The sequence below is a fragment of the Variovorax sp. OV329 genome (assembly GCF_900114785.1).
GTDB lineage: Bacteria > Pseudomonadota > Gammaproteobacteria > Burkholderiales > Burkholderiaceae_C > Variovorax.
In genome coordinates this window covers 1-112,855 of record NZ_FOUG01000018.1, presented here as the reverse complement: position 1 = coordinate 112,855, position 112,855 = coordinate 1, and the positions used below count along the sequence as shown (strand labels likewise).

General features: G+C 66.8%; 107 protein-coding genes and 1 pseudogene (1 of these 108 cut by a window edge). 56 read left to right on the top strand and 52 right to left on the bottom strand.

All coding sequences use genetic code 11. From position 1 onward, the window contains the following. The 4 genes from BM345_RS24190 to BM345_RS30880 form a co-directional block, all read left to right on the top strand. Positions 1–21, top strand: partial view of an LLM class oxidoreductase gene (locus BM345_RS24190; protein ID WP_093384791.1) — the 3' portion only. It extends 1,023 nt beyond the left edge of the window; 21 of the gene's 1,044 nt are visible here — the last part of the coding sequence; its start codon lies off the left edge, out of view; the stop codon is at positions 19–21. A gap of 251 nt (positions 22–272) precedes the next feature. Further along, entirely contained in the window at positions 273–704 is a 432-nt protein-coding gene (locus BM345_RS24185) for a hypothetical protein (RefSeq protein ID WP_139237601.1), read from the top strand. A gap of 115 nt (positions 705–819) precedes the next feature. Continuing rightward, positions 820–1,599, top strand: coding sequence for a GntR family transcriptional regulator (locus BM345_RS30885; RefSeq protein ID WP_368086501.1), 780 nt, complete (start codon positions 820–822; stop codon positions 1,597–1,599). Beyond that, positions 1,521–2,243 (top strand): aminotransferase-like domain-containing protein, encoded by a 723-nt coding sequence (locus BM345_RS30880; protein ID WP_368086500.1) that lies wholly within the window; start codon positions 1,521–1,523, stop codon positions 2,241–2,243. Before BM345_RS30885 ends, BM345_RS30880 begins: the two co-directional genes overlap by 79 nt. Positions 2,244–2,279: 36 nt before the next feature. Here BM345_RS30880 and BM345_RS24175 read toward each other — a convergent pair whose 3' ends face one another. The 3 genes from BM345_RS24175 to BM345_RS24165 form a co-directional block, all read right to left on the bottom strand. After that, positions 2,280–2,480 (bottom strand): hypothetical protein, encoded by a 201-nt coding sequence (locus tag BM345_RS24175; RefSeq protein ID WP_093384786.1) that lies wholly within the window; start codon positions 2,478–2,480, stop codon positions 2,280–2,282. 7 nt (positions 2,481–2,487) lie between these two features. Continuing rightward, positions 2,488–3,330 carry a helix-turn-helix transcriptional regulator gene (locus BM345_RS24170; RefSeq protein WP_093384783.1) on the bottom strand — a complete coding sequence of 281 codons (843 nt, stop codon included), beginning with the start codon at positions 3,328–3,330 and terminating at the stop codon, positions 2,488–2,490. A gap of 297 nt (positions 3,331–3,627) precedes the next feature. Continuing rightward, the gene (locus BM345_RS24165) at positions 3,628–4,683 is read right to left on the bottom strand and encodes a sigma-54 interaction domain-containing protein (protein WP_254789964.1); all 1,056 of its coding nucleotides are present in this window, start codon (positions 4,681–4,683) and stop codon (positions 3,628–3,630) included. Between the two features lie 307 nt (positions 4,684–4,990). Here BM345_RS24165 and BM345_RS24160 point away from each other — a divergent pair, with 307 nt between their 5' ends. The 3 genes and pseudogenes from BM345_RS24160 to BM345_RS24150 all read left to right on the top strand — a co-directional run. Next, positions 4,991–5,263: a hypothetical protein gene (locus tag BM345_RS24160; protein ID WP_093384778.1), complete on the top strand. Its 273-nt coding sequence runs from the start codon at positions 4,991–4,993 to the stop codon at positions 5,261–5,263. 181 nt (positions 5,264–5,444) lie between these two features. Continuing rightward, complete coding sequence (locus BM345_RS30875; RefSeq protein WP_093384775.1) at positions 5,445–5,822, top strand: MEDS domain-containing protein; 378 nt, start codon at positions 5,445–5,447, stop codon at positions 5,820–5,822. Beyond that, positions 5,764–5,970, top strand: a pseudogene (locus BM345_RS24150) (MEDS domain-containing protein); the annotation flags it as partial. The gene BM345_RS30875 and the pseudogene BM345_RS24150, both read left to right, overlap by 59 nt. A 28-nt stretch (positions 5,971–5,998) precedes the next feature. On the opposite strand, the gene trxA reads toward BM345_RS24150, so the two are convergent. From trxA to htpX, 3 genes are read right to left on the bottom strand one after another with little or no spacing between them, the layout of a single operon-like run. Next, positions 5,999–6,382, bottom strand: a complete 384-nt coding sequence (gene trxA, locus BM345_RS24145) for a thioredoxin (RefSeq protein ID WP_093384770.1) — start codon at positions 6,380–6,382, stop codon at positions 5,999–6,001. A 50-nt stretch (positions 6,383–6,432) separates the two neighbouring features. After that, entirely contained in the window at positions 6,433–7,719 is a 1,287-nt protein-coding gene (locus BM345_RS24140) for an NAD(P)/FAD-dependent oxidoreductase (RefSeq protein ID WP_302847595.1), read from the bottom strand. A 10-nt stretch (positions 7,720–7,729) separates the two neighbouring features. Beyond that, positions 7,730–8,635: a protease HtpX gene (htpX, locus tag BM345_RS24135; RefSeq protein ID WP_093384767.1), complete on the bottom strand. Its 906-nt coding sequence runs from the start codon at positions 8,633–8,635 to the stop codon at positions 7,730–7,732. 330 nt (positions 8,636–8,965) lie between these two features. Here htpX and BM345_RS24130 point away from each other — a divergent pair, with 330 nt between their 5' ends. From BM345_RS24130 to BM345_RS24100, 7 genes are all read left to right on the top strand, one after another. Further along, positions 8,966–9,637, top strand: a complete 672-nt coding sequence (locus BM345_RS24130; RefSeq protein WP_093384765.1) for a BON domain-containing protein — start codon at positions 8,966–8,968, stop codon at positions 9,635–9,637. 16 nt (positions 9,638–9,653) lie between these two features. Beyond that, complete coding sequence (locus BM345_RS30660) at positions 9,654–10,289, top strand: Hsp20/alpha crystallin family protein (protein WP_254789960.1); 636 nt, start codon at positions 9,654–9,656, stop codon at positions 10,287–10,289. Positions 10,290–10,319: 30 nt separating this feature from the next. Then, positions 10,320–10,769 (top strand): PRC-barrel domain-containing protein, encoded by a 450-nt coding sequence (locus BM345_RS24120; protein ID WP_254789958.1) that lies wholly within the window; start codon positions 10,320–10,322, stop codon positions 10,767–10,769. 13 nt (positions 10,770–10,782) lie between these two features. After that, positions 10,783–13,608: an ATP-dependent Clp protease ATP-binding subunit gene (locus tag BM345_RS24115; protein WP_093384759.1), complete on the top strand. Its 2,826-nt coding sequence runs from the start codon at positions 10,783–10,785 to the stop codon at positions 13,606–13,608. A 160-nt stretch (positions 13,609–13,768) separates the two neighbouring features. Beyond that, positions 13,769–14,833, top strand: a complete 1,065-nt coding sequence (locus BM345_RS24110) for a glycosyltransferase family 4 protein (protein ID WP_093384757.1) — start codon at positions 13,769–13,771, stop codon at positions 14,831–14,833. Continuing rightward, positions 14,830–17,004, top strand: coding sequence for an amylo-alpha-1,6-glucosidase (locus BM345_RS24105; protein WP_093384754.1), 2,175 nt, complete (start codon positions 14,830–14,832; stop codon positions 17,002–17,004). Before BM345_RS24110 ends, BM345_RS24105 begins: the two co-directional genes overlap by 4 nt. Before the next feature lie 110 nt (positions 17,005–17,114). After that, on the top strand, positions 17,115–17,417 hold the full coding sequence (locus BM345_RS24100; protein WP_093384751.1) for a putative quinol monooxygenase: 303 nt from the start codon (positions 17,115–17,117) through the stop codon (positions 17,415–17,417). Between the two features lie 41 nt (positions 17,418–17,458). On the opposite strand, the gene BM345_RS24095 is transcribed toward BM345_RS24100, so the two are convergent. Next, positions 17,459–17,995, bottom strand: a complete 537-nt coding sequence (locus BM345_RS24095; RefSeq protein ID WP_093384749.1) for a 3'-5' exonuclease — start codon at positions 17,993–17,995, stop codon at positions 17,459–17,461. Positions 17,996–18,069: 74 nt separating this feature from the next. Here BM345_RS24095 and BM345_RS24090 point away from each other — a divergent pair, with 74 nt between their 5' ends. Continuing rightward, positions 18,070–18,360 carry an aldehyde dehydrogenase family protein gene (locus tag BM345_RS24090; RefSeq protein ID WP_093384746.1) on the top strand — a complete coding sequence of 97 codons (291 nt, stop codon included), beginning with the start codon at positions 18,070–18,072 and terminating at the stop codon, positions 18,358–18,360. Here the strand turns inward: BM345_RS24090 and BM345_RS24085 are convergent. Together BM345_RS24085 and BM345_RS24080 are read right to left on the bottom strand one after the other, a co-directional pair. Further along, entirely contained in the window at positions 18,321–19,406 is a 1,086-nt protein-coding gene (locus BM345_RS24085) for a low temperature requirement protein A (protein WP_302847596.1), read from the bottom strand. The two genes, BM345_RS24090 and BM345_RS24085, sit on opposite strands and share 40 nt — an antisense overlap. 61 nt (positions 19,407–19,467) lie before the next feature. Then, the gene (locus tag BM345_RS24080) at positions 19,468–20,001 is read right to left on the bottom strand and encodes a DsbA family protein (RefSeq protein ID WP_093384741.1); all 534 of its coding nucleotides are present in this window, start codon (positions 19,999–20,001) and stop codon (positions 19,468–19,470) included. Positions 20,002–20,173: 172 nt separating this feature from the next. On the opposite strand from BM345_RS24080, the gene BM345_RS24075 reads away from it, so the two are divergent. Continuing rightward, positions 20,174–21,397: an alkene reductase gene (locus BM345_RS24075; RefSeq protein WP_093384859.1), complete on the top strand. Its 1,224-nt coding sequence runs from the start codon at positions 20,174–20,176 to the stop codon at positions 21,395–21,397. 68 nt (positions 21,398–21,465) lie between these two features. On the opposite strand, the gene BM345_RS24070 is transcribed toward BM345_RS24075, so the two are convergent. Continuing rightward, entirely contained in the window at positions 21,466–22,350 is an 885-nt protein-coding gene (locus BM345_RS24070; RefSeq protein WP_093384738.1) for a LysR substrate-binding domain-containing protein, read from the bottom strand. A 157-nt stretch (positions 22,351–22,507) separates the two neighbouring features. Between BM345_RS24070 and BM345_RS24065 the strand changes: the two genes are divergently transcribed. The 6 genes from BM345_RS24065 (at position 22,508) to BM345_RS24040 (ending at position 28,662) form a co-directional block, all read left to right on the top strand. Beyond that, positions 22,508–23,257, top strand: coding sequence for an SDR family NAD(P)-dependent oxidoreductase (locus BM345_RS24065; RefSeq protein ID WP_093384736.1), 750 nt, complete (start codon positions 22,508–22,510; stop codon positions 23,255–23,257). A 40-nt stretch (positions 23,258–23,297) separates the two neighbouring features. Continuing rightward, the gene (locus BM345_RS24060) at positions 23,298–24,329 is read left to right on the top strand and encodes a TRAP transporter substrate-binding protein (protein ID WP_093384733.1); all 1,032 of its coding nucleotides are present in this window, start codon (positions 23,298–23,300) and stop codon (positions 24,327–24,329) included. 120 nt (positions 24,330–24,449) lie between these two features. After that, positions 24,450–26,339, top strand: a complete 1,890-nt coding sequence (locus BM345_RS24055) for a TRAP transporter large permease (RefSeq protein WP_093384730.1) — start codon at positions 24,450–24,452, stop codon at positions 26,337–26,339. 68 nt (positions 26,340–26,407) lie between these two features. Continuing rightward, entirely contained in the window at positions 26,408–27,250 is an 843-nt protein-coding gene (locus BM345_RS24050) for a transketolase (RefSeq protein ID WP_093384728.1), read from the top strand. Then, positions 27,247–28,248 carry a transketolase family protein gene (locus BM345_RS24045; RefSeq protein WP_093384725.1) on the top strand — a complete coding sequence of 334 codons (1,002 nt, stop codon included), beginning with the start codon at positions 27,247–27,249 and terminating at the stop codon, positions 28,246–28,248. Before BM345_RS24050 ends, BM345_RS24045 begins: the two co-directional genes overlap by 4 nt. A gap of 102 nt (positions 28,249–28,350) precedes the next feature. Beyond that, positions 28,351–28,662 carry an AEC family transporter gene (locus BM345_RS24040; RefSeq protein ID WP_139237600.1) on the top strand — a complete coding sequence of 104 codons (312 nt, stop codon included), beginning with the start codon at positions 28,351–28,353 and terminating at the stop codon, positions 28,660–28,662. A gap of 8 nt (positions 28,663–28,670) precedes the next feature. Here the strand turns inward: BM345_RS24040 and BM345_RS24035 are convergent, their stop codons facing one another. The 5 genes from BM345_RS24035 to BM345_RS24015 all read right to left on the bottom strand — a co-directional run bounded on the left by BM345_RS24035 (position 28,671) and on the right by BM345_RS24015 (position 33,141). Continuing rightward, the gene (locus BM345_RS24035; protein WP_093384720.1) at positions 28,671–28,967 is read right to left on the bottom strand and encodes a hypothetical protein; all 297 of its coding nucleotides are present in this window, start codon (positions 28,965–28,967) and stop codon (positions 28,671–28,673) included. A gap of 97 nt (positions 28,968–29,064) precedes the next feature. Next, a complete protein-coding gene (locus BM345_RS24030; RefSeq protein ID WP_093384717.1) occupies positions 29,065–29,460 on the bottom strand; it encodes an Hsp20/alpha crystallin family protein in 396 nt (131 codons plus the stop codon). A 14-nt stretch (positions 29,461–29,474) separates the two neighbouring features. After that, a complete protein-coding gene (locus BM345_RS24025; RefSeq protein WP_093384856.1) occupies positions 29,475–29,900 on the bottom strand; it encodes an Hsp20/alpha crystallin family protein in 426 nt (141 codons plus the stop codon). 243 nt (positions 29,901–30,143) lie between these two features. Beyond that, complete coding sequence (locus BM345_RS24020) at positions 30,144–32,165, bottom strand: 4-oxalomesaconate tautomerase (protein WP_093384715.1); 2,022 nt, start codon at positions 32,163–32,165, stop codon at positions 30,144–30,146. 1 nt (position 32,166) lies between these two features. Continuing rightward, positions 32,167–33,141, bottom strand: a complete 975-nt coding sequence (locus BM345_RS24015; protein ID WP_093384713.1) for a Bug family tripartite tricarboxylate transporter substrate binding protein — start codon at positions 33,139–33,141, stop codon at positions 32,167–32,169. Positions 33,142–33,288: 147 nt separating this feature from the next. Here BM345_RS24015 and BM345_RS24010 point away from each other — a divergent pair, with 147 nt between their 5' ends. Further along, on the top strand, positions 33,289–34,242 hold the full coding sequence (locus tag BM345_RS24010) for a LysR family transcriptional regulator (protein ID WP_093384711.1): 954 nt from the start codon (positions 33,289–33,291) through the stop codon (positions 34,240–34,242). A 12-nt stretch (positions 34,243–34,254) separates the two neighbouring features. Here the strand turns inward: BM345_RS24010 and dctA are convergent, their stop codons facing one another. The 5 genes from dctA to BM345_RS23985 form a co-directional block, all read right to left on the bottom strand. Then, positions 34,255–35,589, bottom strand: a complete 1,335-nt coding sequence (gene dctA / locus BM345_RS24005; protein WP_093384708.1) for a C4-dicarboxylate transporter DctA — start codon at positions 35,587–35,589, stop codon at positions 34,255–34,257. A gap of 100 nt (positions 35,590–35,689) precedes the next feature. Next, entirely contained in the window at positions 35,690–37,036 is a 1,347-nt protein-coding gene (locus BM345_RS24000; protein WP_093384706.1) for a class-II fumarase/aspartase family protein, read from the bottom strand. A gap of 38 nt (positions 37,037–37,074) precedes the next feature. After that, the gene (locus BM345_RS23995) at positions 37,075–37,905 is read right to left on the bottom strand and encodes an HpcH/HpaI aldolase/citrate lyase family protein (RefSeq protein ID WP_093384703.1); all 831 of its coding nucleotides are present in this window, start codon (positions 37,903–37,905) and stop codon (positions 37,075–37,077) included. A 9-nt stretch (positions 37,906–37,914) separates the two neighbouring features. After that, complete coding sequence (locus tag BM345_RS23990) at positions 37,915–39,105, bottom strand: CaiB/BaiF CoA transferase family protein (RefSeq protein WP_093384700.1); 1,191 nt, start codon at positions 39,103–39,105, stop codon at positions 37,915–37,917. Between the two features lie 28 nt (positions 39,106–39,133). Then, a complete protein-coding gene (locus BM345_RS23985; protein WP_093384698.1) occupies positions 39,134–39,994 on the bottom strand; it encodes an HTD2 family dehydratase in 861 nt (286 codons plus the stop codon). Positions 39,995–40,361: 367 nt separating this feature from the next. Between BM345_RS23985 and BM345_RS23980 the strand changes: the two genes are divergently transcribed. The 5 genes from BM345_RS23980 (at position 40,362) to BM345_RS23960 (ending at position 46,430) form a co-directional block, all read left to right on the top strand. After that, a complete protein-coding gene (locus BM345_RS23980; protein ID WP_093384695.1) occupies positions 40,362–41,288 on the top strand; it encodes a LysR substrate-binding domain-containing protein in 927 nt (308 codons plus the stop codon). A gap of 78 nt (positions 41,289–41,366) precedes the next feature. Beyond that, positions 41,367–42,779 (top strand): FAD-dependent tricarballylate dehydrogenase TcuA, encoded by a 1,413-nt coding sequence (tcuA, locus tag BM345_RS23975; protein ID WP_093384693.1) that lies wholly within the window; start codon positions 41,367–41,369, stop codon positions 42,777–42,779. Continuing rightward, positions 42,766–43,950 (top strand): tricarballylate utilization 4Fe-4S protein TcuB, encoded by a 1,185-nt coding sequence (gene tcuB, locus BM345_RS23970; protein ID WP_093384691.1) that lies wholly within the window; start codon positions 42,766–42,768, stop codon positions 43,948–43,950. Before tcuA ends, tcuB begins: the two co-directional genes overlap by 14 nt. A gap of 29 nt (positions 43,951–43,979) precedes the next feature. Then, complete coding sequence (locus tag BM345_RS23965) at positions 43,980–44,957, top strand: Bug family tripartite tricarboxylate transporter substrate binding protein (RefSeq protein WP_093384689.1); 978 nt, start codon at positions 43,980–43,982, stop codon at positions 44,955–44,957. Positions 44,958–45,593: 636 nt separating this feature from the next. After that, the gene (locus tag BM345_RS23960; protein WP_093384686.1) at positions 45,594–46,430 is read left to right on the top strand and encodes an alpha/beta fold hydrolase; all 837 of its coding nucleotides are present in this window, start codon (positions 45,594–45,596) and stop codon (positions 46,428–46,430) included. Between the two features lie 365 nt (positions 46,431–46,795). On the opposite strand, the gene BM345_RS23955 is transcribed toward BM345_RS23960, so the two are convergent. The 3 genes from BM345_RS23955 to BM345_RS23945 all read right to left on the bottom strand — a co-directional run bounded on the left by BM345_RS23955 (position 46,796) and on the right by BM345_RS23945 (position 49,971). Continuing rightward, positions 46,796–47,764: a helix-turn-helix domain-containing protein gene (locus BM345_RS23955; RefSeq protein ID WP_093384684.1), complete on the bottom strand. Its 969-nt coding sequence runs from the start codon at positions 47,762–47,764 to the stop codon at positions 46,796–46,798. A 327-nt stretch (positions 47,765–48,091) separates the two neighbouring features. After that, positions 48,092–48,736, bottom strand: a complete 645-nt coding sequence (locus BM345_RS23950; RefSeq protein WP_093384681.1) for a DsbA family protein — start codon at positions 48,734–48,736, stop codon at positions 48,092–48,094. Positions 48,737–48,750: 14 nt separating this feature from the next. Next, complete coding sequence (locus tag BM345_RS23945) at positions 48,751–49,971, bottom strand: YbfB/YjiJ family MFS transporter (RefSeq protein ID WP_093384854.1); 1,221 nt, start codon at positions 49,969–49,971, stop codon at positions 48,751–48,753. A gap of 113 nt (positions 49,972–50,084) precedes the next feature. On the opposite strand from BM345_RS23945, the gene BM345_RS23940 reads away from it, so the two are divergent. Beyond that, the gene (locus BM345_RS23940; RefSeq protein ID WP_093384679.1) at positions 50,085–50,963 is read left to right on the top strand and encodes a LysR family transcriptional regulator; all 879 of its coding nucleotides are present in this window, start codon (positions 50,085–50,087) and stop codon (positions 50,961–50,963) included. Between the two features lie 303 nt (positions 50,964–51,266). Here BM345_RS23940 and BM345_RS23935 read toward each other — a convergent pair whose 3' ends face one another. Both BM345_RS23935 and oxlT read right to left on the bottom strand, forming a co-directional pair. After that, complete coding sequence (locus BM345_RS23935; RefSeq protein ID WP_093384676.1) at positions 51,267–51,593, bottom strand: hypothetical protein; 327 nt, start codon at positions 51,591–51,593, stop codon at positions 51,267–51,269. A 359-nt stretch (positions 51,594–51,952) separates the two neighbouring features. Further along, positions 51,953–53,293, bottom strand: a complete 1,341-nt coding sequence (oxlT, locus tag BM345_RS23930) for an oxalate/formate MFS antiporter (protein ID WP_254789956.1) — start codon at positions 53,291–53,293, stop codon at positions 51,953–51,955. Between the two features lie 307 nt (positions 53,294–53,600). On the opposite strand from oxlT, the gene BM345_RS23925 reads away from it, so the two are divergent. The 3 genes from BM345_RS23925 to BM345_RS23915 all read left to right on the top strand — a co-directional run bounded on the left by BM345_RS23925 (position 53,601) and on the right by BM345_RS23915 (position 56,895). Further along, positions 53,601–55,433, top strand: a complete 1,833-nt coding sequence (locus BM345_RS23925; RefSeq protein WP_093384674.1) for a sensor histidine kinase — start codon at positions 53,601–53,603, stop codon at positions 55,431–55,433. A gap of 46 nt (positions 55,434–55,479) precedes the next feature. Continuing rightward, positions 55,480–56,325, top strand: coding sequence for a phosphatase PAP2 family protein (locus BM345_RS23920; RefSeq protein ID WP_139237599.1), 846 nt, complete (start codon positions 55,480–55,482; stop codon positions 56,323–56,325). A gap of 123 nt (positions 56,326–56,448) precedes the next feature. Continuing rightward, a complete protein-coding gene (locus BM345_RS23915) occupies positions 56,449–56,895 on the top strand; it encodes a CHRD domain-containing protein (RefSeq protein WP_093384668.1) in 447 nt (148 codons plus the stop codon). Positions 56,896–56,903: 8 nt separating this feature from the next. Here BM345_RS23915 and BM345_RS23910 read toward each other — a convergent pair whose 3' ends face one another. From BM345_RS23910 to BM345_RS23870, 9 genes are all read right to left on the bottom strand, one after another. Further along, the gene (locus tag BM345_RS23910; protein WP_093384666.1) at positions 56,904–57,773 is read right to left on the bottom strand and encodes an ABC transporter permease; all 870 of its coding nucleotides are present in this window, start codon (positions 57,771–57,773) and stop codon (positions 56,904–56,906) included. Then, entirely contained in the window at positions 57,770–58,648 is an 879-nt protein-coding gene (locus BM345_RS23905) for an ABC transporter ATP-binding protein (protein WP_093384663.1), read from the bottom strand. The genes BM345_RS23910 and BM345_RS23905 overlap by 4 nt, the downstream gene beginning before the upstream one ends. Positions 58,649–58,661: 13 nt before the next feature. Beyond that, positions 58,662–59,672, bottom strand: a complete 1,011-nt coding sequence (locus tag BM345_RS23900; protein ID WP_093384660.1) for an ABC transporter substrate-binding protein — start codon at positions 59,670–59,672, stop codon at positions 58,662–58,664. A 35-nt stretch (positions 59,673–59,707) separates the two neighbouring features. Beyond that, complete coding sequence (locus tag BM345_RS23895; RefSeq protein WP_093384658.1) at positions 59,708–60,607, bottom strand: TauD/TfdA dioxygenase family protein; 900 nt, start codon at positions 60,605–60,607, stop codon at positions 59,708–59,710. Positions 60,608–60,721: 114 nt separating this feature from the next. Continuing rightward, positions 60,722–62,755: a family 2A encapsulin nanocompartment cargo protein cysteine desulfurase gene (locus tag BM345_RS23890; protein WP_093384655.1), complete on the bottom strand. Its 2,034-nt coding sequence runs from the start codon at positions 62,753–62,755 to the stop codon at positions 60,722–60,724. 13 nt (positions 62,756–62,768) lie between these two features. Continuing rightward, complete coding sequence (locus BM345_RS23885) at positions 62,769–63,707, bottom strand: family 2A encapsulin nanocompartment shell protein (protein ID WP_093384652.1); 939 nt, start codon at positions 63,705–63,707, stop codon at positions 62,769–62,771. Positions 63,708–63,783: 76 nt separating this feature from the next. Then, positions 63,784–64,056 carry a helix-turn-helix domain-containing protein gene (locus BM345_RS23880; protein WP_093384650.1) on the bottom strand — a complete coding sequence of 91 codons (273 nt, stop codon included), beginning with the start codon at positions 64,054–64,056 and terminating at the stop codon, positions 63,784–63,786. Further along, complete coding sequence (gene epsC / locus BM345_RS23875) at positions 64,053–64,955, bottom strand: serine O-acetyltransferase EpsC (RefSeq protein WP_093384647.1); 903 nt, start codon at positions 64,953–64,955, stop codon at positions 64,053–64,055. Before epsC ends, BM345_RS23880 begins: the two co-directional genes overlap by 4 nt. A 48-nt stretch (positions 64,956–65,003) precedes the next feature. Continuing rightward, a complete protein-coding gene (locus BM345_RS23870) occupies positions 65,004–65,483 on the bottom strand; it encodes a rhodanese-like domain-containing protein (RefSeq protein ID WP_093384645.1) in 480 nt (159 codons plus the stop codon). Positions 65,484–65,705: 222 nt separating this feature from the next. On the opposite strand from BM345_RS23870, the gene BM345_RS23865 reads away from it, so the two are divergent. Further along, a complete protein-coding gene (locus BM345_RS23865) occupies positions 65,706–66,293 on the top strand; it encodes a DUF3237 domain-containing protein (protein WP_093384642.1) in 588 nt (195 codons plus the stop codon). A gap of 36 nt (positions 66,294–66,329) precedes the next feature. Here the strand turns inward: BM345_RS23865 and msuE are convergent, their stop codons facing one another. Further along, positions 66,330–66,911, bottom strand: coding sequence for an FMN reductase (gene msuE / locus BM345_RS23860; protein WP_093384640.1), 582 nt, complete (start codon positions 66,909–66,911; stop codon positions 66,330–66,332). A 212-nt stretch (positions 66,912–67,123) separates the two neighbouring features. Here msuE and BM345_RS23855 point away from each other — a divergent pair, with 212 nt between their 5' ends. The 4 genes from BM345_RS23855 to BM345_RS23840 are packed head-to-tail and all read left to right on the top strand — an operon-like array spanning position 67,124 to position 70,810. Continuing rightward, positions 67,124–68,200, top strand: a complete 1,077-nt coding sequence (locus BM345_RS23855) for an ABC transporter substrate-binding protein (RefSeq protein WP_093384637.1) — start codon at positions 67,124–67,126, stop codon at positions 68,198–68,200. 21 nt (positions 68,201–68,221) lie between these two features. Then, positions 68,222–69,067, top strand: a complete 846-nt coding sequence (locus tag BM345_RS23850; protein WP_093384635.1) for an ABC transporter ATP-binding protein — start codon at positions 68,222–68,224, stop codon at positions 69,065–69,067. Then, the gene (locus BM345_RS23845; protein ID WP_093384632.1) at positions 69,064–69,918 is read left to right on the top strand and encodes an ABC transporter permease; all 855 of its coding nucleotides are present in this window, start codon (positions 69,064–69,066) and stop codon (positions 69,916–69,918) included. The genes BM345_RS23850 and BM345_RS23845 overlap by 4 nt, the downstream gene beginning before the upstream one ends. Next, positions 69,911–70,810: a type 2 periplasmic-binding domain-containing protein gene (locus tag BM345_RS23840; RefSeq protein ID WP_093384629.1), complete on the top strand. Its 900-nt coding sequence runs from the start codon at positions 69,911–69,913 to the stop codon at positions 70,808–70,810. The genes BM345_RS23845 and BM345_RS23840 overlap by 8 nt, the downstream gene beginning before the upstream one ends. Before the next feature lie 88 nt (positions 70,811–70,898). Here the strand turns inward: BM345_RS23840 and BM345_RS23835 are convergent, their stop codons facing one another. From BM345_RS23835 to BM345_RS23825, 3 genes are all read right to left on the bottom strand, one after another. After that, positions 70,899–72,143, bottom strand: a complete 1,245-nt coding sequence (locus BM345_RS23835; RefSeq protein WP_093384627.1) for an MFS transporter — start codon at positions 72,141–72,143, stop codon at positions 70,899–70,901. Between the two features lie 99 nt (positions 72,144–72,242). Then, entirely contained in the window at positions 72,243–72,482 is a 240-nt protein-coding gene (locus BM345_RS23830) for a hypothetical protein (RefSeq protein WP_093384624.1), read from the bottom strand. A gap of 115 nt (positions 72,483–72,597) precedes the next feature. Beyond that, positions 72,598–73,503 (bottom strand): fatty acid desaturase, encoded by a 906-nt coding sequence (locus BM345_RS23825; protein WP_093384621.1) that lies wholly within the window; start codon positions 73,501–73,503, stop codon positions 72,598–72,600. Between the two features lie 168 nt (positions 73,504–73,671). Here BM345_RS23825 and BM345_RS23820 point away from each other — a divergent pair, with 168 nt between their 5' ends. From BM345_RS23820 to BM345_RS23775, 10 genes are all read left to right on the top strand, one after another. Beyond that, the gene (locus BM345_RS23820) at positions 73,672–75,429 is read left to right on the top strand and encodes a rhodanese-like domain-containing protein (RefSeq protein ID WP_093384619.1); all 1,758 of its coding nucleotides are present in this window, start codon (positions 73,672–73,674) and stop codon (positions 75,427–75,429) included. Then, positions 75,426–76,346: a TauD/TfdA dioxygenase family protein gene (locus BM345_RS23815; protein ID WP_093384616.1), complete on the top strand. Its 921-nt coding sequence runs from the start codon at positions 75,426–75,428 to the stop codon at positions 76,344–76,346. Before BM345_RS23820 ends, BM345_RS23815 begins: the two co-directional genes overlap by 4 nt. Before the next feature lie 79 nt (positions 76,347–76,425). Beyond that, positions 76,426–77,793, top strand: a complete 1,368-nt coding sequence (locus tag BM345_RS23810) for an LLM class flavin-dependent oxidoreductase (RefSeq protein ID WP_093384613.1) — start codon at positions 76,426–76,428, stop codon at positions 77,791–77,793. Next, positions 77,790–79,040 (top strand): acyl-CoA dehydrogenase family protein, encoded by a 1,251-nt coding sequence (locus tag BM345_RS23805; protein WP_093384610.1) that lies wholly within the window; start codon positions 77,790–77,792, stop codon positions 79,038–79,040. The genes BM345_RS23810 and BM345_RS23805 overlap by 4 nt, the downstream gene beginning before the upstream one ends. A gap of 137 nt (positions 79,041–79,177) precedes the next feature. Further along, entirely contained in the window at positions 79,178–80,704 is a 1,527-nt protein-coding gene (locus BM345_RS23800; protein WP_093384608.1) for an amidohydrolase family protein, read from the top strand. Between the two features lie 16 nt (positions 80,705–80,720). Beyond that, on the top strand, positions 80,721–81,827 hold the full coding sequence (locus tag BM345_RS23795) for an ABC transporter substrate-binding protein (protein WP_093384605.1): 1,107 nt from the start codon (positions 80,721–80,723) through the stop codon (positions 81,825–81,827). Next, entirely contained in the window at positions 81,817–82,677 is an 861-nt protein-coding gene (locus BM345_RS23790; protein ID WP_093384602.1) for an ABC transporter permease, read from the top strand. Before BM345_RS23795 ends, BM345_RS23790 begins: the two co-directional genes overlap by 11 nt. Beyond that, positions 82,674–83,489 (top strand): ABC transporter permease, encoded by an 816-nt coding sequence (locus BM345_RS23785; RefSeq protein WP_093384599.1) that lies wholly within the window; start codon positions 82,674–82,676, stop codon positions 83,487–83,489. The genes BM345_RS23790 and BM345_RS23785 overlap by 4 nt, the downstream gene beginning before the upstream one ends. Beyond that, a complete protein-coding gene (locus BM345_RS23780; protein ID WP_093384596.1) occupies positions 83,486–84,334 on the top strand; it encodes an ABC transporter ATP-binding protein in 849 nt (282 codons plus the stop codon). The genes BM345_RS23785 and BM345_RS23780 overlap by 4 nt, the downstream gene beginning before the upstream one ends. Before the next feature lie 143 nt (positions 84,335–84,477). Further along, positions 84,478–85,758: a DUF3422 family protein gene (locus BM345_RS23775; protein WP_093384592.1), complete on the top strand. Its 1,281-nt coding sequence runs from the start codon at positions 84,478–84,480 to the stop codon at positions 85,756–85,758. Positions 85,759–85,771: 13 nt separating this feature from the next. Here BM345_RS23775 and BM345_RS23770 read toward each other — a convergent pair whose 3' ends face one another. Together BM345_RS23770 and BM345_RS23765 are read right to left on the bottom strand one after the other, a co-directional pair. Next, positions 85,772–87,292 (bottom strand): tripartite tricarboxylate transporter permease, encoded by a 1,521-nt coding sequence (locus tag BM345_RS23770; protein ID WP_093384848.1) that lies wholly within the window; start codon positions 87,290–87,292, stop codon positions 85,772–85,774. Positions 87,293–87,297: 5 nt separating this feature from the next. Further along, positions 87,298–87,792, bottom strand: a complete 495-nt coding sequence (locus BM345_RS23765; RefSeq protein WP_093384589.1) for a tripartite tricarboxylate transporter TctB family protein — start codon at positions 87,790–87,792, stop codon at positions 87,298–87,300. 242 nt (positions 87,793–88,034) lie between these two features. Between BM345_RS23765 and BM345_RS23760 the strand changes: the two genes are divergently transcribed. Then, positions 88,035–88,454: a MarR family winged helix-turn-helix transcriptional regulator gene (locus BM345_RS23760; RefSeq protein ID WP_093384587.1), complete on the top strand. Its 420-nt coding sequence runs from the start codon at positions 88,035–88,037 to the stop codon at positions 88,452–88,454. Positions 88,455–88,461: 7 nt separating this feature from the next. On the opposite strand, the gene BM345_RS23755 is transcribed toward BM345_RS23760, so the two are convergent. Genes BM345_RS23755 through BM345_RS23720 form a run of 8 tightly spaced genes read right to left on the bottom strand, consistent with a single transcriptional unit; the run spans position 88,462 to position 96,633 of the window. Next, positions 88,462–89,214, bottom strand: a complete 753-nt coding sequence (locus BM345_RS23755; protein ID WP_093384584.1) for a class I SAM-dependent methyltransferase — start codon at positions 89,212–89,214, stop codon at positions 88,462–88,464. Positions 89,215–89,246: 32 nt separating this feature from the next. Further along, entirely contained in the window at positions 89,247–90,254 is a 1,008-nt protein-coding gene (locus BM345_RS23750) for a sulfonate ABC transporter substrate-binding protein (protein ID WP_093384580.1), read from the bottom strand. A gap of 43 nt (positions 90,255–90,297) precedes the next feature. Beyond that, complete coding sequence (locus BM345_RS23745) at positions 90,298–91,653, bottom strand: LLM class flavin-dependent oxidoreductase (RefSeq protein ID WP_093384577.1); 1,356 nt, start codon at positions 91,651–91,653, stop codon at positions 90,298–90,300. Further along, positions 91,650–93,002: a sulfatase family protein gene (locus BM345_RS23740; protein WP_093384574.1), complete on the bottom strand. Its 1,353-nt coding sequence runs from the start codon at positions 93,000–93,002 to the stop codon at positions 91,650–91,652. Before BM345_RS23740 ends, BM345_RS23745 begins: the two co-directional genes overlap by 4 nt. Beyond that, positions 92,999–94,096 carry an ABC transporter substrate-binding protein gene (locus BM345_RS23735; protein WP_093384572.1) on the bottom strand — a complete coding sequence of 366 codons (1,098 nt, stop codon included), beginning with the start codon at positions 94,094–94,096 and terminating at the stop codon, positions 92,999–93,001. Before BM345_RS23735 ends, BM345_RS23740 begins: the two co-directional genes overlap by 4 nt. Before the next feature lie 44 nt (positions 94,097–94,140). Continuing rightward, positions 94,141–94,926 (bottom strand): ABC transporter ATP-binding protein, encoded by a 786-nt coding sequence (locus BM345_RS23730; protein ID WP_093384846.1) that lies wholly within the window; start codon positions 94,924–94,926, stop codon positions 94,141–94,143. A gap of 29 nt (positions 94,927–94,955) precedes the next feature. Next, positions 94,956–95,777, bottom strand: a complete 822-nt coding sequence (locus BM345_RS23725) for an ABC transporter permease (RefSeq protein WP_093384570.1) — start codon at positions 95,775–95,777, stop codon at positions 94,956–94,958. A 16-nt stretch (positions 95,778–95,793) separates the two neighbouring features. Then, on the bottom strand, positions 95,794–96,633 hold the full coding sequence (locus BM345_RS23720; RefSeq protein ID WP_093384568.1) for an ABC transporter permease: 840 nt from the start codon (positions 96,631–96,633) through the stop codon (positions 95,794–95,796). Between the two features lie 176 nt (positions 96,634–96,809). On the opposite strand from BM345_RS23720, the gene BM345_RS23715 reads away from it, so the two are divergent. Next, complete coding sequence (locus BM345_RS23715) at positions 96,810–97,820, top strand: SLAC1 anion channel family protein (RefSeq protein WP_093384566.1); 1,011 nt, start codon at positions 96,810–96,812, stop codon at positions 97,818–97,820. Positions 97,821–98,456: 636 nt separating this feature from the next. On the opposite strand, the gene BM345_RS23710 is transcribed toward BM345_RS23715, so the two are convergent. After that, entirely contained in the window at positions 98,457–99,932 is a 1,476-nt protein-coding gene (locus BM345_RS23710) for an efflux transporter outer membrane subunit (RefSeq protein ID WP_093384563.1), read from the bottom strand. A gap of 96 nt (positions 99,933–100,028) precedes the next feature. Here BM345_RS23710 and BM345_RS23705 point away from each other — a divergent pair, with 96 nt between their 5' ends. The 4 genes from BM345_RS23705 to BM345_RS23690 all read left to right on the top strand — a co-directional run bounded on the left by BM345_RS23705 (position 100,029) and on the right by BM345_RS23690 (position 105,766). Further along, on the top strand, positions 100,029–100,646 hold the full coding sequence (locus BM345_RS23705) for a TetR/AcrR family transcriptional regulator (RefSeq protein WP_093384561.1): 618 nt from the start codon (positions 100,029–100,031) through the stop codon (positions 100,644–100,646). Between the two features lie 84 nt (positions 100,647–100,730). Continuing rightward, complete coding sequence (locus BM345_RS23700) at positions 100,731–101,846, top strand: efflux RND transporter periplasmic adaptor subunit (RefSeq protein ID WP_093384558.1); 1,116 nt, start codon at positions 100,731–100,733, stop codon at positions 101,844–101,846. Next, complete coding sequence (locus BM345_RS23695; RefSeq protein WP_093384555.1) at positions 101,843–104,920, top strand: efflux RND transporter permease subunit; 3,078 nt, start codon at positions 101,843–101,845, stop codon at positions 104,918–104,920. The genes BM345_RS23700 and BM345_RS23695 overlap by 4 nt, the downstream gene beginning before the upstream one ends. Positions 104,921–104,959: 39 nt before the next feature. Then, positions 104,960–105,766: an oxidoreductase gene (locus BM345_RS23690; RefSeq protein WP_093384552.1), complete on the top strand. Its 807-nt coding sequence runs from the start codon at positions 104,960–104,962 to the stop codon at positions 105,764–105,766. 203 nt (positions 105,767–105,969) lie between these two features. On the opposite strand, the gene BM345_RS23685 is transcribed toward BM345_RS23690, so the two are convergent. The 3 genes from BM345_RS23685 to BM345_RS23675 all read right to left on the bottom strand — a co-directional run bounded on the left by BM345_RS23685 (position 105,970) and on the right by BM345_RS23675 (position 108,577). Further along, positions 105,970–106,539 (bottom strand): GNAT family N-acetyltransferase, encoded by a 570-nt coding sequence (locus tag BM345_RS23685; RefSeq protein WP_093384550.1) that lies wholly within the window; start codon positions 106,537–106,539, stop codon positions 105,970–105,972. Positions 106,540–106,672: 133 nt separating this feature from the next. After that, complete coding sequence (locus tag BM345_RS23680) at positions 106,673–106,990, bottom strand: hypothetical protein (protein WP_139237598.1); 318 nt, start codon at positions 106,988–106,990, stop codon at positions 106,673–106,675. Positions 106,991–107,041: 51 nt separating this feature from the next. Further along, a complete protein-coding gene (locus BM345_RS23675) occupies positions 107,042–108,577 on the bottom strand; it encodes a serine hydrolase domain-containing protein (RefSeq protein WP_093384544.1) in 1,536 nt (511 codons plus the stop codon). Between the two features lie 607 nt (positions 108,578–109,184). Here BM345_RS23675 and BM345_RS23670 point away from each other — a divergent pair. From BM345_RS23670 to BM345_RS23660, 3 genes are all read left to right on the top strand, one after another. Next, complete coding sequence (locus BM345_RS23670; protein WP_254789954.1) at positions 109,185–110,786, top strand: serine/threonine protein kinase; 1,602 nt, start codon at positions 109,185–109,187, stop codon at positions 110,784–110,786. 101 nt (positions 110,787–110,887) lie between these two features. Beyond that, positions 110,888–111,952, top strand: a complete 1,065-nt coding sequence (locus BM345_RS30265; RefSeq protein WP_175545130.1) for an OmpA family protein — start codon at positions 110,888–110,890, stop codon at positions 111,950–111,952. 9 nt (positions 111,953–111,961) lie between these two features. Next, the gene (locus tag BM345_RS23660; RefSeq protein ID WP_093384540.1) at positions 111,962–112,381 is read left to right on the top strand and encodes a hypothetical protein; all 420 of its coding nucleotides are present in this window, start codon (positions 111,962–111,964) and stop codon (positions 112,379–112,381) included. The last annotated feature ends 474 nt before the right edge of the window (positions 112,382–112,855 follow it).

Sequence of the window (112,855 nt, the reverse complement as noted above, 5' to 3'; positions counted from 1 at the left end):
ACCCTGGCACCGCAGCATTGAGGCCGTCCGGCACGGGAGACGAGCGATGGAGCTTCGTCTTGCTCGCCAGGAGCGGTTCCTGGCGATGCATCGGCGGCCCTGCGGGGCGAGGCCCCTTGCACGCGGAGTGCCCATCTGGCCCGGTTGAAATCGCGCCAAACTGGTCATGTTCGATGGCGGCCGGACTGCCGAGAATCGAAGGCTTGACCCGAGGCAGCGACACACTTGCACGGCATCTGGCCGCCACGCCGCCGCGGGCAGCCACACGTCAGATGAAAACCACCGAAATGCTCGAGCTCGAACGGGCACTCCACTCGATCGAACTGATCCTCGCCGCCCGCTACGGCGACCATGAATTTGCACCTTGGTCCGGCCCCACCAATCTGGGCGAACTGCCTCCGCCACAGCGTGACGTCGTCATCCGCAGGGTCGAGGAGGCCAACAAGGCGTCCCAGGAGCGCGCAGCCATCCATTTTTGCCTGACGTCCGCGGCCAGGCTGCTGACGGTCACGCAGCTCCTGATGACCGAACCGGTCTACCGCGCGCCCAAGGATCACACCCAGCGCCTGCGCGAGCTGGTGCACGACATCCGCGCCGGGGCGCGGTCCGCCTACCGGGCCGCGCTGATGCTGCTGGGCCAGGACACGAGCGGCGCGCGGCCCGTCGATGGGGCGACGCATCGAACTGGCGACCGGAACACCTGAGCCGGATGGGCGAACTCTCTTGACGCCGAAGGCGGGAGCTGCGAGCGCTCCCAGCCCGAACCACAATGAATCACCGGGAACGACAGCTGGGCTGCCTCGCAGCCCTCGGGCACTCATGATCACGCGCTATGAGCGCTATGCGAATGAGATCACGGCGCTGATCTGCACGGGATCCTTGCGGCCCGGCGATCGATTGCCCTCCGTGCGCGAAGCCAGTGCCGCGCAGGGCCTGAGCCGCTCGACCGTCTTTGCGGCCTACTACCTGCTCGAGACCCGCGGCCTGATCCACGTGCGGCCCCGCTCGGGCTGCTTCGTCAACGTCCGGCCCGAGCCTGTGACGACGGCCGCGCCGAAGGCTTTGCACGCAAGCGAGCCTTCCGGCCGCGGAGAGATCGACGACGTCGTGATGGGATTGCTCCGGTCGACCGGATCGCCCGAACTCGTGCAACTGGGCTCCGGATTCCTCTGTCCGTCGCTGTACCCGATGCCCCGGCTCGCGCGCCATCTCTGGAATGGAATTCGCGATCCGCACCCATTGCGCGATGCCCAGGATCTGGTCTCGGGAAGTGGAGATCTGCGGCGCCAGATCCAGCTACGCTATGAGCTCAGCAGCACAGCGGTCGACGCCGATGAGATCATCCTGACCAACGGCGCCATGGAGGGCCTGAACCTGTGCCTTGAGGCTGTTACCCGCCCCGGTGAAATGGTCGCGATCGAGCATCCGACCTTCTACCCTGCCCTGCAGGCGCTCGAACGGCTGAAGCTTCGGGCACTCAGGATCCCCACCACCCGCGCTACGGCGTCGATGTCGAAGCCTTGGCGATCGCCCTCAGGCGCCACCGGGTCGCGGCCTGCTGGTTCATGCCGAACTTCCAGAATCCTCTGGGAAGCCTGATGCCTCAGGATTGCAGGGAAGCGCTGGTGGCGCTCCTCGCCCAACGGGGCATTCCGTTGATCGAGCATGACGTCTGCGCTGAACTCTATTTTGGAGACCGCAAGCCACTGCCGGCCAAACACCATGACCGTGAGGGCCTCGTGATGCATTGCGGTTCCTTCTCCAAGTGCCTTGCGCCCGGCTATCGCGTCGGCTGGGTCGCGGGCGGCAGGTTTGCAAGGCAGATCGAGCACCTGCGGGTCATGCACACGCTCTCACCGCCCACTCCCTCGGTGGTCGCGATCGCCAGCTATCTCGCGGAAAATGGCTACGACCGGCACCTGCGCCGGATGCGGGCAACGCTAGCGAGCTACAAGGCCGCTGCGTTGGACGCGATCCGCGGGTCTTTTCCACGCTCGACGCGCGTCACCATCCCGGAAGGCGGCTACTTCCTGTGGCTCCGGTTGCCGAGAAAGGTCAATGCGCTGGAGCTGTATCGGCTGGCGCTGGCGCACGACATCACCCTGGCGCCCGGTTCCATGTTCTCGTTGGACCGCCGCTTCAACCACTGCGTGCGCATCAACTACGGCCATGGAGGCGATACGCGCTTCCTGCACGCGATTCGCAAAGTGGGCGAACTGGCGGTTCGACTGGCCGCGAGCTGAGCTCGCATTCCGAGTTCGAACCTGGGCTGCCTGGCCTTACGTTCCCGGACAGGGAACGACCCGCGGCCACCCGTACTCTCGCCCCATCATCGCCTGTGCGAACAGGTAGTTGTTCCTCGCGCGTTCGCTGCAACGATCCAGGTCGACCTGGCCATGGCAGTCGCAGGGAAACGCGAACGCCCGGCCCAGGTGGTAGAGCGACTCGAAGCGCAGCTCGAACGCGACGGCGTTGTGCATGGATGTCTCATCTGTCACGGTCGCCTCCTGGTGAATCGATGGGCTGGCTAGCCGCCTCGCGCGCGCTCGTCCGGAATACCTTCGGCGTGAACCCGGTGTAGCGATGAAAGACGCCCGTGAAGTGGCCTTGCGTGCGAAAGCCCACGTCAGCGGCCACCTCGATGATCGGCGAGTCGGTGCTGGCCAGGAGCTCCTTGGCACGCTTGATGCGCTGCATCAGGATGTACAGGTGCGGCGACTGTTCCGTCGATTGCTTGAACATCCGCGCGAAATGAAAGGGGCTGAGATGCACTTCAGCGGCCAGTTGTTCGACCCGGATCGTCTCGCCCAGATGCTCGGCAATGAAGCGGTAGACGCAGCGCATCTTGTGAGCCGCCAAGCCGCCGGTGGACATGGCCCTTTCAGGGCCCGCGGCCACGTAGTTCCTGGCGACGTGCGCAGACAGCAGGGCGGCCAATGCATCCAGGAAGCTCACCGTCAATCGATCCAGGTTCGGAAATTCCCGGTCGACAGCATCGGCGACTTCGCGGATCAGCGAATCGGTCGCCGCATGGGGTTCGACAAAGGTGAAATCGTCGCTGCCCAGTGCGGCACGGGCAGTCTCGCTGAAGAAGGGCTCCGCGATGCTGAGAATGAGCGTGTTGGAGCCGGGCCCGTCTGCAAGCGAGTGAGGGAGCGCCGGCGGAACGACAGCGACCAGCGGCGCGCGAACGTAAGCGGTTCGATCACGACCGGCCAGCATGCGATGGGTGGTGAACAGATTCGCGGTTTCCTTCGGCACGAGGATGTCCAGAGAACTGCGCATGCGCACGCTGCCGAGGTCCGCTGCACCCAGATGCGCAATGCGCATGACCGCATTGCACACGGTTCCTTTCGGCGGTGGACACCGGGTTGGCAAATTGACTTTCGAAGAGTCGTCGATTTCGACGTGGTTTTCTGTAAGCACGGCGCCCCGTTTTGCGAGTGGTTCTTGCGCTGCCGGCGGCAGGCATGCTTGTCATCTTGCAAGGGACGTGCCGAAGTCGCAGTCCGGGCGATCACGAGGCGTGACAAGGGCTTGGACGAGCACGACCGCGCTCCCGACTTGCTTGATCCGACACGCGGCTGCCGGCCCTCCGTCACCGCTGCCGGCCTTCCGGCAGCGAGGTCAAATGCGCGCGATGGCCAGCTTCTGCATCTTGTATTGCAGGGAGGTGCGCTTCATGCCCAGCTTGGCGGCCGCACCGGCAGGGCCAGCGATGACCCAGTTGCATTTTCCCAGGGTCCGCACGATATGCTGGCGCTCCATGCGTTCGAGACTTTCGTCCGAGGCATCTTCCGCATTGGGGCGCGCCTTCAATTCGCCGGCCGGAACTTCCAGCGTGGCGCCTTGCGTGAGGATCACGCAGCGCTCAACGAAATTCGACAGTTCACGCACGTTGCCCGGCCAGGAATACCGGCTGAGCGCCGCCAGGCTTTCGGGAGCAATGGTCGTGATCGACCGATTGTTGGCGCGCGCGTGAAGCTGCAGAAAGTGCTGCGCCAGCACAGGGATGTCGTCCACGCGATCACGCAACGGCGGCGTCTCGATCGGGAAAACCTTCAGGCGGTAGTACAGATCGTCGCGAAAAGTGCGGGCCGCCACCATCTGCGCCAGGTCGCGATTGGATGCTGCGATCAGACGCACGTCGGTCTTCTGCGTGTGCGTGCTCCCCAGGCGTTCGAACTCGTGCTCCTGCAGCACGCGCAACAGCTTGGCCTGCAGTTCAAGCGGGATCTCGCCGACCTCGTCGAGGAAGATGGTGCCCTTGTCGGCCAGTTCGAAGCGCCCGATGCGCTTGCCGACGGCTCCGGTGAAGGCGCCTTTTTCATGCCCGAACAACTCGGCTTCGATCAGCCCGGTCGGGATGGCCGCACAGTTGAGCCGCACGAAGGGGTATTGCCGGCGGCGGCTGAGCCGGTGAATGGCGTGCGCGATCAGCTCCTTGCCCGTCCCGGTCTCGCCCTGGAGGAGGACGCATGCATTGGTCGGCGCAACCCGCTCCACCAGCGTCAACGCTCGTGCGAGCGACTTGCTGCGACCGACGATCTCGCCCCAAGGCTGTCCGGTTTCCTGGCGGAGGTAGGCGTCGTGCGCCTTGATCTCGTCGTTGCGCCGTTCCGCGGCCTCGGCGCGCTGTCGGGTGCCCGCCAATTGTGCCCGCTGCAGTTCGGATTCAAGCATTAGTGGCCTCATGGTTCCGTTGTCCGGTCGGGGCGAAAAGGTCGCCATCGGTGCTGGTCGCCTCCGGAGTCCCGGGTTTCCGAGTGCCACCGAGACGCTGCTGCTGTGGGTGGCAGCGAACCAGGCGGTCGTACCATGAGATTTCGTCCAGGTTCATTTGACACTACCAACGTACGCCAAATACGGCTCATGCGCTAGCGGCGGTGCGCGCGTCCTCAGAAATATTTTTGGCACCCCTTCAGCAAAAGAAAGTGCACTTGCCGGGTCGATCCATGCCCGCTCGCCAGTCGCCCCTGACTCGCAGACCATGGATGAAACTGCCATTGAAATCCGCCGCCTTCAGGACTGCATCAGCGGACTGATGAGCTTGCTCGCTCTGCCGTCCCTGTGGGACACCCGCGATCCGATGTCCATTCTGCGGACGTTGCTCGATATGCTCGCGAGAATGCTGGACCTGGACCTGGCGTACGCGCGGCCAGACGATGCGGCTGTGGTGCCGGCACTGGAACTGGCCCGCAGCGAATATCAGCCCCACGTTGCGCGACGCGCAAACGAGGTCGGCGCAGTCGTTGGACCGTGACTGCTGGCACAGCATCCCGGCGCGCAGTATCTTGCTGCGAATCCCTTGCGGGAAGGCGATCTTCGCTTCACCCACCTCTGGCTCGGGGCCAAAGAGGTGGGCGTGCGAAATCGCAGGCTCGACTCTGGCCAAGTAACGCCACATCTGCGCCTTCTTCCGCACCGCCTAGGAAGAAAACCGGATCACGACGGCTTTCATCAAGGACGGGCTCGAGCACAGCCAGCCGACCTGCCAGATCGTAGACCCTTCCCTTCGCGATGAACATCTGCGGCAGCTCTATGCGGCCGGCATCGACGTCGCGCAACAGCAGCGCGAGGGCAGGCTAGAGGTCCATTCGGTGTTCGACATGTACCTGCGTGACGGGCACTTCGACGTGCCCCGCATGCTCAGCGTCATCCAGCAGCACATCTCGACCGATTCGCACCCGATCTCGCGCATCACCGGACACGCCGAATGGGCTTGGAGAAGACTGGCCTGGCGTGTAAGGCTTCCTCGAGTACGAGTCCCGCCTCAACGATGTGGTCCCCGAAGGCCGCGATACCGTGGTGTGCGTGTATGACCTTTCGACGACCAGCGCGGCGCTGATGGCAGACGTGCTGCGTACGCATCCCGTCGTCATCCTCGATGGGGTCGTCCACGTGAACCCCTTCTTCACCCCCGTGGAACAATTCATCGCCGAACTTCGTGCGCGCAAGGGAGCGTCCTGACGCCCCACCCCTCCGGCCCGGCAGTTCGTCACCAGTCCAGGTCGATCTGCGGGCGCGCAGGATCCTGTCGCACCTCGGGAGGTCTGCGCGGGAGGTGCTGGTCCACGAAATCGGCCAGCTGCGACTCGCTCATCATCCCGGGCTGCATGGCCAGTTTCCGGCCCTGGTGGAAAAGCATCAGCGTGGGCACCGAACGGATCGCATACTTCGAAGCGACGGACGGCGCCTCGTCGATGTCGACCTTGACGACGGCCAGTTCCTGACGACGGCGCTGCGCGAAGGACTCGAGTGCCGGCGCCATGGCCTGGCACGGGCCGCACCAGGAGGCCGAAAAATCGACCAGCACCGGATGCTGCTGCGTGGCGAGCGTCGATTCGAAATCGCGCTCGCCTGCGTGGATCACTGCTGACATATGGGCTCCTCTTTCAACGACATAGACCCATTGCACGAAGAAGGCGATGTTCAGCCCCCGTCAAGATGGCGGTGCACGAAGGCGACCGCCATCGCGCCTTCGCCCACCGCCGAGGCGACGCGGCGCACCGCCTCGTGCCGCACGTCGCCGGCCGCGAATACCCCCGGGAAGCTGGTCTCGAGGAAGTAAGGGTCGCGGTCCAGCGGCCACCGCGACGGGCGTCCGCCACGCTGCAGAAGATCGGGGCCGGTGAGGATATAGCCGGCCTCGTCGCGCTCCATGCCGATCGATTCGGCCCAATGGGTCTGCGGCTCGCCGCCAATGCACACGAAGAGCCATTGCGCCGGGACGCGACGCTCGGCGCCGCTGGCGAGGTCGCGCAGCGTGATCTCGCGCAGCGCGGTGTCGCCGTGCAATGCACTGACCTGCGTGCGCGCAAGCACCTCGATGTTGTCGCTGGCGGTGATGCGGTCGATCAGGTAGCGCGACAGGGTGCCCTTCAGCGATGCGTCGCGGATCACCATGGTGACGCGGCTCGCGTGCGGCGCGAAATGCATCGCCGCCTGGCCGGCCGAGTTGCCGCCGCCGACGATGAACACGTGCTGGCCGCGCGCCAGCGGCGCCTCGCTCGCACCGGCGCCGTAGTAGAGACCCGAGCCCAGCAGCTGCTCCTCGTTGGGCAGTTCGAGCCTCCGGTAGGCCACGCCGGTGGCGCAGATCGTGGCGCGCGCGACGATCCGCGTGCCATCCTCGAGCACGCCGACGCCGCGTCCCGGCTGCAGTTCCGCGCGCACGCCTTCGCGCGCGAGCAGGATCTCGACGCCGAACTTGTGGGCCTGCTCGCGGGCGCGCTCCGCCAGTTCCATGCCACTGATGCCCTGCGGAAATCCCAGGTAGTTCTCGATCTTCGAGCTGCTGCCGGCCTGGCCGCCGACGGTCAGGCGCTCGACCAGGACCGTCGACAGTCCGTCGGCCCCGGCGTACACCGCAGCGCTCAGGCCGGCCGGACCGGCACCGTAGATGGCCAGGTCGTATTCCGAGCGCGATGGATTGCTGAACCAGCCGAGCTTCTCCGTGATCTGCCGGATCGTCGGGCATTCCATGCGCGTGCCGTCCGGGAACAGGCAGACCGGCAGGCGCGCATCGTGCAGGTGGTCGACCTGCGCCTTGCTGCGCGCGCTGTCGTCGCTGGGCAGGGGGACCCACTCGAAAGGCACGTCGCTGCGGTGCAGGAAGTCGCGGATCGCCCAGGCGGCGGGATTGCCCAGCCGTCCGTAGATCTTCACCAGCGCCGGGCCCGCCGGCGACGGCGGCTCCCTGAGATCGGTCGAGGCCACGGCCTACGCCTCAGTGGGCCCACGGCATGGGGCTTCTTTGCCCCGCCTGCAGCGCCGCGATGCGCTGCGCCAGCGGCGGATGGCTCGCGAACAGGTGCGTCCACGACGGCGGGCTGTTGATGCCCAGGGTCCGCAGCGACTGCGGCAGTCCAGCGGACTGGATGCTGCCCAGGCGGCCCAGCGCACGGATCATGGGTTCCGGCGATTTCAAAAGACTGGCCGACCCTGCATCGGCGCGGAACTCTCGCCAGCGCGAGAACCACGCCACGATCAGCGACGCGCCGATGCCGAACACGATCTCGCAGGCGAACACGGTCGCGTAGTAGCCCATGCCGCCGCCGGCGTCCTGATCGTCCTCGCGACGCAGCACCAGGCTGTCGACCAGGTAGCCCACCACGCGCGCGAAGAACACCACGAAGGTGTTGACCACACCCTGGATCAGGGTCATGGTCACCATGTCGCCGTTGGCCACGTGAGACACCTCGTGGCCGAGCACCGCTTCGAGCTCCGTGCGGTCCATGCTTTGCATCAGGCCGGTCGACACGGCCACCAGCGATGCGTCGCGAAAGGCGCCGGTCGCAAAGGCGTTGGGTGCACCCGGGTAGACCGCGACCTCCGGTTCACCGATGCCCGCGCGCCGCGCCAGCGCGTGCACGGTGTCGCGCAGCCAGGCCTCGTCGGCACTCCGCGGATGCTCGATGACCCGCGCGCCGGTCGACCATTTCGCTATTTGCTTGGACATCAGCAGCGAGATGAACGAACCGCCGAAGCCGATCACCAGCGAGAAGACCATCAGCGCGCCAAGGTCCAGTCCGTTGGCAGTCAGGAAGCGGTCCACGCCCAGTAGCCGAAGCGTGACCGACATCACCAGCATCACCGCGAGGTTGGTGGCGAGGAAGAGGAACAGACGCTTCATTCGGACTTCTCCTTGAGCGGATTCGACAGCAGCGTAGACGCCGTGGCCGCAGCCGTCTTCCGGATTCCTGCGCATGGTGCCGCAGTCCGGCGCTGCACAGCGCCTCGCACTTCGCGCACCGGGCGTCGCGAGTCAAGCACGCATGGCGGGTCACCGGGTGGGTGTTGCGCGCAGTCCCGCGACATGGCTGCGCAGGTCTGTGCAAGACAGGGCCGGTCTGCCGACCTAGTCTTCAGGCAACCGACTTCCGCGCCATTTGCGCCCGCGTGTGGTTGTCGGATGGAATTCGCTTCACCTGCGGGCGCTGGACGAACAGATAAAGGATCCACCATGACAGTTGCTACCGCTGCCCGCACCGACGTCGACATCCAGAACGAGGTGCTGGCCGAACTCAAATGGGAACCACGCGTGCAATCCAATGAGATCGGCGTGGCCGTGAAAGACGGCGTCGTCACGCTGACCGGCTACGTCGACTCCTTCACCACGCGCTGGGCGGCCGAAGAGGCCGCGCATCGGGTGCGCGGAGTGACGGCAGTGGCCAACGACATCGAGGTCCGGCTGGCGACCAGCGCAGAGCGCACCGACTCGGACATCGCCGCCTCCGCAGTGCGCGCCCTTCAATGGAACATTCTGCTGGAGCGGGAAAAGATCGACGTCACCGTCTCGAAGGGATGGGTCACCCTCAAGGGCACGGTGGACTGGCAGTACAAGAAGCAGGAGGCGGCGCGCGTCGTGCGCAACCTCTCCGGCGTGAAGGGCGTGAGCAACCTGATCGAGGTGAAGCCCAGGGCAGAACCTTCGGACATCAAGAAGAAGGTCGAGGAAGCGCTGGTACGCAGCGCGCAGACCGACGCCGCGCGGATCACCGTCGAGGTGGAAGGCGGCAAGGTGACGCTCAGGGGCACCGTGCGTGCCTGGGCCGAGCGCGAGGAGGCAGAGCGCGCGGCCTGGAAGGCGCCCGGCGTCAGCGCGGTCGAGAACCGCATCACAATCGGGCTCTGATCCCGGCTGCGCACCTTTGCGCCACGAACGGCAGGATCGCGCAAGACGGGCCATCGCCGGCGGTCTAGCCTCGATTCACCTCACCCACTCATGCGGCGATCTGCAGAAATGGAATCCCTTCAAGTTCTCCCGCGGCAGCACCGAGGCGCGGCCGGCATCGAGCGGGGCGGCCGCCGAAGCCTCGCCCCCGGCGCGTACGCCCGCCGAGTGGCGCGAGCCGGTGCAACTGCTCCAGGCCCTGGACCCCTTCAGCATGCTGCCAGGCTTCCTGCGCGGCCCCTTCGGCGGCGCGGGACGCTGGTTCGGGGATTTCAGTCCGACCATGTTCCAGCCCAAGGTCGACGTCGTCGACGACGGCAACGCCCTGCGCCTCACCGCGGAGCTGCCCGGCATGGAGAAGAAGGACCTGGAAGTCGCCGTCGAAGACGGCTTCCTGGTCCTGCGCGGCGAGAAGCGGGTCGATGCCAAGGAGGAAGAAAACGGCTGCTATCGGCTGGAGCGCGCCTTCGGCAGTTTCCAGCGCGTGCTGCCCTTGCCCGACGGCGTGGACCTGGAGCATGCCGAGGCACGCTTCGACCAGGGCGTGCTGACGCTGCGCCTGCCAAAGAAGGCCGGCGACACCCAGGCTTCGCGCAAGCTCGAGATCGAGTGACTCTCTACAACCCCTACGGAGTAAAACATCATGGACAGGAAACTTCTTCGCACCAGCATCGCTTGTGCAATGCTCGGCCTCGGCCTGACGCAAATCGCCGGCGGCCAGGCGGCCCCTGAGCCCGCGCCGAATGAAGCGGCCAGCAAGGCAGCCCCGCCACCGGTGGCCGGGAAAGCCACGATCGGAGTGACGGTTGCCGAAACGCAGCTGGTGGCCACCGGCTACCGCGCCTCGAGGTTGCTTCACCAGGATGTCTACAACGACAAGGGCGAAAAAGTGGGCAAGGTCGACGATCTCGTGATCTCGACCGACGGCAAGCTTTCGACCGCCATCGTGAACGTCGGCGGTTTTCTCGGCGTCGGCAAGCACCTGGTTGCGATTCCGGTGCGCGAGTTCGCGCACATCGCGCCGAAGGCCGTGCTGCCCAAGGCGAGCAAGGACGAGCTGAAGGCCCTGCCGAAGTTCGAATACACCGCCTGAAGAAGGAACAGCCATGGCCAAGTGCGACGTGTGCGGACGCCCCGCCACCACCCAACTGACCCTGCGCGAAGGCGGCAAGACCCGCCAGGTCGCACTTTGCGACGAGCACTATGCCGAGACGATGGGCAAGACCTTCGGGCGCTCGCCGCTCGAATCCTTGTTCGGCGGCGGTCTGTTCGACGAGTTCCAGAGCTTCTTCGGCGACCGCGGCTCGCTGTTCGGCGAGGCGCCAGACGCCGGGGGCCCAGGCGCCGACAGGGCGCGGCCCCAGGCTAGCGCGCCGCGGCGCCAGCGCTCGCGCGAGGCGGTGGACCTGCGCAGCTTCCTGAACGAAGCGGCGATGGACCGGCTCCAGGTTGCAGCCGAGAAGGCACTGGAGTACGGCAAGGACGAGGTCGACACCGAGCACCTGCTGCTGGCGCTGCTCGACAATGAAATCGTCCAGGAGATCTTGCGCGACTACAAGCTGTCGGAGGCGGACCTTCGGTCGAACATCCAGGAGAACGCGCCCCGCGGCGAGCGCAAGGCCGAAAAGGGCGAGACGCCGCAGATGGGCGTGTCCCCGCGCGCCAAGAGCGCCCTCGAGCAGGCCATGATCGCGTCCCGTGAGCTGGGCCACAGCTATGTCGGACCGGAGCACATCCTGATCGGCCTGGTGGAAGAAGAGGACGGCTTTGCCGGCGAACTGCTGCGCAAGCTCGGCCTCAATTCGCAATCGCTGCGCCAGAAGGTCGTCAAGGTCGTCGGCAAGGGCGCGGAAGAAGGAAAGCTCAAGCAGCGCAGCGGCACGCCGACGCTCGACAAGTACGGCCGCGACCTGAGCGAGCTGGCCCGGCAGGGCAAGCTCGACCCGGTGATCGGCCGCGCCCGGGAGATCGAGACGACCATCGAGGTGCTGGCCCGCCGCAAGAAGAACAACCCGGTGCTGATCGGCGAACCCGGCGTCGGGAAGACTGCGATCGTCGAAGGCCTGGCGCAGCGAATCGTGCAGGACCAGGTGCCCGACGTGCTGCGGGGCAAGCGGGTGATGGAACTCAACGTCAACAGCCTGGTCGCGGGCGCCAAGTACCGCGGCGAATTCGAGGAGCGCGTCAAGCAGGTGCTCGACGAGATCATCGACCGGCAGGACGAGCTGATCATCTTCATCGACGAGCTGCACACCATCGTCGGCGCGGGCGCCGGCGGCGGCGAGGGCGGGCTGGACATCGCGAACGTGTTCAAGCCCTCCCTGGCGCGCGGCGAGCTTCACCTGATCGGCGCGACCACCCTCAACGAGTACCAGAAGTACATCGAGAAGGATGCAGCGCTGGAGCGGCGCTTCCAGCCGGTGATGGTGCCGGAGCCCAGCATCGAGGACACGATCGAGATCCTGCGCGGCCTGCGCGATCGCCTGGAAGCGCACCACAAGGTGAAGATCAGCGAAGGCGCGATCGAGGCCGCCGCCAAGCTCTCGGCACGCTACGTCGCCGCGCGTTTCCTGCCCGACAAGGCCATCGACCTGATCGACCAGGCTGCGGCGCGGGTGCGCATCCATGCCAGTTCGCGGCCGCAGGAGCTGCAGCACATCGAGGCCAACGTCCGCAAGCTGCGTCAGGAGCAGGACGCCGCCGGCGCGGCCAAGCAGTATGACAAGGCCAAGGACCTGGGCGACCGCATCAAGGGCGACGAGAAGAAGCTCGCCGACGCGACTGCAGCCTGGAAGAAGCAGCGTGGCACGAGCTCTTCCGAAGTGGGCGTGGAGGATGTGGCGCAGATCGTCTCGGCACTGACCGGCGTGCCGGTGTCCGAGCTCACGACCGAGGACCGCGAGAAGCTGCTCCAGCTCGAAGACCGGCTGCGCGAGCGCGTCGTCGGCCAGGAGGAGGCGGTGCACGCGGTCAGCGAAGCCGTGCGGCTGGCACGGGCCGGCCTGGGCGAGGCAGGCAAGCCCACTGCGACCTTTCTCTTCCTCGGGCCCACCGGGGTCGGCAAGACCGAGCTGGCCAAGGCGCTGGCGGCAACCGTCTTCGGCAGCGAGGATTCGATGGTGCGCATCGACATGAGCGAGTATTCCGAGCGGCACACGGTCGCCCGGCTGGTCGGCGCGCCACCGGGCTACGTGGGCTATGAGGAGGGCGGCCAGCTCACCGAGCGCGTGCGGCGCCGTCCCTACAGCGTGGTGCTGCTCGACGAGATCGAGAAGGCGCATCCCGAGGTGCACAACGTCCTGCTGCAGCTGTTCGACGAGGGGCGCCTCACCGACGGCAAGGGACGCGTGATCGACTTCACCAACACCATCATCATCGCCACCAGCAACCTCGGGTCGGACGTGATCCAGCGCAACCTCAAGGCCGAAGATCGCGAGGTTCTCGAGTACCCGGCGCTACGCGACCGGTTGATGGAACTGCTGCGCCACCACTTCCGGCCCGAGTTCCTGAACCGGGTCGACGAGGTCGTGGTCTTCCACGCGCTGGGCAAGTCGGAGATCCATGCCATCGTCGGGCTGCAGCTGCAGCGGGTGGCGCGCACGGCGGCAGCGCAGAACGTACGGCTGGAGTTCGACGACTCGCTGGTCGACCACCTGGCGGAGATCGGCTACGACCCCGAGTTCGGCGCCCGCATGCTCAAGCGCAAGCTGCGCTCGGAACTCGAATCGCGGCTCGCAACCGCCATGCTCAAGGGTGAAGTGTCTGCGGGCCAGAGCGTGAAGCTCGGCTACGACCCGGTTCAGAAGGCGCTTCGCATCGAGAAGCTGTCCGACGCGACGGCACCGGGCGCGAAGCGGCGCGCCGAAGCGACGAAGCCCAAGGCGCAGGCAGGGTCCGAAGCCGCGGCGGAGGCCGGCACGGTGACCGCCTGAGCGCCGCGCGACGACGGCCCGAACGGCGTGTTCCATTTCGCGCCCTGCCGACAGTCGGGCGCGCCGATGGCCCACAACGGCCTTCGTCGCCCGACTATCGACGCCGTCCGGCCTGGCTGCGACCCTCGGTCTTTGAGAGTCCGCACCTGGATCCACCACCATGAAAATCGCCCAGATCGCACCGTTGTGGGAAGCCGTGCCGCCGCGACTCTACGGCGGCACAGAGCGGGTCGTTTCCCATCTGACCGAAGCGCTGGTGGAACAGGGGCACGAAGTCACACTGTTTGCAGCGGGCGGTTCGAAGACAGCCGCGCGCCTGGTCGCCACGCGCAGTCGGCCGCTGCGCCTGGACCCCAACGTGCTCAGCTCGGAACTGGCAAGTCACCTGGCCCTGCTGCACGAGGTGCGAATGCACAGCGACGAATTCGACGTGATGCATTTCCACACCGACATGCTGCACTTCCCGATCTTCGAGGCCATGGCGTCGCGAACCCTCACCACCCTGCACGGCCGCCTGGACGTCGCGGACCTGCGGCCGGTGTATGCGCGATGGCCGCAGTTTCCGCTGGCGTCGATCTCGGACCACCAGCGCACCTACCTGCCCGCCGCAAACTGGCATCGCACGGTGCACCACGGCATCAGCCCGCTGGGCTATCGCTTCAACGCGCGAGGGGAAGGCGACTACCTGGCCTTCCTCGGACGCATCTCGCCGGAGAAGCGGCCGGACCGCGCCATCGAGATCGCCAAGGCATCGGGCGTGCCCATCCGGCTGGCGGCCAAGGTGGACAACGTCGACCGCGAATACTTCGAACAGTGCATCCGGCCGCTGCTGGACCATCCGCTCGTGGACTTCATCGGCGAGATCGGCGACGACCGGAAAGGGGAGTTCCTGGGGCATGCGCGTGCACTGCTGTTTCCCATCGACTGGCCCGAGCCCTTCGGGCTGGTCATGATCGAGGCCCTGGCCTGCGGCACGCCGGTGATTGCATGGAGCTGCGGCTCGGTGCCCGAGGTGATCGAGCACGGGCGTACCGGCTGGATCGTCGACAACGTACCCGATGCGGTGGCGGCGGTGGATGCCGTGCGCCAGCTCTCCCGGGAACAGATCCGCGCCCGCTTCGAAGACCACTACACCGCCGATGCGATGGCCACCCGCTATGTTCGGGTGTACGAGCAACTCTGCGCCGACGGAAGCGAGGCACTGCTGGAAAGCGAGGTCGCATGAATCACGAGGAGCAAGCAGGCCAGTCCGTGGTGGTCGAGGGCGGGCCGCACGATGTCTGGCCGGCCCCGCCGGCGCGCTCGGGCCAGCGGCTCTACGTGCTGAAGGAAGGCGACACCTTCGTCGTCGCCGATGCGGTGGGCGACGTGACTGGCGAAGGCGACGGCCTGTTCCAGAACGACACCCGGCTGCTGTCCGCCTTCCGGCTCCTGGTCAACGGCACGCATCCGGCGCTGCTGTCCAGCGCCGTCACGCAGGACAACGCGTTCTTCACCGCCAACCTGACCAACCGCCCGCTGCCACCCCTGGGCGAGATCTCCGCCCCCGAGGGCGTGATCCACATCGAGCGGCGCAGGTTCCTCTGGGACGGCCGCATGTACGAGCGGCTGCGCCTGACCAACTTCAGCGACATTGGCCTTCACCTGCCGCTGCAGCTGCTCTTCGACGCCGACTTCCGCGACATGTTCGAGGTGCGCGGGCAGACGCGCACCCGGCGCGGGAACATGGAGGTGGGCCAGATCGGCACGCGCTGCGTCGCGCTTCGCTACGAGGGGCTGGACCGCGTGCAGCGCCAGGCGACGCTGAGCTTTTCGCAGGAACCGCGGCGGCTGACGTCCAGCTTCGCGGAGTTCGAGGTGCAGCTGCCCGGGCGCGAGCATGCATCGCTGTACGTGGAGGTGGGTGGCGCGCCCGCCCAGCCCTCGCGCGAGCGCTGGCGCGCCGGGGCCGCGCGCGCGCGCTGGTCGCTGCGCGCACGCCGCCGCCGGGGCGCGCGCGTGCGGGTGCCGGGGCGGCTCTTCCAGGCCTGGGTGGACCGATCGGAATCGGATCTCGCCTTGCTCACCACCGAGCTGCCGACCGGGCCCTATCCCTATGCCGGCATCCCCTGGTTCTCCACGCCCTTCGGCCGCGACGCGGTGATCACGGCGATGCAGAGGCTCTGGGTCGATCCTTCGCTCGCGCGCGGAGTGCTGAAGTTCCTGGCGGTGCACCAGGCGGTCGAGATCTCCGCCTTTCGCGATGCGGAGCCCGGCAAGATCATGCACGAGACCCGCAAGGGCGAGATGGCAGCCGTGAACGAGTTGCCCTTCGGTCGCTACTACGGCGGCGTGGACACCACGCCCCTCTTCCTGATGCTGGCGGGTGCGTATGAGGAGCGCACGGCCGACCACGTCTTCATCGACGGCATCTGGTCGCAGCTGGTCGCCGCGGCCGCGTGGATCGAGGCGAACGCCGCGCGCCACGACGGCCTGCTGAGCTACGCCCGCGCGCAGGCCTCCGGCCTGGCCAACCAGGGCTGGAAGGACAGCCACGATTCGGTGTTCCATGCCGATGGCAGTTCTCCGCAAGGACCCATCGCGCTCATCGAAGTGCAGGGTTACGCGCATGCCGCCCTGCGCGGCATGGCACGCCTTGCGCGCAGGCGCGGCGACGCGGCCCAGGCGGCGCACTGGGAGGCGGCATCCAGGCGCTTTGCGCAGCGTGTGGAGGAATCCTTCTGGCTGGAAGACCTGCAGTTCTACGCGCTGGCGCTCGACGGCGAAGGGCGCCCCTGCCGCGTGCGTTCGTCCAATGCCGGCCACCTGCTCTACACCGGCCTCCCCCGGCCCGAGCGCGGGCGCGCAGTGGCGCAGCAACTGCTTTCCGCCTCCTTCGATTCGGGCTGGGGCATCCGCACGCTGCCCGAGGGCACGGCCCGCTTCAATCCCATGTCCTATCACAACGGCTCGATCTGGCCGCACGACGTGGCGCTGTGCGCGGCCGGCATCGCCCGCTATGGCGAGCGCGAGGGCGTGCTCAGGCTGCTGGAACAGCTGTTCGAGGCGGCCTCCGAGTTCGGCATGCGCCTGCCGGAACTCTTCTGCGGCTTCGAGCGCGCCGCGGGCGAGGCGCCAGTCGCGTATCCGGTGGCTTGCCTGCCGCAGGCATGGGCCGCCGGCGCGGTCTTCCTGCTGCTGAAGGAATGCCTGGGCCTGCACATCGATGCACATGCCGATGCCGTGGTGGTCGACCGCCCCTTGCTGCCCGCGGGCATGGAGTCGCTGGCGATCCAGTCCATCGCCTTCAAGCAGGGGCGCCTGGACCTTCGCTTCCGCCGCGTGGGAGATCGGGTGCTCGCATACGCGGAAGCCTGTCAGGGAGTTGCCCAGGTGCGCATCGACCTTCGCACTTGAGTTGGTCCGCACCCAGGACAGTTCGCGGCGAGGGCATTCGCCCGGCGCGGACTGTTGTGTCCGATGCGACCCGCAACGGTCGCGTGTCCATCAACGAAAGGAAACATGCCATGGTCAAAGTCGCGTTGTTCGTTCGCCTGGAAGCGAAGCCCGGGAAAGAAAAGGAGGTCGAGAGCTTCCTGACGGGTGGTCTTCCTCTCGTCATGGAAGAGCCTGCCACCACCGCCTGGTTCGGCATTCGCCTCGGGCCCTCGACTTTCGGAATCTTCGATGCCTTTCCGGACGAAGCGGGCCGGCAAGCGCATCTGTCCGGCAAGGTTGCGGCGGCCTTGATGGCGCAGGCCGCCGAGCTGTTCTCCGAGCCGCCGTCCATCCAGAAAGTCGACGTGCTCGCGGCAAAGCTGCCCGGCTGAACAACCCATAAAGGAGCAACGCCAGGACGCGGCCGCACCGGCTATTGGTTCGCGCACGCCGGCCGGCCGCAGCCGTGGCTGGAGTCGACTTGTCCACCGGCACGCAGGCTGCCGAAGTTCGCCTGCAGCAGGCGCGCATCGGCGCAGGCGCGATGTCGGGGCAGGCCCATGACAAGGGCGAGCTGCTCCTTCAGCGTCCGCCAGCGTTCGATCTCGCTGCAGGTCAGCAGCGCCTGCAGGCTGTCGAGCCGGAAGCTGGGCGCACGCCCGGCGTCGTCGTACAGCCTGGCCAGCCATGAATAGTCGTGGCCCCATGCGTCGGTGTAGAGCGTGCGGCCGCACAGGCGGTGGTTCAGTACGTCGGCCACGACCGCGGTCGGCAGGCCGTAGTTCAGCAGGTCTGCGCGACGGATGCGGTGCAGCCCCTCGGCCGCGGGACTCCAGTGGGTCCACTCCGGCGCGGGCCGCACCAGCATGCATTCCGAGCCGCCGTCCTCCAGCACGTAACCGACCTCGACCGGGTAGCTGCCGCGCCCGAAGCCGGACGCTTCGACGTCCAGGATGGCAGGGACCTTCATCGGTCGAAGCGTGAACCTGAGATGCCTGCAATGACTGTCATGGTGCACCTTTCTCATGGCAAGGAACCGAGGCTATGCCAGGCGTCGCCGCACGCGCGCCGGCACTGCGCGAGAAGCGCAGGGACGCGACACGCACCGCAAGACTGCGCCTGGCCGATTCCGGCATGGCCTGGGTCAATGGGTGCGTGCAGGAAGATCCGCGCCTGCCCTTCGGCCGCATCAAGAACTCGGGCTACGGCCGGGAGCAGTCCACCTGGGGCATCCGCGAGTTCGTGAACGTGAAGACGGTGGTCGTGGCCTGGTCGTCGCTTCGACGGGCAGCAGCTCAGGCCGCCGCCTTCTCGACGTGCACCAGGTGGCGGTAGCGCAGGTTGAGCAGCACGTAGCAGATCATGGTTGCCGTGATGCCCACCAGCATGGCGTGGGGCCGAAGCGGCAACATCAGCACGAGTGCCGTGAGCAGGAACACGGCCGCGGTGTTGGACAGCAGGTAGGGCCGCAGCTGCGGCACCTCCATGTAGTAGCCGTACTGCTTGCCCAGGAAGAACAGCACCGTACCGGCCGCGGTCAGCCGACGGAAGTCTCCCGGGTCGAGGTCGTCCAGGATCGCATGCCGTATCAGCGAGGCCAGGATCGCCAGGCCGATGAACAGGAAGAAGTGCGAATAGAGGATCGAGTGCCCCGTCCCCAACTTGCGCCGTTCCAACAAGTGGAAACTGTCGTAGTAGATCCACCATATGGCCGACACCATGACGAATCCGCTGATCGCGGCGATGACGTTGGATGGGTTCCAGGTGATGTCTGCCAGGGCCGCGGAGATGCTGATCACCGACTCGCCCAGCATGATGATGGTCAGGCAACCGACCCGTTCGATCAGGTGTGCCGTGTGCGCCGGCACCACCTGCAGCTTCCGGCTGCGCAGCACCAGGGCCGCCATGTCGAAAACGATTCCGGCATAGAAGACCAGGTAGCGCCAGGGCGGCTCCACCAGGACCGAGCACAGGCTGATCGCGGCGCCGACGGCGAACACGGTGCCCACCGTCGACGCGAAGCCGCTCCCGTCGTGGTGCTTCCTCCTGGACGCGAAGTACATCGTGGCGATGATCAGCCGGGCGCCGCAGTAGCAGGCGACGGCCAGCGCGTAGTGTTCCTCGGCGCCGGTCGAGACCTGCGCCGGAATCACCAACAGCAGGAACATGATCAGCAGGGTGGACAGCCGGTGCTGGCGGCTGTCGGTGTCGAAGCGATTGGCGTAGATCGTGTGGCCCGCCCAGATCCACCAGAGCGGAAAGAACACCAGCACGAAGCGCAGGAACTGCTGCGCCCCGATGTGGCCCTCGTGCGCTTCGCTCAGGATCTCGCCGGCGGCGTGCAGGGCAACGACGAAGATCAGGTCGAAGAACAGCTCCAGCCACGTCGCGCGCCGGTGAGGGTCGAAATAGCGCAGGTCCTTCGCATCACCGACGCGCAGCTCAATCGGCCCCGGCCGCGACCAGCATGATCGAGCCTAGCAGGGAAGCCTCGTCGTACCCGCCCTGGTGAAGCACACCGTTGATGAAGAAGGTGGGCGTTCCCCTGATGCCGCTTTGCAGTCCGCCCTTCATGTCGTTCTGGACCTTGGGCAGAAACACGTGGCCGGAGAGGTCGCTCGCGAAGCGCTCCATGTCCAGGTGCAGGGCGGCGGCGTACCTCACCAGGTCGGCGGGCGCCAGAGCTTCCTGGTGCTCGAAGAGCAGGTCGTGCATCTTCCAGAACGAGCCCTGGGCCCCCGCCGCTTCCGCGGCCTCGGCGGCGAGCTGCGCGTGGGGGTGCACTTCGACCAGCGGGAACTGGCGGAACACCACGGCCAGCGTATCCGGCAGGTCCCGCTCCAGCTTCTTCACGACCCCGTAGGCCGCACCGCAGTGCGGGCACTCGAAATCGCCGTATTCGACCAGCACCACCGGTGCGTCCGGTGAACCGCGCAGATGGTCGCGCTCATTGATGGGGACGGTGAGTTTGTTCATGCACCGAAGTTAGCCGCGCGCCGCCGGCCTTTGTTTCGGTTTCCTGCTGTCCGTGGCGAAGTCCGGCTGATACTTGGATCGCGGACGCGCGGCGGCCGGTTTCGGCGCCCGCCCAGGGTCGACACTGAGGACATCGATGACCTACGCCCGATCCGGGCAGAAGGAGCAATTCATGTCCGCCACCCTCGAGTCGCCCGCCGCGACAAGCCAACCAGCCGAGCCTCAGCACGCGCAGCAGCAGCAGTTGCTGTTCCAGCCCATCCGGGTCGGTCGCTTCCAATTGCCGCACCGCATCGTCATGGCACCGCTGACCCGGTCGCGGGCACGCCAACCGGGGAACGTGCCGTGGGCGCTGAACGCCTGCTACTACCAGCAACGCGCTTCGGCCGCACTGCTCATTTCCGAGGCGACGCAGATCTCGATGCAGGGGCAGGGCTACGCCTGGACGCCGGGCATCCACAGCCGTGAGCAGGTCGAGGGCTGGCGCCTGGTCACCGATGCGGTGCACGAAGCCGGCGGACGCATCGTCCTGCAGATGTGGCATGTGGGCCGGATCTCCCATCCCTCGCTGCAACCCGACTGCATGCCACCGGTCGCGCCCTCCCCGATCCGCCCGGAGGGAATGGCCTTCATCGAAAACGACAAGGGCGAAGGCGAGCTGGTGCCCTTCGTCACGCCGCGAGCGCTGCAACCGGAGGAAATGCCTTACCTCGTGCGCCAGTACGAGCGCGCGGCGCGCAACGCGATCAAGGCCGGTTTCGACGGCGTGGAGGTCCACGCTGCCAATGGCTACCTGCTCGACCAGTTCCTGTGCAGCGGCACCAACCACCGGACCGACGCGTACGGCGGGCCGGTCGAGAACCGCGCGCGCCTGCTGCTGGAAGTCGTCGATGCGGTCACGCAGATCTGGGACGCCGACGCCGTCGGGGTGCGCCTGTCGCCGATGGCGACGGCAAACGACATCCGCGATGACGATCCCCTGGGCACTTTCACCTATGCCACGCGCGAGCTGAACTCCCGCAAGCTGGCCTACCTGCACGTGGTCAATCCGGCCATGGCCGCGCTGGACAGCAGGACGCCCCCCGATGCGGCAGCCATGCAGATGCTGCAGCAAATTCGCCAGGCGTGGAGCGGCCCGCTCATGCTCGCCGGCGGCTTCGACGCCGAGACGGCCGAGCAATGGCTGAGGGAGGGCCGGGCCGACCTGATCGCCATCGGCCGCAAGTTCATCGCCAACCCGGACCTCCCGGAGCGGCTGCGCACGCATGCGCCCTTGAATGCGGACGACCGGTCCACGTACTACGGCGGCGGCCAGAAGGGCTACACGGACTACCCCAGCCTGGCGCAGGAGCGCGGCGAGGTGCCCAAGGCTTGCGTGGACGAGAACTGGCGCTAGGCTCACCGGGCGGGTGGGCGCGCCAGGCAGGTGGAAGTGCTCCATCCCTTGCGCATCCCCGGTCGCTGTCAAGACCTGGCCGCTTCCCCGTGGATCCATTCGACGAATGCCTTGACCGACGGGCGCTTGGCATGCCTGGGCGGGTAGACGACAAAGTGGGCCTTGACCTTGACGGCCTGATCCAGGCCGAAGATGGGCTTGAGCTTGCGCTCCGCGATGTGCCTGGCCGCGATGGTCGTGCTCTCCAGCGCGACGCCAAGACCCAGGGTGGCCGCGTCCAGCGACATCTGGGCCCGGTCGAAGCGGACGGCGAACCAGTCCGGGGCCCGCTTGTCGCTGAACTCGCCGAACCAGTCGGCCCACTGCACCACGCTCACGTTGCTCTGGATGAGCTTCACGCCGAACAACTGTTCGACGCGCTTCAAGCGATGCTGGCGGATGAACTCGGGACTGGCGAGCGGCACGATGCGCTCTTCGAACAGCGGCTCCACGACCAGGTCCGGCCAGTTCGGAATTCCGTAGCGGATGTCGATGTCCGCCTGGCCTAGCGCAAAGTCGCTGGGCGTGTGCGCAGCCGAAAGGTTGAGCGAAATGTCCGGAAAGGTCTGCGCGAACACGCGCAGCCTCGACATCAGCCACAGGCTTGCAATGCTCGGCGCCGAGTGAACGTACAGGCTGTTGCTCACGCCTTGCCGTACGTCTTCGGTCGCTGACGCGATGGCGGACAGCGCGCCGCCGATCTTCGCCAGATAGAGATCGCCCGCGGCACTCAGGCGTACGCCGTGCGCGCTGCGCTCGAACAGCCGGACACCCAGATGCGCTTCCAGGCGCGAGACCTGGTGGCTGATGGCCGAAGCAGTCAGGTGAAGTTCGGACGCTGCGAGCGCAAAGCTTTTCCTTCGGGCCACTGCTTCGAAGGCCTGGAGGTTGGTAACTGCTGGCAAAGCGGACATAGGGTCAACCCGGTCGTCAGATGACAGATCGTCATCTTAGGTTGAAAACACATCGCTTGTCGTCATCCAGCATCGGAACGACGATTCAACCCGTGCAGCGAGACCGGCGACCGAAACGCCGGGACTGCACCCCCCTCACCCCTCTGGAGACAAATCGATGCTACTCAAGGACAAGGTTGTCGTTATCACCGGCGGCGCCGGCCTCAACGGACTCGGATTCGCGACGGGGCGCCTCATGGCGGCCCATGGTGCGCGCGTCGTGGTGCTCGACCTCGAAGGCGCCGACCCCGCAGGCGCAGCCGCGAAGCTGGGCCCCGGGCACCTGGGCATCGTCGCCGACGTCACGGACAAGGCCTCCTGCGAGGCGGCCACGGTCGAGGTGCTGAAGGCCTTCGGCACCATCGATGCGCTGATCAACAACGCAGGCGTGACGCAACCGGTCAAGACACTGGAGATCAGCGGCGCCGACTACGACCGCGTCCTCGACGTCAGCCTGCGCGGCACCCTGTACATGTCGCAGGCCGTGCTGCCGGCCATGCAGCAGCAGCGCAGCGGCTCCATCGTCTGCATCTCCTCCGTCTCTGCCCAGCGCGGCGGCGGCATCCTGGGCGGTCCGCACTACTCGGCCGCAAAGGCGGGCGTGCTGGGCCTGGCGCGCGCCATGGCGCGCGAGTTCGGCCCCGAGGGCATCCGCATCAACAGCATCACGCCCGGGCTGATCGGCACCGACATCATCAAAGGCAAGCTCACCGATGAAAAGAAGGCCGAGATCGCCGAGACGATTCCGCTGGCACGGCTGGGCCGCGCCGAGGACATCGCCGGCGCCTGCGTCTTTCTCGCCAGCGACCTCTCGCTGTACTGCACGGGCATCACGCTCGACGTCAACGGCGGCATGTTGATCCACTGACGCCGCATTCACCCACCAGATCTACAAGCAGGAGACAGACATGAGCGAGATCCATTCCGCACCCGCCAGGTTCAACCGCCGCCAGCTGCTCGCCGCGGGCGCTGCGTTGCCGCTGTTCTCGATCGCCACGCGTCGAGCCGACGCCGCCGAGTTCGAGCTCAAGTACGCCACGGGCCAGGACCCGACCCACCCCGTGAACCTGCGAGCGAAAGAGGCACTGGACCGGATCCGCGAGGCAACCTCGGGCCGCGTGAACATCAAGCTGTTCCCCGCCAACCAGCTGGGAAGCGACACCGACCTGCTCACGCAGGTGCGCAACGGCTCCGTGGAGTTCTTCAACCTCTCCTCGCTGATCCTGTCCACCTTCGTTCCCGTCTCGGGCATCACCAGTGTCGGTTTCGCCTTCAAGAACTACGACGACGTCTGGAAGGCGATGGACGGCGACCTGGGCAACCACATCCGCGCCGAGATCGCCAAGACGCCCATCTTCACCGTCTCGAAGATCTGGGACAACGGCTTCCGGCATGTCACGTCTTCCGGGAGAGAAGTGAAGTCGGCGGCGGACCTGAAGGGCTTCAAGGTGCGGGTGCCGGCCGCGCCTCCGCTGACCTCCCTGTTCAAGTCGCTGGACGCCGCTCCGTCGCCCATCAACTTCAACGAGGTCTACACGGCATTGCAGACCAAGGTGGTGGAAGGCCAGGAGAACCCGCTGGCCATCATCTCGACCGCGCGGCTGTACGAAGTCCAGAAGACCTGCAGCCTGACCGGGCACGTGTGGGACGGCTACTGGGTGCTCGGCAACAAGCGCGCATTCCAGAAACTGCCTGCCGATGTCCAGCAGGTCATCACGCGGGAGCTCGAGAAGTCGGCGACCGACCAGCGCGCCGACGTGGCCAAGCTGAGCACCAGCCTGGTGGCCGACCTCAAGGCCAAGGGCATCACCTTCATCGACGTGCAGCAGGAAGACTTCCGCAAGAAGCTGGCAAGCACGGGTTTCTACGCCGAGTGGAAGTCGAAGTACGGCACCGCGCCGTGGGAACTGCTGGAGAAGGTCTCCGGAAAGCTCGGCTGAGCCTCAGCCACCCGCCCGCCCGGTGGTCTCCGGGGTTGGCCTGACCGATCAATGAAGTGAATGACGGGTGCGCCGCTTTATCGCGGAGGCCGGCGGCCGCCTGTCGCATGAAGGATTCCCATGAACATCTCCAGTGACGAGCCCGGCGTTGCCGGGCCCATGGACAACCCATTGCAACCTGCGCCGGTTGCATGGCTCGAGACCCTGCACAGGGCCCTGGCCACGTTGGTCGAGGTCCCGGCTGCACTTCTCGTGCTTGCAGAGGTCTTCGTCCTGCTTGCAGGCGTGACGAGCCGCTACGTGTTCCACGAGCCGCTCGTGTGGTCGGACGAGCTGGCCTCCATCCTCTTCCTGTGGCTGGCGATGCTTGGCTCCATCGTCGCCTTCCAGCGCGGCGAACACATGCGGATGACGGCCATCGTCGGCAAGCTCGGGCCCAGGAAGCGAGCCTTCCTCGACCTGATCGCCATCGCCGCGGCCATTGCGTTCCTGGGCTTCGTCGTGCACCCGGCCTATGAGTTCGCACAGGACGAAGTCTTCGTCACGACGCCCGCCATGGGCATTCCCAACTCCTGGCGCGCCGCTGCGCTGCCGATCGGCCTGGGGCTGATGCTGCTGGTCGGGCTGATGCAGATCTTCCGAATGGCGCGATTGAAGGATGCGCTTCTGGCACTGGGCCTGGTTGCTGTGGTCATCGGATGCGTGACTTTGCTTGGGCCGCTCCTGGTGCCCCTGGGGAACTGGAACCTCTTCATCTTCTTCGTGCTCGGAGTCGGCGCCCTGGTGCTGCTGGGCTTGCCCATCGCCTTCGCCTTCGGACTGGCGACCTTCGGCTACATCGCGCTGACGACGAACACGCCGCCGGTGGTGGTCATCGGGCGCATGGACGAGGGCATGAGCCACCTGATCCTGCTGGCCGTGCCGCTTTTCGTGCTGCTGGGCCTGCTGATCGAGATGACCGGCATTGCACGTGCCATGGTCAGCTTCCTGGCCAACCTGCTGGGACATGTTCGCGGCGGACTTTCCTACGTGCTCATCAGCGCGATGTACCTGGTCTCGGGCATCTCGGGCTCGAAGGCGGCGGACATGGCTGCCGTTGCCCCCGCGCTGTTCCCGGAGATGCGCAAGCGCGGGGCCAAGCCCGGTGACCTGGTCGCCCTGCTTTCCGCGACCGGCGCGCAGACCGAGACGATCCCGCCTTCGCTGGTCCTGATCACGATCGGCTCCGCGACGGGCGTGTCGATTGCAGCGCTCTTCACGGGTGGCCTGCTGCCTGGCGTCGTGGTCGGCGCCACGCTGGCCGCGCTCGTGTGGTGGCGCTACCGCGGCGAGAACCTGTCGGGCGTTCGCAAGGCCAGCGGGCGCGAGATCGGCAAGTCCCTCCTGATCGCGGTTCCCGCGCTGGCACTTCCGGTGGTGATTCGTGCGGCGGTCGTCGAAGGCGTGGCCACCGCGACGGAAGTCTCGACCATCGGCATCGTCTACGCGGTGCTGGCCGGCCTGCTCATCTACCGGCAGTTCGACTGGAAGCGCATCTATCCGATGCTCGTCAGCACGGCGTCGCTTTCCGGCTCCATCCTGTTCATCATCGGCGCCGCCACGGGCATGGCCTGGGCACTGACGCAGTCCGGCTTCTCGACCGCCCTGGCGGACGCGATGAAGGCGCTGCCAGGCGGCGCCATCACCTTCATGGCGGTGTCGGTGCTGGCCTTCATCATCCTCGGCTCGGTGCTGGAAGGCATTCCAGCCATCGTGCTGCTCGGCCCCCTGCTCTTTCCCATTGCGCGCCAGGTCGGCATCCATGAGGTGCACTACGCGATGGTCGTCACCCTGGCGATGGGCATCGGCCTGTTCGCGCCGCCCTTCGGCGTCGGCTACTACGCAGCATGCGCCATCAGCCGCATCCACCCGAACGAGGGCATGAAGCCCATCGTCGGCTACATGGTCGCCCTGTTCCTCGGGACGGTTCTGGTGGCCGCGATCCCCTGGATCTCCACCGGGTTCCTCTGAGTCCCGTCCCGCTCGCAACCCACGTCTTCGCGTACCCCTTCGACACTCACTTTTGCAGGAGATTCTTCATGACCGATCTTTCGCCGCTCGCCAAGAGCGCCTATCGCATCCGCCGCTACGCACTTCAGATGGGTGAAGTGCAGGGCCAGGGCTACATCGGCCAGGCGCTCGGCTGGGCCGACGTCCTCGCGGTGGCCTACAAGCACGCCATGGCCTACCGCCCGGAGGATCCGGAGTGGGAGGGCCGTGACCGCTTCCTGCTGTCCCACGGCCACTACGCCATCGCCTTCTACGCCGCCCTCATCGAGGCTGGCGTCATCCCCGAGGAAGAGCTGGAGACCTACGGCAGCGACGACAGCCGCTTGCCGATGTCCGGAATGGCCACCTACACGCCGGGCATGGAGATGTCGGGCGGCTCGCTCGGCCAGGGCCTTCCGATCGCCGTGGGCATGGCGCTAGGCTTGCGCCTGAAGAACAACCCGGCCTTCGTCTACAACTCGATGTCCGACGGCGAACTGGACGAAGGATCGACGTGGGAAGCAGCCATGGGCGCGGCCCATCACCAGCTGTCGAACCTGGTCTGCCTGGTCGACATCAACAACCAGCAGGCCGACGGTCCCTCCGGCAAGGTCATGGGCTTCGAGCCCCTGGCCGACAAGTGGGCCGCCTTCGGCTGGCATGTGCAGCGCGTGGATGGCAACGACCTGCCGGCCGTCGTCGCCGCCTTCGATGCGGCCCGCGCGCTCAAGGAAGCCAAGCCGCGCGTCATCCTCTTCGACACCCTGATGGGCAAGGGCGTGCCCTTCCTCGAAACCCGCGACAAGAACCATTTCATCCGCGTCGATCCACCCGAATGGCAGCAGGCCATTGCCCACACCGACAGCACCCAGACCGAAGGAGCCGAACAATGAACACCACCACCGCCGAGAAGAAGCCGCGTCTGAAGACCTCGGCCATGATCGCCTCCATCGCCGGCGAGGGCCAGCGCGTGAAGGCGGCGCCCTTCGGCAAGGCCCTGGTCGAGCTGGGCCGGGAACGGCCGGAAGTCGTGGGCATGACGGCCGACCTGGCCAAGTACACCGACCTGCACCTCTTCGCCAACGAGTATCCGGAGCGCTTCTTCCAGATGGGCATGGCCGAGCAGCTGCTGATGGCGGCGGCCGGGGGCATGGCCAAGGAAGGGTTCATTCCCTTCGCGACCACCTATGCGGTGTTCGGCACGCGCCGGGCCTTCGACTTCGTGCACCAGGTGATCGCCGAAGAGAACCTCAACGTCAAGATGTGCTGCGCCTTGCCGGGGCTGACCACCGGCTACGGCCCCAGCCACCAGGCCACCGAGGACCTGGCGCTCATGCGCGGCATTCCCGGCCTCACGATCATCGACCCCTGCGACGCGCTGGACATCGAGCAGGCGGTGCCGCAGATGGCGGACCACCAGGGCCCGGTCTACACGCGGCTGCCACGCGGCAACGTGCCGCTGGTGCTGGACGAGTACGACTACAAGTTCGAACTGGGCAAGGCCAAGCTCATCCGCGACGGCAGGAGCGCCCTGGTGATTTCCAGCGGCTTCATGACCATGCGTTCGCTGGAAGTCGCCAAGCAGCTGCAGGCCGATGGTGTGGACGTCGCGGTGCTGCATGTGCCCACGATCAAGCCGCTGGACGAGGCGACCATCCTCGCGGAGGTCCGCAGGCTGGGAAGGCTCGTCGTGGTGGCCGAGAACCACTCGGTGATCGGCGGCCTCGGAGAAGCCGTTGCTGCCTTGCTCATGCGCTCGGGCGTGACGACGGCGTTTCGCCAGATCGCCCTGCCCGATGCCTTCCTGGACGCGGGCGCCCTGCCCACGTTGCATGAGCGCTACGGCATCTCCACGCAGGCGATGAGCCAGCAGATCAAGGGCTGGCTCTGAGGCCGAGGCCAGCTCCCGTGCCAGGGCACCCGGCTGGCACGGGCAATGCTTCAGAAGCTCCTTGCATTCGCCGTCGTCAGAGGCGCGTGCGCTGCCTGCTCCATGCTGCAAACCCTCGCCATCACCGGCCCCATCAAAGGCATGCGGCGGGACGTCACGACCATCGCTGCCAGCAAGCTCCTGCTCCACCCGCTCGCGGTCGGCTTGATGATGTGGCTCGTGCCGCCGAATGAGCCGGCGCTGCGCGCAACCGCCGTGGTCTTCGCCGCCACGCCCATGCTCAGCATCTACCCGATCCTGGCCATGAGCTACGGTCACGAGGAGATGTGCGCCGCAGCGCTTCTCCTTGCAACCATCCTGTCGTTCTTTACGATCAGCATGACCTTGTGGTTGCTGGGCCCGGTGCTGGGGTAGGCGCGGACTTACATTCCGCGAATGCTTCGCTTCAAGGCTTCGCATACGCGCTGAGCAGCTGGCGGCAGCCAATGGTCCTTCGCGGGTCGCGTGTGGCCGTTCTCGGGATAGTGAAAACGCAAGAGCTCGGCGTTGCCCTCCTCTGTGATGGCAAACACCGTGGCAGCGTTTTCCGGCGGCTGGTCTATCAGTGCAATGACCAAACCTGCCTGGCGGAGAATCTTGATCGCATCGATGTCCTTCGCGTTGGTAAAGGACTTGGGAAGCGGCGTGGCAGCGATCTGCCTCAAGAATTCGACGGACATGGCATCACTCCTGCATAGAAGGTCGGCGCGCAAAAGAGTATTCGCGGCGCCGACCAGGCTGAAGTCGAAGAGATCGATGGTTGTCGTCGGACGAGACCTAACCCTCGATCTGGATGCGCCTTGGTTGCGCATGTTCGGCTTTGGGAATCCGCAGGCTCAGTACGCCTTGCACCAGCTTTGCCGTGACCTTGGACGCATCAAGCTCTTTGCTGAGCGTGAACGTCCGGCGGAAGCGCCCCAGGGGCACCTCCGAATGGGTGGACTGAAGGCCCTCCGGCATCGCAATTCCAATCTCCGCCTCGATCGTGAGCCGGTCCGATTCCGTGCGCAGTTCCAGTTTGTCCTTGGACACGCCCGGCAGGTCCGCGTAGAGCGTGATGCCTGAGCTGTCCTCTGCGACGTCCACCGCTGGCGTCAGCGCTGCTTCGCTGTAGCGAGCTTTGCTGTTCTTCGTGTCTACTGCGGCGGTCTGGCGGGTTTCAAGGTCGTTCATGATCGTGTCTCCTTTCACTGGATATCGATGCGTCGCGGCTGGCTGGCCGCGCGGCGTTGGACGGTGATGCGAAGGACGCCATCCCGGTAAGTGGCCTGGAGCTTGTCGGGGTCGGCATCCTCGGAGAGGGCAACCACGCGCCGGAAATGACCGTCGAATCGTTCGTTGATATGAACCGCAGCGTCCTCGGAAAACGAGGGTGAACGCTGGCCAGCGATGGTCAAGATGCCCCGGTCGAGGTTGACCTCCAAAGCGTCCGGGTCCAGGCCGGGAGCGAAGGCGTAGATCTCCAGGCTCTCGGGCGTTCCCCCGACGTTCAACGCAGGAAAGCCGCGGCCGAGGCCTCGGATACTGGACGTAGGATCCAGCGCCTGCTGCATGTCGCGCTGCAGGCGGTCCATCTCGGCGAACAGGTCGCGCGGAAAAAAAGATCGGTTCATGGCGATGACCTCCATTCGGGTTGAACAGAGCGCCGGAGGCGTCTCCAGCGCTTCCGTTGACCCAGATAAAGTTTGCCGATCCGGTTTCAAGGGCTGCGATTGGAGATTTTTTAAAGGGTTGCCATGTCCCGCTTGCCGGGATAAGAAAGAACGATAAGCCCCTTCGAATATCACGTCGCGGGAAATATGACGACGCGTATGAGGGCGTGGCTGAATGTGGGCGCCGACGGGGCGCCGCTGCGCTCAATCCAGCACAGGTAAGGACGCGTCAAGCGCGAGCTTTCCTTCGGCCACGATCTGCTTCCATCGATTCAGATCGTCCTGCACGCGCTGGCGCAGCGTCGCCGCAGGGCCGGCCTGAACCCTCGCACCTTGCTTCTCGAAGCGCTCGACGACCTCCGGGTCTGCCAGTGCCTTGTTGAGCGCCTGATTGAGCAGGTCAATGGTTGACGCAGGCGTGCCTGCCGGCGCGAACAACCCATACCATTGCGAAACGTCCACCCCTGGTATGCCGAGTTCTGCAAGCGTTGGCACTGCCGGCAGGGCTTCCAGCCGCCGGGGTCCCGCGACCGCCAGGGCTCGAAGCCGACCCGCCTTGATGAATGGAAAGGCGGTGAACAGGCTGGGGAACATCACCTGCGATCTGCCGCTGACCGTATCGGCGATCGCCGGAGCGGCCCCTTCGAAGGTCGTGCTGGCCATTGACGTTCCGCTGCTGCGCTGGAATAGTTCGGCCGCGAAATGCGGAGGCGTGCCATCGCCCGCGGACGCATAGCTCAATGAGCGGGGGCGGTTCTTCAGCAGCACCAGCAACGAGTCGAGATCCGGGGCGCCCTTCTCCGGGTGCGCAACCATCAGCGTCGGGGAGGACCCGACCATCCCGACCGGCTCGAAGTCCAGGATCGGGTCGTATGCCACCCGCTGCAGGGCCGGGTTCATCGCATGGGTACCGACGTAGCCGAACATCAGTGTGTGGCCGTCCGGGGGCGCTTTCGCGACGTATTCGCTGGCGATCGCCCCATTCGCCCCGGCCCGGTTGTCGACCAGCACTTCCTGCCCCAGCAGGGAAGCCATCCTGGACGCAATGACTCGCGCCATCGTGTCGTTGCCGCCGCCCGCTCGCGTCGGCACGATGATCGTCAGCCCCTTGCGCGGAAACGCGGACGTCGCTTCGCGTTGCGGTTGCGGCCGTGAAAAGACATAGTCAGGCAGATGCAACTCGCCCTGCATGATCTTGCGAGCCGTCCGGACCAGCGCGGCACGCTGGACAGTGGCTTCCTGTGCGCTTCCCGCCAACTCGACCTCGATGTCGATCTGTCCCGCCGGATGCAGAACGACCAGGCCATGCCGCCCCGGCTCACGCGAAGCCCCGCTCGCAACAGTGCCCGGCAAGGCGAAGGCGCTGGCGACACCGATCGCACCGGTGACGGCATGGGAGGCATGGCACTTGCGCGGCGTGAAGTAGCGGGACGTGATGCTGTCCCTGGACGTGCCTGCGCTGACGAGAACAGGCTTTGGAATGACACTGTCAGAGACGTCGCCCAGCCCCATCCTGCGGCCCGCCTCCAGCCGAAGCTTTTCGAGCCTGTCCAGCAGCTGGACATTGGCGTCCAGGGCCGCAGGCTTCTCGTCTCCGGTCACGCCCAGGTCGGCAGCACGCACGATCATCAGCGGCATCGCCGCATCGATGCACGTCACCTCGATCCCGTCGATGACGTCGATCCGGTTGCCGGTGGGAAACACCTGCCCCGTCACGGCGCCCCACGCATCCAGGAAATTCAGCAGCAGCGGCGCGGCCGTGCCCGCAACCCCATCGATGCGCGCGTCGCCCTCGTAGGTCACCCGGCCGCCAGGCGTTCGCACTGCGACATCGATGCGCGACCCCGTGTTGACGTTGTAGACCCGGACGTTGGTCGTCCCGTCCTTCGCAGAAATCAATCCCTGCTCGATCGCGAAGGGTGCGACCCCGGAGAGCATGTTTCCGCAGTTCGGCCGCGTGTCAACGGAGCGATGTCCGACGCCCACTTGTGCAAACAGATAGTCCACGTCGCAGTCCGGCCGCGTGGAGCGCGACACGATCGCGACCTTGCTGTTCAGTGTGCTGCCGCCGCCCACGCCGTCGAGCTGCAGCGGGTCGGAAGCACCGATGGCGCCGATCAGCGCCTGGTCGCGAGCCTCGTCGCCTTCCGGCAGCCACTCGCGCAGGAAGAAGGGACCGCGAGAGGTGCCGGCGCGCATCAGAACGCAGGGAATCGACCTGTTCATTTCAGTCCGCGGTGATCTTCGCGGCCTGGACCACCTTCTTCCACTTGACCTGCTCCTGGGCAACGTAGGTGCGCATCTGGTCGGTCGTCATGGTCGATACTTCGGCGCCGTGGTCTTCCAGGCGCTTGATGACGCTCTTGTCAGCCAGCACTTCGTTGAGCACCTTGTTGAGCTGCTCGACGATCGGCTTGGGCGTCTTCGCAGGCGCGAAGATGCCATACCACTGGGACACATCGACGTCGGCGATGCCTTGCTCCTGCAGCGTCGGCACGTCGGGCATGAGCGCCGAACGCTTCGAGCCGGCAACGCCCAGGGCCTTCAGTTTTCCGGCCTTGACGTAGGGAACTGCCGTGAAGAGGCTCGGAAACATAACCTGCGTCTGGCCGCCGATCGTGTCGGTGATGGCCGGCGCCGAGCCCTTGTACGGAACATGCAGCATGCTGGTACCGGTCGAGAGCTTGAACATCTCGGCGGCGAAATGCGGCGCCGTGCCGTTGCCGGCCGAGGCATAGCTGGTCTTGTCCGGCGCAGCCTTGAGCGCCGAGACCAGTTCCTTGGCATTCGCTGCCTTGACTGCAGGATTGACCACCAGCACCGTCGCCGAAGATCCCACCATGGCCACGGGCTCGAAGTCCTTCACCGGGTCGTAGCGCAACTTCTGCAGGGCGGGATTCATCGCATGGGTCGCGATGTAGCCCAGCATCAAGGTGTAGCCGTCGGGTGCAGCGCGCATCACATACTCGCTTGCGATGGCGCCGTTGGCGCCCGCCTTGTTGTCGACGATGACCGGTTGCTTGAGCGCGGCCGACATGGCCTGGCCGATGACGCGTGCCATTGCATCGTTGGCGCCGCCGGCGGCCGTCGGCACCACGATGTTGATGGCTTTTTCGGGAAAGGCCGCGGCAGCGGTGCCGCAGGCCAGGGAAGCGGCGAAGGCCACTGCGGCCAGGCCGCGGATCTTGAGGCTGATGAACATTTGTCTACTCCGGTGGATCAATCAGAAGGTGCTGGGTCTTGTTCGCCCTTGGATCGAATGTTCGGGCTCCCACCGCTTTTTGGGAATTGCATGTTTGAGATCGATTGATGCACACTGTCGATCAGTGAAGCATCGCGGGCTCCCGACATGGCCATCAACTTCAATCTCAACGACTTGCAGGCTTTCCGGGCGGTGGCCGAGCAGAAGAACTTCCGCAAGGCGGCGGAAACCCTCCATGTCTCGCAGCCGGCCTTCAGCAGGCGAATCGAGAAGCTCGAGGAAGCCCTGGGCGTTCGACTGCTCGATCGGACCACGCGTCGGGTGAGCCTGACCTCGGTCGGCCGGGACTTCGACCGCGCCGTGCAGCAGCTTCTGGACGACCTGGACCACACGCTCCTGGGCATCCGGGGCGTGGCCGCAACGCGCATGGGCGAGGTCACCATCGCCTGCGTGCCCTCGACGGTCTACTACTTCCTGTCGCAGGTGATCGCTCTCTACCACGAGCGCTATCCGAAGATCCGGGTCAAGGTGTTCGATGCCAGCGCCAACGATGTCCTCTCGGCGGTCTCGCGCGGCGAGGCGGATTTCGGACTCAACTTCGTGGGCGGCAAGGAGCCCGACATCGAGTTCAAGCCCTTGCTGGAAGAGCGCTTCGTCGCAGCGTGCCGGCGCGATCATCCCCTGGCCCGCAAGCGTCGCGTGAGCTGGACCGAGCTGGGCCAGTACGACTACATATCGGTGAGCAAGGCTTCCGGGAATCGGCTGCTGCTGGACCAGGCGCTCGCCGACCTGGAAAGCCGGCCGCAGAGCATCTACGAGACCCAGCATGTCACGACGATGCTCGGTCTGGTGGAAGCCGGCCTGGGCGTGGCGGCCGTGCCTTCGATCGCGATGCCGGATGCGGACCATCCGCTGCTGGTGAGCGTGCCGCTGCACGACCCTGTGATCACGCGCAAGATCGGGCTCATCAGGCGCAAGGGCCGCTCCCTGTCGCCGGCGGCGCAGCAGCTCTATGCCTTCTTCTCGGAAATGAAGGCAAGGCGCGGCAGACCGCAGGCCCGCCGCGCGCTCGGCCAGGGACAAGGACGCCCTGCCCCCTGACCCGGCACGACGCTAGTGCGCTGCACCGGTCGGGTGGACCGGCAGATGCAGGTCGCCAGAGCCCACCTCCAGCTCATGCTCGGTGTCGGCGTAGTTCGACGACAGTTCCCTGAGAAGCACTTCGCGGTCGCAAGCCTTTTCCCAGATCGAGACCACCACGCAGGCGACCGCGTTGCTGATGGTGCTGGTGAGCGCACGCGCCTCGGACATGAAGCGGTCGATGCCCACGATCAGCGCAACGCCGGCCACCGGCAGATCGGGCATCACGGTCAGCGTGGCGACCAGGGCGACGAAGCCGCTGCCCGTCACGCCGGCCGCCCCCTTGGAAGTGAGCAGCATGATGCCCAGCATCGACGCGATCTGGAGCCACGACAGATGGATGTCGCATGCCTGGGCGATGAACATCGATGCCAGCGTGAGATAGATGGCCGTCCCGTCGAGATTGAACGAGTAGCCGGTCGGAAGCACCAGGCCCACGACGCCCTTCTTGCATCCAAGCCGTTCCAGCTTGAGCAGCAGGCGAGGCAGGACCGGCTCGCTGGAGGAGGTGCCCAGCACGACCAGCAGTTCCTCCTTGATGTAGCGCATCAGCTGCCACAACTTGAAGCCGTGCAGGCGCGCCAGCGCTCCCAGCACCACGAAGACGAAGAACAGGCAGGCAACGTAGAAGGTCCCGATCAAGAGCCCGAGGGATCCGATCGACTTGATGCCATAGCGCCCGACGGTGAAGGCCATGGCGCCGAAGGCCCCGATGGGCGCCAGCCGCATGATGATCCCGAACGCCGCGAACAGCATGTGCGAGAAGCCGTCGATGCCATCGAGAACCGGCCTGGCGGCCGTGCCGATCTTCGTCAGGCCGAATCCGCAGATCACGGCAAGGAGCAGGACCGGGAGCACCTCGCCCTCCGCAAAGGCCCCGAAGAACGCGTTCGGGATGATGTGCATCACGAAGTCCGTGAAGCCATGGATGTGGACCTGGCCCGCGAAGCGGCTCGCCACGGAGGCATCCAGGTTCTTCGGGTCGATGTGCATGCCCGCCCCGGGCTGGATCAGCAGGACGGTCACCAGGCCCGTGATGAGCGCCACGATCGTGAGTGCATAGAACAGGCCCATCGCCTTGAGCAGTGTCTTGCCGATCTCCTTCGAGTCGCCCAGGGACGTGATGCCGCTCACGATGGTGCAGAAGACGACCGGCGCGATCATCATCTTGACCAACTTGACGAATCCGTCGCCCAAGGGCTTGAGCGCGGCGCCGAACTCGGGCCAGTAGTGGCCCACGGTGATGCCGAGGACGAGCCCGATCAGGACCTGTACGTAGAGAAGCTTGAGCAGTTTGGGGATGTTCATGACCTTGTCTCCGAAATCGAGGCGCGGGAAGGCGCGCCGGTCTGCGCCGGCTCGATGGACGGTGGTAGCGGGCGTTCCGGCCCGGCGGTGAATGAACGCGCTAGCTGCGCGCGGCAAGCACCCGGTCGACCATCACGCCGGCCTGGCCGAGGTTGTTGGCCGGATCGCACATCGCTTCCAGCTGTGCACGGCTGACGTGCCTGCTGATCTCGGGATGCGCGGCCAGGATCTCGATGAGAGGCGCATCGTCCGCGATGGCCTGGCGACACAGGTCGTAGACCAGGTCGTGCGCGTACTCCCGGCCGATGTAGGGGCCCAAGCCCATCATCACGGCTTCGGACATGACGAGCCCGTGGGTCATGTCGATGTTGGCGCGCATCCGGCTGGCATCGACCTCCAGGCCCTTGAGGATGAACTTCGTCTGCTTCAGCGCGCCCGACATCAGGCAGAAGATCTCCGGCAGCGACACCCACTCGATTTCCCAGGGCCCGGTGGAGCGCTCGTGGTCGGCCACCATGGCATCCATCAGCGCCGCGGCGTGCTGCCGGGCGACGGAGATGTTGGCATGGATGTACAGGCAGGAGATCGGGTTGCGCTTCTGGGGCATGGTCGACGATGAGCCGCGCCCGGGCGCGAAGGGCTCGAAGACTTCCGCCACCTCGGTCTGCATCATCAGCTTGACGTCCATCGCGATCTTTCCGAGCGATCCGCCCACCAGGCCCAGGAAAGCCCCGACCTCCGCGATCGTGTCGCGCACCGTGTGCCATGAAATGAGCGGCTGCGCCAGGCCGAGCTCCTTCATCAGGCCGGCCTGGGTCTCCATGGCGCCCTTCTCCAGGGAGGACAGCGTTCCGGAGGCACCACCGAATTCGCCCATCAGCACCCGCGGCTTGAGTTGCTGCAGCCGCTCGCGGTGGCGGTCGATGCCGGCGAGGATGCTGGCCATCTTGTAGCCGAAGGTGATCGGCGTGGCCTGCTGCAGGTTGGAGCGGCCGATCACCGGCGTATCGCGGTATTTCCTGGCCAGCGCCGCAAGTGCATCGCCGATGTCTTCCAGGTCCTGCTCGACGAGTGCGAGGCCTTCGCGCATCTGCAGCACGGCGGCCGTGTCGGTGATGTCCTGGGTCGTGGCGCCCCAGTGGCAATACTCGCCCAGCTTGTCACGGCAGTTGGCATTGATCTGGTTGACCACGGCGATGATCGGATAGCCGATCTGCTCGGTCTTGGCCTTGAGCTTGGGCCAGTCGATCTGCGACAGGTTGCAGTTGCGCACGATCTCGTCCGCTGCTTCCTTCGGGATGATGCCGAGCTCGCCTTGCACCTTCGCAAGGGCGCGTTCGATGTCCAGGTACTTGGCGGTGCGGTTCTCGTCCGACCAGACGTCGCGCATGCGCGCGTCCGAGAACATGTCGCCGAAGATGCGCGAGTCGATGATGGTGGAGGCCATGGTGCTTGTCCCTCTGTTGGAAAAAATGGTTGAACGGTTCAGTCGCGGGCCAGGGCCAGCGTGCGTCGTGCCTGCAGAACGACGGGGCGGTCGACCATCCGACCGTCCAGCCGTGCGGCGCCGGGAGACGCCGCATCGGCTTCCAGCACCCTTCCGGCCCAATCCAGCGCGCCTGCGCTGGGACGCAAGGCGGCATGGATGGGCGCGACCTGCCGCGGGTGGATGCACAGCTTCGCGCCGAAGCCCAGATGGCGCGCCTCGGCAAGGTCCGAGAGAAGGCGTGCCTCGTCATCGAGCTGCGGCGTGACGCCTGCGACCGGTGAAGGCAGTCCTGCCAGGCGCGAAGCGATCACGATGCAACTGGCCGCATGGATCAGGCCCACGCCGTTCGTCGAGATGTCCAGGTCGAGGTCGAGCGCGAAATCGAGCGTGCCGAACACCAGGCGCTGCGCGCCCGCCGTCGCAATGCGCCTGGCTTCCGACACACCGCGTGCGGTCTCGATCAGTGCAAGGATGCCGGCGTGCGGCAACGCGGCCTGCGTCTCCCCGATCTGCGCGGCCGACTCCGCCTTGGGCAGGAGCACGCCGATGCCGTCCGCGTCGCCCAAAGCCGAAAGGTCCGCGCCGAAGCACGGGGAGCTGGCGTCGTTGATGCGCACCACGATGCGCGAGCGGACTTCCGGCTCGACCTTCTGCAGCCATGTCGCGACGACGCGTCGCGCAGTGGCCTTGTCATCGATGGCCACCGCGTCTTCCAGGTCGAGAACGATTCTGTCGGCACCACTGGCCAGCGCCTTGTCGAAGCGTTCCGGGCGCGTGCCGGGCACGAACAGATAGGTGCGAGCAGGAGGCAGCACTTCGGTGGACATGGCAGCGCCTCAGACGGCCTTGGACGTGCGCAGCGCTGCGATCTCCGCATCGCCGTACCCGAGCTCATGCAGGATCGCGTCAGTGTGCTCACCCAGAGCCGGCACGGGGTCCATCCGCGGGCCGGTGTCCCAGGTGCCGGGGGGCAACATGGCGGGCACCGGTCCGACGGCGGTTGCGACCTCGGTCCAGCGTCCACGTGCCTGCAGCTGCGGATGGGCCCAGACCTCCTTCATTGTGTTGACCTGGGCGTTGGCGATCTGCGCGAGTTCGAGCCGCTCGACCACCTGGGCACCCGTCAGTGGCTTGAAGGCGTCCACGATGATCTGGCGCAGCGCAGTGCGCTCGGCGACCCGCTTGAAGTTGGCGGTGAATCGCGGATCCTTCGCGAGATCGGGCTGTTGCAGCACCCGGTCGCAGAAGCTGACCCATTCGCGTTCGTTCTGCAGGCCCAGCATCACGGTGGTGCCGTCTCCTGCCGGGAACGGGCCGTAGGGGTAGATCGTGGCGTGGCTGGCGCCGGTGCGCGGGGGCGGCGCGGCGCCTTCGAAGGCGTAGTAGAGCGGGTAGCTCGTCCATTCGGCCAGGGACTCCAGCATCGAGATGTCGATGCGCTGCCCCTTGCCGGTCTGGCCACGCTGCAGCAGCGCCGCGAGGATGTTGCTGTACGCGTACATGCCGGCGGCGATGTCGGCGATCGATGGGCCGGCCTTGCAGGCCTCCTCGGGCGTGCCCGTGACGGAGACGAAGCCCGCCTCGCTCTGGATCAGCAGGTCATAGGCCTTCTTGTCGCGGTACGGGCCCGGGTGGGTCGGATCATCCCCGTAGCCCGAGATGTCGCAGACGATCAGGCCCGGCTTCACGCTCGAGAGCTTGTCGTAGCCCAGGCCCAGGCGCGCCGCTGCGCCAGGCGCAAGGTTCTGCACCACCACGTCGGCCTTGTCCATCACAAGCCGTTCGAGCACCCGGGCCGCCTCGGGATGCTTCACGTCGAGCGTCAGGCTTTCCTTGGACCGGTTGGTCCAGACGAAGTGCGATGCCAGGCCGCGGACGCGCTCGTCGTAGCCGCGGGCAAAGTCGCCCGAGCCGGGACGCTCGATCTTGATGACGCGGGCCCCGAGGTCGGCCAGCTGGCGGGTGGCGAAGGGCGCCGCAATGGCATGCTCCAGCGTCACGACGGTGATGCCCTTGAGTGGCTGCATGAGTCTCTCCTGATTTTGGGGGTGTGGATCAGCGCAGCACGGCGGTGGCGTCCATCGTCAGCCAGCCCTCGTGGTCGGAGGCCCAAAGGTGGATCGTCTTGCCGTCCGCCAGGGGTTGGCCGTTCACATGGAATGCGTTCAGGTCGAAGGTCGGGCGGACGGCCTTGAAGCGGAAGCTCGCCACGTCCGCGTCGGGCAGCTGGCGGCGCAGGAGATCCATCAGCAGCGTGGCGATCAGCGGACCATGCACGATCAGGCCCGGATAGCCCTCGACCTGCGTCACGTATTGCCGGTCGTAGTGGATGCGATGGCCATTGAAGGTCAGCGCCGAGTAGCGGAACAGCAGCACGTCGTCGGGCACGATCTCGCGGCGCCAGGCCGCTTCGGCCGGTGCGGCCTGGGGCGGCGGCACGACGTCGTCGGGTCCCTGGGCTTCCCGGTAGACGATGTCGTGGAACTCGACCAGCGCCGGTTCCGTGGCGTCGTTGCAGCGCACCTCGTGGCGCACCTTCACGAACACGAGCTTGCCGGTGCGGCCTTCCTTGGCCGTGACGTTGTCGATCGTCGAGGTTCGGGCGACGCGGTCGCCGATGCGGATGGGCGCGCGGAATTCGAATTGGCTGCCGGCCCACATGCGCCGGGGCAGCGGGACGGGCGGAAGAAAGCCGCCACGCCTGGCATGGCCGTCGGCCCCGATTTCGCTCTGCCGGTGCATCGGCAGGAAATAGAGCCAATGCCACAGCGGCGGAAGTGCAGTGCCCACAGCCGCTGGCGTCGGCGGATGGTCCAGGGTCGCGGTCAGTGCGACGACCGGGGTGGGATTGATCGTGTCCCTGACGGTTTCGCTGCGTCCGATCCAGGCCTGAAGCTGGTCCTGCTGTGCGTCCAAAGTCGTCTCCTTCGATGCCGCAACAAGCTGCAGCCGTTATGGGGATGAAGTTTGCGACGCACGCTTCGTTAGGAGAATTGCAATGTTTGGTCGTATTGATGCACTGGACACATCAATTGCGGGAGACGTGAGCCGCTCGCAAGGTCCTGCGGCTCCACTCGAATGAGGGCGTGGGTTACCCTGGCACTCCTCGGGCGCGCCGTGCGCTCATCAGGAAAAAAAGGAGACTTGCCCGTGCCCTCTGCCTTGTCCTCTCGCCCCTTGAGCCACCATGGCGCCGTCGTTGCGGCGGCAGAGCTGCTTTCGAACTACTGCGGCCTGGGAGCCAGGTTGCCAAGGAACCCGGGCACCCTGGCCTGAGGCCCCCATGGAACTTCGGCAACTGCACTACTTTGTCAAGGTCTGCGAGCTGCGCAGCATGGGGCGCGCGGCGCTGGAACTGGACCTGGCGACCTCCGCACTGAGCCAGCAGATCAGCCGCCTGGAGAGTGAACTGTCGACCCGCCTGCTGCTGCGCAGTTCGACCGGTGTCACCCCGACCGACGCGGGCCTGGCGTTCCTCCAGCAGGCGCATCTCACGCTGCGGCATGCGGACGAAGCCGTGCGGGCAGCGCAGCAGGCGCGGCTGTCGGGCCACGTCAGCATCGGGCTGCCGCCCACCACCTCGTCGGTGCTCGGCGTGCCTTTCATGCAGGCGATGGCGCAGCGCTATCCGGACGTGCGCCTGCACCTGGTGGAGGCGCTGTCCGGACACCTGGCAGCGATGCTCAACGCGCGCCAGCTCGACCTGGCCGTGGTGTTCCAGGCCGACACCGCACGTCGCTGGAGCGTGCTGCCCCTGCTGGACGAGAAGCTCTTCGTCATCGGGCGGGCCGACCTGCCCGGCGTGCCGGCCGGGCGGCAGGTACGGCTGGCGCAGCTGGGCGCGCTGCCGCTGATCCTGCCCAGCGCCTCGCACGGGCTGCGCTCGACGCTGGAGGCCGCCTTCGCCCGGGTGCGCGTCACGCCGCGCGTGGTGGCGGAGATCGACGGCCTGGCGCTGCTCATGGATGCGGTGCGCGCCGGTCATGGCGCAACCATCCAGCCCGGCGCAGCCACGGCCCGCATGGCGGCCCAGCCGCTCGTACAGGTTCGCATCGCCGATGCGCAAGTGGGGCGGCGCAACCTGCTCGCGAGCCTGTCCGACGACGAGCTCTCCCCTGCAGCGCTGGCCGCCCGGGTGGTGCTTGCCGAAGTCGCACGCCAGCTGGTGCGTGAGCAACACTGGGCAGGCGCGACCCTTCACGAAAACTGAAGACCCCTTAGCGCGGGCGTGCTGTCGCCCGCGAGGCCATCCGCCTAGAGTTGGACTCCCCACGAGGAGACAACTGAGATGTTCGATGTCCTGGTCATCGGCGGCGGCAACGCCGCCCTGTGCGCTGCGCTCATGGCGCGCGAGGCGGGTGCCAGCGTGCAGCTGGTCGAGGCTTCGCCGCGCGAATGGCGCGGGGGCAATTCCCAGCACACCCGCAACCTGCGCTGCATGCACGACGCGCCGCAGGACGTGCTGGTCGATGCCTATCCCGAGGAAGAGTACTGGCAGGACCTGCTCAAGGTCACCGGCGGACTGACCGACGAGCATCTGGCCCGCATCGCGATCCGCGCCTCCTCCTGCTGCCGCGACTGGATGCGCAGCCATGGCGTTCATTTCCAGCCGCCCCTGTCGGGGGCGCTGCACGTGGCGCGCACCAACGCATTCTTCATGGGCGGCGGCAAGGCCCTGGTGAACGCGTACTTCCGCAGCGCCGAGCGGCTGGGTGTGCAGATCCGCTACGACACGCCCATCACCGCCATCGAACTCGACGGCGACCGGTTCGTCGCTGCGCGCAGCGCCAGCGGCGAGCGCTTCACGGCGCGCAGCTGCGTGCTGGCGGCAGGGGGATTCGAATCCAACCGCGAGTGGCTCAGCGAGGCCTGGGGCGTGAACGAACGCGGCGAGCGTCCGGCAGAAAACTTCCTCATCCGCGGCACGCGCTTCAACGAAGGGGTGCTCCTCAAGGCCATGATCGACGCCGGCGCGGATGCCATCGGCGATCCGACCCAGGCGCACATGGTGGCGATCGACGCCCGAGCGCCGCTCTATGACGGCGGCATCTGCACCCGCATCGACTGCGTGTCGCTGGGCGTGGTGGTCAATCGCGATGCACAGCGCTTCTACGACGAGGGCGAGGATTTCTGGCCCAAGCGCTACGCGATCTGGGGCCGCCTGGTCGCGCAGCAGCCGGGCCAGATCGGCTATTCGATCATCGACCGCAAGGCCATCGGCCGCTTCATGCCGCCGGTATTTCCAGGCACCGTGGCCGACACGCTGCCCGAACTGGCGCGCAAGCTGGGACTTCCCGAGGCGCAGTTCGCGCAGACCGTCGCGGCCTACAACGCAGCCTGCCGCGTCGGCACCTTCGACCACACGGCGCTCGACGATTGCCATACCGAGGGCCTGAGCCCGGCCAAGACGCATTGGGCGCGCCCCATCGACACGCCGCCCTTCTATGGCTATCCACTGCGCCCTGGCGTGACCTTCACCTACCTGGGCCTCAAGGTCGACGCGCAGGCCGCCGTGCACTTCGGCGCAAGGCCGAGCCCCAACCTGTTCGTGGCAGGCGAAATGATGGCTGGCAACGTGCTCGGCAAGGGCTACACCGCCGGGGTCGGCATGGCCATCGGCACCGCCTTCGGGCGCATCGCCGGCACACAGGCGGCGCGGGCAGCCGCAGCAGCCAGGGAGACGAATCATGCAATCGCTTGAAGCCCTGACCCGCGAGGCGGCGTCGCTGGCGACCGGCGCATCGCGCGTCATTCCCATCCTGGGCGAGCAGGAGGCCGAGGTGGGCCGGCAGATGCAGATCTGCAACGCCTGCCGCTACTGCGAAGGCTTCTGCGCCGTCTTTCCGGCAATGACGCGCCGGCTGGAGTTCGGGCCTGCGGACATCCACTACCTGGCCAATCTCTGCCACAACTGCGGCGCCTGCCTGCATGCCTGCCAGTACGCGCCACCGCACGAGTTTGCGGTGAACGTCCCGCGCGCGATGGCGCAGGTGCGCGCACAGACCTATGCGGACTACGCCTGGCCGCCTGCATGGGGCCGGCTGTACCGGCGCAACGGACTGACGCTGTCGCTGGCGCTGGCGGCGGGGCTGGCGTTGTTCCTGATGCTCGCGGTCGCCTTCAACGGCAGCTTGTGGGGCGGGCAGCTGCAAGGCAATTTCTACCGGCTCTTTCCGCACAACCTGCTGGTCAGCCTGTTCGCGCCGGTGTTCCTGTTCGTGGTGTTCGCGCTCGGCATGGGCGTGTCGCGCTTCTGGCGCGAACTCAAGCCCGTGACAGGCGCGGCACCGCTGCATGCCGCCGCAACGGCCGAAGCCGCAGATGCCGTGCTGCGGCTGAAGTACCTCGATGGCGGCCATGGCAAGGGGTGCCACGACGAGGACGACGCCTACACGCTGCGGCGCCGGCGCTTCCACCACCTCACCTTCTACGGTTTCATGCTGTGTTTTGCAGCGACCTGTGTCGCCACGCTCTATCACTACGTGCTGGGCTGGCATGCGCCCTACGAGCTTCCTAGCCTGCCCAAGCTGCTCGGCGTGGCTGGCGGGGTGAGCCTGATGGTCGGCACCGCAGGCCTGTGGCATCTCAACCGGCGCCGCCATCCCCTGCAGGGCGATGCGGCGCAAAAGCCGATGGATCTGGGCTTCATCGCGCTGCTGTTCCTCACCAGCGCGAGCGGCCTGGCCCTGTGGCTGGGTCGCGGCAGCCCGGCCCTTGCACTGCTGCTGTGCCTGCACCTGGGCGCGGTGATGGCGCTCTTCGCCACGCTGCCCTACGGCAAGTTCGCCCACGGCATCTTCCGGACCGCCGCGCTGCTGCGCCATGCAGTCGAGAAGCGGCTGCCGAACCCGGTCGGGCTCGGCGCCGACTGATCCATTTCAGAGACAACCCAGGAGACACGATGAACACCTTGAAATCGCGGCATGCAGCCACGCTGCTCGCCAGCGCCCTGCTGCTCTCGGCGCCGGCGTGGGCGCAGGACTTCCCACCGAACAAGCCGGTCACGCTGGTCGTCGGATTTGCCCCCGGCGGCGCGGCCGATGCCGCGGCGCGCCTGATTGCCAAGAAGCTCGGCGAGAACACCGGGCAGACCGTGATCGTCGACAACAAGGCAGGCGCCGGCGGCAACATCGCCCACCAGCTGGTGGCGAACGGGCCGTCCGACGGATCGATGCTGCTCTTCGGCTCGATCGGCCCGCTGACCATCGCCCCACACGTCATGAAGGTGCGCTACGACCCGTTCAAGGACCTGGCGCCCGTCTCCGGGGGCGTGAACTTCCCGAACGTGCTGGTGGTGCACAAGGCACTGGGCGTGAAGACGGTGGCCGAGTTCGTCGCCCTGGCGAAGAAGAATTCGGGGAGCGTCGATTTCGCGTCGACCGGGCCCGGGTCGGCCTCTCACCTGGCGGGTGAACTGTTCAACCAGCGCGCGGGCATCGCCATGGTCCACGTTCCCTACAAAGGCGGTGCGCCGGCCATGCAGGACCTGTTGGGAGAGCGCGTGGCGTCCTATTTTTCGGCGCCGCCCACGGCCCTTCCCCAGGTGGAGGCCGGAAGGCTGATCGCGCTGGCGACGACCGGACCGACGCGCCCGTCCTACATGCCGAACATCCCGACGGTGGCCGAGTCCGGCTACCCGGGGTTCGAGGCGCTCAACTGGTATGCCTTCGTCGCCCCCGGCAAGACGCCCCCACCCATCCTCGATCGGTGGAACCAGGACATCGTCAAGGCGCTCGATGACCCGGGCGTGAAGGATGCGCTGAACAAGCACGGCCTGACCCCGCAGCCCACCACGCGCGCCGAGCTGGCAGCCTTCATGCGCAAGGAAGACGCCAAGTGGAGCGCCATCGTGCGCGAACGCAAGATTTCAGCAGAGTAGTAGTTTGATGGAAGCTCCACACCGCCCGATGGACTTCCGGAAATGCAGACGCTCACACGCAGGGCATTCGCGAGCCTGACCCCTTCGTCATGAGTTCCGCAAAGGGAACGGCGGAGCTGAAGTGCCTAAGCTCGTTCGTGCCACGATGGCCGGCATTTCGGGACAATGAAACGGCGCCAAGTGGCTGTGGAAAGCGCAGCTGCAAACGTTCAATTCGCGCGGCTTTCGTGCAATACCTGCGCCGTCCTTTCCTTCACAGTGCGGTAGAGCGTGCGGTGCATCTCGATTCTTCGTCGAGGCGCCCCTGCGAGACAGCCTCCAAGCGGAGTTCACGAACCACATAAATGAATACGGTGTCCCGGCTCCCAACCAAGCACGTTTGCTGGGGCGTGGTCGCGATACCGAATGAGCCGGGTGACTGATGGCCGAAGAGGAATGCCGGTGCTGCGACGCCGGATCAAACAGGATCAAAAAATGAATCAATCAGACTTTCGCACCGATTTTCAGGAGGACAGGCGAAAACTCCTTCTTGCAGGCAGCGGGACATTGGCACTCGCGGCTCTCCCGCTCGCAGGGCATGCAACCGACTCAACCAACCACCGCGCAGCAGCGCACTCACAAAAAGGCTACCAGCACATGAGCACGATCAGAACCAAGGATGGCGTCGAGATTTTCTACAAGGATTGGGGCCCCAGGGACGGCCAGCCGATCATGTTTCACCACGGTTGGCCGCTTTCCAGCGATGACTGGGACGCACAGATGCTGTACTTCGTGCAGCGCGGCTACCGGGTGATTGCCCACGACCGACGCGGCCACGGTCGTTCGGCCCAGGTCAGCGATGGCCATGACATGGACCACTATGCGGCCGACGCCTTCGCTGTGGTCGAGGCGCTCAATCTGACCAAAGTCTTCCATGTCGGTCACTCGACAGGCGGCGGAGAGGTCGCCCGCTACGTCGCCAAGCACGGCCAACCCAGTGGACGCGCTGCCAAGGCAGTCCTTGTGAGTGCGGTGCCGCCGTTGATGCTCAAGACCACGAGCAACCCCGAGGGCTTGCCAATCGAGGTGTTCGACGGCTTCCGAAAAGGAGTGGCCGACAACCGCGCCCAGCTCTTTCTTGATGTGGCAACAGGTCCGTTCTACGGCTTCAACCGCGAAGGCGAGAAGGTCTACCCAGGCGTGATTCAGAATTGGTGGCGTCAGGGAATGATGGGCAGCGCCAAGGCGCACTACGACGGCATCAAGGCCTTCTCGGAAACCGACCAGACCGCGGACCTGCAAGCGATCACGGTGCCGACGCTCGTCATGCACGGCGACGATGATCAGATCGTGCCGATTGCCGATGCGGCTCTGAAATCCGTCAAGCTGCTGAAGAACGGAACGCTCAAGGTGTACAAGGGCTATCCGCACGGAATGCTCACCACCCACGCGGACGTGATCAATCCGGACCTGCTCGCATTCTTCAAGAGCTGACTCGGCGGGCGTGAGCGCGATGCCGCGGGCGCCGCGCCAGCATGTTGCCATCGGTCCTGAACCAAGGTTCGGCACGACCCCATCCAGGGAGCGGCGGCTGACCGGCCCGGGACCCAACAAAACCGAACGCGGAAAAAGCAGGTCACTGCTGCAGCAGCCCGGCCAAGCGCTGACCACTGCAACTGAAACGCGCAGGCGCGCGATCCCCCACCGCGACTCGCCAACGACACATCGGCGACCTGGCGCCAGTGCACCCCGTGAGATCAGACGTCCAACGACTCCGCAGCCGAACCTCACGCGGTACAGTGTTCGCTTGCCGGAGGGACCCACAGCCCTTGCGGGTAGTACGCCCAAGCGCCCACGACTTAGCTGCCGAGCCTCACTCCTCGGCGCCAAGCGCCAGGCGGCGTGCCCATGCTTCGGGCGAAGACGCGCGTGAAGTGGCTCTGATCTGCGAAGCCGCAAACCGCGGCAATCTCGGTGAGCGGCCGATCGACTTCCATCAACAGCGTTCGTGCGTGTGCCAGGCGCTCAGCGACCAGCCACTGGTGGGGTGTCTGTCCCGTGGTTTCCCGGAAGGCGTGGATGAAGTAGCTACGCGAGAGGTTGCAAGCGTTCGCGATGTCGGTAATCGAAATGCTCGCGTCCAACTTGCTGCGTAGCATTTCCTTGGCAAGCGCCTCCTGCGGACGGGAAAGGAGTCGCCTTTTCCTCATGGTCGCCACTGGCGCGCCGCCGTACTTCTCGAGAAGATAGGAGCCCATTGCGACGCTCATCTGCTCGACGAACAACAGGCTCGTTTCAGCCGGCCTGTCGAGTGCTGGCGTCAGCGCCAAGGCGAGATGGATGAGCACGTCATCCTTTTCTGCCGTGACACGCGAAAGCGCGCTCACGCGACAGCCATCTCTGTCTTCGATCGCGCGCTTGATGGCCGCCTGAGACATCTCGAGCATCACAAAGTCGAAGGAAGATTCCAGGTCTGCGCGATAGCGATCACAGAAATGACGGATGTAGATGTCGCCTCTGTTGAACTCATGGCACGATGCACGACGCTCATGAACAATTCGCCTCCGATGGCCATTGCCCAGTGAAATTCCTATGAGCACGCCACGATCAGTGGCCGGAGTCTCTACGTACTCGAGGTGCGTACTCTCGGTTGCCTTGCGATAGATCCTAATGCCCGCTGCCGAAATCTCCTGGTCCTTCAGCAGACGATTGGACGCGCAGCCCAACGTGTCCTTCGGACCCGTCGAATGATCCGGCAAGGGCGCGGGCGCTCCAGCTGGTTCGCGAGAGCTTGTTCTCACCCCGAACGACTTGGTTTCAATGTGCATGACTGAGGACGTAAATATTCAAAGGTGAAGGCTGGTGAGCATGACCAGGTCGCCCACGCGGCTGAGCGGGAAGGTGCTCATCCTTGCGAGCCCCGGGCGCCCAACCTGCGTACCTCAGTACCCAACCTGGCAGCAAATGCATTGGAACTGCCATTTCTTGCAGAGAACTTTCAGTGGACGACGAAATCGGCTGTTTGGACTTGATGGTGATCATTTCGAACTACCTGGGTATCTCTATCGGGCGCCCCCACATGTCACTTGCAATGCATCGGCCGCTTCGATCAACGAGCGCTTAAGGGAGTATCCGGGAGAAGTTTCTGATTGAAGTCAGGCCGTGGCGATCAAGCCCTGGATCGCATGGCGGAACATCTGCGGCTTGCCTACAAAGCGAGTCAGATCCAGCTTGAATGCATGGTTCCCGACCTCGGCAGACAAGCTTGGCAGGCCTTGGCCCTTCAGCCTATGGACCAAATTCCTTGTGGCGCACATATGCCGGGGAAGATCGGCCTGCGCCTGCACGAGGGCGGCGTCGAATTCCTTGATATTGAATCCCTGATCCACTGCCAGTCTCAGAAGCACTGGTCGCTGATCGATGGGCAGCCCCTCAACAAAGTACGCGGCTTGCAGGCGTCGGAGCATTCGCCACCCTGACCGGTCGATGAGATCCGCCGCAAGCATGGCAACGGCGGGATGACACGCAAGGTTGTTCGATGGGCCTTCGCTCAGATGCGCGCGTTTGCGATAAGTGTCGCCGACGGGCTGGCCCGCGCGTTCGAGGAAGTGCAGTTCGTCCAGATGCGCACTCTCGAGCTCGCGGAGATTGCGGCCAGCGCGCGGACGCATGATAGCGGTGCCAATGTGGCGAATGACTGGCAGACCTGGCACGGCCATTGCGCCTTCGACGAGCGGCGCGATGCCAAAGCAGTGCGCGCAAAAGGGGTCGTAGATGTAGTGCAGGGAAATGTGGGACATGACGGCTCCAAGACTCAAGCTTGGGACGCGCAGATGCTCTCCGAGCGATGCTCGGCACGCGCGGCCGCCACGAAATCCAGCACCAGGGCGGCCAGGTAGGCGACCGCTCCGATCCCGAACAGAATCACGTGCCTCCCATGCGTTGCCTGGTAGAGGCTTGAGTAGAAGTAACCGCTGGCGGCCTGCATGAAGGCGAAACTGACGGTCGCGAGGCCCCACATTCGTTGCCGCGCGTCGTGGTCCTCGAAGTATTCGTGAACGCGTGCCAAGGCCGCCGGAACCACGCCTGCCGGGAACGAGCCAATTGCGAGGGCAAGCGCCAGGATTTCTGCGGTTCCGCCGGATGCGATAAGTGCACCTGCCGCCAAAATCTGGACGACGAGCGCTGTCCGGATGGTCACCCGCGCGCCGTAGTGGTGGGCAGCGATGCCGTAAAGCATTGGCCCGACCGCGGCCCCGATACCGTACGCAATCCACACTTGCGAGGCTAACGCAGGCCCCTTGTGAAGTGAGCGCACGACATGGTCCACGAGGAACAGCATTTCCGGCACCAGGCCAAATGCGATCAGCGCGTACTGCACAAGCAGGGTGCGCATCGGCGCAGCAAGACGGAGAGGACGCGGTGCCGCAGGGGCGCCCGAATTCGTTGCGCCGTTCTCGTTCGGCCACGCGCGCCAGCTAGCCACCGTCAGCACCATCGCAACAAACCCCACCGCCAGCCAAGTTGCCTGAAGGCTGACGCGCAACATCACCGGCACCAAAGTTCCAGAGACGATGATGCCGATTCCAATGCCAAGGAAGATGGCGCCACTGGCAAGTCCCTTCTGTGCCGAAGGCACCCTGGGGAGCACGAGCGAGGAAACCAGCACCATGATTGCTCCACCTGCAACGCCAGACAGGAGCCGCCATATGAAGAACCACGCGGCCGAGAGCGGAAACGCGCAGGCGATGAAAGACACTGTCGCCAGCAACATCATCAAGCGCATCACGCCTTGCGAACTGTTTGCGAGCGCCAGTCGCCTGCCAGCCAGTGCGCCGACGAGGTATCCGGCGAGGTTTGCGGCTCCAAGGAAGGCAGCGACAGGCGCGTCAAACCACCCTGCATCGATCATCACGGGCAGCAACGGTGTATAGGCGAAGCGTGCCAATCCGATGCCGACCAGGCTCGCCGCAAGACCTGCTCCGACCACCCGCCAATGCGAAGCTGGGCCGGACGACCCGGATGATGAATTCAAAGTCACTGTCGTTCCTCATAGTTGCTTTGGTTCGAACAAGGTTAGGCTGCAAAGCCAGTTCAAAACGCAGCAGCAACGCAGTAGACTGATGCATAAATGCATCAATACCTCGTATGAACTGGGACGACGCACGCATTTTTCTCGCCTTGTGCAGGGAGACGACCTTGCGCGCGGCTGCCCGCAGCCTAGCGGTGGACCAGGCTACGGTGGGCAGGAGGCTGAACGCGCTTGAGGCCGCACTGGGCGTAACGCTCTTCTTCCGATCGAGCGACGGCTACTTGCTCACGCCTGCGGGCGAATCTGCGTTTTCCGCCGCGCGCCGCATGGAGCAGGCGGCCCTCGACCTTCGGTCGAAGGTCGAGGGACACGATGCCAAGTTGGGCGGGCTCGTGCGAGTGACCAGCACGGACTCCATTGCGGTCGATTTCCTGATGCCGGCGCTTGCATTGATGCCACAGTCACATCCCGGCATTCGAGTGGACCTCGAGGTGTCTACCCAGATTCTGAGTTTGACGAAGCGCCAGGCCGACCTTGCCTTCCGCAATGTCCAACCAGACGCGCCGGACCTGATCATTCGGCGCGTAGTGAATTGGCCGGTGGGCCTGTTCGCCAGCGAAACATACCTCCGGCGCTACGGCGAGCCTCCTGTCAACGGCGATTTTGCAGGTCACCAACTGGTCGCCTACAAACCTTATCTCGAGCAAGCGCAGTTCCTGAGCATGGCCGACGTACCAGCCCGCCAAGGGAGGATCGCCTTGGCCGTCAACTCGAGCTTCCTGGTCAGGAAAGCCGTCGCTGCGGGCATAGGCGTTGGCGAGATGCCCCTGTGGATGGGGGAACGGGAGGGCTTGGTTCGAGTGTGGCCGCAGCGCCGAAGAGCGACCGACTACCAAGTCTGGCTCGTCATGCATCCAGACCTGCGCAGGACGGCCAGGGTCCAGGCGGTTGCCGAACTGCTCTCAAGCGCGCTTAAGAAATCTGCGAAAAGTTGACGCAAAAAGCGCGCCGAGGCCTGCGGGCCGGGGCCGGTGCCGTCGATTCCACGTGTCGAATGTGAGTACGGTCGACTGCGTCGTGTCGGCGCTGGCACTGCCAAAGAAGGGCCTCCAGGCGGGGGGCCCTGGGCGGCTCCAAGGTTTGGAAGAACAAGGAACTGAACTAGCACCACCGTTGCCAACAGCCTTGCTTGGGATACATCTCAAGGGCGACTCGCGTTCAAGACCAATGGCTCGCAATTTGTGCCTTCCAGATGCCTAAGGGGCGGACGGCAACGGGAAGCAAGCCTGCACGCGCCTTCAGTGCAACGCCTGCCGCACCGACTCCATGGCCACCCCCACTGCCTGCATCCGTCGCCGGGTCTCGGCGTTGATGCAGCGCACCAGGGCCCGCAGTTCGCCAGGGTCGACGTAGAACTCTTCCTGGAAGGCCGGAAGATGCTGCGGCGTCAGGAAGCCCTGCAGGCACTCGAAGGCGCGCAGCGTCTCGCGCAGGTGCTCCAGCTTGTCGAGGGCGTGGATGGCGGCGCTTCGAGCCTTGCGTTCGGGCTTGCGATCGGCGGACTCGTCCTTGTCGGACTTTGAATTGCCGGACTTGCGCGTGAGTGCGCGGGCTGACTTGGCCATTTTTTGGGCCTCCCTGGTCAATGCAGTTTGCTTAGACCACCGCACCCGCTTCCAAAGGGAGGCGGCGGCTCGAACGGGTTGGAAGACCGGGCATTTTCAAGAAGGCATATCCGGCAGGGCTCGCGCCCTCCCGCCCGAGCCGCCAAAAAATGACGCGCGAGCGAAAAAGCCACAGGCCAATAGGCAACTGCGGCTTCACCTTCTAAAAACGCTGCGGGCTTCCAAACCCGGTCGCATCCTTGCAGACGCGACCCGCGCAGTATGCCAGCGACTCGCCAGGGCAGAAGCGAAAAAAGCGGCGCGCAGCCAGGGCTGCGCGCCGCGAAAGCCCCCGTGCCCGGGGGTGACAGATTCCGTTGTCAGCCGGCCGTGGCCAGCCCGTTCATTGGTGCACGCGGCGGCTGCTCCGGCGGCGGCAGCTTGCTGTCCGCCACGTGCGCCTTCAGCATCGGCCGCAGTGCCACGATGGCCAGGAAGGCGGCGAAGAGATCCAGCCCCGCCACGGTGTAGAGCACGGTGGACCAGGTGCCGGTGGCTTCCATCATCAGGTTGCCCAGCGGCACGAACAGCGCGCCGATGCCCTTGGCGCAGTACAGCACGCCGTAGATCTTGCCGATGTGCTTGGTGCCGAAGGCGTCGCCGGCCAGTGCCGAGAACAGCGAATACACCTCGCCCCAGGCCAGGAACACCACGCCCGACAGGATCAGGAAGGCCCAGGGGTTGTGGCCGAAGTAGCCCAGCGCGATGATGCCCACGCCTTCCAGCGTGAAGGCGATCACCATCGTCTTCTCGCGGCCGATGTGGTCAGACACCCAGCCGAACAAGGGACGCGAGATGCCGTTCATGATGCGGTCGAGCATCAGCGCCAGCGGCAGCGCGGCCATGGTGATGAAGTACAGGTCGACCTTGAAGTTCTTCACGCCCAGGTCCTGTGCGATCACGCCCAGTTGCGCCACGGCCATCATGCCGCCGGTGACCACGCAGGCGAACATCAGCAGCATCAGCCAGAACAGCTTGGTGCGCAGGGCCTCGCCCAGCGTGTAGTCGCGGCGGCTCTGGTTGAGCTTGCCCGAAACCACGCGCATCTCGCCACCCTTGGGGGCACGCAGGAACCAGGCGGCAGCGAAGGCCAGCGAGCCCTGCAGCAGGCCGAAGAACAGGAAGGCCTGCTGGAAGCCGGACGATTCGATCATCGAGGCGATCGGCAGGATGGTGGCGGCCGAGCCGGCACCGTAGCCACCGGCCGTCAGGCCCACCGCCAGGCCGCGGCGGTCGGGGAACCACTTGAGCGCGTTGTTGATGCAGGTGGCGTAGATCGAGCCCACGCCGATGCCGCCGATGGCCGCACCGATGTAGAAGCCCAGCAGCGAGGTGGCCTGCGAGTTGATGACCCAGGCCGCGCCGATGAACACCGCGCCGAAGGCCACGATCATGCGCGGCCCGAACTTGTCGATGAAGTAGCCCTCGATGGGCGCCAGCCAGGTCTGCACCAGCACGAAGATGGTGAAGGCGACCTGGATGGAGGCGCGCTCCCAGCCGAACTTGCCCTGGATCTCGGGGACGAACAGCGTCCACGCGTACTGGATGTTGGCGGTCGCGATCATGCAGACGATGCCGACGACCAGCTGCAGCCATCGGTTGTCTGACCAGCGCACTGGCTGGCCGTTGCTGGCGCCGTGCTCGATAGGGGCGGTGTTCATGCGCTCTTGTCTCCGTGCTGATGTGGTCTCACGCCGATCGCGTTGCGGCGCGTGGGTTGGGAAGAAAGCCGGTCGGGAAAGGCCTGGCTCGCGATGGGTGAACTTTGGGCGCGATCGCCCTTGCGCGCGCCTGCCGGAAGTCACGCGCCGGATCGAGACAAACCCCAATGAATCAGGGGAAGCACTCATGACCAAAGTCATGGCCTCCAGGGCCGGCGCCTTGCAACAATGCGCCAGGCATGAATCACCGAACCCAGTCCCCCACCCTGCAGCACCGGCCGCGGACCCGCTCCGCGAGGCCCCGGCCATGAAGGCCCTGCTGCGGCGCATCGACCCCAGGCGCAGCCTGGCGGCGGCCGTGGGCTGGCTGCTCGTCGCCCTGGCCATGTGCCTGGCGCTGGCGGCCAACCTGTGGCTGAGTTCCTTCGTGCGCTCGACGCTGCTGGAGCAGTACGCACGGCGGCTCGAGGCCGCGGGCGAACACGTCAGCGCCGAGCTGGACACCGCCCTCCTCCTGCGCCTGCAATCGGTGAGCGTGGTCGCGACCATGCTGTCCGAAGACGTGCAGCGCAGCGACCGCGAGAACCTCAAGCGCTCGCTGCAGGCCGTTCGCCGCGGCGTGCCCGACCTGATCTGGCTGGCCGTCACCGATGCCGACGGCTTCATCGTCGGCGCCACCGACGAGAACGTCGTCGGCCAGAACGTCTTCCAGCACGCCTGGATGTCACAGGGTCTGGACGTCGCGTGGATCGAGGAAGGCCGCTCGCCGCGCGAGCACTTCCTGAAGCTCACCGCGCCCATGACCAATGCCGACGGCGCCATCGTCGGCGTGGTCGCCGCCCAGCTGGAATGGCGCTGGGTGCAGGCGCTGGTGTCCAGCATGCGCGCCTCGCCGGGCGAGTGGCTGCTGATCGACCGCGACGGCATCGTGCGCGAGGGGCCGCGTGCCCTGGTGGGAAAGCGCTGGCGCGATGTCGGCGAGCCGCTCGCGCCCTTCGACCGGCGGGTAGCCAACCTCGGCAACGACGGCTCCGACCTGCCCGCGCGCATCCAGCTGCGCCGGCTGCAGGGCGGCGGTCCGCACCTGATCGCGACGCCACCGCAGGCGCCCGACGGCACCTTGCGCCGGCTGGGCTGGCAGGTGGTGGTGGTGCAGCCGGTGGAATCGGTGGCCGCCTTCGCCACCGCCATCGAATGGCGGATCGCGCTGATGCTCAGCGTGCTGGGGCTGGTGGCGGCCATCAGCGGCGTGGCGGTTGCGCGCCGGCTGACCCGGCGCGTGAGCGTCATCGCCCAGTCGGCCGATGCGGTGCTGGCCGGGAGTGCATCGCGCATCGAAGTGCCCACGGGCAGCGACGAGGCGGCCCGCCTGGGCACCGCCCTGGACCGCCTGCTGGCCAACCTGCAGGACGAGCGCGACGAGCTGCGCCGGCTCAACGCCGCACTGGACGAGCGGGTGCGTGCGCGCACCGAGGAGATCAGCCGGCTGGCCAAGGAATCGCGCGATGCGGCCGTGGTGCGCGAGCGCCTGCGCATGGCGCGCGACCTGCACGACACGCTGGCGCACTCGATGATGGCCATGCTCACCGAGATCCGCGTGCTCAAGCGCATTGCGGTCTCCAGACCCGAAGCGCTGAGCGACGAGCTGCTGCGCGCCGAGCAGGCTGCGCGCGAAGGCTTGTCGGAGGCGCGCCTGGCCATCGAGGCGCTGCGCAGCAACCCGGTGCGCGACCTGGGCCTGGGGGCGGCACTGGCCGAGTTGGCCAAGGCGATGTCCGAACGATCGGGCATCGCGCTGGACTGCCATCTGGACCCGCGCCTGTCCGGCCTCGCCGCCGAGCCGGCCGAGACCGTCTACCGCATGTGCGAGGAGATGCTGCGCAACGTCGAGCGGCATGCCGGCGCGCAGCTGCTGCGCATGCGCCTGGGGCGTTGTGCGGACGGCAGCGTGGAGCTGGAGATCGCCGACGACGGCGTGGGCTTCGAGACCGGCGCCGACGCCACCGGCCACTACGGGCTGGTGGGCCTGGCGGAACAGGCCGAGGCCATCGGCGCGGACCTGGAGATTTCCAGCACCCCCGGCACGGGCACGAGCATCCGGCTGCGCTGGGCACGGCACGAGATCGCCGCAGCGCACTGAGTGAGCCGTGCGCGGCACCCGTCGCCGACGTGCGATGCTCCGCACCATGGATTCATCCTTGTCGATGCCCGACCCGCTGGCGCTGTGGCTGGGCACCCACGCGTGGCAGATCTTCCTCGCCGCCCTGCCCTTGCTGGCCCTCGTGGTGGGCGCGCTGGCCGTGGCATGGCGGCATGCGAGCCGCCCGATCCGCGAGGCCGAGGAGCCCGACCTGCGCTGGCTGATTGCCGCATTGCTGCTCGGCTTCGGCGTGGTGGTGGCCGCGGGCGCCGCCTTTGCCGAGATCGCCGATGCGCTGGGCGACGGCCATGTCCTGGGCCACTGGGACGACAGCTTCAGCGCCGCGGTCGCCACGCAGACGCCACCGGCCGTGCACAAGACCTTCGCGGTGCTGACGCGCTTTGCAGATCCACTGCCCATGGTGATTCTGGGCTTTGTCGTGGCGGTGCTGCTGTGGCGAAAGAGGCATCGCGTCTACGCCGCGGGCTGGGTCATGGCGCTCGGCGGCAACGCGCTGCTCAACCACTCGCTCAAGCTGATCTTCGAGCGCGCCCGGCCGGTGCATGAAAGCGGCATCGTCGCCGCCACGGGCTACAGCTTTCCGAGCGGGCACAGCTCGGGCGCGGTGGTGGCCTACGGCATGCTGGCCTTCCTCGCCTGCCGGCTGCTGCCGCCGGCATGGCACATCCCGGCCGTCGTGGCCGCCGCATTGCTGAGCGTCACGGCCGCCTGCAGCCGGGTCTTCGTGCTCGTGCATTTTCCGAGCGACGTGCTGGCCGGCATGCTGTCGGGCTCGGCGTGGCTCATCGTGTGCATCCTGGCGGTAACGGCGGCACGCCACCACGGCCGCGTGCGCGCCGGAAGGGCTGCGCGGGCGGCCGATCGGCGTTGATGTCCTGCAGCATCTGCAACATGCCGACACAACACCGGAACGCCAATTCGAGGCGATGGCCGACACGCTTGGGTCACCCATGCCGCCTATTCTTCGTTGTTACCTAGACGAAGGAGTCGAATCATGAACCGTTACAGCACCCTTGTTCGTTTCTCACTGGCAGCCGGCGTTGCTGCTGCCGCATTGACGGGCTGCGGGATGATGGGTTCTTCCAACACGGCGACCTTCAGCGGCACCCTGAACGGCGCCAGCGAAGTGCCGCCCAACATGACGGCCGGCAGCGGCACGGCCCAGGCCACGCTCGACAAGAACACCAACCTGCTGAAGTACAAGATCACCTACAGCGGCCTGACCGGCCCGGCCACGGCGGCGCACTTCCACGGGCCTGCCACGGCAGGCGCGAACGCCGGCGTGGTGGTCCCCTTTGCGAACGCCGCCAGCCCGATCGAAGGACAGACCACGATCACGCCGGCGCAGGCCTCCGACCTGCTGGCCGGCAAGTGGTACGCCAATGTCCACACGGCCGCGAATGCCGCGGGCGAGATCCGCGGGCAGATGCTGCCGAGGTAGTCTCGCCCTCAGCGCTGCTGTCCCCAGCGGCGCACCGTGAGCCTCTCGAGGGTCGCAAAGCCCAGGCCCTCGACCAGCAGCCCGATGATGACCACCAGCGCCAGGCCGGCGAACACCCGGTCGGTGTAGAGCTCGTTGCGGTTCTGGAAGATGTACCAGCCCAGGCCGCCCTTGCCTGAGCTGGCACCGAACACCAGCTCCGCGGCGATCAGCGTTCGCCATGCGAAGGCCCAGCCGATCTTCAGCCCGGACAGGATGGCGGGCAGCGCCGCAGGCACCAGGATCTGCAGCACGTAGCGCAGTCCGGTGAGGCCGTAGTTGCGCCCCGCCATGCGCAAGGTCTCGGGCACCGACTGGAAGCCGGCGTAGGTATTGAGCGCCAGCGGCCACAGCACCGAGTGCACCAGCACGAAGACCAGGCTGCCCTGCCCCAGGCCGAACCACAGCAGCGCCAGCGGCAGCAGCGCGATGGCCGGCAGCGGATTGAGCATCGACGTGAGCGTGCTCAGCAGGTCGCGCCCCAGTTGCGTGGACACGGCCAGCGAAGTGAGCAGGAAGGCGAGCGCCACGCCCAGCACGTAGCCCTTGAGCAGAACGCCCAGCGAGATCGCTGTCTTGGCGACGAGGTCGCCGCTGGCGAGGCCATCGGCCAGCGCCTTCGCCGTGGCGGTGAAGGTGGGCAGCAGCAGGTCGTTGGCCTGCCAGCGCGCGACCAGCTCCCAGAGCAGCGCCAGCACGGCCAGGATCAGCCCCTTGCGCAGCCAGCCGTGGCTCAGCAGGCGGTTCCATGGCGACAGCGGGCGCTCCAGCGCCACTGCGGTGAAGGGCTCCAGTGCGCGCTCGTATTCGGCGCGCACCGGCGGAACGAGCGCGCTCATTGGAGTACCTCCTGCGAAGCTTCATGCTCGAAGAGCAGGTGGTGGATGCGCTGCGCCGCCGCCTGGAACTCGGCGCTGCCCTGGTCGGCCAGCCCGAAGGCGTGGCTGTTGATCTCGGCGCGCATGCGCCCCGGGTGCGGCGAGAGCAGCGCGATGCGGCTTCCCACCACCAGCGCCTCCTCGATCGAGTGGGTGACGAAGAGCAGCGTGAAGCGCGCCTCTTCCCACAGGCCAAGCAGCTCCTCCTGCATCTTTCGGCGCGTGAGCGCATCCAACGCGGCGAAGGGCTCGTCCATCAGCAGCACGCGCGGCTGCATGGCCAGTGCGCGCGCGATGGCCACGCGCTGCTTCATCCCGCCCGATAGCTGGTGCGGATGCACGTCGGCGACGCGCGCCAGGCCGACGCGGTCCAGCCAGTGCAGCGCGCGTTCCTGCGCCTGCCTGCGGCCCAGCGTGCGCGAGGCCAGCAGCGGGAACATGACGTTCTCCTTGACCGTCTTCCACGGCGGCAGCTGGTCGAACTCCTGGAACACGACGATGCGGTCGGGACCGGGGCCCTGCACGGCGCGCCCGTCGAGCCGGACCTGGCCTTCCACCGGCGGAATGAAGCCGGCCACCGCCTTGAGCAGCGTGCTCTTGCCGCAGCCCGAGGGGCCCAGCAGCACGAAGCGGTCGGCCTCGTGCACGTCGAAGCTCACGCGATGGGTGGCGCGCGCCACGCGCTGCGGGGTCCGGTATTCCAGGCTCAGGTCCTGTACCTGCAGCAGGGGCGCGAAGTCCGTGGCCAGGGCCCCCGCGGGCGTGGTGGGAGTCGAGCGGGCGGCGTGGGGCGGTGGCTGGTAGCTCTGCGTCGCGCGCAGCGTGGCCGTGTTCATCGGTGCGGCCGGGTCAGTTGGCCTGCGCACCCACCGCGTCGTCGAAGAAGTAGTCCTTCACCGACTGCGGCTGGTTCTTGATGGCGCCCACGCGGTGCATGAACTGGCCCAACACCAGCGTGTTCTGCGGCTCGGTCTTGAACTGCACCTCGGGGTTGCGGATGATCTTCAGCAGCAGTGCGCGATCGGTCTTGGCGCCGCTCACCTTCAGGTAGATGTCGGCCGCCTGTTCCGGCTTCGCGCGCACGAACTCCGCCGCCTCGTCGAGCGCGGCAACGAAGGCCTTGTAGGTCTTGGGGTTCTCGGCGCGGAATTTCTCGGTGGCATAGAGCACCGTCGCAGAGGCCGGGCCGCCCAGCACGTCGTAGGAATTGAGCACGATGCGCGCGTTGGGGTTGCCGGCCAGCTCCTGTTCCTGGAAGGGCGGGTTGCCGAAATGGCCGCTGATCTCGGTGCCGCCCTTGATGATGGCCGCGGCCGCATCCGGGTGCGGCAGGGCCACGCTGATCTTGTCCAGCTTCGCGAACTCCTTGTCGCCCCACAGCTTGGCCGAGGCCATCTGCAGCACGCGCGACTGCACCGACACGCCCACGGCCGGCAGCGCGATGCGGTCCTTCTCGCTGAAGTCGGCAATGCTCTTCACGTTGGGGTTGTTGGTGACCAGGTAGTAGGGGAAGTTGCCTAGCGAGGCCACGCCCTTGACGTTCTGGCGGCCCTTGGTGCGGTCCCACAGCGTGAACAGCGGACCCACGCCGGCGCCGCCGATGTCGATGCTCCCCGACAGCAGCGCGTCATTCACGGCCGAGCCGCCCGAGAGCTGCAGGAACTCCACCTTCGCGTCGATGCCGGCGGCCTTGGCGTGCTTCTCGATCAGCTTCTGCTCCTGCGCGACGTTGAGCAGCAGATAGACGATGCCGAACTGCTGGGCGATGCGGATCTGGCCTTCCGCGTGGGCGGCCAGGGAGGCGGTGGCGAGGCCGAGCGCGGTGGCGATGGCCGCGGCGCGGCGGGTGATGGCTTTCATGGGGGTCCGGTTTCCTTGAGGTGGATGAGGCTGGATCAGAGCGGCTGGTCGCCCTCGATCGTGGTGCGGTAGAGCTTGCGCGGCAGGTGGTCGGGCGTGCCCGCCGCCAGGTGCAGCACCGAGCGGTTGTCCCAGAACACCATGTCGCCGGGCTTCCATTCGTGGCGGTAGGTGAAGGCCGGCTGCGTGCTGTGCGCGAAGAGTTGCGCCAGCAGGGCCTGGCCCTCGTCCTCGGGCAGGCCGACGATGCGCGTGGTGAAGTGCTCGCTGACGAAGAGCGCCTTGCGTCCCGTCTCGGGGTGGGTGCGCACCACGGGGTGCACGACGGGGCGCACCTCGTCCAGCTGCGCCTGCGTGAGCGCCGGACGCCAGGGGCTGCGGGCGCGCAGCTCCTCGTACTTCGCCAGGTAGCTGTGCTCGGCACTCAATGAGGAGACGGTGGCCTTCAGCGTTTCGGGCAGCGCCTCGTACGCGGCATGCTGGTCGGCGAAGAGCGTGTCGCCGCCTTCGGCGGGCAGGATCTGCGCGTGCAGCAGCGAGCCCAGGCTGGGCCGCTCCTTGTAGGACAGGTCCGAATGCCAGAAGGCGCCGGCATCGCCCAGGCCGATGGGCTCGCCCTTCTCCTTGATGTTGGAGACGATCAGCACCTCGGGCTGGCCGGCCAACTGGAACTTGCGCTGCACGTGGATCTGCAGCGGCCCGAAGCGCCGGCTGAAGGCCACCTGCTGTGCGGGCGTGATCTGCTGGTCGCGGAACACCAGCACGTGGTGGTCCAGGTGCGCGCGGTGGACGCGCTTGAAGTCGTCGTCGGAGAGTGGCTTCGTGAGGTCCAGGCCGACCACCTCGGCGGCGAAGGTGCCGGCGAGGGATCGGACCTGGAAGTCCTGCGCCGCGGACGGCGCGTCGGAAGGGGCGATGGAGGGGCTTGCGGACATGGGTGCGAATCTTCTGGGCCACGGTTGCGTGGCGGAAGACTGCACTCTAGGCAAAGGCCTTCAGATAAGGAACGACGAATTCGTTGCTTGCAAACTACCTGAACATCTAAAGGCTCAGCCCGCCCGGCGCTGCGATGCCAGCCTGCGCACCACCGTCCCCAGCCGATCGATCTCCTCGAAGGTGTTGTAGAAGGCCAGCGAAGGCCGCACCGTGGTCTCCACGCCGAAGCGCCGCAGGATGGGCTGGGCGCAGTGGTGGCCGGTGCGCACCGCGATGCCTTCCTCGTTCAACGCCTGCCCCACCTCCTCGGTGCTGTAGCCCTTCAGTACGAAGGACATCACGCTGGCCTTGTCCCGCGCCGTGCCGATGAGCCGCACGCCCTGGATCCCGCGCAGGCAGGCCATGCCGTATTCCAGCAGCTCGTGCTCGTAGCGGGCGATGTTCTCGATGCCGATGCGCCTGACGTAGTCGATGGCTGCACCCAGGCCCACCGCGTCGGCGATGTTGCCGGTGCCGGCCTCGAACTTGTTCGGGATGGGCTGGAACACGGTCTTCTCGAAGCTCACGTCGGCAATCATGTTGCCGCCGCCCTGCCAGGGCGGCATGTCCTCCAGCACCTCGCGCCGGCCCCACAGCACGCCGATGCCGGTGGGCCCGAAGACCTTGTGGCCGGAGAAGACGAAGAAGTCCGCGCCGAGGGCCTGCACGTCCACCCGCATGTGCGAGACCGACTGCGCCCCGTCGACCAGGGCCAGCGCGCCTGCGCGGTGCGCCAGCTCGACGATCTCCTTGACCGGCACCACCGTGCCAAGCGCGTTGGAGACCTGCGTCACCGCCACCAGCTTGGTGCGGTCGTTGAGCAGCTTGCGGTATTCGTCCAGCAGCACCTGGCCGGAGTCGTCGACCGGGATCACGCGCAGCTTCGCGCCCTTGGCCGCGGCCAGCTGCTGCCAGGGCACGATGTTGGCGTGGTGCTCCAGGTGGGAGACGATGATCTCGTCGCCCTCCCCCACGTGCTGCGCGCCCCAGCTCTTGGCCACCAGGTTGATGGCCTCGGTGGTGCCGCGCACGAAGATCACCTCGTTCACCTCGGGCGCGTTGATGAAGTCCTTCACGCGCTGGCGTGCGCCTTCATAGGCATCGGTCGCGCGGGCCGCCAGCTCGTGCGCCGCGCGGTGGATATTGGAGTTCTCGTGCTCGTAGAAATGCGAGATGCGCTCGATCACCTGGCGCGGCTTGTGGGTGGTCGCCGCGTTGTCGAACCACACCAGCGGCTGGCCGTTCACGCGCTCGGACAGGATGGGGAAATCGCGCCGCACCGCATGCACGTCGAAGGGCGGATGCCGCCCCGCACCGGCCAGCGGCGCCGTGCCGTGCGGCGCAGGCTTGGCGGGCGTGACGTAGCCGCTGGGCAGCACCACCGCATCGACGAAGTAGAACTTCGGCTCTGCCGAGGGGGCGGTGGTCGCCGGGCCCGGGACGCCGGCCGCCCGGGGCGGCTCGGCATGGGCGCTGAAGGGCTGGCTGGCCAGCAGGTCCAGCGGATCGCCCTTTGCCGGGTCCGCGCCGCCTGGCGACGGATGGCCGTGGGCCGCATCCAGGAAGTAATACGGCGCGGCGCCGCCGGCCGGATGCGACGCGGCCCGCTGCGCCGAGGCGCCGCCCGGCTCGGGCACGCCGAGCGCGGCGCCGCCGAAGCGCGGCTCGTACGCAGGCAGCGGGCCGATCACGGTGTCGGGCACGCCATTGCCGGCCGGTGCATGCGGCAGCAGCGCGGGTGCGCGGTGGGCCAGCGAGGCCAACGGCGTGGGCGACGCCGGCAGCAGGTTGGTGCCGGGCACGGTGCCCTGCGGGATCGGCGTGCCGGGCACCGAGGGCCCGAAGCCGGCCGGGCTGGCCAGCGGCGAACCTGCCGGCGCGATGTTGACTGGCGCCTGCACGCCGGCGAGCGGGCTCGCCTGCCCGACGCCAGGCAAGGCCGAAGGCGGTGTGCCGGGCACGCCGGCCGCCGTCGCGAGGCCGGTGGGATGCGAGGCCTCGCCCGGCAGCGCCGCGAACAGCGCCGAGGCCATGCGTGCCAAGGCCGCCGGATCGATCGGCGCCTCCGGCCCTTGCGGCAGCCCCCTGGATGGGAAAGCGGATGTCATCGAGCGCGTGCGCCTACTTGTAGGTGTCCAGCGCCGAGTAGTCGTGGTAGCGGTTGATCTCCACGTCGTCGAGCACCGCCAGCGCATCGGGCGTGAGCACCGCCAGCGAGCAGTACAGCGAGATTAGGTAGGAGGCGATGGCGTGGTTGTTGATGCCCATGAAGCGCACCGACAGCCCGGGGCCCTGCTCGCCCGGCAGGCCGGGCTGGAACAGGCCCACCACGCCCTGGCGCTTGTCGCCCACGCGCAGCAGGATGATCTTGCTCTTGCCGTCGGCCACCGGCACCTTGTCCGAGGGGATCAGCGGAATGCCCCGCCAGGTGATGAACTGCGAGCCGAACAGGCTCACCGTGGGCGGCGGCGTGCCGCGGCGGGTGGCCTCGCGCCCGAAGGCGGCGATGGCCAGCGGATGCGCCAGGAAGAAGGCCGGCTCCTTCCACACCTTGGTCAGCAGCTCGTCCAGGTCGTCCGGCGTGGGCGGGCCGCCCAGCGGGAAGATGCGCTGCTCTTCCGTCACCTGGGCCAGCAGGCCGTAGTCCGGGTTGTTGATGAGCTCGCTCTCCTGGTTCTCCTTGATGGTCTCGATGGTCAGGCGCAGCTGCTCCTTGATCTGGTCGTGCGGGCTGCTGTAGAGGTCGGAGATGCGGGTGTGCACGTCCAGCACGGTCGAGACCGCATTGAGGAAGTACTCGCGCGGATGCTCTTCGTAGTCGACGTAGGTGCGCGGCAGCTGGTTCTCGCTTTCCTTGGCCGTGCAGGTGACCTTGATGTCTTCCGGGTTCTTCACCTTGTTGAGGCGGTAGATGCCCGCCTCCACCGGCACCCACTGCAGCAGGTGCGTCAGCCAGCGCGGGCTGATGGTGGCCAGCTGGGGAACGGTCTTGGTGGCATTCGCCAACTGGCGCGCGGCCAGGTCGCCCAGGGCGGTGGTGCCGCCGACGGTTGCAGTCATGAAAACTCCGGATAACGGTGGAACAGGCGGTCGGGGACCGTGCTTCAACCAGTGTCCGCGCAGCCCCGGCCTGGCCTCAACTGGCTATAGCCGCCAATTCGATGCCCCGGGCCACCCGCTGCTGCTCGATGCGCTCGCAATGCGACAGCAGCCCGGCCAGGTTGATCTCCAGCGCGCGCGAGAGCTTGTAGGCGGTGACGATGGAGGCGATGGCGCGCCCGCGCTCCACCTCGCCCACGTAGGAGCGGTTGAGCTGCGAATGCTCGGCCAGTTCCTCCTGCGACCAGCCGCGCTGCTCGCGCAACTGGCGCACCGCCACGCCGAAATGCTCGACCAGCGTCGCACTCATCGGCTGTTGCGCAGGCTGGCCTGCGTGATGCTGGCGCCGGGCGCCACGTCGTCGGTGATCCAGACGTTGCCGCCGATGGTGGCGCCGCGGCCGATGACCACCTGCCCGAGGATGGTGGCACCGGCATAGATGACCACCTCGTCCTCCACCGTCGGGTGGCGCGGCCGGCCCTTGTGCAGCACCCCGTCGGCATCGGCCGAGAAGCGCTTGGCGCCCAGCGTCACGGCCTGGTAGACGCGCACGTGTTCGCCGATCACGGCCGTCTCGCCGATCACCACCCCGGTGCCGTGGTCGATGAAGAAGGCGCGCCCGATGCTCGCGCCCGGATGGATGTCGATGCCCGTCTGCGAATGCGCGATTTCGGCCACGATGCGCGCCAGCAGCGGCAGCCCCAGCCGGTAGAGCTGGTGCGCCAGCCGGTGGTGGATCATGGCCAGCACGCCCGGATAGCACAGCAGTACCTCGTCCACGCTGCGCGCGGCCGGGTCGCCCTGCCAGGCAGCCAGCACGTCGCTGTCGAGCAGGCGGCGTATGGCCGGCAGCGCTGCCGCGAAGTCGCGCACCCGCTCGGTGGCCTGCTGGGCGATGGCCTGCGAATCGGCCGCTTCCTGCCGTGTTGCAAAGGCCAGCTCCAGGCGGGCCTGCGCCGCCAGCGCATGCAGCGCCGAATCGAGCGTGTGGCCGACGTAGAAGTCCTCGCTTTCGTGGCGCAGGTCCAGCGGGCCCAGGCGCATGGGGAACAGCGCACCGGCCAGCTGCGTGGTCACATGGGCCAGCGCATCGCGGGACGGAAACTCGCGCGCCCCGGGCTCGCGGGAACGCTGCTGCGCATCGCGCCAGTCATTGCGCGCCTCGTGCAGCGCGCGCACCACGCCTGCCACGTCGAACACCGACGACATGCTTCCTCCCTCCTGTTGTTCTTTGCGAAACGAAGCGAGGCGAGCGGCTCAGTCCTGTACCCAGGGCAAGCCCTGGAAGCGCCAGCCGTCGCCGTGGCCGCGCTGGCCATGCGCGTCGATCTCACCCTCGAAGCCTTCGAGCACGTTGTAGGCCTGCGTGAAGCCGGCCGCGGTCGCCGCCTCGGCCGCAAGCACCGAGCGCTTGCCCGAGCGGCACAGCAGCAGCGCCACCGCCTCCTTGCCGCCGTCCTTGGCCAGGCGCGCCTCCAGCTCGCGCACGAAGCGCGGGTTGCGGGTGAGCGCGGTGCCGGTGGCCCAGGGCACGTGCAGGCTCTCGGGCACATGGCCCACGAACTTGCGTTCCTCGGCCGAGCGCACGTCCACCAGCACGGCATGGCCCTGGCGCACCAGTTCCCAGGCGGCCTGCGGCGACACGCCGCCGGCGTAGGCGAGGCCCTGTTCGCGCGCCTCGGCCCGGGCGGCTTCCAGTGCTGGCGGCAGCACGAGTTCAGCGGTATCCGTCGACATCGGCAATGGCTCCTTCGTTGTGTGGCGATGAATAAACGATGGCTCGAATCTAGGGGCCGGACCGCGAAGATCAAACGAATAAAAGGTGAATTCGAAACAACCAAATCAACTTTGGAGGACGCCCTGCTGCGCAGGCCCGCTTACGAATGGGCGCACTTCCGAGCTTGAATTGGTTATTTCTCATAACCATAATCAGTGCATCGAACAACACGGAGACAAACGATGACGGACACCCTCGAAGCACCCGCACCCGTCGGGCGCACCTCCCGCCGCGGCCTCCTGCTCGCGGGCGCCGCGGCCGTTGCTGGCGCACAGGCGGCAAGGGCCGCGGATGTGCCGCCGCCCGCCCTGCCCACGACGCCTACGACCGGCACGGTGCCCATGAACCTGCCCGGAACGGAGTTCGTCTACGAGGCCATCGTGGACCTCGCGCCCACCCTGCAGCTGGGCATGTCCCCGCTGGGCGATCGGCGCATGGTCCCCATCACCGGCGGCACCTTCGAGGGGCCGGGCCTGCGCGGCACCGTCATGCCCGGCGGCGCCGACCGGCAACTGGTGCGCCGCGACGGCTCGGTGGCGCTGGACGCGGTCTACGAACTGCAGACCGAGGACGGCGTCGTCATCTCGGTGCGCAACCGTGTGCTGTCGCGCCGGCCCAAGGATGCGCCGGCCTATGTGTTCTCGAACATCGAGCTGACGGCGCCCGAGGGGCGATACGGCTGGCTCAACGACTTCGTCTACGTCGGCACGCTCAACAGCCTGCGGCCGCAGCGCGCCGCGGTGGTGATCCGGGCCTACAAGGTCGTCTGAGCCGGTCCGGCCGGCGGCCCCGAAAGTCCGGAGCGCTCAGGCCGCCAGCGACAGCGCAGGCGCAGTCGCCTTGGCGTTCAGCCGCTGACGCAGCAGGGGCAGCGCACGTTCCACCGCCAGTGCGATGCGCGCCTGGAGGCCATCGCTGCTGACGCGGTAGTTGTCGAACTCCTTGTCGGTGCCATACACGCCGATCGGCAGCGTCTGCGCCTGGAAGAAGGCGAAGAGCGGACGCAACTGGTGATCGATGGCCAGCGCATGGCGGTCGCTGCCGCCGGTGGCGGCCAGCAGCACCGGCACGTCGATCAGTGCGTCCTGGTGCACGAAGTCGAACAAGTGCTTGAACAGGCCCGTGTAGGTGCCTCGGAAGATGGGGCTGGCCACCACCAACAGGTCGGCTGCCTCGATGTCCCGCAGCAGCTGCTCGATGTCCGCCGGCAGCTTCGCGCGGTGCAGCACGTTGCCGAAGCGGGGCACGATTTCCCCGAGCTCGATCAGGCGCGTTTGCGCGGGCAGCGCGTCGCTCAGGCCTTCGAGCAGCTGCTCGACCAGGGCGAGCGTGCGCGAGGGGCGTTGCAGGCCGCCGGAGACGGCGACGATCTTGAGTGTCTTTGGCATGGAGATCGTGAAGGTCAGGAGATCAGGCAGGGGCAGTTCTCAAAGGCGCGACCTTAGTCCGGGCGCGAGCGCATCCAAAGAACGAATTGCGCGTATCGATATGCGGCGCGCAGCTGCGCATATGCATGCTTGCTTTTCTTCGTTGGGCGATGGGAAGGCGCTTCCTACGATGCGCCACTCCCCAGCAGCCGGCATCACGCCCGACAAAAGCCATGAACAACGAACTCCTCCGCTCCTCCCCGTCCCGCCGCAGCGCACTGCGCACCCTGGCCTCCATCGGCCTGGCCGGGAGCGCAGGCACCCTGGCCCTGGCACTGGGCGGCTGCTCGCGCGAGGACAAGGCGGCCGCGGCCGGCACGGGCGGCCCCGCGGTGGTGAAGAGCGCGGGCGAGAAGGTCGCGTTCAAGTACCCGGACAACCCCTCCTTCGACCTGATCTACCTGGCCGACCAGCTGGGCTACTTCGAAGGCAGCAGCACGCGCCCGCAGTACGTGGGCAAGATCGCCGCGCCGCAGATCATCCCGCTGGTGGGCACCGGCGAGATCGACTTCGGCTCGCGCATGGTGCCGCTGGTGATCTCGGCCATCGCGTCGGGCGCCGACCTCAAGGTGGTGGCCGCCGGCGGCAAGACGCTGCAGGAAGCGCCGCACATGAAGTACTTCGTGCGCAAGGACTCGGGCATCCGCTCACCCAAGGACCTGGAAGGCAAGACCGTGGGCTTCAACAGCTTCGGTGCCTGCGCCGAGTTCGTCACCAAGAAGTTCCTGCGCGAGAAAGGCGTGGACGTGACCAAGATCAACTTCCTGGTGGTGCCCGACGAGCAGGCCGAGCAGACGCTGGTCACCGGAAACACCGACCTGGCCATCATCCACGCGCCCTTCTCCGGCCGCGCCGACAACGCCCAGCAATTGGTGCGCCTGTGGAGCGACTTCGACCTGGACGGCGGCCTGGGCGGCATGGCGCCCTACAGCGGCCACGGCCGCTTCATCCGCGAGCATCCCGAGGCCACGCGCGACGTGGTGGTGGCCCTGGCCAAGGCGGCCAACTGGGTCAACGCCAACCCGGAGGAGGCGCGCAAGCTGGTGTCCAAGCGCATCAACATGGCGCTGGAGAACGTGGACCGCTACGCCTACGTCGACGACCTGGTGGTCACCGAGCCGCCGATCCAGTACTACATCGACATCCTGCAGTCCGAGGGCAAGCTGGCCGCGGGCAAGGTGGAAGTCAGGCAGGTCTACACCAACGAGTTCAACCCCTACGCGCAGGCCCCGGCCACGGCGAAGTCCTGAACGCACCGAAGGCCTGACCGAATGACGACCAAGATCTCGGCGCGCGGCGTGCACATGGACTATGCCGCGCGCGGGCCCGGCGGGCGCATCCGCGTGCTCGACCATTTCGACCTCGACGTGCGCGAGGGCGAGTTCCTCTCCATCCTCGGCCCCTCGGGCTGCGGCAAGTCCACCTTCCTGGGCATCCTGGCCGGACTCACGCCGCACAACGGCGGCAGCATCACCGTGGACGGCAAGCCCCTGGCTGGCATCAACCGGCAGCAGGGCGTGGTGTTCCAGGGCTATGCGCTCTTTCCGTGGCGCACGGTGCTGGACAACATCGCGGTGGGCCTCGAGATCCGCGGCATCGATAAGGCGCAGCGCCGACGCACCGCGCACGAGTACCTGGAGCTGGTGGGCCTGCACGGCTTCGCCGACCGCTATCCGCATGAACTTTCCGGCGGCATGAAGCAGCGCGTGGCCCTCGCGCGCTCGCTGGCCTACAAGCCCGACCTCCTGCTCATGGACGAGCCCTTCGCCGCGCTCGATGCGCAGACGCGCGAGATCCTGCAAAGCGAGCTGCTGCGCCTGTGGGAGCACCACCGCAAGACCATCGTGTTCATCACCCACAGCCTGGACGAGGCGATCTACCTCTCGGACCGCGTGGCGGTGATGACGCAGCGGCCCGGGCGCATCAAGCAGGTCATCGACATCCCGCTGGCGCGCCCGCGCTCGGCGGAGCTGCGCAACACCGCCGAATTCGCCCAGCTGCGCCAGCGCGCCTGGGAGGTGCTCAGGGACGAGGTGCAGTTCGGCGTTGCGCCGCTGGGCGCCACGGCCAACCCGGCCGAGCGCAAGGAGCATGCGGTCGCGGAGGCCACGCAATGAGCGCGAACCTGCAAGGGGGCGCCGGCGCGCTCGGCACCCTGCCCTCCGCGGACGGCGAGCGCCTGACCATCGTTGCCAGGCTGCGGCCGGCCTTCGCGCTGGCGCAGGGCGGACTGGGGCTGGTGCTTTTCCTGCTGCTGTGGGAGCTGCTGCCGCGCACCGGCATCGTGAGCGACGCCTACCTGAGCCCGCCTTCCGCGGTGCTGTCCAGCATCTGGGATCTCGTCGAGAAGGGCCAGCTATGGAAGCACATCGCGGCCAGCCTGCAGCGCTCGCTGTGGGGCCTGCTGCTGGCCATCTCGGCAGGCGTGCTGCTGGGCCTGGTCATGGGCGCGGTGCGGCCGCTGGAGCGGCTGCTCGACCCGGTGCTGCAGCTGTTCCGCCAGACCTCGGCCTTCGCGCTGTTCCCGGTGTTCATTTTGTTCCTGGGCATCGGCGAGCTGTCGAAGGTGGCGATCATCTTCTGGGCCTCCTTCTGGCCGGTGCTGCTCAGCACCATCAGCGGCGTGAAGCAGGTGGACCGCCTGCTCATCAACTCCGCCCTGTCGATGGGCGCGTCGCGCGCCTTCATCTTCTTCAAGGTGGTGCTGCCGGCGGCGCTGCCCTCCATCTTCACCGGCGTGCGGCTGGCGGGGGCCTACTGCATCACCGCGCTGGTGGCGGCGGAGATGATCGGGGCGCATTCGGGGCTGGGCTTCCTCACGCTCAACTCGCAGGAGACTTTCCAGATCCCCACCATGTACGCCGGCATCTTCCTGCTGGCGGTGCTGGGGCTGCTGCTGAACTACCTGCTCGCGCTGCTGGAGCGCCGGCTGCTGCGCTGGCGCCGGGGATTGAGCCTTGATGACTAGGATCGCCCTGCCCCGGCGCGGCATCGCGCTGGCCGGCGCGCTGGCGCTGCTGCTCCTGTGCGCGCTGGCAGCCACCCAGGTGCCGGCCGCCTCCGCCCTCGCGCGCCGGGTGCTGCCCGCACCGCCCGCCGCCAGCCTGCCGGTGGGCCCGCTGCTGGAGCGCGCCATGCAGCGCGGCCTGCTGGTGGTGGGCGTGCGCAGCTATGCGCGGCCTGCACCGCCGGGTGCGCCGACCCCGGCCGAACCCGACAGCTACGACGTCGCCGTGGCCCAGGGCCTGGCCGACCGCCTCGGGCTGCGGCTGCAGCTGGTGGGACTGGCTTCGGCTTCGCAGGACGCGGCGCTGCACGAGGGCATCGTGGACCTGGTCGTCGCCGGCACCCTCGATGCGCCTGCGGGCCAGGGCACCGCGCTGGCGGACGGCGACTACGACAGCACGCCCGGCATGCTGGTCGGCCTGCGTTCGGGCCGGGTGCGCGGCACGGACGATCTCGCCGGCCAGCCGGTATGCGTGGTCCAGGGCTCCGGCCTCGCGCGCACCCTGGTCCGCCGCTACGAAGCGGCGCCCAGGGCCTACCCGTCTTCCGTGCACGCCGCCTCGGCCTTCATGGCCGGCGAGTGCCAGGCGCTGGCCGACCATGCCGACGTGCTGGAACGGCTGCTGCGCAACGACGAATGGCGCTTCTACCGCGCCATCGCCCGCGGCCTGGCACCCGAGGGCGACGCCGTGGTGCGGCTCGCCGCGGGGGACGAGCGTTCGCGCGAGTGGGTCGGCGCCGCGTTGCGCGAGTGGCAGCGCAGCGGCGAGCAGGACCGGGCCCGCAGCGCGCGCGTCGGCAACGTGCAGTTCGAGGTCGGCCTGCTCAAGGACGGCCTGGTCTGCCACTCCTGAGGCACCGCACGCTGCGCGAGAACCTGGGACTGCCGCGGCCGGAAAACCGCTACCTGCCGCCTCGCGACCCTCCCTCGGGTGGCCGGGTCTAGGCCGATCGCCCGGTGCCGGCCAGGCGTGGCGCCAGGGCCAGCATCACCGGGACCACGGCCAGCGCAGTGACGGCGGATCCCATCGCGGCCCAGGCGGGCCCGAACATGTCGCCGAGCGGGCCGAAGAGGAGCGGCATCGCCAGGGCGCTGCCTCCGAGGGTGCAGGTGTAGAAGATGCCGAAAGCCCGCTCCACACGGCCGTCGGGCGCCAGTTCCGGAACCGTGCCGTACAGCACCGAGGAGGTGCCGTTGAGCATCATGCCCAGCGGTGGCAGCAGGACGAGCGCAGGGGCCAGCGGCAGCAGCACCACGCCGACGATGCCCAGCGCCGTGGCCACCTCCGTCATCAGCACGGTGCGGGTCACGCCCAGCCGCGCCCCGAGCCAGCCGAAAGCCGCCTTGCCCAGCGCGCCGCCGATGAAGACCAGCGACAAGGCCAGGCCCACGGTCGTCAGCGCCGCTCCCTTGGCCTTGAGCAGGAACGGCAGGTAGAGCAGGAAGGCCGGCCGCGCCGCGTTGTCGAGCATGCCGATGGCCACGAGCAGCCAGAAGCCGCCCGTGCCAGCGTTCGCCGCATTGGCGCTGGTGCCGGTGCTGCGAGCCGGTCGCGGCTTCTGCGGTTCATTGCCGGGAGTTGCACCCGCGATGGATGGAGCGCGCGGCAGCAGAAGGCCCAGTGCCGCGGCCACGAGCAGGCCCAGGCCTGCCACCATCCAGAGCGTCGCGCGCCAGTCCACGACGGTGAGCAGGAAGCCGGCAAGCAGCGGCAGGCTGGCCTTGCCCAGGTCGCCGGCGAAGTTGTAGGTGCCCAGCGGCCCGCGCGCCGCGCGTCCGTAGGCACGCGAGACCATCGCCGAGCACAGCGGGTGCTGGGTGCTGCTGCCCGCTCCGCCGACGGCGAGCGCCGCGCACAGGCCCAGCAGCCCGCCCGAGGCACCCGCCAGCGCATAGCCGCAGGCACTGAGCAGCGTGCCGAGCAGCAGGATGGCGCGCGTACCGAAGCGCTGTGCCAGCCGGGTGGCAGGGATCTGCAGCAGTGCCATCACGCCGCTGTAGAGCGTGCGCAGCAGCGCCAGCGCGGCGTAGCCCAGGCCGAACTCCGATTGCCATACCGGCAGCAGGATGTAGATGAGGTCGGTGTAGCCGTCGTGCAGCGCGTGATTGAGCCCTGCCGCCGTGAGCGTGCGCCGGGCTTCCGGCGCCGGTGTGTCCAGTGGGATCGATGCTGCTTCGAGGGCCATCGATCGATGATGGCACACCGCCTTGCGAAAGGCTCGCCGCGGCGGCCTCCTGGTGCGGCGCGAAAACGTGGACCTCGCGCGACCGCCAGCCGATGGCGCTCAGGCGGCCGGCTTGGGACCGGCCGGCCAGGACAGCAGGGAGCGCAGTTCGCGCGGACAGGGGGCGCTCGCGCTGGCAGCGCGCAGGCGGCGCCGGATTCGAACCGGCACGTAGCCGCGCGGCGCACGGCGCGCCGCGGCGCGCGAGGACTCGGGCGCGATGTTCCAGGCGGCGGCCGTTCGCGCGATCACGGCGGTGGCGGTGTCCCGAAGGTCGTTGCTGTCAGGTGGCGTCGGCATTGCAATCGTTGGATCGTTGAAGGCTCCATTCTGTGAAGACTTCGGCGAATGGAGAACTACCGTTATCTCAGATGCATATGACGACACTGGCTTCGCGCGCGGGGACATCGTGCGCTCACCACTGCGGGTGCACAGGCCGGAACACCGGGCGAAGCAGGTAGCGCTGCAGGATCTGCGCATAGCCGCGGTAGTAGAAGTGGCCGTTGGCCTCCAGGACAGCCGCCCGGTTGCGCCGGAAGTGCCCGGGCAGCAGGTACCAGGGCATCGTCGGGCAGCGGTGGTGCACATGGTGCAGGTTGTTGTACAGGTACAGCAGCCCGAACAGGGCGTTCGACTCCACGATGGCCACGCGCTCGTGCGGCGAGTCGTCCCAGCGATGCTCGGTGAAGGAGCGCAGGGCGCCGAGCATCATGCTGGGGTAGATGAAGTACAGCAGGTAGTCGAGCAGCGGCATGCCCGAGACGGCCGTGATGTAGAAGAGGATCGGCGCGGTGCCCAGCGCATGGCCCACCCAGATGCGGGCATGCGCGAAGTCGCCCGCTGCCGCGCGGCCGAGCTCGGCGCGCAGCAGCTTGCCGAGGTAGAGCCAGGGACCCGCGACGAGGCGGAAGGCCAGCGTCTGGTTGGCCGCGAGCACCGTGCGCCGAAGGAACCCGTAGGACTGCCATGCAGAAGCCGAGTGGTAGGCACTCTCGGTGTCCTTCTGCGGATGCGTGAGGTGGAAGTTGACGTGGTGCGCGTTGTGGCTGTCGTGGTAGAGCCGGAAGGGAAGCCACAGCATGAGCGGCGGCCAGACCAGCGCCCAGCGCAAGGGCCTGGGCACATGCCGCATCGCATGGATGGCCTCGTGCTGCAGCGACGAATGCAGTTGCCCGAGGCACCCGCCCAGTGCGAACAGGAGCGCGGCGGGCAGCGCCGCATGCCAGTACACCAGGGCTGCCCAGGCGGCATAGAGCAGGAGCGCCAGGGCGATGGTCGGCGCCTCGTAGCGCAGGCAGAGAAACGCGAGTCGGGATTTCATGGCGGGGACAGGGTGCGGTGGGCGTTGAGGCAGCGGTCCGGAGGGCCGGCCCATCTTCAGGCTGCGCCGCGCATCCGCTTGCGACCATTGCGCATGTGCACATGCGGGATTCGTCTCAGCCGCCGGCCTGCGAGGCCGTAGAGTCAGCCAAAGCGACGACACCCGGCCATGGCCCACGCCCCCGCATCCCCATCCATCACGCCCCCGGACCTCCTGGCATTGCTCCTGGGCAAGGAGGAGGTGGCGCTGCTCGACGTCCGTGAGGCGCGTGCCTACGTGGCCGGACACCTGGGCCTGTCGCGCATGGCGCCCCTGTCCACGCTGGAGCTCGAAGTACGCGCGCTGGTGCCTCGCCTGGGCACGCCGGTCGTCCTGGTCGATGGCGGTGATGCGCCAGGTCCTGCATTGCGCGCCGCCGCCCTGCTGGGACGCCTGGGCTACCTGGACGTCCGCATGCTTGCCGGCGGCACGGCCGGCTGGCGAGCGGCCGGCCTGCCCCTGATCGACGGCTACGGCACCCTCGTGAAGGCCTTCGGTGACCGCGTCCGCAGGCATTACGCCACGCCCACGCTGCCAGGCGCGGCAGTGCGCGCGGCCCAGGCCTGCGGCCGGCCGGCGACCCTGGTCGATGTGCGACCTGCCGGCGAATACGCCTACCTGTCCGTGCAGGGTGCAGGCAACCATGCGGGGACCGAGCTGGCCCTGCGCGAATGGCCGGCCGGCGCCACGGAGGCGCCGTGGGTGCTCAACTGCTTCAGCCGCACGCGCGGCATCATCGGCACCACCACGCTCGGGCTGCTGGGTCACCCCGATGCCCACTTCCTCGAGGACGGCGTGATGCAATGGGCGCTCGACGGCGCGCCGGTCGTCCAGAACGCTCGGCCCGCGGTCGAACTGCCGCAGGCGAGCGAGGAGGAGCTGCGGCGCCGGGCGGACAGCTTGGTCGATCGCTTCGCACTCCCGCGCCTGGATGCAGACGCACTGCTGCAGTTGCGCGCCGAGTCCGGCCGGTCCCTCTACCAGTTCGACCTGCGTCCGGGAGCGGGCGATGCGTTCGAGCCCGCCCACGGCGCACGCGCGGTGGCAGGCGGACAGCTGCTGATGCATTTCGAGAACCTCGTGGGCACCCGCCATGCCCGCATCGTGCTCTTCGACGAGCCGCATGGCCTGCGCGCAGCGGTCACGGCCTTCTGGCTTCGGCAGCTCGACCAGTTCGAGGTCTTCATCTTCGAAGGCCGATGGCCCGAGGCTGGCCAGGATGAGGACGAGACCGCACCGCAGCCATCGGACGAAGCCGTGCCCGCCGGCCTGTCCGCGGCCCAACTGAAGGCCTTGCTCGCATCGGCGAGCGCCTCCATCGTGATCGTGGACGTGGGGCCGAGCTTCGATTTCGAGCGCGCCCACCTGCCGGGCGCGCATTTCCTGTTGCCCTGGACGCTGGAGCCGTTGCACCCATTCCGCGAAGCCGGTAAGCGCATCGTGTTCAGCTCGCCGGACGGTCGCGCCGCACGGCTTGCCGCGAGAGACACGCGCGAGCGATGGCCAGGCAGCGATGCGGGCTGGCTGCGGGGCGGGACTGTCGGATGGCAGGCCGCTGGCCTGCCGGTGGAGCAGGCCTGGGAACCCCGGCGGCTGCTCACGCCCTTCGACGACGACTGGGGTTCCGTCATGCGCGTGCCTGCCGCCCGGCGCGACCGTGCATGGGCGGACTACCTCGCCTGGGAGCGCGGCGTGAGCGAGCGCCTTGCCGCCGACCCGACGGTGCGCTTCAGGCTGTTCCCTCGCCCCGCGAAGTTCGAGGCGGCGAGCCTGGCGGCCGGGCGCATATGCGCTGTCCGCATGTCCTCAGGCGATTTCCTTCCTTCGGCAAAGGGCGCGCGATTCCTACGATGCACAGCTTCCCCACCGTTGTCGCGCAAGCCATGAGCACCACCGTAGCGGAGCGTCCGCTCCAAGCCTCCCCGCCCGCCGCCTACCCCGCCTGTAAATTCCGCATCGCCGCGCAGAACGCGGCGCTCGGCGCCGTGGTCGACGGCTTCGACATCCGCAGCACCCCGACGGGCGCGCAGGTGCATGCCCTGAAGAACGCGCTGCGCGACCACCACCTCCTGGTCTTCCGCGGCCAGCAGCCCGACGACGACGCCTTCCTGCAGTTCAGCAGCTACTTCGGCACCGTCTTCGCCCCGCCGCGCGATGCGCCCGTGCTGGGCTCGGACCCCTATGGCACGGCGCCGGACATCGTGCTGGTCGCCAATGTCGAGGACGGTCTCCTGGGCAACGCCGAGCTGACGGCCCACGCCGACCACCACTGGACGCCGCAGCCCTCCTCGGGCTCGCTGCTCTACGCGCTGGAGATCCCGGCCGCCGGCGGCGACACCACCTGGCACAACCTGGTCAGCGCCTACGAGGCGCTGGACGACGCCACGCGCCGCCAGATCGACGGCCTGCAGCTCATCACCTACAACCCCTTCCTGCGCAAGCGCCATCCGCTGCCGGGCGCGACCAGCGTGCCGCGCTACCGCACGCCCGACATCGAGCCGCTCACGCCCTGGGTCGCGCATCCGCTGGTGCGCACCCATCCGCAAAGCGGCAAGCGACTGCTCTACCTGGGCGAGGCAACCGAGGTGGAGATCGTCGGATACGACGCGGCACGCGGCGCGGCGCTGATCGCCCGGCTGCGCGAGCACCTGCTGCAGCCATGCTTCGCCTACACGCACCGCTGGCAGGTGGGCGACATCGTCTACTGGGACAACCAGGCCACCCTGCACAGCCGCACCGCCTTCGACCCGGCGCTGCGCCGGCGTCTCAAGCGCATCAGCCTGTCGGGCAGCCGCCCCTACTGAAGACGTCCCTCCTTCTTTGCACTGCAACCGCAGCCGCCTCCTTCGTGGCGGCTGCCTTTTTTTGCGAGCCACACGACACATGAGCACCTCATCCCGCCAGTTCAGCCTGGGCGCCTTCCTGATGCAGACCGGCCATCACATCGCCGGCTGGCGCCATCCCGATGCACAAGCCGACGCCGGCAGCAACTTCAGGCACTACGTCGAGCTGGCCCGCAAGGCCGAGGCCGCGAAGTTCGACGCCATCTTCCTGGCCGACTCGGTGGGCGTGCGCAGCACCCACCTGCCCTCGCTCGCCCGCACCGCGCGCGCCGACCACTTCGAACCACTGACGCTGCTGGCGGCGCTGGCGGCAGTGACCGAGCGCATCGGCCTCATCGCCACCGTCTCGACCTCCTTCAACGAGCCCTTCAACGTCGCGCGCAAGTTCGCCTCGCTCGACCAGATCAGCGGCGGCCGCGCCGGCTGGAACCTGGTCACCTCCAGCGGCGGGGCGGAAGCGCGCAACTTCAACCGCGAAGCGCACTTCGAGCACGCGCTGCGCTACGAGCGAGCCTCCGAGTTCCACGACGTGGTCACGGGCCTGTGGGACAGCTGGCAGGAAGACAGCTTCGTGCGCGACAAGGCGGGCGGCATCTACGTGGACACCGGCAAGCTGCATGTGCTGGGCCACAAGGGCACGCACTTCCAGGTGCAGGGGCCGCTCAACGTCAACCGCTCGCCGCAGGGCCGGCCGGTGGTGGTGCAGGCGGGCGCTTCCGAAGCGGGCAAGGAACTGGCGGCGCGCACGGCCGAGGTGATCTTCGTGGCACACCAGACCTTCGAGGAAGCCCAGGCCTTCTATGCCGACATCAAGGGCCGCCTGGCCCGCCACGGCCGCGGGCGAGACGAAGTGAAGATCATGCCGGGCATCTTCCCGGTGGTTGGCCGCACCGAGGCCGAGGCACAGGAGAAGTTCGAGCAACTGCAGTCGCTGGTCGACCCGGTGGTGGGCCTGCAGCTGCTGTCCACGGTGATCGGCGACATCGATTTGTCCGCCCATCCGATCGACGGGCCCTTGCCCGCGCTGCCCGAGACCAACGGCCCCAAGAGCCGCCAGCAGCTGCTGGTGGACCTGGCGCGCCGCGAGGGCCTGAGCATCCGCCAGCTGTACCTGCGCATCGCCGGGGCCCGCGGCCACCAGCAGGTGGTGGGCACGCCCGTGCAGATCGCCGACCAGCTTCAGCAATGGTTCGAGGAAGGCGCGGCCGACGGCTTCAACATCATGGCGCCCTGGTTTCCCGGTGGCCTGGACGACTTCATCGAGCTGGTGCTGCCCGAGCTGCGCCGCCGCGGCCTGTTCCGCAGCGACTACCAGGGGCGCACGCTGCGTGAACACCTGGGACTGCGCAAGCCGGTCCATCCGAGCGGCCCGCTGGCGGCGCAGCACGAGGAAGCGGTGACGGCATGAGCGCGAGCGACAGTCCCACCGACGCACTGGACCATCCGTGGGGCGCGCTGCCCAGCGCGCGCTACGAGGAGCTGGCACGGAAGTTCCGCCCGACCATCGAGCGCATCCGCGCCGGCGCGGTGGAGCGCGACCTGGAGCACAAGCTGCCGCACGAAGAGATCCGCTGGCTGCGCGAGACCGGCTTCACCTCGCTGCGCCTGCCGGCCGAGTTCGGAGGCTTCAACGCCACCATTCCCGAGCTGTTCTCCCTGCTCATCGAGCTGGGCGCCGCGGACACCAACGTGGTCAATGCCTTGCGGGCACACCTGGGCTTCGGGGAGAACGTGCTCCATGCCACCGACGTGTCCTGGCGCCGGCGCTGGCTGGATCGCCTGGCCAACGGCGACCTGATCGGATCGGGAGTCTCGGAAACGGGCGATGCCAAGGTCGGGACTTTCGCGACCACGCTGCGCTTGACCAGTGCCGGGCTGCGCCTGTCGGGCCGCAAGTTCTACACCACCGGCTCCCTTTATGCCGACTGGATCAACACCACGGCCAACAACGAGGCCGGCGAGCCCGTATACATCACGGTGCCGCGCAGCGCTTCGGGCGTTTCGGTCGTCGACGACTGGGACGGTTTCGGCCAGGCCCTCACGGCCAGCGGTACCGCGCACTTCATCGACGTCGCCATAGATCCGACTTGGATCAATCCCACCGGCTATCGCTTCGCCTACGCGGCGCCCTTCCACCAGATGGTGCACATCGCCTCGCTGGCCGGCATCGGCCGCGCGCTGGCCGACGACCTCGCAACGCGGGTGCGCGAGCGCGACCGCAGCTACAGCCACGGCAACTCGGCGCGCGTGGCCGACGACCCGCAGATCCTGCAGGTGGTGGGCCGCGTGCGCGGCGCAGCCTATGCCGCGGGGGCGGTCACGCTGCATGCGGCCGCGGCCCTGCAGCGCGCCGACGACGCGCAACGCGACCGGAACGCGGGCGAGGAAGAACGGAGCGCTGCGACACGGGCCGCGCAGGTCGAGGTGGACCAGGCGGTGTCGGTCGTGACCGAACTCATCCTGAAGGCCAGCACTGAACTCTTCGATGCACTCGGCGCCTCGGCAACGCTGCGCACCCACGGGCTCGACCGCTACTGGCGCAACGCGCGAACCATTTCATCGCACAACCCGCGGGTGTACCGCGAGCGGCAGGTGGGTGCCTTCGCGGTCAACGGCACCGCGCCGCCCCTGGCCTACCGCATCGGCAAGGCCTGAAGAGGCCGCCGGGCCGCATGCCTGCGGCATATCCGCTGGCCGCTCAATCAAATGCGAAAGCCTTCTTTGCCAGCGCGCGGGCCGGTCCCTAAGGTGGGCCCTCATCTCCTTCACGCGCAGACCTTTGGAGCCCCCCTGTGAACACTCGCATCAGCCCCCTCAAAGCCTCTCGCTCCGCCGCGCTCAAGTCGCGGCTGGACCATCCGGTGATCGACACCGACGTGCATGTCAACGACTACACGCCGGTGCTCGAGGACTACATCGCCCAGTACGGCGGCCCCAGCCTGGTGGATGCGCTGCGCAAGGCGCTGGGCGGGCGCTTCGTCACGCGTGACGGCGGCGGCAAGGACTGGTACCAGCAGACGCCGGCCGAACGCCAGCACCACCGCACCTTGCGCGCGCCCTGGTGGCCTCGCGTGACGCGCAACACTTACGACCTGGCCACCTACACCATCCCCGCGCTGCTGTACGAGCGCCTGGCCGAGCAGGGCTCGGACTACTCGGTGCTGTTTCCCAACGACGTGCTGTCGCCGGCCGCCGCGGGCACCGAGTTCCGCCAGCCGCTGCACCGTGCGCTGAACCATTTCCACGCCGACCAGTACCGCGCCTATGCCGACCGGCTCACGCCGGTGGCTGGCATCCCGATGCACACGCCGCAGGAAGCCATCGAGGAACTGGAGTTCGCGGTGAAGACGCTCGGCCTGAAGGTCATCAACATCCCGGGCGGCGTGCGCCGGCCCATTCCGGCCATTGCCGAGAAGTACCCGAAGGAACAGCATCCGGATGTCGCCAGGCACGTGGGCTACATCGACTTCTACGGCATCGACAGCCCGCACGACTACGACCCCTTCTGGGCCAAGGTGGTGGAGCTGGGCGTGCCCGTCACCACGCACTACGGCAGCCAGGGCTGGACCGGGCGGCACTCTATCAGCAACTACATGTTCAACCACGTGGGCCACTTCGCCGACGGCTCGCAAGCCTTTGCCAAGGCGCTGTTCTTCGGTGGTGTCACGCGGCGCTTTCCGGGTCTTCGTGTGGGCCTGCTCGAAGGCGGCGCGGACTGGGGCTCTCACGTCTACACCCACTTGGTCGACCGCTGGGAAAAGCGCAACCGCGAGGCGGTGCGCAACTACGACCCGGCCGAGGTCGACGTCGAACTGCTGGCCGCGCTCTTCGAGCAGCACGGCGGCGCGCTGCTGCAGGGCCGCAAGGTGGACAAGGCCAGCCTGGTGCGCGACAGCCTGGGCATCTCCGCCCTGCCCCACAGCCGCGAGCCGCGTGCCGACGAGATCGACGACTTCGCGCTGGCGGGCATCGAGAAGGTGGAGGACATCCGGGCCCGCTGGATCGACCCCTTCTTCTTCGGCTCCGAGGCCGATGACCGCACCGTGGCGGCGGCCTTCAATTCGCGCGTGAATCCGGGCAACGTGAAGGTGAACGCGATCTGGTCCTCCGACGTGGGGCACTGGGACGTGCCCGAATTCACCGAGCCGCTGGCCGAGACCTGGGACCTGGTCGAGCAGGGCGTGATCTCCGCGCAGGACTTCCGCGCCTTCGTGTTCGAGAACCCGCTGCGCTTCTACACCGAGGCCAACGCGAATTTCTTCGAGGGCACGCAGGTCGGCGAGAAGCTGAAGCCGCAGCAGCCGAAGAAGGCCGCCTGAAGACAGGAGCACGAACATGCAAGCGATCTCCCTTCGTACCTTCGCGCGCTGGACCGGCGCACTCGCCTGCGCCTGGCTGCTGGCGGCCCTCCCGGCCCACGCCGCACCCGAGGTCATCCGCATCGGCGTGGCCACCGCCGGTGGCGGCGACCCCGTCACCTGGGGCGGCTCGCCCGGTGGCGTGGCGCGCAATCAACAATGGCTGGAGGAGGAATTCAAGAACTCCGGCACGCGCGTGGAGTGGCTCTTCTTCAAGGGCGCCGGCCCGGCGGTGAACGAGGCCCTGTCGAACAAGCAGATCGACTTCGCCTACCAGGGCGACCTGCCCTCGCTGGTGGGCCGCTCCAACGGCCTGGACACGAAGCTGCTGCTGGCCAGCGGCACGCGCAACAACCTCTACGTGGTGGTGCCGCCGCAATCGGACATCAGGACCATCAAGGACCTGAAGGACCGCAAGGTCTCGATCTTCCGCGGCACCAACGGCCACCTGGTGGCGGTGAACGTGCTGGCCGCCAACGGGCTGGCCGAGCGCGACATCAAGGGCGTCAACCTGGACACCGGCAGTGCCCAGGCCGCGCTGGTGTCCAACGGCGTGGATGCGGCCTTCGGCGGCTACGAATGGTTCAAGGTGCGCGACCAGGGCCTGGCGCGGGTCGTGTACTCCACGCAGGGGCAGGACCCGTCCTATACCCGGCAGGCGGGGCTGCTGGTGCGCGGTGATTTCGAGAAGGCGAACCCGGCCGAAGTGCAGCGCGTGGTCGACGTCTTCGTGCGCGCGGCGCAATGGTCCTCCGACGAGAAGAACCGCGCGGCGCTGTTCGAGACCTGGGCAAAGAGCGGCACGCCGGTCAAGTCCTGGGAGGCCGAGTTCGAGAACCAGAGCCTGGCCGACCGCAACTCGCCGCTGCTGGACGACTTCGTGGTGGGCCGCTACAAGGCCGTGGCCGCCGATGCGCTCAAGCTCAAGCTGATCCGGCGCAGCGTGACGGTGGACGACTGGATCGAGCCCAAGTACCTGCGCGCCTCGCTCAAGAAGCAGGGGCTGGAAGGCAACTGGCGGGCCTACGACGCCAAGGGCAAGCCGCTGGGCGGCGGCGCCTCGGTCGCGACCAATGCACGTTGATTCCGCTTCTGCCGCCACCGCCACGCTGAAAGCCGATGGCGAGTTGTCGGTGGCCTCCGCCGCGGGTGGCCGTGCCGGGGCCACGGCCGTCGGCGCGCGGCTGCGGCGCATCGGCGGCGCATTGCTGCCCTGGCTGCTTCCCGCGGCGCTGCTGACGCTGTGGATCGCCGGCGCCGCGGCGGGCTGGATTTCGCCGCAGGTGCTGCCGCCGCCGCAGTTCGTGCTGGACACGCTGCGCGACCTGGCCAGCAGCGGCGATCTGTGGCTGCACGTCTCGGCCAGCCTGCAGCGGGTGCTGGTGGGTTTTGCGGCCGGTGCGCTGCTGGGCCTGCTGCTGGGCTCGGCCATGGGACTGTCGCGCACGGTGGAGGCCTACCTGCTGCCCAGCTTCAATGCGCTGGTGCAGATTCCGGTGCTGGGCTGGCTGCCTTTCGTGCTGCTGCTGGTGGGCATCGGCGAGCCGTTGAAGTACATCCTGATCGCCAAGGCGGCGCTGGTGCCCGTGGCGCTCAACACGCTGCAGGGTTTCCGCCAGACGCCGACCGCGCTGCGCGAGGTCGGCGACGCCTACGGCTACACGCCGCGCCAGCAGGTGCTGGAGATCGTGCTGCCGCATGCCGTGCCGACGCTCTTCACCGGCCTGCGGCTGGGCTTCACCAAGGCCTGGCTCTCGCTGGTCGTGGTGGAGCTCGTCGCGTCCAGCGAGGGCCTGGGCTACCTCATCGTCTACGGCCGGCAACTCTTCCAGCTGGACCAGGTGATGGCGGCGGTGATCGTGGTGGGTGCCATCGGCTACGCCATCGACCGCGTGCTGGACTGGGCCGAGCGCCGCGTGGGGGCCGCCCGATGAGCGCCGCATCGACCGAGCGCGCGGAACTCGCGACGCTGGAGCCGCTGCGCGCCGAGGCGGCGAGGCGCTGGCGGGGCCTGGTGCTGCCCTTGGCCGCAATCGCGCTGTGGTGGCTGGTGGCGCACCTGGAACTGGTGAATTCCGCCCTGCTGGTGTCGCCCGCCAAGGTGCTGGCCACCGCCTGGGAACAGGTTTCCACCGGCCGCCTGTGGCGGGCCCTGGGCGCGAGCCTGGCGCGCGAGGCCACGGGCTTCCTGATCGGCACCGCGGGCGGCCTGCTGCTGGGCGCGTTCCTCGGCTTGTCGCCGCTGTTCAACCGCCTCGTCGGGCCGAGCTTCAACACCTTCAAGCAGATCTCGCTGTTTGCGTGGATCCCGCTGATCTCCGTCTGGTTCGGGCTGGGCGACGTGGCCAAGGTGGTGTTCCTGTCGCTGGCGGCGCTGGTGCCGGTGGTGGTCAACACCTGCGACGGCATCCGCACGGCCCCGCCGGCGCTGCTGGAAGTGGCGCGGGTCTACGGCTTCACGCGCTGGCAGACGATCTGGCAGGTGGTGCTGCCCGCGGCGCTGCCGGCGATCTTCACCGGCGTGTACCTGGCGCTGATCTATTCGTGGCTGGCGACGATCGGTGCGGAGTACCTGCTGGTGTCGGGACGCGGCATCGGCAACACGCTGATCGAAGGCAGCGAGCATTTCCGCATGGACCTGGTGCTCTTCGGCATGGTGGTCATCGGCCTGGTGGGCTGGAGCATGAACGCTTCGGCCCGCATCCTGGAGCGCCGGCTGGCGCGTTGGTTGGGGAGAAGCACTTGAGCACGTCCGTCATTTCCACGCAGAACGACCTCCTGATCAGCGGGCTGGGCAAGCGCTACGCCAGCACCCAGGCCAGGGGGGGCGAGCTGCAGGTGCTGCAGGGCATCGACCTGCACGTGCCCGAGGGCCGCTTCGTGAGCATCGTGGGCGCCAGCGGCTGCGGCAAGTCCACGCTGCTGCGCCTGGTGCTCGGCCTCGACGCGCAGTACGAGGGCAGGATCCTCCTGGGCGGCAACCCGATCTCGGGCACCGGGCCCGAGCGCGGCATCGTCTTCCAGGACCACCGGTTGTTCCCCTGGCTCACGGTCGAGCAGAACATTGCCGTGGGCCTGCGCAACGCGCCGCTGTCGACGGCGGACAAGCGCCGGCGGGTGGCCGAGCACGTGGAGCTGGTGGGCCTGCAGGGCTTCGAGCAATCGTGGCCGCACCAGATCTCGGGCGGCATGGCCCAGCGCGTGGCCATCGCGCGCGGGCTGGTCAACCGGCCGCGCGTGCTGCTGCTGGACGAGCCCTTCGGCGCGCTGGACGCGCTGACCCGTTCGCGCCTGCAGAACGAAATGCAGCGTATCTGGCAGGCAGAGCGCATCACGATGCTGCTGGTGACCCACGACGTGGAGGAGGCGGTCTTCCTGGGGGACCAGGTGGTGGTGATGCAGCCACATCCGGGCCGCATTCGCCGCATCCTGGACGTCGACCTGCCTCATCCGCGCAACCGCAGCGATCCGCGCTTCATCGCGCTGCGCGACGATGTGCTGGGTGACTTCACCGATTCGACGACCGAGCAGCGCGCCAGAAGCCCCGCCACGCCTGCGCCAAGGGCACACACGCTGCAGATGGCCTGGTGAGGCGTTCGGCCTCGGTGCCGCGACTGCCGGGGCGAGGGCGGAGCGAGACGAAGTTGCCATCCACGACTTGAGCTTCCCAGGCCCAGGGCCTGCGCCGTTGCCAACGGGCAATAAGATGGCCCCCGTCCCCATCCAGGCCAGCCATGATCCACCTGACGCAGCATCCCGAACGCGTGCCCCTTCACAACGAGGTCCACGCCCGGCCGCCCGAGGCCATGGCCGCGCCGCTGGCCATTGCGCACCTGGTCATGTTCGCGGATGCGCAGGGGCACGCCCGAAGCCGGCAGCACCTGGCCGCATTGCTGCGCGACCATCACAAGGCGCTGCCCGACGAGGACACCACCCACCTGCGCATCGAGCTGGGTTCGTTCCGGCTGCGATGGGAGCTGCATACCGAATTCGTCAGCTGGACCTTCGCGGTCCGCCTGCCGGCTGACAAGGGTTCGCTGCCTGCCAGCGCGGTGGATGCCGTCCCCCAGGACTGGCTGGCTGCCCTGCCGGGCCAGTGCCTCAGCAGCCTGGACATGTGGTTGCTGCCCGGCCTCCCCGAGGGCGATGATTTCCGCAGCAACCACCACGGGCTGCGCGACGATGCGCTGGTGGGCTCGGCGGTGGCGGGCGACGCGGCGCAGGTGTTCACCGACTTCGCCATCCATGCGAACGGCTTCTCGCGCTTCCTGCTCTATGCGGGAGAGCTCCCGGCCCGCAGGCTCGGCCGGCTGGTGCAGCGGCTGCTGGAGATCGAGAGCTACCGGATGGCGGCCATGCTCGGCCTGCCCGCGGCAAGGCAGGCGGGCAGCGCGCTGGCAAGCGCCGAAGGCGACCTTGCCGAACTGGCGCAGGCCATCCAGAGTGCCGAGCGGCACGAGGAAGCCCGCCTGCTGGACCGCCTCACCCGACTAGCCGCCAAGGTGGAAAGCGAATACGCCGCGACCCACTCGCGCTTCTCCGCCAGCGGCGCCTACTTCGAGCTGATGGACCAGCGCATCGCCCAGATCAACGAGACGCCCTTGAAGGGCCTGCAGACCATCGGCGAGTTCATCGAGCGGCGGGTGACGCCCGCACGCAAGACCTGCGAGTGGGCCGCGCGCCGGCAGGATGCACTCTCGCGCCGCGTCTCGCGCATCAGCAACCTGCTGCGCACGCGGGTGGAGATCGAGCAGCAGCACAACAGCCAGGCCCTGCTCGAGGCGCTCAACCAGCGGCAGGACGTGCAGTTGCGGCTTCAGGCGACCGTCGAAGGCCTGTCAGTGGCCGCCATCACCTACTACATCGTCGGGCTGGTGAGCTACCTGGCCAAGGCCGGCCAGGGCGTGGGATGGCCGCTGTCGCCCGAGACCACGGCCGCCCTGGCGATTCCGCTGGTGGCCGGATCGGTGTGGTGGTCCATGCGCAGGCTGCACCGCAAGATGTTCCCGCACTGAAGGGCCAGGCCGCCTACCCCGCCTCCTCCACGAAGGCCTCTTCGCGCTTGGAGCGTATCGAGGGCGCCAGCACCACCACCAGCAGCAGCAGCGCCGCCATCAGCAGGCCCAGCGAGATGGGCCGCGTGCCGAACACGCTCCAGTCGCCGCGCGACAGCAGCAGCGCCCGCCGCAAATTCTCTTCCATCATCGGCCCCAGGATCAGCCCCAGCAGCAGCGGTGCCGGCTCGCAGCCCAGCTTGAGGAAGGCGTAGCCGACGATGCCGAAGAGGGCCACCAGCCAGATGTCGAACACGTTGTTGTTGGTCGAGTACACGCCGATCGCGCAGAACAGGACGATGGCGGGGAACAACCAGCGGTAGGGAATGGTGAGCAGCTTGACCCACAGGCCGATGAGCGGCAGGTTCAGGATCACCAGCATGAGGTTGCCGATCCACATCGAGGCGATCAGGCCCCAGAACAGCTCGGGGTTGCTGGTCATCACCTGCGGGCCGGGCTGGATGTTGTGGATGGTCATGGCGCCCACCATCAGCGCCATTACCGAGTTGGGCGGAATGCCCAGCGTCAGCATCGGGATGAAGGAGGTCTGCGCACCCGCGTTGTTGGCGGCCTCGGGCGCGGCCACGCCGCGGATGTTGCCCTTGCCGAAGGGCACCTCGCCGGGCTTGAGGCGGGTCTTCTTCTCGATGGTGTAGGCCGCGAAGGCGGACAGCAGCGCGCCGCCGCCGGGCAGAATGCCCAGGGCAGAACCCAGCGCGGTGCCGCGCAACACGGCGGGAGCCATGCGCTTGAAGTCCTCGCTGGTCGGGAACAGGCCCGAGACCTTGGCGGTGAACACCTCGCGCTCCTCGTCGGGCCGCGCCAGGTTCGCGATGATCTCGCCGTAGCCGAACACACCCATGGCCACCGCGATGAAGCTCAGGCCGTCGGTGAGCTCCGGAACGTCGAAGGAGAAGCGCGCCACGCCCGAGTTGACGTCGGTGCCCACCAGGCCCAGCAGCAGCCCCAGCAGGATCATGCAGATGGCCTTGATGAGCGAGCCCGAGGCAAGCACCACGGCACCGATCAGGCCCAGCACCATCAGCGAGAAATATTCGGCAGGGCCGAACTTGAAGGCGATCTCGGTCAAGGGCGGCGCAAAGGCCGCAAGCATGAGCGTGCCCACGCAGCCGGCAAAGAAGGAGCCCAGACCGGCGGCGGCCAGGGCCGCGCCTCCGCGCCCCTGCTTGGCCATCTGGTGCCCGTCGATCACCGTCACGACCGAGGACGCCTCGCCCGGCAGGTTCACCAGGATGGCGGTGGTCGAGCCCCCGTACTGCGAGCCGTAATAGATGCCCGCCAGCATGATGAGCGCCGCAACGGGCGGCAGTGCGTAGGTGGCCGGCAGCAGCATCGCGACCGTGGCGGTGGGGCCGATGCCGGGCAGCACGCCGATCAGCGTGCCCAGCAGGCAGCCGATGAACGCGTACAGCAGGTTCTGCAGGCTGACGGCGGTGGCGAAGCCCAGCGAGAGGTTGTTGATGAGGTCGTGCATGGTGCTCAGCCGGTGATGAAGGTCGGCCACACCTGGAACTGCAGGTTCAGTCCCAGGATGAAAGTGAGGTAGCTGCCGATGGCCAGCACGGTGGCCAGCACCACGGCCATCTTCATGCTGAAGTTGCTGCCGGCCATGCAGGCCACCACCACCAGCGCGTAGATCGCGACGATCAGGCCCATGGCCGGGAGCCCGATGGCGTTCACCCCGGCGAGCAGCAAGCCGAACAGCAGGTTCGCTCCAATGATCAGCCCCAGCGGCTTCCACGCGATCTTGCCAATGGGCTCGCCATCGCCCTCGCTTGCGCCGATGGACGAGCCCACCACGACCAGGCCGAGCACCCCCAGGAGCACGCCGATCATCAGCGGAAAGTAGCCGGGGCCCATGCGCGCCGCGGTGCCGACGTTGTAGTTGGTGGCGCCGGTGGCAAAGGCCACGCCCACGCAGGCAAACATCAGGCCAGCGACGAGGTTCTTCTTGCTCTTGATCTGGACATGCATAGGCAGTGCTCCCTGGGTATCGATGGACTCGGTGGTTGTGGCGGTGGATGCGGATGCGGATGACGGCGCTGGCGCCGGGCCGCGGCGAGGACGACGAGCGCCCTCCATGCGCGCGGCCCAAGCTTTCAGACCGCTTTCGAATACATCATGGTATGAGGTTTATTACATCACAATGTGAGTAATTACCCTGGGAGGCCGCCGCCGGCCGCTGCTACATTCGGCGCTGCCCTTTGCCAGCCAACATGCCCAGCCCCAAACGCACGATCGACAAGCAAGGCCTGGAGGCCTTGTCGGACTTCCGCTTCAGGCTGCGCAGCTTCCTGCGCTTCACCGAGGACGCGGCGCGCTTGCACGGCATCACGGTGCTGCAGTACCAGGTGCTGCTGCACACGCAGGGATTTCCGGGGCGGGAGTGGGCCTCGATCAGCGAGATCGCGGAGCGCCTGCAGGCCCAGCCGCATGGCGTGGTGGCGCTGGTCTCACGCTGCGAGGAAGCCGGCCTGGTCGAGCGGCGCGCCAGCACCATGGACCGCAGGCAGGTGGAGGTTCACCTGCTGCCGGCCGGGCGCGAAAAGCTGGAGGTGCTGGCGACGGAGTTCTCGGAGCACGTGTCCGAACTCGCGGAGGTTGTCGCCTTCGCGCGCAAGTCCCGGCTGTCCTGAAGCCGCTCTAGCCTGCGGCCTTGCGGCAGACCAGCAGCACTTCGTCCACGCCCTCCGTCGCCACCATTCCGGCAGCGAACTTCAGCTCGCTCTGGAAGCGCAGTGCGAGCGGCATGAGCGTACGGTTGTAGGTGCGCATGGCCTTTTCCGGATGGTGCGTGAGCCACCACATGCCCAGGTCGACCAGGCGTGAAGAGCGCGGCTTCATGCCGAACACCGCGCTGCGCTGCACCACCAGATGGTTGTCCGCCAGCTTCTCGAGCAGGCTGGCCGGTTCGTAACGCCGCTTGTGGCCGACGAAGTCGTCGAAGGCCGTCCAGTACGAGGGATGCAGCGGCGTCGAGATCAGCACGGTCGCACCCGGCCTGGCCACACGTGCCACCTCGCGCAGCGCGCCGTCACCGTCGTCCACGTGCTCGACGATGTCGAGCGCGCACACCAGGTCGAAGGCGCCGTCGGCGAAGGGCAGCGAGGTCACTTCGCCCCGCAGCGCCTGTCCGCCCCGCTCGCGAAGCACCGACAGCGCAGGATCGCTGATGTCCACGAAGTGCGTTCCCTCGATGGGCAGGCGCGGCCGCAGGCCCGGACCCACTTCGAGCCGGCGGTCTGCGTTCGGCAACAGGGAGCTGACGAGGGGCCAGGTGTTGAAGCGCTGCGGCTCGACCAGCGTGGCACCGGACCACAGCGAGTCGTAGAACCTGCGGTTCTTTTCCAGGAGCTCGTTCGCGTCCGCTGCCTGGGAAAGGCCTCGTTGCGTCATGCCGCCACTCTAGCAGCGGCGGGCAACGCCCCTCAGGGCCGTGCGGTCAATACCGCGTCGCTCACCTTGATGGGCTTGGGAATCAGCTTGAGCTGATGGAAGGTATCGGCGATCTTCTGCTGCGCGGCGATCACGTCGGGGGTGATGGGCTTCACGTTGAACTCGTAGCGCCGCAGGGCGGTTTCCACCACGTCCACCGGCAAGCCCTGCAGCGGCGCGATGAGCTCGGCCGCCTCGCGCAGGTTCTTCTTGAGCCAGATGCCCTGCGTGACCGAGTCCTCGAACAGCGCGTCGATCACCTGCGGATGCTTGCCGGCAAAGCCGCGCTCGGCCAAGTAGAACTGGTAGTTGTTGACCACGTCGGGCGCGCCATCGGCCAGCACGCGAGCGCCGGCGGCCTTCTCGGCGGCGGCCTGGAAGGGATCCCAGATCACCCAGGCATCGACATTCCTGCTTTCGAAGGCGGCGCGGCCGTCTGCGGGCGCAAGGTAGATGGGCTGGATGTCCGAGAACGCCAGCCCGTTCTTCTCCAGCTGCCGCACCAGCAGGTAGTGCACGTTGCTGCCCTTGTTCAGCGCCACCTTCTTCCCCTTGAGATCGGCCACCGTGCGGATGGGCGAATCCTTGGTCACCAGGATCGCCTCGGCCCGCGGCGCGGCCGGGTCGTGACCCACGTAGACGAAGCGTGCGCCCGCGGCCTGCGCAAAGATCGGGGGTGCCTCGCCCACATAGCCCACGTCCACTGCGCCGACGTTCAGGCCTTCGAGCAGCTGGGGGCCGGCCGGGAACTCGATCCATTTCACCCCGAAGCCCAGGGGTGCCAGCTTCTTCTCCAAGGTGCCCTGTGCCTTCTGCAGAACGAAGAGGCTGGCCGACTTCTGATAGCCGATGCGCAGTTCGCCGCCCTGCTTCTTCGCCTGCGCAAAGGCGGCTCCAGGAAGCAGCGTGGTCAGGATGAGCGCAAGCAGCAGCAAGACCGCAGTGGCCAGCCGCCTTGCCGAGGCGCTGGCCTGGTGCGCTGAGTGGATCGATGTCGACATGGAAGTGTCCCTCGCAGACGTGGTGGATGAAAGATGTGCGGCCTCAGTCGCCGAGCGCCGCGGCAGTGCGTGCGTGGACGTTCTCGGGTCGCGGCAGGCCCAGGTGCCCGCGCAGGGTGCGCTGCGCGTACTCGCGCCGGAACAGCCCGCGGCGCTGCAGCTCGGGCACCACCAGCCGGGCAAAGTCCTCCAGTCCGGAGGGCAGCGTCGGCGCCAGGATGTTGAAGCCATCGGCCGCGCCGCTCTTGAACCAGTGCTCGATCTGGTCGGCGATGGTTTCGGGCGTGCCCACCGCGGTCCAGTGGCCACGCGCGCCGGCCATGCGCTCGTAGAGCTGGCGGATGCTCAGGCCTTCGCTCCTGGCCAGGCCCTTGAACAGCTCGGCGCGGCTCTTCCAGCCCTCGGTCACGGGCAGGTCCTGCGGGAAGGGGCCGTCCAGCGGATAGGCCGACAGGTCGACGTTGCCGAGGAAGGTGGACAGCAGGCCCACGCCCAGCACCGGATCGATGAGGCCTTGCAGCTGCTCGAACTTCTCACGGGCTTCCTGCTCGGAGCGCCCGACGAAGGGCGACAGGCCGGGCAGGATCTTGAGCGAATCGGGCGATCGGCCGAAGGCCGGCAGGCGCCCCTTGAGCGAGCGGTAGAAAGCCGCGGCACTCTCCGGCGTCTGCTGCGCGGTGAACACCAGCTCCGCCGATGCCGCCGCCAGGTCCTGCCCGTCATCGGAGGAGCCTGCCTGCACGATCACGGGATGCCCCTGCGGCGAACGCGGCGTCTGAAGGCCGCCTGCCACCCTGAAGTGCTCGCCCTCGAAGTCCACGCGGTGCAGGCGCTGGGGATCGAAGAATCGGTTGGCCGCCTTGTCGTGGATGAAGGCGTCGTCCTCCCAGGTGTCCCACAGGCCCTTGACGATCTGCACGTACTCGCCGGCCCGCGCGTAGCGGTGCGCATGCGTCAGGCCGAAGCTGCGGGCCTCGAAGTCGCTGCCAGAGGTGACCAGGTTCCAGCCGCTGCGCCCGCCGCTGAGCTGGTCCAGCGTGGCGAACTTGCGCGCCAGGTGGTAGGGGGGCAGGTAGGTGGCCGACACCGTGGCGACCAGGCCGATGTGCGTGGTGGCCTGCGACAGCGCCGCCAGCGTGAGCGTGGGCTCCATCGGATACCACAGCGCATTCTTCGCCAGCCCCTCGTCGGGCGGGCCGGGCAGGCCCACGTTGCCGGCGAAGAAGATGGCGTCGAACTTGGCCGCTTCGGCGATGCGCGCCCAGCGCTTGAGCGACTCGATGTCGCTGGCCGCCCGCGGGTCCACCTCCGGGTGGCGCCACGCCGCCAGGTGATGGCCCACGCCGAAGAAGAAGGCGCCCAGGTGCAGCTGGCGCGCTTTTGATGCAATGGCGCTCATGCGGGGCGGCCGGCCGGCCGGCTGCTGCGCGTGAGGCTGTGCGGCACGTAGCGGTCGGCCTGGATGTCCGGGGTCACGCCATGGGTGAAGACCCCCTCGGTGATGGGCAGGAAGCCGCCGTTCCACGCTTCCCATTGCGCACGCAGGCGCTGGAACACCTCGGGATGGCGCTCGCGCAGGTTAGCGCGCTCGCGCTGTTCGACGGCCACGTCGAAGAGAAATTCGTTGTCGTTGATCTTCAGGTACTTCCAGTCGCCGTCGCGCAGCGCGCGCTGCGACTGCGCCTTGTAGCGCCAGTAGAGCGTGCGCGCATGCACCGGCGCCTGTCCTTCGAGCACCGGCAGGATGTTCTCGCCGTCGCTGGGATAGTCCGGATGCGGCGCCAGGCCGGCTGCGGCCAGCAGCGTGGGCAGCCAGTCGAAGCTCATGGTCACCTGCTGCTGGACCTGGGGCTGGAGGCGGGCACGCCAGCGCAGCAGCGTGGGCACGCGCAGGCCGCCTTCGAGCAGCTCGGTCTTCTGGCCGACGAAAGGCCAGGTCTTGGAGAAGCGCTCGCCGCCGTTGTCGCTGGTGAAGACCACGAGGGTGTTCTCGCCGAAGCCCTGCGCGTCGAGCGCAGCCAGCACCTGCCCGACCGCGGCGTCCAGCGCCTGCACGATCTCGCCGTACTTCTTCAGGCTGCCGCCGTCGTAGTGGAACAGGTCCTTGATGTCGCGCGAGACCTGTTCGTCGTCCGGCCCTTCCCACGGCCAGTGGGGTGCGGTGAAGTGCAGCGAGAGGAAGAAAGGCGTGCCCGGCACTTCCGCGCGCTCGCGGATGTAGGCGCTGGCCTCGTCCGCCAGGATCTGCGTGTAGTAGCCGGTGCGCTCCACCGGCACCTCGCCTTCCCACAGGTCGCGCGGCACCTGGGCGCCCACGGCCGGCTTGTGGGTGAAGTAGTCGACGGCGCCGCTGTGATTGCCGAAGAAGCGGTGGTAGCCGCTCTTCTGCGGGCCGTACTCCGGCGGCCGGCCCAGGTGCCATTTGCCGATGAGCGCCGTGTGGTAGCCCGCCGCCTTCAGCAGCGAAGGCAGCGTGGGATGCGAGGGCGGCAGCCCCAGGCCCTGGCCGCCGCTGGCGATCGGCTCCTCCAGCCCCCCGCGCAAGCGGTATTGGTAGCGCCCGGTGATGAGCGCGAAGCGGGTGGCCGAGCACACGGCGGAGTTGGCATAGGCCTGCTCGAAGCGCACGCCCTGCCCTGCCAGCCGGTCCAGGTGCGGCGTGGCGAATGCAGTCTGGCCGTACACGCCCAGGTCGGCCCAGCCGAGGTCGTCGGCCAGGATGAAGACGATGTTGGGCTGGCTGCTCATCGCTGCGCCACCAGGCCTGCGGCGTTCGTCGGCGTCCAGAAAGACTCCAGCCTGAGTTCCTTCAGCGCGGCATTCAGGAAGCTCGGGTCGGCCCAGGCCTGGGCGTCGAAGGTCTGGCGGATGATGCCGACCTTGCGCGCGCCGTCGATGACGTCGGCGTAGTGCGAAACGAAGCCGCTGTCGAGCAGGGGCGAATAGCGCTCCTTGATGAGCGTGCCCTCGAAGTCGCTCGCGAAGAGCGCCACCGGCAGGCCGCTGATCTCGTGGAAGCGGTTGAAGAGTGCGCCACGCTTGCCCTCGTCCAGCGAGGCCGCGTGGGCCTGCTGCACCAGCACCTTGACGAGGCGGGTCACCAGCTGCGGGTACTTCTTCGCGAAGTCGTCGGTGACGATGGTGCCGGAGTTGATACCGTAGATCGGGCCCTTGCCGCGCGTGCTCACCGGGATGTCGGCCGTGCCGGCCAGCTTGAGCAGTTGCAGGTCCGAGCCGCCGAAGGTGGCGTCGATGTCCTTGCTCACCACCGCTGCCTTGGAAGTGGGCCAGTCGAGGTTGGTGAAGCGCACGTCCTTCTCGGTCAGGCCCTGGTCTTCCAGCAGGCGGTTGAAGGTGAGCTGGTAGGCGGTGCCGCGCAGCACCGCCACGCGCTTGCCCTTCAGGTCCTTGAAGCTCTGGATGTTCGAGCCCAGCGCAGTGGCGAGGTAGCTGTTGCTGCCGCGGCCGCCGGCGCTCACCAGGCGCGTCTTCAGGCCGCTGGCGCGGCCGATCACGCCGGCCAGGTCGCCCAGGAACACCACGTCGAGCTGCCCGGTGGCCAGCGCTTCGTTGATGGCCGGACCGGCGCCTTTGAAGAACTTCCATTCGACCTTGATGCCGTCCTTCTCGAACTCGGCTTCCAGCGCCTTGCTGGCATAGGCCAGCGATGCCGGGCCGGCGCCCAGGAAGGACTTGCCGGCGCTGCCCTGCTCGGGCGCGGCCAGGCGGATCACCTGCGGAAGGTCGGCTGCCTGCGAGGCGCCGGAAGCCAGCAGGCCGGCGAAGGCCAGCGAGGCGGCCAGCAGCGGACGGCGGGCGATGGAGAAGCTGTGTCGTGTCATGGGTGCATCCGGAAAATGAGAGATGAAGGATTCGGTGAGGGGACTCAGGCGGGCTCGGCGAGCAGCGCTTCCTCGCGGGCGCCGAACTGCGCCAGCACCTCCTGCTTGACGCGGGCGAACTCGCTGGACGCGCGCTCGCGCGGATGCGCCAGCGGCACCGGAACGATGCGGCGCACGCGCCCGGGGCGTGGCTCCATCACCACCACCTTGTCGCCCAGGAACACCGCCTCTTCCACGTCGTGCGTGACCAGGATGGTGGTGATGCCCTCGGCCTGCCAGATGCGCTGCAGCTCCTGCTGCAGGTGCGCGCGCGTGATCGCATCCAGCGCGCCGAAGGGCTCGTCCAGCAGCAGGATCTCGGGCCGGTTCACCAGCGCGCGGGCAATCGCCACGCGCTGCGCCATTCCGCCCGAGAGCTGGTGCGGCCAGGCGCTCTCGAAGCCCTTGAGGCCCACCAGCGCGATGTGCTCGCGCACCGCCTGGCGCTTCTGCCCTTCGGTGAGATCCGAGTTCAGCAGCCCCAGCGCAATGTTGTCCTGCACCGTGAGCCAGGGAAAGAGCCGGTGCTCCTGGAACACGATGCCGCGGTCCAGGCTGGTGCCCACCACGCGGCGCCCGTCCAGCAGCACCTCGCCCTGGTAGTCCTGCTCCAGGCCGACGATGAGCCGCAGCAGCGTGGACTTGCCGCAGCCGCTGGTGCCCACGATGCTCACGAACTCGCCCGGCTCGATGCGCAGGTTGATGTCCCGCAGCACCTGCAGCGGCGCGCCCTCCACCTCGTATTGCTTGTTCAGTTGCCGGATCTCCAGCGTGCCTGCGTTGTTTGCCATGAATCCCATTCCTCCGTGCCTTGTCGTTTTCAGAATTGCGCGACCGATTGGCCGCGCCAGGCCAGCGCGCGGCGTTCCAGGCGCGTGGCGATCCAGTTGAGGGTGAAGCCGACCAGGCCCACGACGATCACGCCGAAGATGACCAGGTCCATGTGGAAGTGCTCGCGGCCATCGACCATGGTGTTGCCGATGCCCTTGCCGGCCACCAGCAGGTACTCGGCGCCCAGGGTGGCCAGCCAGGCATAGATGAGCGCCAGGTGGATGCCCGCGAAGATGGAGGGCGAGGCACTGGGCAGCACCACGCGGCGCAGCATCTGCGCGCGCGAGAAGCGCAGTACCCTGCCCACCTCGATGAATTCGCGCGGCACGCTGCGGATGCCCTCGAAGGTGTTGAGCACCACCGGGAAGAAGGCCGCCAGCGAGAGGAACGCCACCTTGGCGGCATCGCCCAGGCCGAACCACACCGAGATGAGCGGGATCCAGGCGAACAGCGAAATCTGCTTGAGCGTGTGGAAGCTCGGCCCCACGGCGCGCTCGAAGCCGCGCGAGAAGCCCAGCACCGCGCCGAACACCAGCCCCCCGGTGGCGCCTATGGCAAAGCCCGCCAGGTTGCGCCACAGGCTCGCGCCCAGCGCTACCTGCAGCTCGCCGCTGGCCGCATAGCGCACGCCGCGCTCCCACACCGCCGCGGGCGAGACGAGCAAGGGGGAACTGCTCCACTCGAAGCGGAAAGCCATCCACCACACCAGAAGCAACGCCAGGGGCAGCACCCAGCCACGCAAGGGCTTGGGCACTCGCTGGAAGAAGCGCGCAATGCGCCCGCCGCCGGTTGCGGATCGAGTCTGGGTCATATCGGAGAGCCTTGTTCTAGAAGCCGGCGCGACGCCAGCGCGTGAGGCGCGTTTCGATGCGGGCCAGGGCGCGGTCGAGCACGAAGCCCACCGCCCCCACCACCACCACCGCGGCCAGCACCACGTCCAGCTGGAAGAGCTGGCGGCCATAGACGATGAGGAAGCCGATGCCCTCGCTCGATGCCAGCAGCTCCACCACCACCAGCGAGAGCCAGGCGTGCGTGAAGCCGTAGCGCACGCCGTTCCAGATCGGCCCGAAGGCCGAGGGGAACACCACCTTGGTCAGCAACTGCCAGCGCGTGAAGCGCAGCACCCGCGCCACCTCGATGTAGCGGGTAGGCACGCCCTCGATGCCCTTGTAGGTGTTGAGCGCCACCGGCACCAGCGCCGCCTTGGCGATCAGGATGATCTTGAGCGCCTCGTCGATGCCTACCAGCAGCATCAGCAGCGGCAGCCAGCCCAGCACCGGGATCTGGCTGAAGGCCTTGAAGGTGGGATGGACGTAGTCCTTGAAGGTGGGCCACAGGCCCATCGCGATGCCCAGCAGCATGCCGGCGGCCAGCCCCACGCCGAAGCCCGCGAACACGCGGACAAGGCTCACCTGCAGGTGGCCCCAGATCTCGCCGGTGCGGAACAGGTCGACCAGCGTGGCCAGCACCGCTTCTGGCGAGGGCAGCACCTGCGGTGCGATCCATTCGAAGTGCGCGCCCAGCCACCACAGCAGCAGCACCGCCAGCGGAAAGGGCCAGCCCGCCAGGCGCGGTGCCAGGCGGCGCCAGGCCGCCCAGGCGGCAGGACCCGTCGCCGCGTGCGCGATGCGCAGCGGCAACTCGGGTGAAGAGGATGAGGCGGTCATTCGGAACAAGGTCGGCCGTGGCGGCCATGCAAAGGGCGCCATTGTCGAAAGCCCGCCTTGGAAATGGAACGACGCAGATTTGGTTTGCATATAGCTAACTAAACCGAGGCAGCGTTCGTGAGGAACCTCCGTGGGAAGATGCGGCAATTGCCGATTCCGGAAAGCAGGCGCCCCCGATGGAAGCACACACCAAGGAAGCAGTCGCGAGCAAGGTGCCGTCGCCGGACTCCGCGCTGGCACACCTGCCCGTGGGCCTGTTCGGCTCTGCCACCGGCATCGGCGGTCTAGGCGCGGCATGGCACCTGGCGCACCACGACTTCGGACTGCCCGGCTGGCCGTCGGCCTTGCTCGCCACGATCTCGCTGCTGGTCTTTGCCGCCATGTCGGCCGCCTACCTGGTGAAGCTATTGACCGCGCCCGAGGCGGTGCGGGCCGAGTTCGCCCACTCGGTCAGCGGCAGCCTGTTCGGCCTGATACCGATCGCGCTGATGCTGCTGCCGATTCCGCTCGTGCCGCTGGCTCCGCGGCTCGCGATGACGCTGTGGGCGGTGGGTGCCGTCTCGTGCCTGGGCTTCACGGCCTTCACGCTGTATCGCTGGATGAGCGCGCGCCAGCAGGCCGAGCTGGCCCTGCCGGCCTGGATCATTCCGGTGGGCGGGCCGCTGAACCTTCCGATCGCCATGCCGGCGCTGGGCCTGGACCCTCTCCAGGAACTGGCGATGTTCGCCTTCGCCATCGGGATCTTCTTCTCGGTGCTGGTCTTCGCGCTGGTGTTCTCGCGCCTGCTGTTCCAACTGCCGCCGCCGCAGCAGGCCTTGCCGGCGCTGCTGATCCTGACGGCGCCTTTCTCGATCGGCTCGTCCGCCTACCTCGTCGTCACCGGACACGGCGACCTGTTCTCGCAATCCCTCTTCATGGTCGACCTGCTGCTGCTGTGCGTGCTTGCCCCCTTGCTCACGCACCTGCCGCGCTGCTGCCCGTTCAGGGTGTCCTGGTGGGCAGTGAGCTTTCCGCTGGCGGCCGCGACGGTCGCATCGCTGCACTTTGCAGCGCTGCGACCGAACCGCGTCAACGAGGGCATTGCGCTGATGCTCCTGGGCGTCACGACCCTGGTCGTGCTCTGGCTGATGCTGAGGACGATGCTGGGACTCTTGCGGGGAGAACTACGGCTACTGGTCGGCGCGTGAGATGCACGGGCGAGGTCGCCGCGCGTGTGGGGAGCCGTGGTTGTTTAGCGCACCGCTTCCAGCATCGACAGGCACCGTGCATCAAGTGCGATCCTTGGCTTGGCCGAACTGGTCAAGGTTGCTGAGCGCATCGGCGCTAGTGGTCGGAGTTGTGAACGAGCGCCTCGTGTTGGCGCGGACGACGGCTCGGCGCCCTTTGCTGTCGTACACGCGGATGAGCCTGAAGGGCTGGTCTTTGCGACCAATGCAGTCATCGCACGAACTCTGCCACCTGGGGCCTGCGCACTCTTTGCAAATCTATCGGTCCCGATCGTGTGCTTGCCGTGGTCTGTTAGTAAAGCGGGCCGTTCTTCGCACCGGCTTTAGCCGCCGAAGATGGCAGCCGAGGGGCTCCTCGCGAGCCCGCCGGCTATTTACTTCGGGAGTCACCAAAGACGGCACGGAAGTCGGGTCGCCCACCCTACCAGCAGGCTCGACGAGAAGTTCGTCCTGCCTGTCAATGGCCCTGGTATGGCGTGCGCAAGGAATACTCGCAACTTCTTGAGTGAACTCTTGGGTGAGCCCAACCACGCCAACCGCAAGTTCGACGACATCTGCAATAAGTGCCACAGCGTCGGATCCCGAAGCCCTTGATGCTCAGAGATGGTTGGCAATTCGAAATGCCTCCGCAGTAGATTGCCGGTCCGGTTGCCAACCCCCGCCCAGTGCCTTGAAGGCGATGATCGCGGCATGTGCTGACGCGGTTTGCGCTTGTGCTCGCGCATCGGAGGCACGCAGCAGGTTTTCGTCTGCTTGCAGTACTTCGATCAGGCTGACCACACCTTTTTGGTATGCGGCAAACGAAGCGCCTCGCGCGCGACTGAGCGAATCCACTCCCTGCGCGAGCAGCTCGGCCTGTTCCTCGCGCTTGACCAGGGCCGAGAAGGCGTTTTCCACGTCCTCGGTTGCTCGCAGCACAGCCTGCCGATAGGCGGCCAGCATCTCGACCTCCTGGCCCCTGGCCTGGTCGATCTGCGCGTCGATGCGGCCGAAATCGAATAGACGCCAGCGCAGGCCCAGCACCCCGGTGCCCTGGCTCGCACCGCTGGTGAACAGGTTGCCGCCGGACACCGATGTCGCGCTGCCGATCAGTCCACCGAGCGAGAGCTTGGGGTAGTACTCGGCCATGGCTACGCCAATCCGGGCGTTCGATGCGGCGAGTCGGCGCTCGGCTGCGATCAGATCGGGCCGGCGCTGGAGCAACTCGCCCGGGGACCCCGCGTCTGTGATCTGCGGGGCGACGGGGATCGCGCCGGCATCGGTCAATTCCGCTCGGTGTGTGCCCGGGAGAGAGCCCAGCATCACATCCAGCGCGTTCATGGCCGCCTCCAGACCTGCCTCGAGGACCGGGACGGACGCCCCGACCTGGGCGAGCGCCCCTTCGACCTGCCGCACCTGGAGTTCGGCTGCCAGCCCCTTGCCATAAAGGAGGTTGACGGTTGAGAGCAACTGCTGCTGTGTTCGTAGCTGCCCGCGTGCGACGTCGAGACGGGTCTGCAATCCACGCACGCTGACATAGATGTCGGCGGTCTGTGCCGCCACTGCCAACCGAGTCGCGGCCGCGCCTGCCTCCGAGGCCTGGTATTCGGCAATCGCCGCTTCGCGCCCACGGCGCAGGCCACCGAAGATGTCCAGCTCCCAGCTCGTGCCGAGATTGGCCTCGTAGGCATTCCCGTAGCGATCGAAACCTGGCGTCGAGTTCAGGACCTGTCCCAGCTGGGTTTCGATCGACTGATAGGCCCTGGCTGCCTGGGCGCTGATGTTGCCGGAAGGCAGCAGCGCGGCGTTCGCCGCGCCGAGTCCCGCGCGCGATTGGGAGATGCGCGCGGACGCCTGCGCGAGATCGAGGTTTTGCACCAGCGCGAGCGTCACGAACCGCGTCAGTTGCGGGTCGCCGAACCCCGTCCACCATGCCAGGAGGTCGGCGCTGGCGGTGGCATGGCGTTGATCCAGCGCGGCTTGGCCCAGGTACGTTGCGGGCATAGGCGTGTCAGGTCGGACATAGTCGGGACCGACGGCGCAGCCCGCCGAAAGGCTGGCAACGACGAACATGGCAAGGATGCGTTGGGACATGGCGTTCTTCCAGAGCAAAGGATCTTCTAGAAGTGACTATAATACGGATTGGTCACTTGTTGTTGATTTGTGACTGTGACGGTAAGCTGTCGAGCCATGAGCAAAGCAATCACCACCACCGTCTCGGCCCGCGGACCGGCCGATCACGAGGTGCGAGACCAGATCGTTGCCGCAGCAACTGAGCACTTCAGCCGCTACGGCTACGAAAAGACGACCGTCTCCGACCTGGCCAAGGCCATCGGGTTTTCCAAGGCCTACATCTACAAGTTCTTCGAATCCAAGCAGGCCATCGGCGAAATGATCTGCGCCAACTGCCTGCGGGACATCGAAGCCCAGGTACGAGCGGCCGTCGACGGCGTCGACCGCCCCCCCGAGAAGCTGCGCCGGATGTTCAAGGCGGTTGTCGAGGAGAGCCTTCGCCTGTTCTCCGAGGATCGGAAGCTGTACGAAATTGCGACTTCGGCCGTCACCGAACGCTGGCAGGCAGTGCTCACGCATGAGGAGCGCATCCGGCAATTGCTGCACGAGATCCTGCGCGAGGGGCGAGAGACCGGGGAGTTCGAGCGCAAGACGCCGCTCGACGAGGCGGCGAGAGCCATCTACTTGGTCCTGCACCCTTACGTCAATCCGCTGCTCCTGCAGCACAGCTTCGATTACACCGACGAGGCGCCGGCCCAACTCTCGAGCCTGGTGCTGCGCAGCCTTTCTCCCTGAGACCGGATTTTATCGGTGACGCTTGACTAATATGGTCACTAGTATCAACATGGAGGCCCTGCTCACTTAGTCAACGGGTCATTCATGCTTCGGCGCCGCCTGGTTACATCGACAGTCCTCTGTGTATTGCCATTTGCGTTGGTTGCTTGCGGCGAAAAACCGTCATCCGATCCGCGCACCGAAGCGCCGCTGGTGCGTGCCGCCATCGTCCAGGAGGCAATTCCCGCGTCACGTTCCTTCACCGGGACCGTAGCCGCTCGCGTCCAAAGCGATCTGGGCTTCCGCATCTCCGGCAAGGTGCTGGAGCGGCTCGTCGATGCGGGGCAGGCCGTCAAGCGCGGCCAGACCCTCATGCGTGTCGACCCCGCCGATCTGAAGCTTGCTGCGCGCGCGCAGCAGGAGGCGGTCGCCGCTGCGCGGGCGAGGGCGCAGCAGACGGCGGAGGACGAAGCCCGCTACCGCGATCTGCGCGGAACCGGCGCGATCTCGGCCTCGGCCTACGACCAGGTGAAGGCTGCGGCAGACGCAGCCAAGGCCCAGCAGAGTGCTGCCGAGGCGCAGGCCGAAGTCGCGCGCAACGCGAACCGCTATACCGAGTTGGTGGCCGATGCCGACGGCGTCGTCCTGGAAACGCTGGTCGAGCCGGGCCAGGTCGTGAACGCCGGGCAGGTCGTGGTGCGCGTGGCCCACGCCGGCCGCCGCGAAGCCGCGATCCAACTGCCGGAAACGTTGCGCCCATCGGTCGGTTCCGCCGCACAGGCCACGCTCTTCGGCAGAGAGGGCGTGGCCGTTCCGGCCAAACTCCGGCAGCTTTCGGATGCGGCGGATCGACAGACCCGCACCTTCGAGGCGCGATATGTGCTGGAAGGCGGACTGGCCGATGCGCCGTTGGGTACCACGGTCACCATCCGGATTCCGGATGATCAATCGTCCGGCCAGGGTGGCTTGCAGGTGCCCATCGGATCCCTGTTCGACGCGGGCAAGGGGCCGGGGGTGTGGGTCATCAGCGGCGAGCCGGCGAAGGTTCACTGGCGGCCGGTGACGGTGCAGCACCTGGATGACGACAGCGCGCGCATCGCGGGCCAGCTCAAGCAAGGAGACCGGATTGCCGCACTAGGCGCACACCTGCTGCAAGAAGGCGTGCAGGTGCGGGTGGCCGGCCAGGCTACCACGGTCGAGGCTGCTGGGGTTCGTCCGTGAGCGAAGGGCGTTTCAACCTGTCGGCGCTCGCGGTACGAGAGCGCTCAATCACCTTGTTCCTGATCTGCCTGATCTCGATGGCCGGGCTCGTTTCATTTTTCAAGCTGGGCAGGGCGGAAGACCCGGCCTTCACGGTCAAGGTGATGACCATCATTACCGCCTGGCCCGGGGCGACCGCGCGGGAAATGCAGGACCAGGTGGCCGAGAAGATTGAAAAGCGCATGCAGGAGTTGCGCTGGTACGACCGTGTCGAGACCTACACAAGACCGGGCCTCGCGTTCACGACCCTGACCCTGCTTGACAGCACGCCACCTTCGCAGGTGCAGGAGCAGTTCTACCAGGCCCGCAAGAAGGTCAGCGACGAGGCAGGCAATCTCCCATCCGGCGTGATCGGCCCGATGGTCAACGACGAGTACGCAGACGTCACCTTTGCGCTGTTCGCGCTCAAGGCCAAGGGCGAGCCGCAGCGCCTGCTGGTGCGGGATGCGGAAACGCTGCGCCAGCGGCTGCTGCACGTTGCGGGGGTAAAGAAGGTCAACATCATCGGCGACCAGCCCGAACGCATCCACGTCGAGTTCTCGCATGATCGCCTGGCCACACTGGGCATCAGCCCACAGGACGTGTTCGGCGCGCTCAACGGCCAGAATGCCCTGACGCCGGCGGGCTCCGTCGAAACCAAGGGGCCGCAGGTGTTCATTCGCTTGGACGGCGCCTTCGATGGACTGCAGAAGATTCGCGACACGCCGGTGGTGGCGCAGGGCAGCACCCTCAAGCTGTCGGACATTGCCACCGTCAAGCGTGGCTACGAAGACCCGGCGACTTTCATGGTCCGCAACGGCGGCGAGCCGACCCTCCTGCTGGGCGTCGTCATGCGGGAAGGCTGGAATGGGCTCGACCTGGGCAAGGCACTGGATCACGAGGTCGCCGCGGTCAATGCCGAGCAGCCCCTGGGCATGAGCTTGACCAAGGTCACAGACCAGTCCGTCAATATCAGTGCCGCGGTCGATGAGTTCATGGTCAAGTTCTTTGCCGCACTGCTGGTGGTCATGCTGGTGAGTTTCCTGAGCATGGGCTGGCGCGCGGGCCTCGTGGTCGCTGCCGCCGTGCCGCTAACCCTGGCGGTGGTCTTCGTCGTGATGGCCGCGACCGGCAAGAACTTCGACCGCATCACGCTGGGCTCGCTGATCCTGGCGCTGGGCCTCTTAGTGGACGACGCCATCATCGCCATCGAAATGATGGTGGTGAAGATGGAGGAGGGCTACGGTCGCGTGGCCGCCTCGGCCTACGCTTGGAGCCATACGGCAGCGCCAATGCTCTCGGGCACGCTGGTCACCGCCGTGGGCTTCATGCCCAATGGCTTCGCGCCGTCCACCGCGGGCGAATACACGAGCAACATGTTCTGGATCGTCGGCATTGCGCTGATCGCGTCCTGGGTGGTCGCGGTGGTCTTCACGCCCTACCTGGGTGTCAAGCTGCTGCCTGACTTCAAGAAGGTTGAAGGCGGCCACGCCGCGATCTACGACACGCCGCGCTACAACAGCTTGCGCCAGGTGCTTGCGCGCGTCGTCGCGCGCAAGTGGTTGGTGGCCGGCGCGGTGATCGGCCTGTTCGTTGCGGCCATTCTGGGCATGGGCGTGGTCAAGAAGCAGTTCTTCCCGATCTCCGACCGCCCCGAAGTTCTGGTCGAGGTGCAGATGCCCTATGGCACCTCGATCGTGCAGACCAGCGGCGCCGCGGCAACGGTGGAGGCTTGGCTGGCCAAGCAGCAAGAGGCGGAGATCGTCACGGCCTACATCGGGCAGGGCGCGCCGCGCTTCTACTTCGCGATGGGCCCCGAGTTGCCCGATCCCTCGTTTGCCAAGATCGTGGTCCGCACCGGCAGCCAGGAAGAGCGCGAGGCGCTAAAGCATCGGCTGCGCCAGGCGATCGCCGATGGCCTGGCCTCCGAGGCGCGCGTACGCGTCACGCAACTCGTGTTCGGCCCGTACTCGCCGTTCCCGGTCGCCTACCGGGTCACGGGGCCGGACGCGGACGAGCTGCGCAAGATCGCGACCGAGGTTCGGCAGGTCATGGATGGGAGTCCGATGATGCGCACGGTCAGCACCGACTGGGGAACGCGCACGCCTACCCTGCACTTCAATTTGAACCAGGACCGGTTGCAGGCCATGGGACTGACTTCCAGCGCAGTGGCGCAGCAACTGCAATTCTTTCTGAGCGGCGTGCCCGTCACCGCGGTGCGCGAGGACATCCGCACAGTGCAGGTGGTGGCCCGTTCGGCAGGCGCCATCCGGCTCGACCCGGCGAGGATCGCGGACTTCACGCTGTCAGGCACCAACGGGCAACGCATCCCGCTGTCGCAGGTGGGCGAGGTCGAGGTGCGCATGGAAGAGCCGATCATGCGCCGGCGCGACCGCATGCCGACTATCACCGTGCAGGGCGACATCGCCGATGGCCTGCAGCCACCGGACGTGTCGGCCGCCATCACGCAGCGGCTGCGGCCCGTCGTGGACAAGCTGCCGGACGGCTACCGCATCGAAGAGGCCGGCTCCGTCGAGGAATCGGGCAAGGCGACCAAAGCCATGTTGCCGCTGTTCCCGATCATGCTGGCGGTGACGCTGCTCATCATCATCTTTCAGGTGCGCTCGATCTCCGCGATGGTCATGGTCTTTCTCACCAGCCCGCTGGGGTTGATCGGCGTCGTGCCGACGCTGATTCTTTTCCGACAGCCTTTCGGCATCAACGCGCTGGTCGGACTGATTGCTCTGTCGGGCATCCTGATGCGCAACACCCTGATCCTGATTGGGCAGATCCACCACAACGAACAGGCGGGACTGGACCCCTTTCATGCGGTCGTCGAGGCCACCGTGCAGCGTGCCCGGCCGGTGATCCTGACAGCGATGGCGGCCATCCTCGCCTTCATCCCGCTGACCCATTCGGTGTTCTGGGGGGCGCTCGCGTACACGCTGATCGGCGGCACTCTCGCGGGGACGGTCCTGACGCTGGTATTCCTGCCCGCCATGTATTCCATCTGGTTCAAGATCAGGCCCGGCAACAGCAGCCGGCCTGCGCACTGACCTGCTCTTCATTCCATTCACCTGCATCGAGGAACTGCAATGTCGAATTCAACAGTTGTCGTGGTTACCGGCGTGTCATCGGGCATCGGACGCGTCGCCGCCCTGAAGTTTGCCAAGCGGGGTTGCCAGGTATTCGGCACCGTACGCAACATCGCGAAGGCGCCCGCATTGCCGGGTGTCGAGCTCGTCGAGATGGATGTTCGCGACGACGCGTCCGTTCAGCGTGCAATCCAATCCATCCTCGGCCGGACCACGCGCATCGACGTGCTCGTCAATAGCGCGGGAACAACCCTGATCGGTGCGGTGGAGGAAACGGCGACCGCCGAGGCCCAGGCGCTGTTTGACACCAACGTTCTCGGCATCCTGCGCACCACCCAAGCCGTGCTCCCGCATATGCGAGCGAAGCGCCGCGGGCGGATTGTCAATGTCAGTTCTGTGCTCGGCTTTCTCCCGGCCCCTTACATGGGCCTCTATTCGGCATCCAAGCATGCTGTAGAAGGACTTTCTGAAACCCTTGATCACGAAGTGCGCCAGTTCGGCATCCGCGCCACCCTGGTCGAGCCGGCCTACACGAAGACCAACCTGGAAGCCAATTCGCCCCGTGCGAAGTCGAGAATCCCGGACTATGACCGCGAACGCGAGCTCGCATCGCGCGCAGTCGCCGACAGTGTCAGCAGTGCTCCCGAGCCCGATGGTGTGGCAAGCGCGATCGTCGAAGCAGCGCTTGGCGGGTGGCATATGCGGATCACTCCGTCCGGACAGGCATCCTTGTTGAGCAAACTGCGCCGCTTCATGCCCGCCGGCCCTGTCGATGCAAGTCTGAGGAAAAAACTTGGACTCGCCTGAAGACCTGGCACAGACGGTTGCTTTCGAGGCAGCCGTGCAACATGCGATGCCATGCGCTTGAGTCATCTGGCTCTCGCAAGAGGTCTGCGGCATTCGCGAACAGTGGATGTCGATGTGTTGAACTTCGCGGATCAATATTGATTGCTAGCTGCCCCAGAACCCGACATTCTCGGGAGGCCCTGCGAAGGACTGCTGCTGGCCGACTACGGCGATCCGCCAGCGAACTGAAACCATCTCTTGCGGCTAAGTCTATACAAGCAGTGTCTTTTCAGTTCGCTACCGTCCAACGCCGGGTTGGGGTAGTCGAAGTCCGAGTCTGCATTGGTCATCCCAACGCGTTCCATCACCGCACGGGAGGCAAGGTTGATGCTCGCCGTGAACGAAACTATCTCTTGGAGCCCCGCTTGCTCGAACCCAACGCGTAGTGCCGCCATGGCGCCTTCGGTCGCATACCCCTTGCCCCAATGCTCCCGGGCCAACCGATAGCCAAGTTCGACACAGGGCATGAACGTCAGAGCACGCCTTGGGACGGTCAGACCGATGAAGCCGATGAAGGTCCCAGATGCCCGGGTCTCGACAGCCCAATTGCTCCAGCCTCGGTTATCGAGTTCTGCGCTCCACCTTTCAATATCGTGGTCGCTACCCTTGCGAGACTGCAGACCTGGGAAGAAGCGCATCACCAGGGGGTCCACGTTCAGGGCAGCATACGGCTCGCGATCATCCTCCTTCCACTGCCGAAGTCGCAAACGCTCAGAGATGATTTCGATTGCCATATTGATTGGGTCTCGGCCCCGAGTGTCTGTTTACGAGAAAATTGAGAGGTTCCGACGGGTCTTGGCCGCATTCCGCCGGAGTCACTCCCGCCAATTCTTGCCCAAACCGACACTGCTCGCCGACCGGCAAGGGCTATGCAGACCGGAACTGGCCGGGACACCCTTCGGTTGTGTGCGTTCCTTGAATCTCAGCCTTGTTGCGCGCTCTCAGTTCAGTCTGGAACTGAATAATCTTGGCGGGAGGTGTCGCACGACACATCACCATCAGAACCCTTTGTGGGTTGCGACGCACCACTTCATCCACCACAGGAGTCGCGAGCGTCGACCTGACGCTGCCCACTTGATACGCATCAGGAGTGATGCGCACCTCAACAACCTCCGTCTGAGGCGTCCCGGCGCAACCGGCGAGAACCAAGGATGCAATGACGGTCACACTTCCAACGAGCTTCATCAGTCCCTCCATCTGCTTGTACGTGGCCGCCTGCGGCACTTGCCCGTTCCATCAATGCGAAGGCACCGCCTGCACCAACGTCGAAAGCGCTGCCCCAAATCCGACCGACGACCTTGGCGCTCCCTTGTCGAAGCCCATCCGCACCACCACCAGATCATGCGAGGGGATGATCACGACGTACTGGCCGCCTGAACCAAGCATGTAATACGCCGACCGAGGAACAGGCAACGCCCCGGTGCCGTTGAGCCAGAAAAAGCCGCCGTAGATGGGTCTTTTGTCGGCTTCCCAGGCAGGCGCCACCGTCCGAACAAAGTTGACGAACCCCTCGGGCAGGATGCGCTCGCCGTTGGACACGCCATCTTGTAGGTAGAGATTGCCAAGCCGTGCCCAATCACGCGCAGACATGAATTCATAGCCCTGCGTGAGGAAATTGCCGTAGGGGTCCGTCTCCATGGTCATGGTGCGGATGCCAATCTTGTCGAACAAGTTGCGCTGGGGAAACGACAGGTACTGTTCGCCGCGCTTCTCCACGGCGAGTCGTATCAGGTAGCTTGCCAGTACCGGCTCGGTGTTGCGGTAGCGGCCCACGGTATTCGGCGGCCATTGCTGTGGTCGCGTCGCAGCGTAGCTGAACGAATTGACGCGGCCGGTATACAGAAAGGTGTGGTCAGGGTAGGTTCCGTCGGGATCGAAGTCCGGATCGTCCGGCGCCTTCAGGCGCAGTCCGCTCGACATTCGCAGGATGTCGGAGATGCGGATGGCCTGCCGCCCATCGCCTGCAGTTTGCCACTCTGGAATGGGCGCAGCCTGGTCAAGCGAGTAGGCACCCTGCTGGATAAGAACGCCCATGAGCGTCCCGACCACACTCTTGCCCATGGACCAGGATTCCAGCGGCGTGGTGGGCGCGATCCCGCTCATATATCGCTCGCCGACGATCTGGCCCTTGTAGGTAACTACAAATGCCGTCGTATACGCATCCGGCAGCGAGAACGCTGCGTCCAAGGCCTGTGCCACCTTGAGCGAGTCAACGCCGGCCGGCAACGACGCAGGTAGCACATCGCCCATTGGCCAAGGCTGAGTGCTTGCGGGCGGCAGTGCACTGGTGACAGTAACCGGGGTAAAGAGCACATCGCTCGAGTTCGGCGGCAGCGTCACGCAGCCTTGCGACCCGGTATAGCGTGCTGTCAGGGTTGGCCCGCCGGGAATGGTGATGCGAACTTCTTTCTTGGCGCGATCCACGACTGGCTGGCCGACCTTCTTGCGCTGGTCGTACGGTCCGGTGAAGTACCCAACGCTCTCTGCTGCCACATTGGGGTCCAGCCCGGTGATGAATACGGCTGAACACATCGTCTTGGCGTAGCCGGAGGTGTGATGCTCCAGGACGTTGCCGGGAGGCGGTACGTAGGGCGTATCGAGCTCAAGTGCTTTCGCGCGGGCAATGAGCGCCTCGCGCGACGGCAGCTCCGCAGGTCCCTGCGACGAACCGTTGCCGCCTCCGCCTCCGCCTCCGCCGCCACCGCAGGAGGCAAGTGCAAGGACAAGGCCTGCTGCTGCAATTCCAGGAAGACATCGGGCAGTTCGAGGCATGAAGGCTCCGGTGATAGGGCCGCCGGATTGTGTCTCGTCCCCCTTGCTGTGCCAATGCAGTGGCACAGCCTGCACGTGATCTATCTGATGGGCTCAAGTGCTTTTTTTAGGCCGTCCTCATCTTCATCGCATCTTGAAGTTCACCCACCAACGGGTCGCAGTCATCTTCTTTGCCCATATATGGGCAGGATGTCAACGGCGCTGAAAAGTCTTATCGCCGCAGACCGTGAGATCCGTCACGGACGATGTACCGCGGAATGTAAAAAGACGTATCCGGCGCCGATGCGTCAGGTAATACTTTGGCATGGTGTTCAAGAAATCAGGATCGAGGGGCGGACCCGCGGAAGTACGTCTCGTGCACGCGGCTCGCCGATTCCTGACTTGCGAAGACTGACTTCGGGCCGCAATGCACACGCAAGCCCGTTCCGTTGAGGCGTGGTGCCCGAAATGCGGTGCGCGAAACCGTGCGGCTGCCAAATTTTGCAACTCCTGTGTCGAGCCCTTGGCCGGGCCTCGAGCGCTTGCGCTCTCCCCTGCGTATGCGCCCACGATGGTGCAGAGTCGGGAGCAGGCGACCCCGGATGGCGAGCGCGTCGGGAAGGCGGCCGTGGCTCGACTCGCGCTTCCGGCAGGCACGCTGATCGAGGGCTTCGAGATCCTGCGTCCGCTGGGTGAGGGCGGTTTCGGAATCGTCTATCTGGCGTGGGACGCGTTGCTCGAGAGGCACGTTGCGATCAAGGAATACATGCCTTCGACGCTTGCCCTTCGCGGCGCCAATTCGCTCCAGGTGGCAATACGGTCCGAAGGGCATCGGAGCACTTACGAAGCGGGCCTCAAGAGCTTCCTCAATGAGGCACGGCTGCTCGCCAAATTCGACCATCCGGCATTGCTGAAGGTCTTCCGCTTCTGGGAGGGTCATGGGACGGCGTACATGGCGATGCCCTACTACGACGGGCCGACGCTGAAGGAGGCGCTGGCCGGCGAACCGATGGCGCCTTCGGAGGAGGAAGTGCGCGCGTGGTTGCATCCGCTGCTGGATGCGCTTTCGGTTCTTCATCGCGAAGACTGCCTGCATCGCGACGTCTCGCCGGACAACATCATTCTGACCAGCGCCGGCCCCGTTCTGCTGGATTTCGGCGCAGCCCGGCACGTCATTCACGATATGACGCAGAGCCTGACCGCCGTACTCAAACCCGGTTTCGCGCCCATCGAGCAGTATGGTGGTGTGATCAACCAAGGGCCGTGGACTGATCTGTATGCCGTCGCGGGCGTCGTCTACTACGCCCTCACCGGCCAGGTGCCGCCCGCCGCCGCCGCGCGAGTGGTGAGTGATGCTTTCACGCCGCTTGGCCAAACGCATGCAGGTTCCTACTCCAGCGCGTTTCTTCACGCCATCGACGCGACGTTGTCGCTGCGGCCGCAGGGAAGGCCGCAAGATGCGGCCCAGTTTCGCGCGCTGATAGGTCACCTGCCGGTGCAGGAACCGACATCCGCGTCCGCCTCTGCGGCGTCGCCACTGATCGCGATCCCGCGAGTGGCAAAGAAACCAGAGTCGCCACTGGAACCCGACTCGTACGCCGAAAAAGAGGGCCAGTTCGCCCTCGAGCCCGAACCGTCGCACGTTGCTGCGTTGGAAGTAACTGCTTTTCAGCCGCTCGTGTCAGGAGCGCCTTCCGCGCAGCAGGCGCGGCCGCAGCGCAACCGGTTCAGATGGGGCGCAGCGGCGCTGGTCGTCGCAGTGACTTGCAGCGGCGCGTGGTGGGTGGCCTCGCGTCCGGCGACTCGTGCGGCGGAGGTTCAGACGCAGGCTGCGCCATCGGCGGTGCAAACGCCTGCCCTGTCGCTACCTGCGCAACCGCTGCAGTCGCAAGCGGCGCCAGAGCCTGCAGCACCCGCAGCACCTGCAACTGCAGCACAACTCACGACTGCTGCGTCTCCGTCCGCACCGGTCCAGTCGCCAAGGCCTGCAAGTCGGCCGGCCGCACTGCCCAAAACCACCGCCGCTGTTCCCGCGCGGCTTCACGCGCCTGCCGATCGCCAAGTCTCAGCATTGGAGACCAAGCAGAACGTAGCGCCGATGGCACCGGAATCGACGCTCCTTCTCTCGGACGCAAAGCGGATGCAGCGGTGCTCGGATCTGGTTTTCAAGGCTTCGTTGGAGAGTCTGACTTCCGACGAGGTGGCATTTCAGAAGAATTTATGCAAATGAGATTGTCAATGGCGTCATGGCCGCTACTCGGGGCGCTGACGCTAGGTGTGTGTGGCCTTGCCAGCCTGTCCGCTTGCAGCAGCCCACCGGTCGTCCAAGCCGTGTCCTTTGACCAGGCCGCGACGAATGCCGCCAACGCGTTGGTGGAACAGCTACAAGGCATTGCGGGTGGCGCCTCGGATCGCCACGCGGTCATTCTGGACCCCACACTGGACGCCGAAAGCGGGCAACAGACGTCGGCGACGCAGCAACTGGATCGCATCATCGGCAATCGGGTGATGCAAGCCCGGCAGTTGGATTGGATTCCATTTGACGCTGGCGGCCTCGCGCGAGCGCGCTTTCTTGTCGTGGGATCGTTGGCGCGCGCACCAGGTGGCCATCGGATCAATCTGGCACTTGTAAACGTTCAAAGTGGCATCGTCGTAGCCCAATCCTCGGCGCTGGCGCGGCTCGATACAGCGGACATGAAGCCGCTCAACTACTACCGCGACAGCCCCGTGGTAGTGAATGACGACTCGATTGAAGCCTACATCCGCACCAGCACCGCGAGCACGGGCCAGAAGGCCGATGCGAGTTACCTTTCACGTATCGGTGCGGCAGCGACGATCAACGAGGCGACCAAGCTCTACAACGCCGGGCGCTACCGCGAGGCGCTTGCGGAATATCGACGGCTGGCGGCGACTCCCACAGGCTACCAAATCCGGGTTCTGAACGGGGTGTACCTGAGCAATGCCAGGTTGGGACGCAGCTCGGACGCCGAGGACGCCTTTGGCAAGCTCGTGGCATACGGTCTGGCACAAAGGAGCCTGAGCGTGAAGTTTCTATTCAGCCCCGGGAGCACTGATTTCTGGTCGGATTCCCGGCTCACGAGCGCTTATGGCATGTGGTTGCGCCAGATTGCCAGGCAGGCGAGCAACTCCGAGGTATGCATGGACATCGTCGGGCATACCAGCCGCACCGGGCCGGAGGAAGTCAACGACAACTTGTCGTCCCGACGCGCCTCGTTCATCAAGAACAAACTAACCATTGAATCCGGGGAACTCGGAGCTCGCACCCGCACTGTTGGGATGGGCTCGAGACAGAACCTCGTGGGAAGCGGCACAGACGACGTCGTCGATGCGCCAGATCGTCGCGTGGATTTCACGATTGTCGATTGCAAGAGCTGAGGAGAGAGCATGGACACGATGCTGAACATCGAGCGGGCGTTGCACGAGTTGGACCAGGCGATGGGAAAAGCAAGGTCCGATCGAGGGGCGGTGCCTTTCTATGGTCCGACTCTCCTCGCCTCGATGAATGAGAAGGACCAGGCCATGGCGCTGCAGGCCGAGCAAGCACGCTACCAGCAGGACCCCGAGGACTCGGCAATCTTCTTCTGTCTGAACGCCGCGATCTCCTTGCTCGAAGTGAGCCAGGTGCTGCTCCAGCAGCAGACTTCAATGACGCCTATCCAGCGCGAGCGACAGTGGAAGACGCTGGTGCTCTACACCAAGACCGCGGGGCGCTCCGCTTACAGGGCGGCATCAATCCTGGCCGATCAGAAGGACTATGGATCAGCGCCTGACACGCCGGCGCGTCCGCTTCGTCCACGCGCCTGAGGCCATAGGTGCGCCGGCATGCTGGAGAAGCGCTCGAGTTCCATGACCTCCGCTGCTGCAGAAAGAGCATGAATCTCGCCCTCCTTCGTCACTGCTTCTCGATCTTGGCCGAATCGGCGACTCGACCCCAAAGCGCCGAGTTCTCTCGCTGCACGCGGTTGCGCCAACCAAGCATCGGTCGCTCGCCGCGTGCCATGAGGCGCCGAATCTCCATGAGAGCGAAAGTCCAGCGCTGACCTTCTTCAACGGCACAAGCAGCGATCACGGACGCGGTCCGCTCATGGCGGGTCCCGAACAAACAAGAAGCAGGCAGCACCGAATAGCGAACCGTTAACCTTTGTATGAGCGGGCGCTGAGCCTGTACAGTGCTTCATCAATGAGGAGATGTAATGGATGCCTCCCTCCCTACGGGGACAGCAAGAGCAGGAGCACGGAGATGAGCAGCTTGGCTGTTCTGGGCGGCTGGCTTGCCTG

Bases quoted from the DNA above. Each gene is read 5' to 3' on its own strand.
- BM345_RS24185 (WP_139237601.1), top strand. From the start codon at position 273: ATGAAAACCACCGAAATGCTCGAGCTCGAACGGGCACTCCACTCGATC.
- BM345_RS30885 (WP_368086501.1), top strand. From the start codon at position 820: ATGATCACGCGCTATGAGCGCTATGCGAATGAGATCACGGCGCTGATC.
- BM345_RS24175 (WP_093384786.1), bottom strand. From the start codon at position 2,480: ATGCACAACGCCGTCGCGTTCGAGCTGCGCTTCGAGTCGCTCTACCAC.
- BM345_RS24170 (WP_093384783.1), bottom strand. From the start codon at position 3,330: ATGCGCATTGCGCATCTGGGTGCAGCGGACCTCGGCAGCGTGCGCATG.
- BM345_RS24165 (WP_254789964.1), bottom strand. From the start codon at position 4,683: ATGCTTGAATCCGAACTGCAGCGGGCACAATTGGCGGGCACCCGACAG.
- BM345_RS24160 (WP_093384778.1), top strand. From the start codon at position 4,991: ATGGATGAAACTGCCATTGAAATCCGCCGCCTTCAGGACTGCATCAGC.
- trxA (WP_093384770.1), bottom strand. From the start codon at position 6,382: ATGTCAGCAGTGATCCACGCAGGCGAGCGCGATTTCGAATCGACGCTC.
- htpX (WP_093384767.1), bottom strand. From the start codon at position 8,635: ATGAAGCGTCTGTTCCTCTTCCTCGCCACCAACCTCGCGGTGATGCTG.
- BM345_RS24130 (WP_093384765.1), top strand. From the start codon at position 8,966: ATGACAGTTGCTACCGCTGCCCGCACCGACGTCGACATCCAGAACGAG.
- BM345_RS24120 (WP_254789958.1), top strand. From the start codon at position 10,320: ATGGACAGGAAACTTCTTCGCACCAGCATCGCTTGTGCAATGCTCGGC.
- BM345_RS24115 (WP_093384759.1), top strand. From the start codon at position 10,783: ATGGCCAAGTGCGACGTGTGCGGACGCCCCGCCACCACCCAACTGACC.
- BM345_RS24110 (WP_093384757.1), top strand. From the start codon at position 13,769: ATGAAAATCGCCCAGATCGCACCGTTGTGGGAAGCCGTGCCGCCGCGA.
- BM345_RS24105 (WP_093384754.1), top strand. From the start codon at position 14,830: ATGAATCACGAGGAGCAAGCAGGCCAGTCCGTGGTGGTCGAGGGCGGG.
- BM345_RS24100 (WP_093384751.1), top strand. From the start codon at position 17,115: ATGGTCAAAGTCGCGTTGTTCGTTCGCCTGGAAGCGAAGCCCGGGAAA.
- BM345_RS24095 (WP_093384749.1), bottom strand. From the start codon at position 17,995: ATGAAGGTCCCTGCCATCCTGGACGTCGAAGCGTCCGGCTTCGGGCGC.
- BM345_RS24090 (WP_093384746.1), top strand. From the start codon at position 18,070: ATGCCAGGCGTCGCCGCACGCGCGCCGGCACTGCGCGAGAAGCGCAGG.
- BM345_RS24080 (WP_093384741.1), bottom strand. From the start codon at position 20,001: ATGAACAAACTCACCGTCCCCATCAATGAGCGCGACCATCTGCGCGGT.
- BM345_RS24075 (WP_093384859.1), top strand. From the start codon at position 20,174: ATGTCCGCCACCCTCGAGTCGCCCGCCGCGACAAGCCAACCAGCCGAG.
- BM345_RS24070 (WP_093384738.1), bottom strand. From the start codon at position 22,350: ATGTCCGCTTTGCCAGCAGTTACCAACCTCCAGGCCTTCGAAGCAGTG.
- BM345_RS24065 (WP_093384736.1), top strand. From the start codon at position 22,508: ATGCTACTCAAGGACAAGGTTGTCGTTATCACCGGCGGCGCCGGCCTC.
- BM345_RS24060 (WP_093384733.1), top strand. From the start codon at position 23,298: ATGAGCGAGATCCATTCCGCACCCGCCAGGTTCAACCGCCGCCAGCTG.
- BM345_RS24055 (WP_093384730.1), top strand. From the start codon at position 24,450: ATGAACATCTCCAGTGACGAGCCCGGCGTTGCCGGGCCCATGGACAAC.
- BM345_RS24050 (WP_093384728.1), top strand. From the start codon at position 26,408: ATGACCGATCTTTCGCCGCTCGCCAAGAGCGCCTATCGCATCCGCCGC.
- BM345_RS24045 (WP_093384725.1), top strand. From the start codon at position 27,247: ATGAACACCACCACCGCCGAGAAGAAGCCGCGTCTGAAGACCTCGGCC.
- BM345_RS24040 (WP_139237600.1), top strand. From the start codon at position 28,351: ATGCTGCAAACCCTCGCCATCACCGGCCCCATCAAAGGCATGCGGCGG.
- BM345_RS24035 (WP_093384720.1), bottom strand. From the start codon at position 28,967: ATGTCCGTCGAATTCTTGAGGCAGATCGCTGCCACGCCGCTTCCCAAG.
- BM345_RS24030 (WP_093384717.1), bottom strand. From the start codon at position 29,460: ATGAACGACCTTGAAACCCGCCAGACCGCCGCAGTAGACACGAAGAAC.
- BM345_RS24025 (WP_093384856.1), bottom strand. From the start codon at position 29,900: ATGAACCGATCTTTTTTTCCGCGCGACCTGTTCGCCGAGATGGACCGC.
- BM345_RS24020 (WP_093384715.1), bottom strand. From the start codon at position 32,165: ATGAACAGGTCGATTCCCTGCGTTCTGATGCGCGCCGGCACCTCTCGC.
- BM345_RS24015 (WP_093384713.1), bottom strand. From the start codon at position 33,141: ATGTTCATCAGCCTCAAGATCCGCGGCCTGGCCGCAGTGGCCTTCGCC.
- BM345_RS24010 (WP_093384711.1), top strand. From the start codon at position 33,289: ATGGCCATCAACTTCAATCTCAACGACTTGCAGGCTTTCCGGGCGGTG.
- dctA (WP_093384708.1), bottom strand. From the start codon at position 35,589: ATGAACATCCCCAAACTGCTCAAGCTTCTCTACGTACAGGTCCTGATC.
- BM345_RS24000 (WP_093384706.1), bottom strand. From the start codon at position 37,036: ATGGCCTCCACCATCATCGACTCGCGCATCTTCGGCGACATGTTCTCG.
- BM345_RS23995 (WP_093384703.1), bottom strand. From the start codon at position 37,905: ATGTCCACCGAAGTGCTGCCTCCTGCTCGCACCTATCTGTTCGTGCCC.
- BM345_RS23990 (WP_093384700.1), bottom strand. From the start codon at position 39,105: ATGCAGCCACTCAAGGGCATCACCGTCGTGACGCTGGAGCATGCCATT.
- BM345_RS23980 (WP_093384695.1), top strand. From the start codon at position 40,362: ATGGAACTTCGGCAACTGCACTACTTTGTCAAGGTCTGCGAGCTGCGC.
- tcuA (WP_093384693.1), top strand. From the start codon at position 41,367: ATGTTCGATGTCCTGGTCATCGGCGGCGGCAACGCCGCCCTGTGCGCT.
- tcuB (WP_093384691.1), top strand. From the start codon at position 42,766: ATGCAATCGCTTGAAGCCCTGACCCGCGAGGCGGCGTCGCTGGCGACC.
- BM345_RS23965 (WP_093384689.1), top strand. From the start codon at position 43,980: ATGAACACCTTGAAATCGCGGCATGCAGCCACGCTGCTCGCCAGCGCC.
- BM345_RS23960 (WP_093384686.1), top strand. From the start codon at position 45,594: ATGAGCACGATCAGAACCAAGGATGGCGTCGAGATTTTCTACAAGGAT.
- BM345_RS23955 (WP_093384684.1), bottom strand. From the start codon at position 47,764: ATGCACATTGAAACCAAGTCGTTCGGGGTGAGAACAAGCTCTCGCGAA.
- BM345_RS23950 (WP_093384681.1), bottom strand. From the start codon at position 48,736: ATGTCCCACATTTCCCTGCACTACATCTACGACCCCTTTTGCGCGCAC.
- BM345_RS23940 (WP_093384679.1), top strand. From the start codon at position 50,085: ATGAACTGGGACGACGCACGCATTTTTCTCGCCTTGTGCAGGGAGACG.
- BM345_RS23935 (WP_093384676.1), bottom strand. From the start codon at position 51,593: ATGGCCAAGTCAGCCCGCGCACTCACGCGCAAGTCCGGCAATTCAAAG.
- oxlT (WP_254789956.1), bottom strand. From the start codon at position 53,293: ATGAACACCGCCCCTATCGAGCACGGCGCCAGCAACGGCCAGCCAGTG.
- BM345_RS23925 (WP_093384674.1), top strand. From the start codon at position 53,601: ATGAAGGCCCTGCTGCGGCGCATCGACCCCAGGCGCAGCCTGGCGGCG.
- BM345_RS23920 (WP_139237599.1), top strand. From the start codon at position 55,480: ATGGATTCATCCTTGTCGATGCCCGACCCGCTGGCGCTGTGGCTGGGC.
- BM345_RS23915 (WP_093384668.1), top strand. From the start codon at position 56,449: ATGAACCGTTACAGCACCCTTGTTCGTTTCTCACTGGCAGCCGGCGTT.
- BM345_RS23910 (WP_093384666.1), bottom strand. From the start codon at position 57,773: ATGAGCGCGCTCGTTCCGCCGGTGCGCGCCGAATACGAGCGCGCACTG.
- BM345_RS23905 (WP_093384663.1), bottom strand. From the start codon at position 58,648: ATGAACACGGCCACGCTGCGCGCGACGCAGAGCTACCAGCCACCGCCC.
- BM345_RS23900 (WP_093384660.1), bottom strand. From the start codon at position 59,672: ATGAAAGCCATCACCCGCCGCGCCGCGGCCATCGCCACCGCGCTCGGC.
- BM345_RS23895 (WP_093384658.1), bottom strand. From the start codon at position 60,607: ATGTCCGCAAGCCCCTCCATCGCCCCTTCCGACGCGCCGTCCGCGGCG.
- BM345_RS23890 (WP_093384655.1), bottom strand. From the start codon at position 62,755: ATGACATCCGCTTTCCCATCCAGGGGGCTGCCGCAAGGGCCGGAGGCG.
- BM345_RS23885 (WP_093384652.1), bottom strand. From the start codon at position 63,707: ATGACTGCAACCGTCGGCGGCACCACCGCCCTGGGCGACCTGGCCGCG.
- BM345_RS23880 (WP_093384650.1), bottom strand. From the start codon at position 64,056: ATGAGTGCGACGCTGGTCGAGCATTTCGGCGTGGCGGTGCGCCAGTTG.
- epsC (WP_093384647.1), bottom strand. From the start codon at position 64,955: ATGTCGTCGGTGTTCGACGTGGCAGGCGTGGTGCGCGCGCTGCACGAG.
- BM345_RS23870 (WP_093384645.1), bottom strand. From the start codon at position 65,483: ATGTCGACGGATACCGCTGAACTCGTGCTGCCGCCAGCACTGGAAGCC.
- BM345_RS23865 (WP_093384642.1), top strand. From the start codon at position 65,706: ATGACGGACACCCTCGAAGCACCCGCACCCGTCGGGCGCACCTCCCGC.
- msuE (WP_093384640.1), bottom strand. From the start codon at position 66,911: ATGCCAAAGACACTCAAGATCGTCGCCGTCTCCGGCGGCCTGCAACGC.
- BM345_RS23855 (WP_093384637.1), top strand. From the start codon at position 67,124: ATGAACAACGAACTCCTCCGCTCCTCCCCGTCCCGCCGCAGCGCACTG.
- BM345_RS23850 (WP_093384635.1), top strand. From the start codon at position 68,222: ATGACGACCAAGATCTCGGCGCGCGGCGTGCACATGGACTATGCCGCG.
- BM345_RS23845 (WP_093384632.1), top strand. From the start codon at position 69,064: ATGAGCGCGAACCTGCAAGGGGGCGCCGGCGCGCTCGGCACCCTGCCC.
- BM345_RS23840 (WP_093384629.1), top strand. From the start codon at position 69,911: ATGACTAGGATCGCCCTGCCCCGGCGCGGCATCGCGCTGGCCGGCGCG.
- BM345_RS23835 (WP_093384627.1), bottom strand. From the start codon at position 72,143: ATGGCCCTCGAAGCAGCATCGATCCCACTGGACACACCGGCGCCGGAA.
- BM345_RS23830 (WP_093384624.1), bottom strand. From the start codon at position 72,482: ATGCCGACGCCACCTGACAGCAACGACCTTCGGGACACCGCCACCGCC.
- BM345_RS23825 (WP_093384621.1), bottom strand. From the start codon at position 73,503: ATGAAATCCCGACTCGCGTTTCTCTGCCTGCGCTACGAGGCGCCGACC.
- BM345_RS23820 (WP_093384619.1), top strand. From the start codon at position 73,672: ATGGCCCACGCCCCCGCATCCCCATCCATCACGCCCCCGGACCTCCTG.
- BM345_RS23815 (WP_093384616.1), top strand. From the start codon at position 75,426: ATGAGCACCACCGTAGCGGAGCGTCCGCTCCAAGCCTCCCCGCCCGCC.
- BM345_RS23810 (WP_093384613.1), top strand. From the start codon at position 76,426: ATGAGCACCTCATCCCGCCAGTTCAGCCTGGGCGCCTTCCTGATGCAG.
- BM345_RS23805 (WP_093384610.1), top strand. From the start codon at position 77,790: ATGAGCGCGAGCGACAGTCCCACCGACGCACTGGACCATCCGTGGGGC.
- BM345_RS23795 (WP_093384605.1), top strand. From the start codon at position 80,721: ATGCAAGCGATCTCCCTTCGTACCTTCGCGCGCTGGACCGGCGCACTC.
- BM345_RS23790 (WP_093384602.1), top strand. From the start codon at position 81,817: ATGCACGTTGATTCCGCTTCTGCCGCCACCGCCACGCTGAAAGCCGAT.
- BM345_RS23785 (WP_093384599.1), top strand. From the start codon at position 82,674: ATGAGCGCCGCATCGACCGAGCGCGCGGAACTCGCGACGCTGGAGCCG.
- BM345_RS23775 (WP_093384592.1), top strand. From the start codon at position 84,478: ATGATCCACCTGACGCAGCATCCCGAACGCGTGCCCCTTCACAACGAG.
- BM345_RS23770 (WP_093384848.1), bottom strand. From the start codon at position 87,292: ATGCACGACCTCATCAACAACCTCTCGCTGGGCTTCGCCACCGCCGTC.
- BM345_RS23765 (WP_093384589.1), bottom strand. From the start codon at position 87,792: ATGCATGTCCAGATCAAGAGCAAGAAGAACCTCGTCGCTGGCCTGATG.
- BM345_RS23760 (WP_093384587.1), top strand. From the start codon at position 88,035: ATGCCCAGCCCCAAACGCACGATCGACAAGCAAGGCCTGGAGGCCTTG.
- BM345_RS23755 (WP_093384584.1), bottom strand. From the start codon at position 89,214: ATGACGCAACGAGGCCTTTCCCAGGCAGCGGACGCGAACGAGCTCCTG.
- BM345_RS23750 (WP_093384580.1), bottom strand. From the start codon at position 90,254: ATGTCGACATCGATCCACTCAGCGCACCAGGCCAGCGCCTCGGCAAGG.
- BM345_RS23745 (WP_093384577.1), bottom strand. From the start codon at position 91,653: ATGAGCGCCATTGCATCAAAAGCGCGCCAGCTGCACCTGGGCGCCTTC.
- BM345_RS23740 (WP_093384574.1), bottom strand. From the start codon at position 93,002: ATGAGCAGCCAGCCCAACATCGTCTTCATCCTGGCCGACGACCTCGGC.
- BM345_RS23735 (WP_093384572.1), bottom strand. From the start codon at position 94,096: ATGACACGACACAGCTTCTCCATCGCCCGCCGTCCGCTGCTGGCCGCC.
- BM345_RS23730 (WP_093384846.1), bottom strand. From the start codon at position 94,926: ATGGCAAACAACGCAGGCACGCTGGAGATCCGGCAACTGAACAAGCAA.
- BM345_RS23725 (WP_093384570.1), bottom strand. From the start codon at position 95,777: ATGACCCAGACTCGATCCGCAACCGGCGGCGGGCGCATTGCGCGCTTC.
- BM345_RS23720 (WP_093384568.1), bottom strand. From the start codon at position 96,633: ATGACCGCCTCATCCTCTTCACCCGAGTTGCCGCTGCGCATCGCGCAC.
- BM345_RS23715 (WP_093384566.1), top strand. From the start codon at position 96,810: ATGGAAGCACACACCAAGGAAGCAGTCGCGAGCAAGGTGCCGTCGCCG.
- BM345_RS23710 (WP_093384563.1), bottom strand. From the start codon at position 99,932: ATGTCCCAACGCATCCTTGCCATGTTCGTCGTTGCCAGCCTTTCGGCG.
- BM345_RS23705 (WP_093384561.1), top strand. From the start codon at position 100,029: ATGAGCAAAGCAATCACCACCACCGTCTCGGCCCGCGGACCGGCCGAT.
- BM345_RS23700 (WP_093384558.1), top strand. From the start codon at position 100,731: ATGCTTCGGCGCCGCCTGGTTACATCGACAGTCCTCTGTGTATTGCCA.
- BM345_RS23690 (WP_093384552.1), top strand. From the start codon at position 104,960: ATGTCGAATTCAACAGTTGTCGTGGTTACCGGCGTGTCATCGGGCATC.
- BM345_RS23685 (WP_093384550.1), bottom strand. From the start codon at position 106,539: ATGGCAATCGAAATCATCTCTGAGCGTTTGCGACTTCGGCAGTGGAAG.
- BM345_RS23680 (WP_139237598.1), bottom strand. From the start codon at position 106,990: ATGAAGCTCGTTGGAAGTGTGACCGTCATTGCATCCTTGGTTCTCGCC.
- BM345_RS23675 (WP_093384544.1), bottom strand. From the start codon at position 108,577: ATGCCTCGAACTGCCCGATGTCTTCCTGGAATTGCAGCAGCAGGCCTT.
- BM345_RS23660 (WP_093384540.1), top strand. From the start codon at position 111,962: ATGGACACGATGCTGAACATCGAGCGGGCGTTGCACGAGTTGGACCAG.